The organism is Leclercia pneumoniae (assembly GCF_017348915.1).
GTDB lineage: Bacteria > Pseudomonadota > Gammaproteobacteria > Enterobacterales > Enterobacteriaceae > Enterobacter > Enterobacter pneumoniae.
In genome coordinates, this window is record NZ_CP071383.1 from 977,218 (window position 1) to 1,092,560 (window position 115,343).

Genomic DNA, 115,343 nt, shown 5'->3' on the forward strand with positions numbered 1-115,343 from the left:
TGCAGGTTAGTCTGCATACCGGCCATCGCGTAAATCTGGCTACCCAGACGCGGAATAAAGAAGGAGTTCATCACGGAGTTCGAGGTCACTTTGAATTCCACCGGAGTGTTCGCCGGGAAGGCGATTTCATTCACGGTAGCAATGCCCTGTTCCGGGTAGATGAAGAACCATTTCCAGTCCATGGAGACCACTTCAATGGTAATAGGTTTCTCATCGTGAACCAGCGGTTTGCTTGGCTCGAGTGCGTGAGTGGTTTTCCATGTCAGCACAGCGAGGAACAGGATGATCAGGATAGGAACCGTCCAGACCACAGCTTCAACTTTGTTGGAGTGTGACCAGTTAGGGCTATACTTCGCATCTTTATTGCTCGCACGGTACTTCCAGGCGAAACCAACTGCCATCAAAATGGCAGGAATAACGACGATCATCATCAGGCCGAAAGCCGTCAGAATCAGGGAACGTTGTTCCAGTCCAATCTGTCCTTTGGGGTCTAGAAGTGCAGAATCACAGCCACTGAGTAAAACAGTGCCTGCAATTAACGACAACCATCCCAAACCTTTATTGTATTTCCTAAGTGTCATTTAACGACCTCAATTCCACGGGGACCTGGTGGCGTTTAAAGTGTGGGGGCATTTTACGGGAAGGTTACATTACTGTAAACATCATTAGCCCTGTGTCAGGAAGGTGTTACCGGGTTCTGCCGCACATGTCACATGTGTTGCAAAACGTGTCTAATTTTAAGACAAAAGTCGCGTGTTATGGGCGTTATAACGAAACAGTTTCTGAAACCGGTGCCAGGCGGGGAATTGGTATAACCATTGCAAAAAATACACAAATAATTAACAAATGATTATCAATAAAAGGACATTTAAAAAACGATAAATTAAACTTTCATCAGCTGAATCGTTTAATGAAAATAGAGTTTATTATCGCTTCCAGTAATTTCCAAATTTCTATTGCGCACGAAACAACAAATATATTTTTTCATTCACTAGGGTTATTTGCCGTTATAATTTCACACTGTTATTACAACGGCAAATAACCTTTTCTTCTGGATTAGGCCATCTGATGTCTGCGCAGCGCCAGGTAATCCAGCACCGCACCGATAAGGATACCCGTCACCGCCAGTAGGGCACCTACGTCGAGCAGAAGATCGGCCATCGGCAAGGCGAGCGCGGTGAGTGCATTGACGATCAACACCAGCAGCCAGACGCCGAGTAACGCACAGCCGGCCATCAGCATGCGCAGAGCAAAACGGTACGCGGAAGGGAAGTCACTTCTCGGCATGAATTGCTCCGTTTGCTGGGTATATTCCAGTGAGCGGCGGCAAATTAGTAAAAGGATCAACCCGGGAACGGCGGCGATAACCGAGAACAGATAGAACTGAGGCCAGCCGTGCGCTTCAACGAACCAGCCTGCCAGCGGGCCGACGTACACCCGGCCAACCGCCGAAAGGGCAGAGAGCAGCGCAAACTGGGTGGCTGAAAAGGATTTGTTGCACAGCGTCATCAGCAGGGCCACAAAGGCAGCTGTGCCCATACCCCCGCACAGATTTTCAAAGAAGACCGCGGCTGCCATGCTCATCATCTGCTTATCGGTCACTGACAGTAACCAGTAACCCGCGTTGGAGATGCCCTGCAGAATGCCAAAGATCAGCAGTGCACGGAAAAGCGTTAAACGCTGCATCAAAACTCCGCCGTACAGCGCACCCACAATCGTGGCGATCAGCCCCAGGGTTTTATTCACCACGCCCACTTCGCCGGCATCAAAACCGACGCCACGAATAAGAAAGGTGGTGGTGAGGCTCATGGCAAACGCATCGCCCAGTTTGTAGAGCACAATCAACAGCAGGATCAGCCAGGCGTTATTACGGGCAAAGAAGTCACGTAGCGGCTCGGCCACGGCCTGCTCGAGCGTGCGCGGCACCGGAATAATATCGTCTGGTTCGGGCGCGAGTAGGGTGGCGATCATGCAGGGGATGATTAACGCGGCCATAAGCCAATACATGCCGTGCCAGCCGAGATAACGGTCAGCCAGCCAGAGCGCCAGTCCACCAGATACCAACATTCCCAGCCGATAGCCCAGAACGCTGATCGCCGCGCCTGCCCCGCGCTCTTCTGCAGGCAGCACGTCGGTTTTCCAGGCATCAAAGACAATATCTTGCGACGCCGAGCAGAAGGCGATGACCACCGCCAGCGCTGCCATCCAGCGTAGCTGTGAAGAGGGATCAAGGAAACCCATCCCGGCGATGGCCAGTAAGAGCATCGCCTGCGTTATCAACAGCCAGCCCCGGCGACGGCCGAGCAACGGTGGCGTGTAGCGGTCCATCACCGGCGACCAGAGGAATTTAAAGACGTAAGCCTGGCCGACCAGAGAGAAGAAGCCGATAGTCTTAAGATCGATGTTCTCAACCGTCATCCAGGCTTGCAGGGTGCCGGAGGTCAAAGCGAGGGGCAAACCGGAGGCGAAGCCGAGGATCAGCAAAATCGCTGATTTAGGTTGCTGGAAAATGCGTAAGTATTGGCTGGACATGTATGCAATGAGAACTGACCCGGCGAAGTGCCGGGTCAGTGAACAGAATTAACGCGCGTTCTGTTTGATGAATTCATGAATGCTGGTGTCCTGCGCCATATCGGCGATGGTATCAGTCAGCACGCTGTTAACCGCATTGGCAATATTTTTGTTGGTGGCCTGGAAGGCGCCTTCAACGGAATAGCTTGCACGGTAGTTTTTGTTCATCTTATTGCCGTTCTTCGCGGTTGCGATGATGGCGATATCTGCTTTGGTGGAGATGTTGTAGCGTACGTTGCCCTGAGAGACATCGGCATACAGATTGTTGACGATAATCTGCAGATCAACCGCACCGCTTGGGCCAATCATGTAGCCGCGGGAGGTCATTTGCTTCTCAAGCACTTCCTGCAGCAAGAAGCGCAGGTCGCGGGATGCGGTCAGGGTAACCAGCTGGTTATCGCGGGTCACTTTCGCCAGAGCCTGGTCGCGGCGCTGGTCAGCGCCATTGATGCTTACGGTCACGCCCATCAGGCTTGGATCCTGCTGCGGCAGGGAAATTTTTGGCGAAACGTCAATGGTGGTTGGCGGTGTGGCGCAGCCGGCCAGCATGAAAAGTGCGACAAGCGGGAAAAGGAGTTTTTTTAACATGTTCGGGGTCTCTACGGATCGTAAGCATAAATAGACAAAAATTGCCGCCATCATAACATCGCCAACGGCGAGGGGAAGTGGTCAACGCATGTAAATTCATCGTCTTGACTGAAATCTGACCACCTGAACACAATTCCTTATGCCCCTTGGGCAAAACGCATGAGTCTCTTATAGGACTTCATCCCTTTGAATGAGAAAATCAGACGAAAGCTAAATTTTTGTTGTCTTCTTGTTATGCAAGCGGTAAAAGCGGCTAACATTTAAAGGGATGGGTGACATCTCAGCGTTGTCGGAGGAGTAATTTCATGATGATACGTGAACAGATCGAAGATAAATTAAGGGCAGCGTTCGAACCCGTGTTCCTCGAAGTCGTCGACGAGAGCTATCGTCATAACGTACCGGCAGGCTCCGAAAGCCATTTCAAAGTGGTGCTGGTGAGCGATCGTTTTGCCGGTGAGCGATTCCTTAATCGCCATCGTATGATCTACGGTACGTTGACGGAGGAGCTTTCATCTACCGTACATGCGCTGGCGCTGCACACTTACACTATTAAGGAGTGGAAGGGCCTGCAGGATACCATCTTCGCGTCGCCACCGTGCCGCGGAGCCGGGACTATCGCGTAGTAAATCCCGTTTGCAACAGCGGGAGCTTTTCCAGTATGTTGCATAAAGATTACGTCAAAACGGCCTGCGGGCCGTTTTGTTTTGTCCGGGTTTTGAACCGGTAACGCGATTTTTAGGCGAAAAATAGCCAGAAATTGTGAAAAAAGCCGCAGCAACATGCGGCAACCGTTCTCGACTCACCTAAGTGATGCCGCTATAATGCCGCGTCTTAATGTATGTCTTCGGGATGATTCTGGCGACAGGGAATGTGAATCTGCACTAAGAGAGCATCCCGGCAAACTGACAGATTCAGAGTTGACCGAGCACTGTGATTTTTTTGAGGTAACAAGATGCAAGTTTCAGTTGAAACCACTCAAGGCCTTGGCCGCCGTGTAACGATTACTATCGCTGCTGACAGCATCGAAAACGCTGTTAAGAGCGAGCTGGTCAACGTCGCGAAAAAAGTCCGTATTGACGGCTTCCGTAAGGGCAAAGTCCCAATGAATGTTGTTGCTCAGCGTTATGGCGCTTCTGTACGTCAGGACGTGCTGGGCGAGCTGATGAGCCGTAACTTTATCGACGCCATCATCAAAGAAAAAATCAATCCAGCTGGCGCACCGAACTATGTTCCGGGCGAATACAAACTGGGCGAAGACTTCACCTACTCTGTAGAGTTCGAAGTTTACCCGGAAGTTGAGCTGAAAGGTCTGGAATCCATCGAAGTTGAAAAACCGGTTGTTGAAGTGACCGATACCGACGTTGACGGCATGCTGGACACCCTGCGTAAGCAGCAGGCAACCTGGAAAGACAAAGACGGCGCTGCTGATGCAGAAGACCGCGTCACCGTAGACTTCAGCGGTTCTGTCGACGGCGAAGAGTTCGAAGGCGGTAAAGCGTCTGACTTCGTACTGGCTATGGGCCAGGGTCGTATGATCCCAGGCTTTGAAGACGGTATCAAAGGCCACAAAGCTGGTGAAGAGTTCACCATCGACGTGACCTTCCCGGAAGAGTACCACGCTGAAAACCTGAAAGGTAAAGCAGCGAAATTCGCGATCAACCTGAAGAAAGTGGAAGAGCGTGAACTGCCAGAGCTGACTGAAGAGTTCATCAAACGTTTCGGCGTTGAAGATGGTTCCGTAGCGGGTCTGCGTGCTGAAGTGCGTAAAAACATGGAGCGCGAGCTGAAAGGCGCCGTGCGTAACCGCGTTAAGTCTCAGGCGATCGACGGTCTGGTTAAAGCGAACGAAATCGATATCCCTGCAGCCCTGATCGACAGCGAAATCGACGTTCTGCGTCGCCAGGCTGCTCAGCGTTTCGGTGGTAACGAGAAACAAGCGCTGGAACTGCCACGTGAACTGTTCGAAGAGCAAGCGAAACGTCGCGTTGTTGTTGGCCTGCTGCTGGGCGAAGTGATTCGTACCCACGAACTGAAAGCTGACGAAGAGCGCGTAAAAGGCCTGATCGAAGAGATGGCTTCCGCTTACGAAGATCCAGCAGAAGTGGTTGAGTTCTACGGCAAGAACAAAGAGCTGATGGACAATATGCGTAATGTTGCTCTGGAAGAGCAGGCTGTAGAAGCCGTTCTGGCAAAAGCTAAAGTGACTGAAAAAGCCACTTCTTTCAACGAACTGATGAACCAGCAGGCGTAATTCCGCCGCGTTTGTTTAAAGTTTGTACAAAAACCCGTTGCCTTCCGGCGGCGGGTTTTTTTTATCACACTAATAGCCCAGGAAGAGTGCTAAAACGCCCTTTCAGTGTTAGCGTAACAGCAAAAGATTGTTATGCTTGAAATAGGGCGATGCCACCCCCATCTGTGGGAAAGTAGTATTAAAGAGACTGGCTGATAATCCGTCCACAAGGTTACAATCAGTACAGCAGGTATTTTCATTTTTTATCCAGGAGACGGACATGTCATACAGTGGCGAACGAGATAACTTTGCACCCCACATGGCGTTGGTGCCAATGGTTATTGAACAGACATCGCGCGGTGAACGTTCATTTGATATCTATTCCCGTCTGCTGAAAGAACGCGTTATCTTCTTGACCGGCCAGGTGGAAGACCATATGGCTAACCTGATCGTAGCGCAGATGCTGTTTCTGGAAGCGGAAAACCCGGAAAAAGACATTTACCTGTATATTAATTCTCCAGGCGGTGTCATTACTGCTGGCATGTCCATCTATGACACCATGCAGTTCATCAAACCGGACGTTAGCACCATCTGTATGGGCCAGGCGGCATCAATGGGTGCTTTCCTGCTGACGGCTGGCGCTAAAGGCAAGCGCTTCTGCCTGCCGAACTCCCGCGTGATGATTCACCAGCCGCTGGGCGGCTACCAGGGTCAGGCGACGGATATTGAAATCCACGCCCGTGAAATCCTGAAAGTAAAAGGGCGCATGAATGAACTTATGGCGCACCACACGGGTCAATCTTTAGAGCAGATCGAGCGTGACACCGAGCGCGATCGCTTCCTCTCCGCATCAGAGGCAGTTGAGTACGGCTTAGTCGACTCCATTTTGACCCATCGTAATTGATGCCCACGGCGCGCGTGTGCCGCTATACTAAGGTAGGGCGGCATTTTGCTTCATTAGAAGCATGCGCCTCAGAATGGCATTTGCGTCGTCATGTGCGGCACAAAGAACTTAAAAAGAGGTTTTGACTCATGACAGATAAACGCAAAGATGGTTCGGGCAAACTGCTGTACTGCTCTTTTTGCGGCAAAAGCCAGCATGAAGTGCGCAAACTGATTGCCGGGCCGTCCGTGTATATCTGCGATGAATGTGTCGATTTATGTAACGACATCATTCGCGAAGAGATTAAAGAAGTTGCTCCGCATCGTGAACGCAGCGCGTTGCCGACACCGCATGAGATCCGTCATCACCTTGATGACTATGTCATCGGTCAGGAACAGGCTAAGAAAGTCCTGGCTGTGGCGGTGTATAACCACTACAAACGTCTCCGTAATGGCGACACCAGCAATGGTGTTGAGCTTGGCAAAAGTAACATTCTGCTGATTGGACCAACGGGTTCCGGTAAAACGTTGCTGGCAGAGACGCTGGCGCGCCTGCTGGATGTTCCGTTCACCATGGCGGACGCTACCACATTGACCGAAGCCGGTTATGTGGGTGAAGACGTTGAAAATATTATTCAGAAGCTGCTGCAGAAGTGCGATTACGACGTGCAGAAAGCCCAGCGCGGTATCGTTTATATCGATGAGATCGACAAAATCTCGCGTAAATCCGATAACCCGTCCATCACCCGCGATGTGTCCGGTGAAGGGGTTCAGCAGGCTCTGTTGAAACTGATTGAAGGCACCGTGGCTGCGGTTCCGCCGCAGGGTGGCCGTAAACATCCGCAGCAGGAGTTCCTGCAGGTTGATACCTCCAAGATCCTGTTCATCTGTGGTGGTGCGTTTGCCGGTCTGGACAAAGTGATCTCCCACCGTGTAGAAACTGGCTCTGGTATTGGTTTTGGCGCCACGGTGAAAGGAAAATCTGAAAAAGCGAACGAAGGTGAGCTGTTAGCGCAGGTTGAGCCAGAAGATCTGATCAAATTTGGTCTGATCCCTGAGTTCATTGGTCGTCTGCCGGTTGTGGCGACACTGAGCGAGCTGAGCGAAGACGCTCTGATTCAGATCCTGAAAGAGCCGAAAAACGCCCTGACGAAACAGTATCAGGCGTTGTTCAACCTTGAAGGTGTTGACCTGGAGTTCCGTGACGAAGCGCTGGATGCGATTGCCAAGAAAGCCATGGCCCGTAAAACCGGTGCCCGTGGTCTGCGTTCAATCGTTGAAGCCGCGCTGCTCGATACCATGTACGACCTTCCTTCTATGGAAGAGGTCGAGAAAGTGGTTATCGATGAGTCCGTGATTGCAGGCCAAACTAAGCCGCTGCTGATTTATGGCAAACCAGAAGCGCAGCAGGCTTCTGGCGAATAATTCACCAACTCATACAATCAGTTAATCAAAAAGGGGGGATTTTATCCCCCCTTTTATTTTTCCGTATTCATGACGTTGAATGTGTGGGAAACATCCCCATATACTGGATTACATGTTAATGGTTGGGTGAAGCACAGTCACGCAGCCTGATTACCTGGCGGACACTAAACTAAGAGAGAGCTCTATGAATCCTGAGCGTTCTGAACGCATTGAAATCCCCGTATTGCCGCTGCGCGATGTGGTGGTTTATCCGCACATGGTCATACCCTTATTTGTAGGGCGGGAAAAATCTATCCGTTGCCTTGAAGCCGCCATGGATCATGATAAAAAAATCATGCTGGTTGCGCAGAAAGAAGCATCAACGGATGAGCCGGGTGTAAATGATCTTTTCACCGTCGGGACCGTGGCCTCTATTTTGCAGATGCTGAAGCTGCCTGACGGCACCGTCAAGGTGCTGGTCGAAGGCCTGCAGCGTGCGCGTATTACCACCTTGTCTGATGATGGCGAACACTTCTCTGCTAAGGCAGAGTATCTTGACTCACCGCAGCTTGACGAGCGTGAGCAGGAGGTGCTGGTACGCACCGCCATTAGCCAGTTCGAAGGCTATATCAAGCTGAACAAAAAAATCCCACCAGAAGTGCTGACGTCGCTGAACAGCATCGACGATCCTGCGCGTCTGGCAGATACCATCGCTGCGCACATGCCGCTGAAGCTGGCTGACAAACAGTCCGTGCTGGAGATGTCCGACGTTAATGAACGTCTGGAGTATCTGATGGCGATGATGGAATCCGAGATCGATCTGCTGCAGGTGGAAAAGCGTATTCGCAACCGCGTGAAAAAGCAGATGGAGAAATCTCAGCGTGAGTACTACCTGAATGAGCAGATGAAGGCTATTCAGAAAGAGCTTGGCGAGATGGACGACGCGCCGGACGAAAACGAAGCCCTGAAGCGTAAAATCGACGCCGCGAAAATGCCGAAAGAGGCAAAAGAGAAAGCGGAAGCCGAGCTGCAGAAGCTGAAAATGATGTCTCCAATGTCCGCCGAGGCCACTGTGGTGCGCGGCTACATTGAGTGGATGGTTCAGGTGCCATGGAATACCCGTAGCAAGGTCAAGAAAGATCTGCGCCAGGCGCAAGAAATCCTTGATACCGACCACTATGGCCTCGAACGTGTCAAAGATCGCATCCTTGAATATCTCGCGGTCCAGAGCCGTGTGAATAAAATCAAAGGGCCAATTCTCTGTCTGGTAGGGCCGCCGGGGGTGGGTAAAACCTCTCTGGGCCAGTCCATCGCCCAGGCAACCGGGCGCAAGTATGTGCGAATGGCGCTGGGTGGGGTACGTGATGAAGCGGAAATCCGCGGTCACCGTCGTACCTATATCGGCTCCATGCCAGGCAAACTGATTCAGAAGATGGCAAAAGTGGGGGTGAAAAACCCACTGTTCCTGCTTGATGAGATCGACAAAATGTCTTCGGACATGCGTGGCGATCCGGCGTCCGCTCTGCTGGAAGTGCTTGATCCAGAACAGAACGTGGCCTTCAGCGATCACTACCTGGAAGTGGACTACGACCTGAGCGATGTGATGTTCGTGGCGACCTCCAACTCCATGAACATTCCGGCACCGCTGCTGGATCGTATGGAAGTGATCCGTCTCTCTGGTTATACCGAAGATGAGAAGCTGAACATTGCCAAACGCCACCTGCTGCCGAAGCAGATTGAGCGCAACGCCCTGAAAAAAGGCGAACTGACGGTCGACGATAGCGCCATTATTGGCATCATTCGTTACTATACCCGTGAAGCGGGTGTCCGTAGCCTCGAGCGTGAAATCTCAAAACTGTGCCGTAAAGCGGTTAAACAACTGCTGCTGGATAAAACCGCGAAGCAGATTGAGATTAACGGTGAAAACCTGCATGAGTTTCTCGGCGTTCAGCGCTACGACTACGGTCGCGCGGATAGCGAAAACCGCGTGGGCCAGGTCACCGGTCTGGCGTGGACGGAAGTGGGCGGCGATCTGCTGACCATCGAAACCGCCTGCGTGCCTGGCAAAGGTAAGCTCACTTATACCGGTTCTCTGGGTGAAGTGATGCAGGAATCCATCCAGGCTGCGCTGACCGTGGTGCGCGCGCGCGCGGAAAAACTGGGTATTAATCCGGACTTCTACGAAAAACGCGATATCCACGTTCACGTACCGGAAGGGGCAACGCCGAAAGACGGTCCAAGCGCCGGTATCGCGATGTGTACCGCTCTGGTCTCCTGCCTGACCGGTAACCCGGTACGTGCTGATGTGGCCATGACCGGTGAGATCACTTTGCGTGGCCAGGTTCTGCCGATTGGTGGTTTGAAAGAAAAACTGCTGGCAGCCCACCGCGGTGGTATTAAAACTGTGCTTATTCCTTACGAGAACAAGCGCGATCTGGAAGAAATTCCAGATAACGTTATTGCCGATCTGGATATCCATCCGGTGAAACGCATTGAAGAGGTTCTGACATTAGCACTGCAGAATGAGCCCTCCGGAATGCAGGTTGTAACGGCAAAATAGTGACCTCGCGCAAAGAGCGTCAATAAAAACAAGGCTGGTGAGCCATTTCGGGCTTGCCAGCCTTTTTTTGTATAGCTAATTTAGATTGCTGATTAGGTCAGCCATCAACAACGGGTGTTGTAAGGTTATGGCAGGCCTGATATAACTGCTGCGCGGTCGCGTTGTGAAGGATTCAGGCGCGATATAAATTATAAAGAGAGGAAGAGAAGAGTGAATAAATCTCAACTGATTGACAAAATTGCTGCGGGTGCCGATATCTCTAAAGCTGCGGCTGGACGTGCGTTAGATGCTCTGATTGCTTCTGTTACCGAATCTCTGCAGGCCGGAGACGACGTAGCGCTGGTAGGCTTTGGTACTTTTGCTGTTAAAGAGCGTGCTGCCCGTACTGGCCGCAACCCTCAGACCGGCAAAGAAATCACCATCGCTGCCGCTAAAGTTCCAGGTTTCCGTGCAGGTAAAGCGCTGAAAGACGCAGTAAACTGATTGCTTTTTTGCTTCAGGGAAGTCGACATCTCCAAGGGCGCATCATTTGATGTGCCTTTTTTGTTTGTCCAGGACTGTTTTCTGCGAGTTTCTGCGAGTTGTGGGCTGACAATCGCCCTGTTTTCTTGTCACAATACATTTTTACGCGCTGCGGTCAGGATTTCCGCCAGCGTCAGGTCACCAGTCACCTACAGCGGAGTGTGGTCACACCATGATGGACAACTTACGCACGGCTGCTAACAGTCTCGTGCTCAAGATTATTTTCGGTATCATTATTTTGTCGTTCATTTTGACCGGCGTAAGCGGATATCTGATTGGCGGTAGCGCAAACTATGCCGCAAAAGTGAATGACCAGGAAATTAGCCGTGGGCAGTTTGAGAACGCTTTTGCCAATGAACGTAACCGTATGCAGCAGCAACTGGGCGATCAGTTCTCTGAACTGGCAGCAAACGAAGGTTATATGAAAACGCTGCGTGAGCAGACGCTGAACCGTCTTATCGACGAAGCGCTGCTTGACCAGTACGCCCACAATCTCGGCCTGGGTATCAGCGATGATCAAGTGAAAAAAGTGATTTTCACAACCCCTGCTTTCCAGACCGACGGCAAATTTGATAACACCCGCTACAACGCCATTATTGGCCAGATGGGCATGTCAGCCGACCAATACGCACAAGCGCTTCGCAATCAGCTGACGACGCAGCAGCTAATCAACGCCATCGTGGGTAGCGATTTCATGCTGAAGGGCGAAACCGACGAGCTGGCGGCACTTGTTGCACAACAGCGAATTGTTCGCGAAGCCACTTTCGACGTTAACGCTCTGGCCGCGAAGCAAAAGGTGAGCGAGCAGGAAGTTAACGCTTACTACGAGCAGAACAAAAATAACTTCACCGCACCTGAGCAGTTCCGCATCAGCTACATTAAGCTGGACGCCGCGGCGATGCAGGAAAATGCGTCGGATGCCGATATTCAGTCTTACTACGATCAGCATCAGGATCAGTTCACTCAGCCTCAGCGTAACCGTTACAGCGTGATCCAGACGAAAACGGAAGCAGATGCGAAAGCCGTGCTGGACGAACTGAACAAAGGCGCAGACTTTGCCGCCATTGCCAAAGAAAAATCCACCGACATCATCTCTGCGAAAAACGGCGGCGATATGGGCTGGCTGGAAGAGGGTACCACCCCAGAAGAGCTGAAAAACGCCGGTCTGAAAGAGAAAGGCCAACTTTCAGGGGTGATCAAATCTTCTGTAGGCTTCCTGGTTGCCCGCCTGGACGACGTTGAGCCTGCTAAAACGAAACCGCTGACCGAAGTGCGTGATGATATCGCCGCCAAAGTGAAGCAAGAAAAAGCGCTGGATGCCTTCTACGCGCTGCAGCAGAAAGTGAGCGATGCCGCAAGCAACGATAACGAGTCGCTGGCGGGCGCGGAGCAGGCTGCCGGTGCCAAAGCGGTGACCACGGGCTGGTTTGGTCGTAACAATCTGCCAGAAGAGCTGAACTTCAAACCTGTATCAGACGCTATCTTCAATGGTGGCCTGGTGGGTGAGAACGGCACGCCGGGCAGCAACTCCGACATCATCACCGTTGACGGCGATCGTGCCTTCGTTTTACGCGTGGTTGAGCATAAACCAGAAGCGATTAAACCGCTGGCGGAAGTGAAAGACCAGATCACGGCAATAGTTCAGCACAACAAAGCAGAGCAGCAGGCCAAACTGGATGCTGAGAAACTGCTGGTTGAGCTGAAAGCAGGGAAAGGCGACGAGGCGCTGAAGGCGGCTGGTCTGAGCTTCGGTGAAGCCAAAACCCTGAGCCGTACCGGTCAGGATCCTGTTAGCCAGGCAGCCTTTGCGCTGAGCCAGCCGGCGAAAGATAAACCGAGCTTTGGTATTGCAAGCGATATGCAGGGCAACGTGGTTATTCTGGCTCTGGATGAAGTGAAGTCTGGCACCCTGCCGGAAGCGCAGAAAAAGGCGATGGTTCAGGGGATCACCCAGAACAATGCCCAGATCACTTTCGAAGCGCTGATGAGCAATCTGCGCAAAGAAGCCAAAATTAAGCTGGGCGATGTCATAACTCAGCAGCAATAATTTCAGCGTTGCTCGCAGATTTACGCAACGCATTGCAACTCTCAAAGGCCGCTTTCGCGGCCTTTTCCATTTCTGCCATCTGCTGTTTGTTCGTTTGTTAGCGTCCGGCTATCGTGGCCTGGCTGTTAACAAACAAGGAGAAACAGTATGAAACGTGGAATCAAAGCTCTCTGTATTGCCCTGGCTTTCGCCGGTCTATCCACTAGCGTCTCTCTGCAGGCGGCCCCCGTCGCCTCACCGCAGAGTAAGATTGCGCCAGCCGCAGCGGCCCCGGCAAAAGCGACGGAGAGTGCAGATGGACAAGTCAGTATCAATAGCGCCCCGGCTGAAGAGCTGGCCCGGATTCTCAATGGCGTTGGTCTGAAGAAGGCGCAGGCGATCGTAAGCTACCGGGAAGAGTACGGCCCCTTCAAAACGGTCGATGACCTGAAGCAGGTGCCCGGCATGGGAAGTGCGCTGGTTGAGCGTAATCTGGCGGACCTAAAACTCTGAGTTTTTTCTTGCACGGTGGCAAAAGTTTGCCAGGATAAAGAGGTCATACCAGTTATGACCTCTGATCCTATAAATAGACAATAAAGGCTATTGCGCTATGCAGACTCAAATCAAAGTACGTGGTTTTCATCTGGACGTTTATCAGCACGTCAATAACGCCCGCTATCTCGAATTTCTGGAAGAGGCGCGGTGGGATGGGCTGGAAAACAGCGAAAGCTTTCAGTGGCTAACGGCGCACAACATCGCCTTTGTGGTGGTGAATATTAACATCAATTATCGCCGCCCGGCCGTACTGGGCGATCTGCTTACCGTAACCAGTCAGGTGCAGCAACTCAACGGCAAAAGCGGCGTCCTGAGCCAGGTCGTGACGCTGGAGCCCGAAGGGCAAAACGTAGCGGATGCGCTGATCACTTTCGTCTGTATCGATTTGAAGACACAAAAAGCGTTGCCGCTGGAAGGGGAGTTGCGGGAAAAACTGGAAAAGCTGATCAAATAAAGTGGAAACCTGCCGGGTGAAGGATTTCACCCGGCGAGGCCGGAACTACTGCAGCCCGGTTTTCGCTTTCAGCGAAGCCATCACGCCGGCTTTGTTCGTCAGGTACTGATTCAGGCCGTTTGCCCGCAGGTTACAGGCCGCGCACTGGCCACAGCCATCGCCCTTAATGCCGTTATAGCAGGTGAGGGTTTCGTTGCGCACCATCTCCAGCTTGCCCCAGTGGTCTGCCAGCGCCCAGGTTTCGGCTTTGTCGAGCCACATAAGCGGCGTTTCAAAGCGAATCTCTTTCGCCATGCCCAGGCTCACCGCATGGTTGAGGGCTTTAACAAATTCATCGCGGCAGTCGGGGTAGCCAGAAAAATCGGTTTCACACACGCCGGTAATCACTGCTTCGGCCTGAACCTGATAAGCATAAATTGCGGTCAGGGTCAGGAAGAGAATATTACGCCCCGGGACGAAGGTATTGGGAATGCCACTGGCATCGGGTTCGTAGTCTGGCACCGGGATGCTATCGCGCGTGAGGCTACTGACCGCCAGTTCGTTCAGCAAGGTGACGTCCAGCACCTTGTGTGCACGTGCGCCAAGCTTGATGGCCAGTTCACGGGCGACATCGATTTCAGCGCGGTGGCGTTGACCATAATCGAAGGTGACGCAGTGAACCTCATCATATTGCTGTAGCGCCTGAACCAGGCAGGTAGTGGAATCTTGTCCTCCGCTAAAGACGACGACGGCACGTTTCATATCTCTTCCCAACGTTAACGGTGTAAAACGCAATGGTAACGCGGGCAGGCAGCGGCGACCAGCTTCTTCACGTTCCCGGTGCCGGCAGCCAGGCTTCGGTAAATTCAAACCAGCCGCGCGGGTTGAGTCGAATACCGTTTACGCCCGGCGGCGCGCTTACCTGATAGTGATAATTGAAGAGAGGGGTCAGCACGGCGCTCTCCATCAAACCCGCGAAGACCGCTTTTAGCGCTGAGTCGCGAGCGCTGGCGGCGGGCTGCGTCTGTACTGCATCCAGCGTAGCCAGAAGATGGGAATATTGGGCCGGACTCAGTAATTGCGGCCACAGCACATCGCAGCGTAGCCACTGCTCAAGCGTGTATTCTGGTGCCTCGCCAATAAGCCTGTCGCCCATCATGATGTCGGCCTGGGGCAGTACGCCGCAGCCATCCCAGGTTTTGGCATCGTGAAAGATAATGTGCAACTGACAACCCTGCTGTGCCAGATAGAGCCTGAGCTGCTCTGCCATAGTGTGTAACTCCACGGGCAGGTGGTAGGCGAGGGTCAGCGTTTCTGGTAATGCCGTTTGTTGCGCGTCGGGCCACTCGGGAATGGCCCAGCCCGGCAAGAGCTCGTTTGCCGGTGTAATCAAATTTTCTTCCAGCGGTAACGTATGCAGAAGCGCGGTGTGATGAATGATTTGAATAAGACGACGGGCCTGCAGTTCGCTCAGCCGCGAACTCTGGCGCAGGGTCAGATAACAAAATCCCAGGCTAATGCTGTTGCTCACCAGCCGCAGGCTGGCAAGTTCATCGGGTTCGCCAATCGCGATCTGTACGGGGTGGCGACAGCTGGTGCCCAGATCCTGCTCAAAGAGTTGCGGGGTAATCCAGTACTCGATCGCTTTCAGCAGAGGGTGGCTAAGATGGTACTGCTCATGGCTTTCGATTCGCACCAGCTCAGGCCCGAAGATCGCCAGTCGAAACGGACCGCAGCCGATGAGCGGCATGCTGGGGTGGGCCAGCCGACTGCAGTAGCTCGCCAGCCGATGCGCCAGCCAGTAATCGGGCTGATGCAGAATAAAGGTCAGGCATTGAGGATGGGTGACCTCAATGCGCGATACGCTGTTAAACAGCTTACGTAGCGCGGGCAGGGCAAGCAGCAGCGCCAGACGGTTTTGCAGGTGCGCGGTCTCGACCTTATCGCCGTTATGCCAGTGCAGGGTTGAGCGGATGTAAAAATGCCAGCGCAGGCCATCGGGGGCGATCTCCCAGTGGTGTGCCAGATCGCCAACCGGCTCGCTGCTCGTATCGTCAAACCGGGTGATACCGGAAAAGATCTGTCCCACCAGGTGCTGCTCTGCACGCCCCGGTAAAAAGCCCGGCTGCAGCGGCTCCAGTGGGCGGTAGTAAGGGATACGCAGCGTTGGGGTATCGTTCTGCCACTGACCGCCCATAAAGGGCTGCAGCAGTGTGTGTAGATCCTGCGGCGCCAGCTGCGCCAATTCCAGAGCCGTCTGTTGATGACCACGTTGAAGCGCCTCTTCCATCATCGCGTTGCGTAACGCGTCGGGGGTAACATGGAAGAGCAGATCGCCGCGTTTACCGCGCCCTGGCCGTGCCGTCCAGCTCAACCAGCCCGCCTCCTGCGCCTGTCGCAATAGCGTACGCACATGCCGTTCACTGCAAAAACAGCGGCCGGCCAGCTCAGCCACGCTTACTTGCTGCGGCGCCCCGGCTGAAGGCTGCCAGAGCCGTTGATACTGATTAAGACGGTTAAGAAGGCGCATAGAAAACCCGGAACAATATTATTTAACTATTCAGTATTACTTCCGTATATCTCAGGTGATACTGATCCACAAGTTAAACGCATCACACTTTCGGGAGTACGCATGGCTCGCCTGGCTGCATTCGATATGGACGGTACGCTATTAATGCCGGATCACCGTTTAGGTGAAAAAACCCTGAGCGCACTTAAGCGCCTGCGTGAGCGTGATATTACTCTTACGTTTGCCACAGGCCGCCACGCGCTGGAGATGCGCCATCTGTTGGGTAAACTTTCGCTGGATGCGTTTCTGATCACCGGCAACGGGACGCGTATTCACTCGCTGGAAGGGGACGAACTCCACCGTCAGGATCTTGATCCGCAGGTGGCGGATATCGTTCTGCACAGCACCTGGGATACCCAGGCCAGTATTCACGTATTTAATGATGATGGCTGGTTTACCAACAGGGAAATCCCCGAACTGCTGCACGCTCATGCTTACAGCGGTTTTCATTATCAGCTAACTGACCTGCGTCGTCTTCCCGCCTATGCCGTGACGAAGATCTGTTTCTGTGGCGATCATGAGGATCTGTGTCGGTTGCGCATTCAGTTGAACGAGGCGTTGGGCGAGAGGGCGCATCTCACCTTCTCGGCAGAATATTGTCTCGAGGTGCTGCCGGTGGGGTGTAACAAAGGCTCTGCCCTGGCGGTGCTGAGCGATCACCTGGGCCTTACCCTGCAGGAGTGTATGGCGTTTGGCGATGCCATGAATGACCGCGAGATGCTGGGCAGCGTTGGTCGCGGATTGATTATGGGCAATGCGATGCCGCAGCTGATTGCTGAGCTTTCGCACCTCCCGATTATTGGACACTGCCGCAACGAAGCCGTGTCCCACTATTTAACCCATTGGCTGGACACACCAAATCTTCCTTATTCCCCCGAATAGTGAGACCCTTCCAGCAAGCCAGACGTCCGTCTGGCTTTTTTTATTTCACGAGCCGGGCAATCTCTTGCTGCCAGGCTGAAATATCGCCAATGTTCGCGGCAACCCACTCCGCATTATAATAGGTGTCGAGATAGCGCTCGCCGCTGTCACACAGCAGAGTCACTATGGAACCGGTCTGGCCCGCGTCGCGCATCCGGGCTGCCAGCCGTAACGCGCCCCACATGTTGGTGCCGGTTGAGGCACCGACCTTACGCCCCAGTTGGGATTCCAGCCAATGGGCAGTGGCTACGCTGGCGGCGTCCGGCACGCGCAGCATCTCGTCTACCACATCGGGAATAAAGGAAGGCTCGACGCGCGGGCGGCCAATCCCTTCGATTTTACTGCCCACCGGGCTGCGCAGGCTGCTATCCCGGCTCTGCCAGTAATCAAGGAACACGGAGTTTTGCGGGTCCACCACCATCAGGCGGGTGTCATAGCCCTGGCAGCGAATATAGCGACCAATCGTTGCCGAGGTACCGCCGGTACCGGCGCTCATCACGATGTGGGTCGGTACCGGGTTCGGCTCGCACTGCATCTGGCGGAATATACTGTCGGCAATGTTGTTATTACCGCGCCAGTCGGTGGCACGTTCAGCATACGTGAACTGATCCATATAATGGCCGTGCAGCTCGTGGGCCAGCATCTCTGAGGCCGCATAGATTTCACAGGCGCTCTCAACAAAGTGGCAGCGGCCTCCATAAAATTCGATCTGTTCAATTTTACGCTTTGCGGTACAGGCGGGCATCACGGCGATAAACGGCAGGCCCAGCAGGCGGGCGAAATACGCCTCTGACACGGCGGTAGATCCCGACGAGGACTCAATAATGGGAGTCCCCTCTTTTATCCAGCCGTTACACAAGCCATATAAAAACAGCGAGCGGGCGAGGCGATGCTTCAGGCTGCCGGTCGGATGAGTGCTTTCATCTTTCAGGTAGAGCTGAATTCCGGCAAACCCCGGCAGCGGAAGGCGAATGAGATGGGTATCTGCCGAGCGCTGATAGTCGGCGTTGATTTCGCTGATGGCATGTTTAACCCAGGTGCTATTCATCGTAATTATCCGTTTGTCATTTTGTGCCCAGCATAGCGAAAAGCACAGAAAAAATTGTTGCTATCTGGCCTTTAAAATAGAATGTAAGGAGAAAAATTTTCTCTGTGGGGGCGCTATGCTAGATAAAATTGACCGTAAGCTACTCTCATTACTGCAAAGTGACTGCACCCTCTCTTTGCAGGCGCTGGCGGATGCCGTTAATCTGACCACCACGCCCTGCTGGAAGCGCCTTAAACGCCTGGAAGATGAGGGCATTTTGCTGGGCCGCGTAGCGCTGCTTGATCCCGAAAAACTGGGGCTTGGTTTAACCGCCTTTGTGCTGATAAAAACGCAGCACCACAGTAGCGACTGGTATTGCCGGTTCGTGAGCGAGGTGACCGGCATGCCGGAAGTGCTCGGTTTCTGGCGCATGGCGGGGGAGTACGACTACCTGATGCGCGTTCAGGTGGCGGACATGAAACGGTATGATGACTTTTACAAACGGCTGGTCAACAGCGTGCCTGGCCTGTCGGATGTCACCTCCAGCTTCGCCATGGAACAGATTAAATACACCACAGCGTTACCCATTGAATAACCTCCCGGCCTGGCCGGAACAAGACCTTCAGGAAAAGACCGCGTGCGATTATTTGCTCAGTTAAGCTGGTATTTTCGTCGAGAGTGGCAACGCTACCTCGGCGCAGTTGCCCTGCTTATTATCATTGCCATTCTGCAACTTATTCCGCCTAAGGTGGTGGGGTACGTGGTGGATGGCGTTACGGAACAGCATTACACCACCGCACGGGTGTTGATGTGGATCGGCACGCTGGTGCTGACGGCGGTGGTGGTCTATCTGCTGCGCTATGTCTGGCGTGTCCTGTTATTCGGCGCGTCCTACCAATTAGCAGTGGAACTGCGTGAAGATTTTTATCGTCAGCTTAGCCGTCAGCATCCGGAATTCTATCTGCGTCACCGCACCGGGGATCTCATTGCCCGGGCCACTAACGATGTAGACCGCGTGGTATTTGCCGCCGGAGAAGGGGTCTTAACCCTGGTTGACTCGCTGGTGATGGGGTGCGCGGTGTTGATAGTGATGTCGACCCAGATCAGCTGGCAGTTAACGCTGCTGGCCCTGTTGCCGATGCCCGTCATGGCGCTGGCGATCAAACGCTACGGCGATCAACTACATGAGCGCTTTAAGCTGGCGCAGGCAGCCTTCTCCTCGTTGAACGATCGCACCCAGGAGAGCCTGACCAGTATTCGAATGATTAAAGCCTTTGGCCTGGAAGACCGGCAATCGTCGCTCTTCGCTGCCGATGCCGCCGATACGGGCGCAAAAAATATGCGGGTAGCCCGCATCGATGCCCGGTTTGATCCCACTATCTATATCGCTATCGGTATGGCGAACATGCTGGCGATTGGTGGCGGGAGCTGGATGGTGGTTCAGGGCTCGTTAACGCTCGGCCAGCTCACCAGCTTTGCCATGTATCTTGGCCTGATGATCTGGCCGATGCTGGCGCTGGCATGGATGTTCAACATTGTTGAGCGCGGTAGCGCGGCCTATAGCCGTATTCGCGACATGCTCGCCGAGGCCCCGGTGGTAGATGACGGGAGCGAGCCGGTGCCGGAAGGGCGCGGCGAGCTGAAGGTCGCCATCCGTTCGTTCAGCTATCCGCACGCCGAACGGGTCTCCCTTGAGAATGTTCATTTTGCCCTGCGTCCCGGGCAGATGCTGGGCATTTGCGGCCCGACCGGCGCAGGCAAAAGTACCCTGCTATCGTTGATCCAGCGCCATTTTGATATCGACCAGGGGGATATTCGTTTTCACGACATTCCCCTGACCCGCCTGCAGCTGGATAGCTGGCGCAGCCGGCTGGCCGTGGTGAGCCAGACGCCGTTCCTCTTCTCCGATACGGTTGCCAGTAATATTGCGCTTGGCTGCCCTGAGGCCACCCAGCAGGAGATTGAACATGTCGCCCGTCTGGCGAGCGTGCATGAGGATATTTTACGTTTGCCGCAGGGCTATGAAACCGAGGTGGGCGAGCGGGGCGTGATGCTCTCTGGCGGCCAAAAACAGCGCATTTCGATTGCCCGTGCCCTGTTGTTAAATGCTGAAATCCTGATTCTGGATGATGCGCTATCGGCCGTAGATGGGCGTACCGAGCATCAGATCCTGCATAACCTGCGTCAGTGGGGCGAAGGCCGCACGGTGATCATCAGCGCCCATCGCCTGTCAGCCCTGACAGAAGCGAGTGAGATCCTGGTGATGCAGCATGGGCATATTGCCCAGCGCGGGCAGCACGAGCTGTTGTCAGAACAACCTGGATGGTATCGCGATATGTATCGCTATCAACAGCTAGAAGCCGCGCTGGATGATGCGCCGGAAGTGAATGAGGAGGCCAGCGATGCGTAGTTTTGGACAGTTGTGGCCTATCCTGAAGCGGCTGCTGGCCTACGGCTCGCCGTGGCGAAAACCGCTGTCGCTGGCGGTGGTGATGCTGTGGATCGCCGCGATCGCTGAAGTGAGCGGGCCACTGCTTATCAGCTATTTTATCGACAACATGGTGGCCAAAAGTTACCTGCCGCTGGGCCTGGTGGCCGGGCTGGGGGTGGCTTACGTCGGCCTGCAGCTGTTGGCTGCCGGTCTGCACTATGCCCAATCGCTGCTCTTTAACCAGGCCGCTGTGGGCGTGGTCCAGCAACTGCGTACCGACGTCATGGATGCTGCGCTGCGCCAGCCGTTGAGCGAGTTTGATACCCAGCCGGTGGGGCAGATTATCTCTCGCGTAACCAATGATACGGAAGTGATCCGCGATCTCTACGTCACCGTGGTCTCCACGGTGCTGCGCAGCGCGGCGCTGATTGGGGCAATGCTGGTGGCGATGTTCAGCCTCGAATGGCGCATGGCGCTGGTGGCGATCGCGATCTTCCCTGCCGTCTTTATTGTCATGATGATCTACCAGCGTTACAGCACGCCTATCGTCCGTCGTGTGCGTGCCTACCTGGCAGACATTAACGACGGCTTTAATGAAGTTATTAATGGTATGAGTGTGATCCAGCAGTTCCGCCAGCAGGCGCGCTTTGGTGAGCGGATGGGGGAAGCGAGCCGTTCACATTATATGGCGCGCATGCAGACCCTGCGGCTGGATGGCTTCCTGCTGCGCCCGTTGCTAAGCCTCTTTTCGGCCCTGATCCTCTGTGGCTTGCTCCTGCAATTTGGTCTGGGGGCCAACGGCACTATTCAGGTGGGGGTTCTCTACGCCTTCATTAGCTATCTTGGGCGTTTAAACGAACCGCTAATCGAACTCACCACGCAGCAATCAATGCTGCAACAGGCGGTTGTCGCGGGCGAGCGGGTCTTTGAACTGATGGACAGGCCGCGTCAGATGTACGGCCAGGACACCCGGGAGCTGCAAAGCGGCGATATCGCCATTGATAATCTCTCTTTTGCGTATCGCGACGATCGTCTGGTATTGCAGGACATCACTCTTCACGTTCCGTCCCGCAGCTTTGTGGCGCTGGTGGGCCATACCGGGAGCGGTAAAAGTACCTTAGCCAGCCTGCTGATGGGCTACTATCCGCTGACGCAGGGGGAGATCCGTCTTGATGGTCGTCCGCTGGCGACTCTGAGCCACAGCACGCTGCGCAAAGGGGTGGCGATGGTGCAACAAGATCCGGTGGTGCTGGCAGACACCTTCTTCGCCAACGTTACGCTGGGGCGTGATTACAGCGAAGAGCAGGTGTGGGCCGTGCTGGAGCAGGTGCAGCTGGCTGAACTGGCGCGGGGGTTACATGACGGCATCCATACGCGGCTGGGAGAGCAGGGCAATAATTTGTCGGTGGGCCAAAAACAGCTGTTGGCGCTGGCGCGGGTGTTGATTGAGACGCCGCAGGTGCTGATCCTTGATGAAGCCACCGCAAGTATCGACTCCGGCACCGAGCAGGCCATCCAGCAGGCCCTGGCGGCGGTTCGTGAACAGACCACGCTGGTGGTGATCGCTCACCGACTCTCCACCATCGTTGAAGCTGATACCATTCTGGTGCTGCACCGCGGACAGGCCGTAGAGCGGGGTACACACCGGCAACTGCTTGAGGCGAAAGGCCGTTACTGGCAGATGTATCAGCTGCAGCTGGCGGGCGAGGAGCTGGAAGCCAGCACTCGCGAGGAGTCGCTCAGCGCCTGATGCACCAAAAACAGGCAATGCACTAACAGGTAAAACTGCTGGTGCAAAAATGAAACGCACCCTGCACTGTCATGGTGCGTTTTTTTTCGCGCTACTCACTCTCCCGCCTCGTTACGCCTTACCCTTAGCCAATCCCTCCTGATTACGCGGCGTCGGCCAGCTAATTTTCCTCTTTTAAGAATTCTGGCACAGCGCTTGCAGTATCTCTTACGTGTTAGCTGAAGCCACTACCGAATTCTGACTGGAGGGGATTTATGAAGCTGGTTACCGTGGTAATCAAACCGTTCAAACTCGAAGACGTTCGCGAAGCGCTGTCTTCCATTGGTATTCAGGGGCTGACTGTCACCGAAGTGAAAGGCTTTGGTCGTCAGAAGGGCCATGCAGAGCTCTACCGCGGGGCGGAATACAGCGTCAACTTCCTGCCAAAGGTAAAAATTGACGTTGCGATTGCCGACGATCAGCTGGAAGAGGTGATAGATATCATCAGCAAAGCGGCCTACACCGGCAAAATTGGCGACGGCAAAATTTTCGTTGCCGAACTGCAACGCGTCATTCGTATTCGTACGGGCGAAGCCGACGAAGCAGCGCTGTAAAACACCGGGCACACAGTGATAGGGATCAAGATAATGAAGAAAACAACTCTTAACGCGGCTCTGGGATCGTTGGCGTTGTTGCCGGGCCTGGCAATGGCTGCGCCGGCGGTCGCCGACAAAGCGGATAACGCTTTTATGATGATTTGCACCGCACTGGTGCTGTTCATGACTATTCCCGGGATTGCGCTGTTCTACGGCGGCCTGATTCGCGGTAAAAACGTCCTCTCTATGCTCACTCAGGTTGCGGTAACTTTTGCGCTGGTCTGCGTGTTATGGGTGGTATACGGCTACTCGCTGGCGTTTGGCGAGGGTAACGCCTTCTTTGGCAGCTTCAACTGGGCGATGCTGAAAAATATCGAACTGACCGCGGTAATGGGCAGCTTCTATCAGTATATCCACGTAGCATTCCAGGGCTCTTTCGCCTGCATCACCGTCGGGTTGATTGTGGGGGCGCTGGCGGAACGTATTCGTTTCTCTGCGGTGCTCATTTTTGTCGTGGTCTGGCTGACGCTCTCTTATGTGCCCGTGGCGCATATGGTTTGGGGTGGTGGTCTGCTGGCTTCTCACGGCGCGCTGGACTTTGCCGGCGGGACGGTGGTGCACATCAACGCCGCCGTTGCGGGTCTGGTTGGGGCGTACCTGATTGGCAAACGCGTTGGTTTTGGCAAAGAAGCCTTTAAACCGCACAACCTGCCGATGGTCTTCACCGGCACCGCGATCCTCTATTTCGGCTGGTTTGGCTTTAACGCCGGTTCAGCAAGCTCAGCAAACGAAATCGCGGCGCTGGCTTTCGTCAACACCGTGGTCGCGACCGCGGGTGCGATCCTCTCCTGGGTATTTGGTGAGTGGGCCGTACGAGGCAAACCCTCTCTGCTGGGTGCTTGTTCCGGTGCCATTGCGGGCCTGGTCGGTATTACCCCCGCCTGTGGTTTCGTTGGCGTCGGCGGCGCGCTGATCATCGGTATCGTCGCGGGTCTGGCGGGTCTGTGGGGCGTAACGGCACTGAAACGTATTCTGCGTGTGGATGATCCTTGCGATGTGTTCGGCGTGCACGGCGTTTGCGGTATCGTCGGCTGCATCATGACCGGTATCTTCGCAGCCACCTCGCTCGGCGGCGTCGGTTACGCAGAAGGTGTAACCATGACTCATCAGGTGCTGGTGCAGCTCGAGAGCATCGCGATTACGGTAGTGTGGTCTGGCGTGGTGGCCTTTATCGGTTACAAGCTGGCTGACATGACCGTGGGTCTACGCGTACCGGAAGAGCAGGAGCGCGAAGGGCTGGACGTCAACAGCCACGGCGAGAATGCTTACAACGCATAGTCAATAACGAAACGGCAACCCTGGGTTGCCGTTTTGCTTTTATGAGCATCCCCCTGTCTGGGTTAGCCGCGGTTGCGCATGACCCCTTCCTGTACCGTCGATGCCACCAGCACGCCATCCTGCGTATAAAACTCACCCCGCACAAACCCACGCGCGCTGGATGCCGAGGTGCTCTCCACGCTATACAGCAGCCACTCGTTCATATTAAACGGACGGTGGAACCACATAGAGTGATCGATGGTGGCTACCTGCATCCCTTTTTCCAGGAAGCCTACTCCGTGCGGTTGCAGCGCAACAGGCAGGAAGTTGAAATCAGAGGCGTAGCCCAGCAGGTACTGATGCACGCGAAAATCTTCCGGCACCGTACCGTTGGCACGGATCCACACCTGGCGCGCAGGCTCTGCGGTGTGACCTTTCATCGGGTTATGAAATTCCACCGGGCGGATCTCCAGCGGTTTATCGCAAAGAAACTTCTCTTTGACCTGTGGTGGCAACAGATGTGAAAGGTCGCGGGCGATTTCGGTTTCAGAACGGAGACCATCCGGTGCCGGGGCAGGGGGCATGGTTTTCTGATGCTCGTAGCCCGGCTCTGGTGCCTGGAAAGAGGCGGTCATATAGAAGATGGGTTTACCATTTTGCACCGCGGCAACGCGACGGGCACTAAAGCTGTTGCCGTCGCGCAGCACCTCGACGTCATAAACGATAGGTTTTTGACTGTCGCCCGGGCGTAAAAAGTAGCTGTGGAAGGAGTGGACCAGGCGTTCTGCGGGTACGGTCTCTTTAGCCGCATAGAGAGCCTGCCCCACAACCTGACCGCCAAAGACCTGGCGTAAACCCAGATCTTCGCTTTGCCCCCGAAAGAGTCCTTCCTCTATTTTTTCCAGGTTAAGTAATGTCAGCAGATTGTTTAGTGCCTGACTCATAATCGTCCTCAATAAATACGCCGTGGCGAAAGATAGCCAGAGTATAACGCAGAAATGCAAGTGGTCCGATGGGTGCAATAGTCTGAATAACGAGGCGAATCCAGGCATAAATAAGTGATGTGTGCCACACTTACTCACGTTAACTTTGTTTAACCACTCTTCTGGCGGTATCGATCCCGCTGGTGCATTGAAGATAAGGAGAACTCAATGAAACTCGTGCACGCGTTAAGTGGTTTAGCGGTAGCGGTTGCTCTGACCGCCTGTGCAGACAAAAATGCAGACATTCAGACGCCAGCGCCTAATCCAAATACCTCCGGCGTAGCGACACAGCCAACCATTCAGCAGCCATCAGTAACCGGTTCAGTCTGGATCCGTCAGAAAGTGGCGTTACCGCCTGACGCGGTATTGACCGTCACCCTGTCTGATGCCTCGCTGGCCGACTCCCCGTCAAAAGTTTTGGCACAGAAAGCAGTGCGTACCGAGGGCAAACAGGCGCCATTTAGCTTCGTTCTGCCTTTCAATCCGTCTGATGTGCAGCCCAACGCCCGGATTCTGTTAAGTGCAGCAATCACGGTCGACGATAAGCTGGTGTTTGTCACCGATACGGTGAAACCAGTAATCAACCAGGGCGGTACCAAAGCCGATCTGGTGCTGGTGCCTGTACAGCAAATGGCAGTACCGCTCCAGCAGAGCGGTGGCGCGACGACGACGGTGCCATCAACCTCACCGACGCAGGTTACGCCATCTTCTGCAGTGCCTGCACCAACGCAGTACTAAGACCCTATCCCCTCCCGTCCGGGAGGGGGTTTAGTAAATCCACCGATAGTGCTGCAAATCAATTTCACCCTTTCCAGACACCTGCACCCCTTCAGCCAGTAGTGCCTGACGCTGGCGTTGTAAATCCGGGCCTGTGAGGGAAATTTGCCCGTGGCGGTTGACCACCCGATGCCAGGGCAGGGTGCTCCCTTCCGGTAGCCGTTTAAGCACGCCGCCGACCTGTCGTGCGGCACGTGGCGAACCCGCCAGACGTGCTACATCGCCATAGGTGGTAACCGTTCCCTCGGGGATGGAGGCGACAATTTGCCATACCCGCTGCGGGAATCCGTCGTGCTGTTCCATGAATACTCCTGCTGACTGAGCGAAATAACGGAGAATAATAGCGCAATCACGGGCCATGCTGCGCAATAAACCATCATCCGGTCGCGGTTAACTTGCAATTGCGATCCTGTGCAGGGATAATGCGCCAGCGCGTTGGTTATCAACGCTCTCAATGGGGGCTCTGTTGGTTCTCCCGCAACGCTACTCTGTTCACCAGGTCAGGTCCGGAAGGAAGCAGCCAGGGCAGACGACGTGTGTGCCGGGATGTAGCTGGCAGGGCCCCCACCCAATTCCCCCGCTGTAAATTCTTATTTTCCCCATTCAGGCTACAATAACCCTCTGGCAGATAGCTTGAGTATGGTTATTTATACAGTTAATATTGACGATAAACGTTCCTGGTGAGATGGCGCATGAAAATTGACATCAACGCAAAATATTACGGAGATAACAGCACTAAAATCGTCCATGGCGATGCGCTGACAGAGCTTAAAAAGCTGCCAGATGCCAGTGTCGATCTGGTTTTTGCCGATCCTCCCTACAATATTGGCAAGGATTTCGATGGCCTGCGTGAACTGTGGGACGAAAAGGAATTTCACGCCTGGCTGTTTGAGTGCATTGATGAGTGCCACCGCGTCCTGAAAGAGACGGGCACCATGTACATCATGAACAGCACTGAGAACATGCCCTATATCGACATCAAATGTCGCGAGCTGTTTGAGATTAAAAGCCGCATCGTCTGGGCTTACGACAGCTCTGGCGTGCAGGCAAAGCGTTTCTTCGGCTCAATGTATGAACCGATCCTGATGATGGTTAAAAACGCGAAGAAGTACACCTTTAATAGCGATGCTATCCTGGTCGAAGCGCCTACCGGTGCGAAACGCGCCCTCATCGATTATCGAAAAAATCCGCCGCAGCCCTATAACACCCAGAAAGTTCCGGGTAACGTCTGGGAGTTTCCGCGCGTGCGTTTTTTGATGGATGAATATGAAAACCATCCGACGCAAAAGCCGACGGCGCTGCTGAAAAGAATTATTCTGGCGTCCTCTAATCCGGGCGATGTGGTGCTCGATCCCTTTGCGGGCAGCTTTACCACTGGTGCGGTCGCCATTGAGTGTGGGCGTCAGTTTGTGGGAATTGAGATCAACGAAGAGTATGTGAAGATGGGCATCCGTCGCCTGGCGGTGGCCTCGCACTTCACAGAGCAAGAGCTCGAAAAGGTGAAAAAGCGCAAAACCAAAAACCTCTCTAAAAACGTAAGGGGCACCAGTACCCCTCACGACGGGCCGACTAATCCAGAAGACCATATTCCAGTTTGAAGTTTTCGCAGATCACCGCTTTTAGCTGCTGGATCTGCGCCTCCGACTTCGCCACCGTGCCAAGGATAGCTTGCAGCGTCGGCACGGTGATAATCTCTTCAAACAGCGACATATAACCGTCTGCCACCGCCTGTTCCATCGATTTTAGCGCCTTGTTGCGAATGGCGGTAAAGGCCTCGTCGGGCGTCTTCAGCGTTTTGATAACAAAGCTGATCGGGAATTTGTTGGTCTTATCAAAGTCGAGAAAGTACTTCTTAAAATCCAGCACCTCAGTGACCTGGAAGAAGCGGCCTTCAGGACGTAACACGAAATCAATTCCGCCATCGTTGGCGTTGGTGCGCCCGGTCTTGAAAAGCTCGTAGGGCTTAACCACGTCATTAATTTTGACCGTCATCCTGGCGTAGTGCAGCTTAAGCACTGAATAGGAAACCACTTCAAACAGTCGGGCATCGGCTTTCGGGTGCCATGATTTTTCAACAAAGCCCAGTATCTCCTGTGCGCTGGTGGCGCCTTCGATCTCTTTGAGAAAGGCGTTCTGATTTTCCGTAATTTCGGCGACATAGAGATCGATAGCACGGGTGATAAACAGCGCCGCCGAGTCGGCGTTCATACCATGCTGGGTCAGAAATTCTGCGGAGATTTTGCGCTTCTTTTCTGGCACGGCGCTAACCGGAAGTAACGCATCACTGGCGCCAAAACCGCGGCGAATTTTATCGTTCAGGCGGTTGTCCAGCGCATGGTTTTGTAATTTGGAGCCAAACGGCAGGCGACGCATCTCCTCCATTAGCGCGGTGAAGGTGGTGCCTTCACGCTGATTGTTATTCCAGGCATTACAGAGCACGTAAAGCGCATAAAGCGTGCCGAGTGAGCGTCGGGCTTTACTACCGCGATCGGACGCCAGGGTATTATTGATGATGAACTGATACGCAATGGTGTGGCGGGGGATGTTAAGTTCGTCTGCCAGCTGATCAATCTTGTCGCTAAAGGTGCTCATGCACCACTCCTTGTGGCCTTCCCGGATGGAAACTGATTATCTTATTGATGAACATGATTTTTTAGCTGATGTGACCCCCGTCAGGCAAATTTTTTTACGATAGCGCGAAGGCTTAATTAATTTATGGGTAATAAAAGTTTCACCTGACTATACTTAAGCTGTCATTCAACTGAAATGTAATTGTCATTATTTTGTCATAAAGGACAGGCAGGTTAATTATGATTTATCAGTAGGTATATAAGCTATGAATATATATCTGGATAATAATGATAACTTCGTGTATTAAATTAAGAAATTATGACAAAGGACGCCGCACCATGACAACAGCTGTACTGAATGTGAAAATTGACGGAACCTTAAAAGAGAGACTCCGTGAGTATGCAGAAGCTAATAACGAGAATCTCAGTGTTACGACAGAAAAACTGCTGCTGCTGGCGTTCGAAGCAGTAGAAGAGGCGGGAGTAACGGAAGAGGATATCGACAATCAGCATACGGAAGAAGAGAACGTTACGCCATTTACTCCTAAAGAAATCAAGGCATTGCGTAAAATTCTGAAGAAGAAAAAATGAAACATTCACAACAATCTACTGCCAGTGACTATCAGGAAGCCTGTTCACTCCTGCGATCTGGCTATGTCAAACATGTCCGCCTGGGCTGGAATGTAGGTAGTGATGAATTCTTTCGAATTGCGTCAGACTGGTGCGATACCGGCGCAAAAATAAAGAAAGAGGGCGATGATTTTGTTATTTCGCTAAAAGGTTTCCCCATTCCTCCGCAGCACTGAACAGGCGTCGCCAGAAAGCGTCTGACTGTATCAGTTACAGTCAGACGCTTTTTACATTAGACCTGAAAAATCATAATTGTGCACGGCATCACTTTTCTGCCGAATAAAGCAAGCGCGTGCCGTTTGCTTTTTCTTATATTCAGGCTACACAATATTTCGTTTTATTGCCGACCCACCATTATTAAGGGGCTGCCACAGCGGTTTTATTCGTAAAAGTGCGCTCTCCAGCTCGGCCGGTTCCAGCGAAAAAGGCATACGCAGATAGCGATCGAAGGCACCCGACAGGCCGAACCTTGTGCCGGTGCCCAGATGAATACCGACCGTTTCGGCGCGCGCGGCCAGTTGCGTTGCCAGCAGATCTGGCAGCTCCACCCAGAACGATAAGCCTCCCTGCGGCTGCTGGAAACGCCAGTCGGGGAAGTGCGCCTGCATCAGCTCGCTACAGCGTCGCCGCCGTGCGTTAAGCATCTCTCGCCGGGCAGGCAGAAGTTCGTTGCTCCGTTCAATCAGCCATAGCGTCGCCAGTTGCTCCAGCAGCGGCGAACCCAGGTCAAGCGTATCTCGCGTTTGAGTCAGGGAGGCGATGGTACGGGAAGAGGCGCGGATCCACCCCAGCCGCAGGCCGCCCCAGAAACTTTTTCCTGCGGACCCAAGCGTAATGACGTTGGCCTGCTTATCAAACGCGGCGAGGGGCGGCGGGGGCGGGGCGTCGTACCAGAGGTCAACCATGGTCTCATCCACCACCAGCGTCGTGCGGGTGCGGGCGGCGATGGCGGCGATGGCTTCTCGCGTATTGCTGTCCATGCAGCGTCCGGTCGGGTTATGAAAATCTGGCATCAGGTACGCAAGCCGCGGCGCGGTCTGGGCCAGCGTGGCGGCAAAACCGTCGATGTCCCAGCCTGTCTGGGGAAGCGAAACCCCGACCGGGCGACAAGCCGCTCCCTGAATGGCCGCAATGGCTAACGGGTAGGTAGGGTGATCCACCACCACCCGATCGCCCGGGCCAGTTAGCATCCGCAATACCAGGGCCAGGCCGCTGACGGCACCGTTCACCACCATGATCTCTTCTGGCCGGGTCGGTAACCCCTGGGCGGTGTAACGTGAGGCGATGGCTGCCCGCAGCGGCTGGAGGCCAGCCTGGTCATAACCGGTATGGGTCAGATGCTGGCTAAGCGCCGTAAGCGCATGCGTGTAGGCCTGAAAGATCTCCGGCCCGGCGCCGAGGGCGGCGGTGGAGAGATCCAGCGCTTCGCTGGCAACTGCGCGGGTGGGAATGGCGCGACTATCGGGAAGGATTATGCGGGAACCGCTACCAAGCCGGCTTTCGAGATAACCCGCGTCGCGCAGATGGGCGAGGGCACTGCTGATCGTGGTGCGACTCACCCCCAGCGAGGTCGCCAGTTCACGCTCCCCCGGCAGGCGCGTATCGAGCGCCAGCCGTCCATCCAGGATCAGCAGACGCAGCGCGTCGGCAAGCTGGCGCCAGATCGGGGTGCGTGCGTGCTCTTGCTGCCAGTGCCCCAGCAGCCGCATTAATGACTGAGTTCCAAAGCGACGAGATGACATATGCAGTCCACTTTTTCAAAACTGGATATTAATCATAATGCCATTTCAGGTAATGATGAAAGCCGGGATATTCGGAGAGAAATCATGTTACGTCGTTTACTTCAGCTGTATGTGGGATTGAGTTTATACGGACTCTCTACCGCTATGTTTGTGCGCGCCAGCCTCGGCGCAGATCCCTGGAACGTCTTTCACCTGGGGGTGACAAAATTACTGGCGATGGACATTGGCACCGTAATGATCCTGACCGGTGCGGCCGTACTGCTGTTCTGGATCCCGCTGCGCCAGCGCCCCGGATTAGGGACTATCAGTAACGTGATTGTGATTGGCCTTGCAGCGGATGCGTCTCTGGCGCTGATCCCCCCTATCGACTCGCTGGTAGTCCGCAGTGCCTTACTGGCGAGTGCGGTAATCGTTAATGCGCTGGCAACGGGTATGTATATTGGCGCGGGCTTTGGCGCCGGACCGCGCGATGGGCTGATGACCGGCATCCATGCCCGCACCGGCTGGTCGGTGCGCAGCGTGCGTACGGCGATTGAAGTTTCCGTTCTGCTTATCGGCTGGGCGCTGGGGGGCAACCTTGGCGTGGGGACCGTACTTTACGCCCTCTGCATCGGCCCGCTGATTCAGCTCTGTCTGCCCTGGTTTCGTCATACGCCGGCGCGCATTGTTACCGGGCAGGCTGAGCGCTCTGTCTAATTTTGCGAAGCGCTCACAAGCTTTGTCTGGTACATTGTGACAGAATGGACGCCTCTCTCCTCACCACGCAATACGCATGAAATCGATCACGTTATATGACGTCGCTCGCCTCGCGGGCGTCTCTTATCAAACCGTCTCCCGCGTCATTAACGACGCGGAACACGTTTCCACCCGTACGCGGGAAAAGGTGCAGCAGGCGATGGCCGAGCTGCACTATGTCCCGAACCGTGGCGCACAGCAGCTGGCGGGAAAACGCACCCATACGCTCGGGCTGATTACTACCGATCTGGCGCTACATGCCCCTTCCCAGATCGCCTCGGCGGTGAAATCCCGCGCCGGGGAACGAGGCGCCAGTGTCTTGATTTCGATGGTGGAGCAACCACAGCAGTGTCTGGCCGCGCTTCAGGATCTTCTTGCCCAGCGGGTTGAAGGGCTGCTGGTTAACGTTCCGCTGGAAAACGCGCAGGCGGAGCAGTTGCAGGCCCAGGCCGCGCCGGTCCCGGTGCTTTTCCTGGATGTTTCGCCCGATGCGCCAGTGCAGAGTCTGGTCTTCGATGCGGAACAAGGGGCACGACTGGGCGTCGAACATCTTCTCGCGCTGGGACACCGGCAGATCGCTCTGCTGAGCGGGCCGGATAGTTCGGTCTCCTCCCGCGCAAGGCTGAGCGGCTGGCGAGAGGCGCTGGCGCAGGCTGGAATCGAACCCTGTGCGGTGGCCTGGGGAGACTGGAGCGCCGCATCGGGCTATGAAAAGGCGCATCAACTGTTGGCTGGACCCGCCCTGCCGCAGGCGATTCTGGTCGCCAACGATCAGATGGCGCTGGGGGTGCTGCGTGCCTGCGCTGAAAAAGGCGTGGCGGTGCCCGGACAGATCTCGGTGGTGGGCTTTGACGATACTGCAGACAGCGCCTGGTTTACCCCGCCGTTGACCACGATACGTCAGGCCTTCCGCGAGGCCGGGCAGCGTAGCGTCGAGTGGCTCCTGTCGCCACCAACAGAAAAAGAGGCCGGGCAAACGCAATTGCCCGTAAGCCTGGTCGAGCGCCATTCAACGGCGCGGCAGGGCGCGCAACAGCAAGGTAACGAGGAACTTGCTCAACAGTTGAAATCGCTGGCGATCCTGGCTGGCCAACTGGCACGTCGATAAGACTTTTGTGATCTGCCTCGCTTCACGAGGCGATCCTGCTTTACCCCATCCTTTCGCCAGGGCATGTTAGCTAAAATTGTGAGCGCTTCGCAAAGAGGTAATTATGTCCTGTCCTGCTCCGCTGACTCTCAGCGCTATCCTTGCCCGCCGTGACTGGGAAAATCCCGGCGTCACTCAATGGAATCGATTTCCTGCCCATGCTCCCCTCAGCGGCTGGCCAGAGGAGAACAGCGCGCGTGACGAGCAGCCCTCGTCGGCATTGCGCTCTTTGAACGGTGAGTGGCAATTCAGCTTTTTCAGCGCACCAGAACAGGTTCCGGAGAGCTGGATACACAGTGATTGCCCGGATGCTGCCGGTATGCCGGTGCCTTCAAACTGGCAAATGCAGGGTTTCGATACCCCCATCTATACTAACGTTACCTATCCCATTGCGGTTAATCCCCCTTTCGTACCCGCGGAAAATCCTACCGGCTGTTACTCGCTCACATTTGAGATGGATAGCGCGTCTCTGCAAAGCGGTCAGACGCGCATCGTCTTTGATGGAGTGAACTCGGCCTTTTACCTCTGGTGTAATGGCGAGTGGGTGGGGTATTCCCAGGATAGCCGTCTACCCGCTGAGTTTGATCTGACGAATGTACTGCGCGTGGGGAGTAATCGCCTGGCGGTGATGGTGCTGCGCTGGTGTGACGGGAGTTATCTGGAAGATCAGGACATGTGGCGCATGAGTGGCATCTTCCGTGATGTCACGCTGCTGCATAAACCAGACACACGCATTGCTGACTACCAGGTGGTCACCGCCCTGAACGCGGAATTTGACCGGGCAACGTTACAGCTGGAGGTGAAGCTGGAAGGGCCAGATTATGCGGATTGCGAAGTGCGGTTCACGCTTTGGCGTGATGATGTGCGGGTGGGCAATGTCAGCGGCAGAGCGGGTACCGCGGTCATAGATGAGCGCGGTAACTGGCAAGAGCGAGTGGTGGCGACCCTGCCCGTGGCGGAACCGGCCCTCTGGAGTGCGGAGTCACCCGAGCTTTACCGTCTGACCATTGCGCTCCACGATGCGCAAGGCAAGGTTCTGGAGACGGAAGCCTGTGACGTTGGCTTCCGCCACGTGGAAATCAGCAACGGATTGTTGAAAGTCAACGGCAAACCGCTGCTGATTCGCGGGGTGAACCGTCATGAGCATCACCCTGAGCGCGGCCAGGTTATGGATGAAGCGACCATGCGTCGCGACATTGAGCTGATGAAACAGCACAACTTTAACGCTGTACGCTGCTCACACTACCCTAATCATCCTCTCTGGTACCGTCTGTGCGATCGCTACGGGCTGTACGTGGTCGATGAGGCCAATATCGAAACCCATGGCATGGTACCGATGAGCCGACTGGCCGACGATCCACGCTGGCTGCCCGCGATGAGCGAACGTGTCACCCGGATGGTGCAGCGCGATCGTAACCATCCGTCGATTATTATCTGGTCCCTGGGCAATGAGTCCGGACATGGCGCTAATCACGACGCCCTCTACCGCTGGATAAAAACCACCGATCCCACCCGTCCGGTACAGTATGAGGGCGGTGGAGCAAACACGGCAGCAACCGATATTGTCTGCCCTATGTACGCCCGTGTCGATCAGGACCAGCCTTTCCCGGCCGTGCCAAAATGGTCAATCAAAAAGTGGATAGGGATGCCGGATGAAACGCGTCCGCTCATCCTCTGTGAATATGCCCATGCGATGGGCAACAGCTTCGGCGGGTTCGCCAAATACTGGGAGGCGTTTCGCAGCTATCCACGCCTGCAGGGGGGATTCGTCTGGGACTGGGTTGACCAGGCGCTAACCCGACATGACGATGAGGGCAGGGCTTACTGGGCGTATGGCGGCGATTTTGGCGATAAGCCTAACGACCGTCAGTTCTGCCTGAATGGGCTGGTATTCCCGGACCGCACGCCGCATCCCGCGCTTTACGAAGCCCAGCGCGCGCAGCAGTTCTTCACCTTTACCCGCATCAGTTGCTCCCCGCTGGAGATTGAGGTGCAGAGCGATTATCTGTTCCGCACGACAGATAACGAGCTGCTGCGCTGGTCAGTGGCGCGCGACGGTGAAGTGCTGGCCTCTGGCGAGGTGACGTTGAATATTGCTCCGCAAGGAACGCAGCGCATCGCGCTGGAACTGCCAGAGCTGAAGGCAGCACCGGGTGAGGTCTGGTTGAACGTGGAGGTTATTCAGCCTGCGGCGACCGCCTGGTCGCCAGAAAATCACCTTTGCGCATGGGAGCAGTGGCAGCTTCCTGCTCCGCTGTTTATTGCCCCGGCCGTGGCGGCAGGGGAAAAACCCTGCTTAATCGTTGAAGATGATGCGCTGGTGGTCACCCACGGCGAGCAGCGCTGGCAATTCAGTCGGCAGAGTGGGGATCTGACCCAGTGGTGGAAGGCGGGTGACGCCACGCTGCTGGCTCCCCTTTGCGATAGCTTTACCCGTGCGCCGCTCGATAATGATATCGGCGTCAGCGAAGTGACCCGCATCGATCCCAACGCCTGGGTTGAGCGCTGGAAAGCGGCAGGTATGTATAATCTGACCCCGCGCCTGCTGGAGTGCGAAGGTGAACAGCATACCCGTGACGTGACGATCACCACGGTGCACGCCTGGGAGAGTGAAAGCAAACTGCTGTTTATCAGCCGCAAGAACTGGCGTATCACCGATCAGGGCGTGCTGATGGGGGATGTCGAGGTGCAGGTGGCGAATGATATTCCTGAGCCGGCACGTATCGGGCTGAGCTGCCAACTGGCCTCTGTACCGCATACCGTGAGCTGGAGTGGGCTTGGGCCATATGAAAACTATCCGGACCGCAAACTGGCCGCGCGCCAGGGCCGCTGGACCTTGCCGCTGGCAGAAATGCATACGCCCTATATTTTCCCTACGGATAACGGCCTGCGCTGTGATACCCGCGAACTCCTGTTAGGCGCTCATCACCTACGTGGGGCCTTCCATTTTGCCGTGAGCCGCTACAGCCAGGCGCAGCTGCGCGAAACGTCGCATCATCATCTCCTGAAGGAAGAGGCGGGCTGCTGGCTGCATCTTGATGGATTCCATATGGGCGTCGGCGGCGATGACTCCTGGAGTCCGAGCGTATCCCCGGAGTTTATCCTGCAACAGAAACGGGTGCGCTACGCGTTTAGCTGGCAGCAGAACTAAACTTGATCGGCAGATACGGCTACACCACGTAGCCGTACAGTCACTTCGGAGGTTTTACTGATGAAGTATGTCGATGGTTTTGTCCTCGCCGTTCCTGCAGGCAGTAAAGAGGCGTATCGCGAGCTGGCGGCGAAGGCTGCGCCACTCTTTAAAGAATTTGGCGCGCTTCGCATTGTCGAGTGTTGGGCTGACGACGTGCCGGATGGCAAACTGACCGATTTTCGCATGGCGGTGAAAGCGGAAGAGGGGGGAAGAAGTTGTCTTTAGCTGGATCGAATATCCCTCGAAGGAGGTGCGTGATGCGGCGAACCAGAAGATGATGAACGATCCCCGCATGAAAGAGATGGGAGATTCCATGCCTTTTGACGGCAAACGGATGATCTACGGAGGTTTTTCTCCGCTGCTTGACGAGTAATCCTGTCGCCCGGCACCCGCCGGGCTTTCTGTCAGGTTCGAATTACTCGGGATCCAGGTTGTGTTCGGCCCAGGTGATAAAGGCCTCCTTCGGTAGTGCCTTGCTGTACAGCCAACCCTGACCATATTGCACACCGTGGCGACGCAACCACTCCAGCTGGCCTTCGGTTTCTACCCCTTCTGCCACCATGGCCAGTTTCAATGACTTCGCCATTTCAATGATATGGGGCGTCACGTTTTTATACTCCAGCGCATCAACGAAAGATTTATCGATCTTGAGCGTGTCTACGTCCAGATCCTGCAAATAGCTGAGGCTGGAGTAACCTGTTCCGAAATCATCAATATAGATCGCGTGGCCGGCACGCCGAAAACCCGCAATGGCGGGGGCGCTGACGGCAGGGTCGGCAAATCCCCGCTCGGTGAGCTCCAGCGCTATTTGCGCAGGCGGGATCTGCCACTGGTTCAGTAAGCGGCTTAATAGTGCAGGCAGCGAGCGGCAAAGCAGATCGGCGGGAGCCAGATTGATAGAGACATGCAGGTGCGGATGCTGGTGTAGCCACTCACCCAGATCCTCAAAGACCTGCTCAATGATCAACGCCGTCAGATTTGTGATAAGACCGGTCTGTTCCGCCAGCGGGACAAAAATGTCCGGCGAAAGATAGCTTTTATCTTGCTGCGGCCAGCGGGCAAGAGCTTCTGCACCGATGATGCGACCGCTACTGAGTTCAACGATGGGCTGATAGTGCACAACGATCTCGCGGGCGTTAATGGCATCCAGCAGGCGATGCCGGGGAGATTGCAGACGTTTTAAAATTCTCAACACGAACCCGGTCGTTAACACGCTAAGCAAGATACCAAAAGGGAGCCAAAAATAGAGCTGATTGAGCCAGTTTTCTTGTAACGGGCGCAGGGAGGACCATGTCACGATTGCGATACCGAGGTCGGGTACGTTGTGAATGTTATAGAGGGTACCGTCGTACTGCAGATGATTATCTTCGGCTTGCTGAAGCCGATTCAGAAGAGATATCTCGAGATGGCTACTGCTCGCGAAGACGATATTGCGGCGTAATCCAACCAGCGCAACCTCAATGGGCCAGGAGCCGAAGGGGAGAACATCGATGAGCGATGCCGGATCCATCATCACGATATAATTGTGCGTGCCAAGCGCCGCCATATAACGGTCAACGCCGATATCGTTTTGTGCGGTAAGCCAGGCGCGATAGCCGTCCGGGGTTATCCGCATTGCCCGGGGAAAAGGCTGCCCGTGGCTGGTACGTTCCAGCGATGAGCAGAGCGGTTTCAGGTTATCGACGTAAATCACTTCCTGCAGATAGCGATGAGAGAAAGAGACCCGACGCATTTCCAGCGCATGCTCTGGGCCACAGATCGGTCCCTTAAACTGCTGCATGTGCATCAGAGCGGATTTTCCCTGTGCCAGTACCCGATTCGTACGAAGCAGTATGCGGGACGAGTAATTATCCAGGTCTGTATAAAACTTCTCTTCGGCATGGCGGTGAGCGAGCCATACGCTCAGGCCCAGCGGTGCAAGCACGGCAAGAATCAGTACGCAGGTCACCAGCTTGACCAGGTGTCGGGTTGTCATGCTCCAGTTTCCTTTTTGCCACGCCAGTACCTGTGGCGCGCAAGCGAATGACGGAATAGAGAGAGTGGCTTAATAATAGTGTTATAGCACGCGGCTGACGTTGATTTCATTCAACACAATCACGCTGCGAAAAGAGCGCGAGGGTTTAAGGCGGTTGTTTTTATCATCAGCCTCAGATAAGCTAATTGTTATGTTATAACAAAACATGACGAGATGAAGATGAAACAGAATATTCACCCCCACTACCGTACTGTCGTGTTTCACGACACCAGCGCCAATGCGTTCTTCAAAGTCGGCTCAACCATCAAAACCGATCGTGAAATCGAGCTCGACGGGCAGACATGGCCCTATGTGACCATCGACGTGTCGTCGCAATCACATCCATTTTATACCGGCAAACAGAAAGCGTTCTCCAGCGAGGGCAGTACGGCGCGTTTCCGTCAGCGCTTTGGCCGTTTTATCGATGTTAAAAGAGGTTAAACATGCAGGTTCTGAACTCATTACGCAGTGCAAAACAGCGCCACCCTGATTGTCAGATCGTAAAGCGTAAAGGGCGACTTTATGTCATCTGCAAATCAAATCCGCGCTTTAAGGCGGTGCAGGGGCGTAAAAAGAGACGTTAAGCGTAGCGTCTGTTTATCGGAGAAGGGCTGCTTGCTGCCGACGGGATGTCGGCGGCAAGTCAGGCGCAACATCAGGCAGGCGTGCGGGAGAGGGTAAACACGTCGTAGAAAGAGAGCTCGCCTTTGGTGGCGATCATTTTTTGCAGCTTAGCTTTTTGTTCTTCTTCGACCTGCGGTGAGTGCAGGATATCGTCGATCAGCTGGCCCGGCACATAGCGGGTGTTGTACCACTCCCCGTTGTAGCACACGCGGAAATCAAGCACATCGATATCTTCATAGCGGTAGCGGGGATTCACATCGAAGAAAAAGAATGCGTTAAAGACAATAAACAGAATCACCAACAACCACACGGATCCCACCAGGGTCTCCGACTGCAACATCACCACCAATGTCGCCAGCCAGGCGGCGTACATGGCAACGAATAACCCAGGGTGTTTACGAATAAAGCTGATGCTAAAACGCGGCTTGTTGTCGCGCTTTTCACGCGCGTTGAGATCGTCGATGGTTTCGGTGAGCAGGCGCTGTATTTCGGTCATCTTCTGCCTTTAAAAGTCGGTACACACAGGGGAACCTGTACATTTTAAGTGACCCTATTGTTCGAAAAAAGTAACAGTTTCACCGCGAAAAAACATAACAGTTGCAGTGGCGTGGACGGTGGTCAACATTAAAGGGCGGCTTAAGGCGAAGCAGGGTATCCCGGGGCGATGAGTTTCGCCCGCACGTGCCGGAAGCGGCGAACCGCCATAGTGACATAAATCGAGAAGTTAACGACAAACGGGGTTTCGCTGTCTCATTAAATCAGGCAAATGATTAACGTACAAATTTCCACACAGATGTAGGGATTTTATCGTACAGCTTATTCATCGTCAGTTCTGCAAGGCGATGATCGGCTGCTGAATAAAATACCGCCAGCTCATTATCCGAAAGCTCATATTTATTTTTTTCAATAACGCGCTCCAGCGTATCAATTGACTGACAACGTCGCAGACGCATCAAATAATCTGTTTTAGTTAATGGTTTTTCAGACATAAATCCACCTAATTGTTTGTAATAGTTTTAACATACGAGCCTAAAGGATTTGCTCTGCTTGCATTCACAAAACAGCGAAAGAGGCGATTGCCAGATTTACGCCATTTCTGCAAATCTTGTGAGTTAATGCCATAGCTACTGAACAGCATAAATGTATCGTCCAGGTACTCGTCAATTTGCTCGATCAACTTATTATCTTCGTTGTACTTAATTTTATAATTAAGAGCGAAGGTCGCTATATGTTCAATGAGCTCGTTTAACTGCAAATTGATGGCAGAGGTTGGGTCATTAACCCAGCCATGGTTGCTGTCATCAAGGTTGGCGAGGCAATCATGGTACAAGGATTCACAGAGAAATTTCAACTGCGCAATATCATGCCTTTTTGGAGAGTATTCGTCCATAGCGCATCCCCTTCTGAGTGATTTTTTACTCACCGAACATCGATTTCGGGATGGATACAACTTACTAAAAACCTTTCAAACGGCGCTTTGGTGATGCTGCCAACTTACTGATTTAGTGTATGATGGTGTTTTTGAGGTGCTCCAGTGGCTTCTGTTTCTATCAGCTGTCCCTCCTGTTCAGCTACTGACGGGGTGGTGCGTAACGGCAAAAGCACCGCCGGACATCAGCGCTATCTCTGCTCTCACTGCCGTAAAACATGGCAACTGCAGTTCACTTACACCGCTTCTCAACCCGGTACGCACCAGAAAATCATTGATATGGCCATGAATGGCGTTGGATGCCGGGCAACCGCCCGCATTATGGGCGTTGGCCTCAACACGATTTTACGTCACTTAAAAAACTCAGGCCGCAGTCGGTAACCTCGCGCATACAGCCGGGCAGTGACGTCATCGTCTGCGCGGAAATGGACGAACAGTGGGGCTATGTCGGGGCTAAATCGCTCCAGCGCTGGCTGTTTTACGCGTATGACAGGCTCCGGAAGACGGTTGTTGCGCACGTATTCGGTGAACGCACTATGGCGACGCTGGGGCGTCTTATGAGCCTGCTGTCACCCTTTGACGTGGTGATATGGATGACGGATGGCTGGCCGCTGTATGAATCCCGCCTGAAGGGAAAGCTGCACGTAATCAGCAAGCGATATACGCAGCGAATTGAGCGGCATAACCTGAATCTGAGGCAGCACCTGGCACGGCTGGGACGGAAGTCGCTGTCGTTCTCAAAATCGGTGGAGCTGCATGACAAAGTCATCGGGCATTATCTGAACATAAAACACTATCAATAAGTTGGAGTCATTACCCGGCGCTTTTTCCTCTTCTCTTTAACTATAAGACACTCTGATTCGGATTTCACCGCGCTATTACGAAAAATTACAATTACGCAGCACGAACGCAGGATGTTGCCATCTAATCCGATGAGTTAAAGGAAAAATTATCTTACATCTATAGCAATCATGATGTTACTGGCGAACCCAGTATGGAAACAGACATAACTTAAGAACATTAAGGGCAGTCGCCAGGAATAATCTTATTATAGTGGGGCCTTTCCATAAATTTGAGAATTTATGTAAAAGATTTCGTTTAAATATGATATGCCCTCAGAGAATGGCATTAAATAAATAATTCGCAATAAGCGTATTTTATGATTTTCATTAGAGATAAAAAAGGCCGCAAATGCGGCCTTTTTATCGAGTGAAACCGGTATCGGTCACTTAAACCGGGTGGTTATGCTCAATATCGTCGTTCTTACGGCTGAAGCGGCGACGTACCACCACGAAGAACACCGGAACGAAGAAGATAGCCAGAATGGTTGCAGTAACCATCCCACCCATTACGCCCGTACCTACGGCGTTCTGCGCACCGGAGCCTGCGCCAGAACTGATAACCAGCGGCATAACCCCGAGGATAAATGCGAGGGAGGTCATCAGGATTGGACGCAGACGCATACGTACCGCTTCCAGAGTCGCTTCAATCAGCCCTTTGCCCTCTTTATCCATCAGATCTTTGGCGAATTCGACGATAAGTATCGCGTTCTTCGCCGACAAGCCAATGGTTGTCAGCAGGCCCACCTGGAAGTATACGTCGTTGTTCAAACTGCGGAAGGTTGCGGCAAGTAGCGCACCGATAACCCCCAGTGGGACAACGAGCATGACCGAGAACGGAATGGACCAGCTCTCATACAGTGCAGCCAGACAGAGGAAGACCACAATCAGCGAGATGGCATACAGGGCAGGGGCCTGGTTACCGGAGAGGCGTTCCTGATAGGACATCCCCGTCCAGTCGTAACCGATACCCGCAGGCAGTTTACTTGCCAGCTCTTCCATCATGTCCATGGCTTCACCGGTACTTCTGCCTGGTGCTGCCTGACCGAGGATTTCCATCGACGGCAGACCGTTATAACGCTCCAGACGTGGCGAACCATATTCCCAGTGGGAAGTGGAGAAGGCAGAGAACGGTACCATCTGGCCATTGCTACCACGCACGTACCAGTTGTTGATGTCGTTCGGCAACATACGGTATTCCGCTTCGGACATCACGTACACTTTCTTCACACGACCACGGTCGATGAAGTCGTTAACGTAGCTACCGCCCCAGGCTGCGCCCAGAGTTGTATTGATGTCGCTGATAGACACGCCCAGGGCTTGTGCTTTTTCCTGGTCAATATCGATCTTGTACTGCGGAGTATCTTCCAGGCCGTTAGGACGCACGCCTACCAGAAGGTCAGGATGTTTCGCGACTTCGCCAAACAGCTGGTTACGCGCCTGAGTCAGTTTGTCATGGCCCAGGTTACCCTGGTCAATCAGCTGGAAGTCGAAGCCGGTTGCTGTACCCAGATCCACAATCGCTGGCAGGTTGAAGGCGAAGACCATCGCATCTTTAATCTGCGAGAAGGTGCCCATCGCACGGCCAGTAATGGCTTCGACCTTGTTCTCATCGCCCGGACGGTCAGCCCAGTCTTTCAGAGAGACGAAGGCGATACCGGTGTTCTGACCACGACCCGCAAAGCCGAAGCCGTTTACCGCAAACACGGATTCAACGTTGGCTTTCTCTTTGGTGAGGTAGTAATCCGTAACCTCATCCAGCACTTTCTGGGTACGTTCTTGCGTGGCACCCGCAGGCAACTGCGCCATGGTCAGGAACACGCCCTGATCTTCTTCTGGCAGGAACGAACTTGGTAGACGAACGAACAGGTAGGCCATACCGACCACAATAATGATATAGAGCAGCAGATAACGACCGGTGCTGCGCAGAATGTTACCTACGCTGTCGGTGTAGTGGTGCGTGCTCTTATCGAACATGCGGTTAAACCAACCGAAGAAGCCTTTATGCTCGCCGTGTCCACCTTTCTGAATCGGTTTCAGCATGGTGGCACAAAGCGCTGGCGTCAGGATTAATGCCACCAGCACCGACAGCGCCATCGCTGATACGATAGTGATAGAGAACTGACGGTAAATGGCACCGGTCGAACCGCCAAAGAAGGCCATCGGGATAAATACAGCGGACAGTACCATCGCGATACCGACCAGTGCGCCCTGGATCTGGCCCATTGATTTACGCGTGGCTTCTTTCGGCGGAAGGCCCTCTTCGGACATCACGCGCTCAACGTTCTCAACCACCACGATGGCGTCATCCACCAACAGGCCGATGGCAAGTACCATCCCGAACATCGTTAACGTGTTTATCGAGAAGCCGAAGGCTGACAGTATCGCAAAGGTACCCAGCAGTACGACCGGAACGGCGATGGTTGGAATCAGCGTCGCACGGAAGTTCTGCAGGAACAGATACATTACCAGGAACACCAGGATGATCGCCTCGACCAGGGTTTTCACAACTTCGTGAATCGAGATCTTAACGAACGGGGTGGTGTCGTATGGATAAACAATTTTCAGGCCAGACGGGAAGAACGGTTCCATTTTCTTCAGTTCTTCACGGATGGCAGTCGCAGTATCAAGGGCGTTCGCACCGGTCGCCAGTTTAATACCCAGACCGGAAGCCGGCTGGCCGTTAAACTTAGCAATGACGTCGTAGTTCTCGCCGCCCAGCTCAACCTTCGCCACATCGCGCAGGCGAACCTGAGAACCGTCCTGGTTCACTTTCAGCAGAATTTTGCTGAACTCATCGGCAGAGGTCAGACGGGTTTGCGCGATGATCGAGGCGTTCAGTTGCTGGCCTTTCACCGGCGGTGTACCGCCTAACTGACCGGCTGCAACCTGGGCGTTCTGCGCTTTAATCGCGTTGATCACGTCAACCGGCGTCAACTGGAAGTTGTTCAGTTTGTTCGGATCCATCCAGATGCGCATCGCGTACTGGGAACCGAACAGCTGTACGTCACCCACACCCGAAGTACGGCTGATGGCGTCCTTCATGTTGGCGCCCACGTAGTCGGAGATATCCTCCTGGGTCATGGTGCCGTTGGTGTTGATTACGCCGACAACCATCAGGAAGCTACTGGACGACTTCTCGACGCTCACGCCCTGCTGTTGTACTTCCTGCGGCAGCAGTGGCATCGCCAGCTGCAGTTTGTTCTGCACCTGTACCTGCGCGATATCCGCATCGGTACCGGATTCGAAGGTCAGGGTGATCTGAACCGTACCGGTGGAGTCAGAGTTGGAGGACATGTACATCAGGTTATCGATACCGTTCATGTTCTGTTCGATAACCTGCGTTACGGTGTCCTGCACCGTTTTCGCATCAGCCCCTGGGTAGGTTGCGGAGACCGTCACCGCCGGCGGCGCAATCGTTGGATATTGCGCGACAGGCAGCTTCAGGATCGCAAGTCCCCCAGCTAGCATGATAATTATGGCGATCACCCATGCGAATATGGGGCGATCGATAAAGAAATTAGGCATGTCTTAACGGCTCCTGTTTAAGTTAAGACTTGGACTGATCTGACTGGCCAGCGGCCGAAGCTTGTTGTTTATCGTCAGAGGCAACTTCCTGCGCTTTAACTTGTGCGCCTGGACGTACTTTCTGCAAGCCGGTCACAATGACGCGATCGCCATCTTTCAGACCTTTCGTTACCAGCCATTTATCACCAATTGCCTGAGTGGCAGTGATGTTGCGGGTTTCGACTTTATCTTCTGCGCCAACAACCAGTACGCTCGCATCACCGCGCGGTGTACGAGTGACACCCTGCTGAGGTACCAGCAGTGCTGTTGGGTTTGTCCCTTCTTCCAGGTTCGCACGCACGAACATACCTGGCAGCAGCGTATGGTTCGGGTTCGGGAAGATGGCACGCAGGGTAATAGAGCCTGTGGTCTGGTCAACGGTGACGTCCGAGAATTCCAGCGTTCCCGCTTCAGGGAATTTAATGCCATCGCTGGTCACCAGTTCCACTTTCGCTTTGCCGTTCTCTTGTTTCAGCGTGCAGTTTTCCAGCTCTTGCTTCAGGCGCAGGAAATCGTTGCTGGATTGGGTGACGTCCACATAAATCGGGTCGAGCTGTTGCACGGTGGCCAGCGCGGTGGTTTGACCGTTCTGCACCAACGCCCCTTCGGTGACGGACGATTTACCGATACGGCCGCTGATAGGTGAGGTGACCTTAGTATAGGCCAGGTTAATACGTGCAGTCTCAACGGCGGCTTTTGCCGCGACAACCGCCGCACTCGCCTGCTGGGCATCTGCCAGAGCGCTATCATATTCTTGTTGGCTAATGTACTGGGTACCCAACAGTTTCTGATAACGGTTAACCGTCAGCTGTGCGATCTTCGCCGCGGCCTGTGCTTTGGCCAGATCGCCTTTCGCGCTTTCGTAAGAGGCCTGATAGGTTGCTGGATCAATCTGATACAGAGAGTCACCCGCTTTAACATCGCCACCTTCGGTGAAATTACGTTTCAGGATAATGCCATTCACCTGAGGACGAACTTCCGCAATACGGTAAGCGCTGGTACGACCGGGCAATTCAGTGGTTATCTGAAGAGGTTCAGTTTTGAGCGTCACAACGCCAACTTCTGGCATCTGTTGCGCTCCTTGTTGAGCCTGTTTGTCGTCACATCCTGTAAGCGCTAAGCTGCCTGAGAGCATCAGAACGACCGCCAGAGGCGTTAACCCTCTGTTTTTGTTCATATGTAAACCTCGAGTGTCCGATTTCAAATTGATCAATGGATCAAACGTCCACAAACCCATTGCTGCGTTTATATTATCGTCGTGCTATGGTACATACATTCATAAATGTATGTAAATCTGACTCCTGTTAATTCACCAAGGTATGGCACGAAAAACCAAACAACAAGCACTTGAGACGCGACAACACATTCTTGATGTTGCTATGCGCTTGTTCTCGCAACAGGGTGTCTCTTCCACCTCGCTGGCGCAGATTGCGCAAGCGGCGGGCGTGACACGGGGCGCGATTTACTGGCATTTCAAAAATAAGTCAGATTTATTTGGTGAAATTTGGGAGCTTTCAGAATCCAGTATTGGCGATCTTGAGACTGAGTATCGGGCAAAATTCCCTGACGATCCACTGTCCGTTCTCAGAGAAATTCTGGTCTATGTTCTTGAGGCGACAGTTAATGAAGAGCGTCGCCGATTAATGATGGAAATTATCTTTCATAAATGTGAATTTGTCGGCGAAATGGCCGTTGTGCAACAAGCGCAGCGACGCCTTTGCCTTGAGAGCTACGATCGTATAGAACAGTCACTTGTACACTGTATTAATGCGAAAATGCTCCCCGCCAATTTACTTACCCGCCGTGCCGCAATTCTGATGCGCAGTTATATCTCCGGGATAATGGAGAACTGGCTCTTTGCCCCCCAGTCGTTCGATTTAAAACGCGAGGCGAGGGACTATGTAGAGATTCTGCTGGAGATGTACCAGCTCTGCCCCACGCTGCGATCCAGCCCCGACATCTTATCCGCCTGAGTAGCCAGGAATTTTCCTGGTCGAAAGCGTTGGCGCTATTCCGCTTCCGGTTGCCGTGATATTCTTCACGCCTAACCAATTTGGCCATCCATTGCACAGCATACCAACCACTATGTCGCACTTCACTCGCAGGCAAAATCCGTTTTTTGCTTTGGTTTTGTTCATACTGTTCTTCTTTATAACTTCACATACGGCGTTTGCCCGAGCCGCTAATGGCACCGACACGCCAACCCGGGCAGATCTGCAAAGCCAACTGGATGTGTTAAGTAAGCAGAAAGACCTTTCGCCGCAAGATAAACTTGTTCAGCAAGACCTGAACGAGACGCTGGAGACGCTCGATAAAATCGAACGTATTAAAGCCGAAACCACCCAGTTGCGTCAGAAAGTGCTTCAGGCACCTGAAAACATGCGTAAGGCGACCGAAGGGTTAAACGCCCTGAGTGATGTAGATAACGACGCTGAAACACGCAAAACCCTGGCGACGCTCTCTCTGCGCCAGCTTGAATCACGCGTGGCCCAACTGCTGGATGATCTGCAAACCGCCCAGAGTGATCTCTCGACGTACAATAGCCAACTGGTTTCACTGCAGACACAGCCAGAGCGCGTGCAAAACGCCATGTATACCGCCTCCCAGCAACTGCAGGAGATCCGCAATCGTCTGAACGGCACGGCGGTGGGCGAAACCGCGTTACGACCGACCCAGCAGACTTTGCTGCTGGCACAGCAAACGCTATTGAACGCGCAAATCGACCAGCAACGTAAGAGCCTGGAAGGGAATACCATCCTGCAGGATACGTTGCAAAAACAACGTGATTACGTCAATGCCAACATCAACCGTCTGGAACACCAACTGCAACTGCTGCAGGAGGCGGTTAACAGTAAACGCCTGACCCTGACCGAGAAGACAGCACAAGAAGCCGTCACACCGGACGAGACCGCCCGTATACAGGAAAACCCGTTGGTCAAGCAGGAGCTGGAGGTGAACCACCAGCTCAGCCAGCGTTTGATCAACGCTACCGAAAACGGCAACGCCCTGGTTCAGCAGAACATCAAAGTTAAAAACTGGCTGGATCGCGCCCTGCAGTCGGAACGCAATATTAAAGAGCAGATTGCGGTTCTGAAGGGCAGTCTGCTGCTCTCCCGTATTCTCTACCAGCAACAGCAAACATTGCCTTCAGCCGATGAACTGGAGGATATGACCAACCGCATCGCCGACCTGCGTCTTGAACAGTTTGAGGTGAATCAGCAGCGCGATGCGCTCTTCCAGAGCGACAGTTTTGTCGCCAAAGTGGAAGAGGGGCATACCAGCGAAGTGAACGATGAAGTGCACGATGCGCTGCTGCAGGTAGTGGATATGCGCCGCGAGTTGCTTGACCAGCTGAACAAACAGCTGGGGAACCAACTGATGATGGCGATCAACCTGCAGATCAATCAGCAACAGCTGGTGAGCGTATCGAAGAGCCTGCAGGAGATCCTGACCCAGCAAATCTTCTGGGTGAATAGCAATAAACCCATGGACTGGGAGTGGATCAAATCCTTCCCCGCCACCCTGAAAGACCAGATCAAGGCGATGAAAATCACCGTGAACTGGGAAAAAGCATGGCCTGCCGCCGCGATTGCTTTCCTGGCCGGACTGCCGCTGTTGCTGATTGCGGGCCTGATTCGCTGGCGTCTGAACTGGCTGAAAAATTACCAGTCGAAGCTGGCGCATGAAGTCGGGCAGTTGCGTAACGATAGCCAGATGCACACGCCGAAAGCGATTCTGATTGATTTGCTACGTGCCTTGCCCATCTGCCTGGTGATTCTGGCGGTAGGGCTGATTCTGCTCACTATGCAGTTGAATATTAGCGATCTGCTGTGGGCCTTTAGCAAGAAACTGGCGCTGTTCTGGCTGGTCTTTGGCCTGTGCTGGAAGGTACTGGAAAAAGACGGCGTGGCGGTGTGCCACTTCAATATGCCGGAGAAACTGACCAGCCACTGGCGTCGTCAGATTGTTCGCATCAGCCTGGCGCTGCTGCCGCTGCACTTCTGGTCAGTAGTGGCGGAGCTTTCGCCATTACACCTGATGGATGATGTCTTAGGCCAGTTTGTGATTCTGTTCAACCTGCTGTTGATCGCCGTACTCATGTGGCCGATGTGCCGCGACAGTTGGCGCGATAAAGAGTCGCACACGATTCGCCTGGTCACGGTGACCATACTGTCGATCATCCCGCTGGCGTTAATGGTGCTGACCGCGACGGGCTATTTCTATACCACGCTGCGCCTTTCCGGGCGCTGGATTGAAACCGTCTATCTGGTCATCCTCTGGAATCTGCTCTACCAGACCGTGCTCCGCGGCCTGAGCGTTGCTGCGCGTCGTATTGCGTATCGCCGCGCACTGGCGCGCCGCCAGAACATGGTGAAAGAGGGGGCGGAAGGGGCCGAGCCGCAGGAAGAGCCGACCATCGCGCTGGAGCAGGTTAACCAGCAGACATTGCGTATTACTATGCTGGTGATGATCGCCCTGTTTGCCGTCCTGTTCTGGGCAATCTGGTCTGACTTAATCACCGTATTTGCTTACCTCGATAGCATAACCCTGTGGCACTACAACGGTACCGAAGCGGGCGCGGCGGTGGTGAAAAATGTCACCCTGGGTAGCCTGCTCTTTGCGCTGGTCTCGTCGATGGTGGCCTGGGCGCTAATTCGCAACCTTCCGGGCCTGCTCGAGGTGCTGGTGCTCTCGCGCCTGAATATGCGCCAGGGGGCGTCGTACGCTATCACCACCATTCTCAATTATGTGATTCTGGTGGCGGGGGCGATGACCGTCTTCGGCTCGCTGGGGGTCTCCTGGGATAAACTCCAGTGGCTGGCAGCGGCCTTGTCGGTAGGCCTGGGTTTTGGTCTGCAGGAGATCTTCGGTAACTTCGTCTCCGGCCTGATTATTCTGTTCGAACGCCCGGTGCGCATTGGCGATACCGTGACCATCGGCACCTTCTCTGGCACCGTCAGTAAGATCCGTATTCGTGCTACGACCATTACCGATTTCGATCGCAAAGAGGTGATCATCCCGAACAAGGCCTTCGTGACTGAGCGTCTGATCAACTGGTCGCTCTCTGACACCATTACGCGCGTTGTGATTCGCCTCGGTGTCGCTTACGGTTCGGATCTCGATAAGGTGAAAAAAGTGCTGCTGAAAGCGGCGATGGATCATCCGAAAGTGATGCACGATCCCGAGCCATCGGTCTTCTTCACCACCTTCGGGCCAAGTACGCTCGATCATGAGCTGCGTTTATATGTCCGTGAGCTGCGTGACCGAAGCTACACCGTGGATGAGCTGAACCGCACGATCGACCGTCTGTGCCGTGAAAACGACATCAATATCGCCTTTAACCAGCTTGAAGTTCACCTGCGAAATGAGAAGGGTGAGGAGCATACGGAAGTTAAGCGCGACGTTAAGGGAGACGATCCTACCCCCGCGCAAGCATAAAACTTAACCCTCTCCCGCTCCGGGGGAGGGTAATTTCCCCTCAAAATCCCGTCTGACAATATCCAGCGCTTTCAATACTGTCTCGGCCGGGATGGCATGGTTTTCCAGCAGCATAATTAAATCCACAGCCAGTTTGACTTCATCCGGTGCACTGTCGAGCGACATAGATCTCTCCTGTTATCGGGTTAATTGCGCGATGACGCGCTCAATTTCGTCCAGCGCCTGGCGACAGCGCAGCAGGCGTCCATCCAGTGCGGTGATTTCGCGCAGCAAACGCTGCTGCTCTTCCAGAGTTTGCGCCGCGTTCAGGCGCGCTTCGCGATCGCGTTTCATGTCATGCAGACGGCGTTCAAACTCCTGATGTTCCAGCCGCTTACGTTGCCATTTCTCGCGGCCGTGGCCGGGACTATCCCATGCCCTTAGCGGCCAGGCGGCAATTTCACGATGCAGGGCGGCTATCTGTTCTGCCAGGTGTTCAGCCAGCCAGGCCACCTGGGCGGTCTGCTCTTTTTCTACCGCATGACGGAGTTCATCCAGATTGTGCTGCGCCTCGGCCAGATAATCCTTCATCAGCGTGCTGCGGCTACGAAACAGTTGCCTGTCAAAACGCGGCTTGAGTGTGGCGTGCTGCATCAGCGGCCTGGCCTGCTCGTGCAGGGCCGTCATCTGCTTTTGCAGCGTCTGTAAAAGCAAGGCTGTTTTCAATCCGCTCTCCAGTGGTACAGTAGCCATTCAGTTTGATAACGATTCGCATTATGCAGCGTACTATTTTAATCATCATTGGCTGGCTTGCGGTAGTGCTCGGCACCCTGGGTGTCGTATTACCTTTATTGCCGACGACCCCCTTTATCCTGCTGGCGGCCTGGTGTTTCGCCCGCTCGTCGCCGCGTTTTCACCACTGGCTGCTCTGGCGCTCGTGGTTTGGTGGCTATTTGCGCCACTGGCAGCAATACCATGCTATGCCGCCGGGCGCCAAACCCCGGGCCATCGCCGTGATACTTATTACGTTCGCCATTTCATTGTGGTTGGTGAAAATGATGTGGGTGCGGATCCTGTTGCTGGTGATATTGAGCTGCCTGCTGATATTTATGTGGCGGATCCCGGTGATTGACGAAAAGCAACAAAAGCAATAATGGTCTGCGATGGCAGTTGCAATTCTCGCGCGCAGCCAGTAAATTCGACCGTTTTCGAGCACAGGCACGCCTGGTTAAAGGATAAACAAACTCTCCTTTAGCCGTTTCGACGCGCGCCGTGAGTAACACCGTTTTTTATCAGGCATAAACTTATGACCGCAACTGCGCAGCAGCTTGAATTTCTCAAAAACAGTATCAAAAGTATCCAGGACTATCCAAAGCCTGGCATTCTTTTCCGCGACGTCACCAGCATGCTGGAAGACCCGAAAGCTTACGCCCTCAGCATTGAACTGCTGGTAGAGCGTTTTAAAGACGCCGGGATCACGAAAGTGGTTGGCACCGAAGCACGCGGTTTCCTGTTTGGCGCTCCGGTTGCGCTGGCGCTGGGCGTCGGTTTTGTGCCGGTACGTAAACCGCGCAAACTGCCGCGCGAAACCATTGCCGAAAGCTACGAGCTGGAATATGGCACCGATCAGCTGGAAATCCACGTGGATGCCATTAAACCGGGTGACAAAGTCCTGGTTGTGGACGATCTGCTGGCAACCGGCGGTACCATTGAAGCGACCGTGAAGCTGATTCGTCGCTTGGGTGGCGAAGTGACCGATGCTGCGTTCATCATCAACCTGTTCGATTTGGGTGGTGAGCAGCGCCTCGAAAAACAGGGCATCACCAGCTACAGCCTGGTGCCATTCCCGGGTCACTAATCCCTCTCCCACAACCTCGCCCATTGGGTGAGGTTGTGTTAGCATTACCTCCCTGTTTATCCACCTTCCAGCGTTGCAGAGCCTGCCCATGAGTTATCAGGTGTTAGCCCGAAAATGGCGACCCCAAACCTTTGCTGACGTTGTCGGCCAGGAACATGTGCTCACCGCCCTTGCGAATGGTTTATCGCTAGGACGCATTCATCACGCCTGGCTCTTCTCCGGCACGCGCGGCGTGGGGAAAACGTCCATCGCCCGCTTGCTGGCGAAAGGTCTCAACTGCGAAACCGGCATCACCGCCACGCCGTGCGGTGTATGTGACAACTGCCGCGAGATCGAGCAGGGGCGGTTTGTCGATCTGATCGAGATCGATGCCGCTTCGCGCACCAAAGTCGAAGATACCCGCGATCTGCTGGATAACGTTCAGTACGCCCCGGCCCGTGGTCGCTTCAAGGTCTATCTGATCGATGAAGTGCACATGCTTTCGCGCCACAGCTTCAATGCGCTGTTAAAGACGCTGGAAGAGCCGCCTGCGCACGTGAAATTCCTGCTGGCGACTACCGATCCGCAAAAGCTGCCGGTAACGATCCTTTCCCGCTGCCTGCAGTTCCACCTGAAGGCGCTGGATGTTACGCAAATCCGCGATCAGCTGGAGCGCATTCTTACTGCCGAACAGGTTGAGCATGAGCCACGTGCCCTGCAACTGCTGGCTCGCGCCGCCGACGGCAGCCTTCGCGATGCGCTGAGTCTGACCGATCAGGCCATTGCCAGCGGTGATGGCAAACTCTCCACCGAGGCGGTCACCTCCATGCTGGGCGCTCTCGACGACGATCAAGCGCTGTCGCTGATCGAAGCGGTGGTTGCGGCGGATGGCGAACGCGTGATGTCGCTGGTGAATGCCTCTGCGGCCCGCGGCGTCGAATGGGAAGCCTTGTTGGTTGAGATGCTGGCGCTGCTGCACCGTATTGCGATGGTTCAGCTTTCACCCGCCGCGCTCGGCAGCGATATGGCTGCTATTGAGCAGCGCATGCGCGAACTGGCCCGTACCGTCCCGCCAGCGGATGTACAGCTCTACTATCAGACGCTGCTGATCGGCCGCAAAGAGCTGCCGTTCGCGCCGGATCGTCGGATGGGCATTGAAATGACGTTACTGCGTGCGCTGGCATTCCACCCGCGCATGCCGCTGCCTGAACCCGAAGTGCCCCAGCAGTCGTTCGCCCCGGTCGCGCCCACGGCGGTACTAACGCCGACGCAGACCGCACCGCAACCCTCGGCTCCGCCTGCGCCACGCCAGGAGGTGCCGCTGTCGGATGCCACCAGTTCGGTGCTGGCTGCCCGTAGCCAGTTGCAACGTGCTCAGGGAGCATCTAAACCAAAAAAGAGTGAACCGGCAGCGCCAGGCAGAGCGCGGCCGGTGAATAACGCCACGCTGGAACGCCTGGCATCGGTTACCGAGCGCGTGCAAAAGCAGCCATCTGCGGCCAATGCTGAGCAAAAAGCGCCGGCGAAGCCAGAGGCTTACCGCTGGAAAGCGACGACCATAACCGAAGAGGTGAAGGTTATGGTCGCGACCCCGAAGGCGCTGAAAAAAGCGCTGGAGCATGAAAAGACACCGGAGCTTTCGGCGAAGCTGGCCGAGGAGTCGCTGGCACGCGATGAATGGGCCGCAGAGGTCAACAAACTGAAGCTGCCCAAGCTGGTGGAGCAGGTGGCCCTCAACGCCTGGCGTGAACAGGAAGAGAATCGCATCTGTCTGCATCTGCGCCCGGGTCAGCGACACCTCAATTCTGCCAGCGCGCAGCAGGTATTGACTGAGGCGCTCAGCACATTACGGGGTGCGCCGGTTGAATTGACCATCGTTGAAGATGATAATCCGGCGGTGCGCACGCCGCTTGAGTGGCGTCAGGCGATTTATGAAGAGAAACTCGCGCAGGCGCGTGAGTCAATTATCGCGGATAATAACATTCAGACTCTGCAGCGCTTCTTTGATGCTGAGCTGGATGAAGAGAGTATTCGCCCCATTTGATCGTGAGTTTGGCTTACGGTTGTCCTGTTTAACGTGAAAGAAGAGAGAAGCCTATGTTTGGTGGTAAAGGCGGTCTGGGTGGTCTGATGAAGCAAGCCCAGCAGATGCAGGAAAAAATGCAGAAGATGCAGGAAGAGATCGCGCAGATGGAAGTCACGGGCGAATCAGGTGCCGGTCTGGTGAAAGTGACCATCAACGGTGCGCATAACTGCCGTCGCGTTGAAATCGACCCAAGCCTGCTCGAAGATGACAAAGATATGCTGGAAGATCTGGTTGCGGCAGCTTTCAACGATGCTGCTCGTCGTATCGACGAAACCCAGAAAGAGAAAATGGCCTCTGTCTCCTCCGGAATGCAGTTGCCGCCAGGCTTTAAGATGCCGTTCTGATGCAAACCAGTCCGCTGCTCACGCAGTTAATGGAAGCCTTGCGCTGCCTGCCGGGTGTAGGCCCGAAGTCAGCGCAGCGCATGGCGTTTACGCTCTTGCAGCGCGATCGTAGCGGCGGGATGCGTCTGGCGCAGGCACTGACCCGCGCCATGTCAGAAATTGGTCACTGTGCAGACTGCCGTACCTTTACCGAGCAGGAGGTGTGCAATATCTGTACGAACTCGCGTCGCCAGGAAAACGGCCAGATTTGCGTGGTGGAGAGTCCTGCGGACATCTACGCCATTGAGCAAACCGGGCAATTCTCTGGTCGCTATTTCGTGCTGATGGGGCATCTGTCGCCGCTTGACGGTATCGGTCCGGGCGATATTGGCCTTGATCGGCTTGAGCAGCGACTTGAGTCTGAGACCATTAAAGAGGTGATCCTCGCCACCAACCCAACGGTGGAGGGGGAAGCCACCGCCAACTATATTGCCGAGCTGTGTGGGCAATATGGCGTTGATGCCAGCCGCATCGCCCACGGCGTGCCGGTGGGCGGCGAGCTGGAAATGGTGGACGGCACCACGCTGTCACACTCCCTGGCCGGACGACACAAGATTATTTTCTGACCAAACGGAGGCGGCGTTCACCGCCTCCGCTTGAAAACTCCCCCCCTTATCCCCATCTCTCACTCAACGTTTTTACCACCCCATTAAATGGCATTGTTGAGGTCGACTTAGATGAAAGGACAAGAAACCCGCGGTTTCCAGTCAGAAGTAAAACAGCTTCTGCACCTGATGATCCATTCCCTGTATTCCAATAAAGAGATCTTCCTGCGCGAGCTGATTTCCAACGCCTCGGATGCGGCGGACAAGCTGCGTTTCCGTGCGCTCTCAAGCCCGGATCTGTATGAAGGTGACGGCGATCTGCGCGTACGCGTCTCGTTTAATAAAGAAAACCGCACCCTGACCATCGCCGATAACGGCATCGGTATGACCCGCGATGAAGTGATCGACCATCTCGGTACCATCGCCAAATCCGGTACCAAAGCGTTCCTCGAGTCCATGGGCTCCGATCAGGCGAAAGACAGCCAGTTGATCGGCCAGTTCGGCGTGGGCTTCTACTCGGCGTTCATCGTGGCGGACAAAGTTACCGTGCGTACCCGTGCGGCAGGCGAAAGCGCTGAAAATGGCGTGTTCTGGGAATCTCAAGGCGAAGGCGAATACACCGTTGCCGATATCACCAAAGCGGATCGCGGGACCGAAATCACCCTGCACCTGCGTGAAGGCGAAGATGACTTCCTGAACGACTGGCGCGTGCGCTCAATCATCGGTAAATATTCCGACCACATTGCGCTGCCGGTTGAGATCGAAAAACAGGAAGAGCAAGACGGTGAAACCGTCGTCTCCTGGGAGAAAATCAACAAGGCGCAGGCGCTGTGGACGCGTAATAAGTCTGAGATCAAAGACGACGAGTACAACGAGTTTTACAAGCACATCGCCCACGACTTTACCGATCCGCTGACCTGGAGCCACAACCGCGTGGAAGGGAAGCAGGAGTACACCAGCCTGCTGTACATCCCGGCGCAGGCACCGTGGGATATGTGGAACCGCGATCACAAGCACGGCCTGAAGCTGTACGTGCAGCGCGTGTTCATTATGGACGACGCCGAGCAGTTCATGCCGAACTACCTGCGCTTCACCCGTGGTCTGATTGACTCCAACGACCTGCCCCTGAACGTCTCCCGTGAGATCCTGCAGGACAGCACCGTGACCCGCAACCTGCGTAACGCGCTGACCAAACGTACGCTGCAGATGCTGGAAAAACTGGCGAAAGACGACGCAGAAAAATATCAGACCTTCTGGAAACAGTTCGGCCTGGTGCTGAAAGAAGGCCCGGCGGAAGATACCGCTAACGTTGAAGCGATCGCTAAACTGCTGCGCTTTGCCTCCACACATAACGACTCCTCCGCGCAGACCGTGTCGCTGGAAGAGTACGTCTCCCGCATGAAGGAAGGGCAGGAGAAGATCTACTACATCACCGCCGACAGCTACGCCGCGGCGAAGAGCAGCCCACACCTGGAACTGCTGCGTAAGAAAGGCATCGAAGTGCTGCTGCTGTCTGACCGCATCGACGAATGGATGATGAACTACTTGACCGAGTTCGACGGTAAATCCTTCCAGTCCGTTGCAAAAGCTGACGAGTCTATCGATAAGCTGGCAGACGAAGTGGATGAAAGCGCGAAAGAAGCCGAGAAAGCGCTGGAGCCGTTCGTTGAGCGTGTGAAAACCTTCCTGGGCGATCGCGTGAAAGAGGTGCGCTTCACCCACCGTCTGACCGATACCCCGGCGATTGTGACCACCGATGCCGATGAAATGGGCACTCAGATGGCGAAACTGTTCGCGGCGGCGGGCCAGGCGATGCCGGAAGTGAAATATATCTTCGAGTTGAATCCGGATCACCCTCTGGTGAAACGCGCGGCGGATACCCAGGACGAAGCACGCTTTGCCGAGTGGGTTGAGCTTCTGCTGGATCAGTCCCTGCTGGCCGAACGCGGCACGCTGGAAGATCCTAACCTGTTCATTAAACGTGTAAATGCGCTTCTGCTGGCGTAATTGACCCTTACCCCTCACCCAGCCCTCTCCCCAAAGGGGAGAGGGTGTTCAATTTCCCTCTCCCCTTTGGGGAGAGGGTTAGGGTGAGGGGAAACCTACTGCACTCCGCCAAATAATCTCCCCCGTTAACCGTTTCAGCCGTCCCGCCTTCCTTGAGCCACATCCGTTCTGATGGTATTGTTTAGCGCTTTTGAAAAATTGAACCAACTTTTGAGGGGATTTTCGCAATGCGTATTATTCTGCTTGGCGCTCCGGGCGCGGGTAAAGGAACTCAGGCTCAGTTCATCATGGAGAAATACGGTATTCCGCAAATCTCTACCGGTGACATGCTGCGTGCCGCTGTTAAATCTGGCTCCGAGCTGGGCAAACAGGCGAAAGACATCATGGACGCAGGCAAGCTGGTCACCGACGAGCTGGTTATCGCCCTGGTGAAAGAGCGCATTGCGCAGGAAGACTGCCGTAACGGTTTCCTGCTGGACGGCTTCCCACGCACCATTCCGCAGGCTGATGCTATGAAAGAAGCGGGCATCAACGTGGACTACGTTCTGGAGTTCGACGTACCGGACGAGCTGATCGTTGACCGTATTGTTGGTCGTCGCGTGCACGCTGCCTCTGGTCGCGTTTACCACATCAAATTCAACCCGCCGAAGGTTGAAGGTAAAGACGATGTGACCGGCGAAGAGCTGACCACCCGTAAAGACGATCAGGAAGAGACCGTGCGTAAACGCCTGGTGGAATATCATCAGATGACCGCGCCGCTGATCGGCTACTACTCTAAAGAAGCGGAAGCGGGTAACACCAAATACGCGAAAGTTGACGGCACCCAGGCCGTTGCTGATGTCCGTGCAGAGCTGGAAAAGATCCTCGGCTAAGTGCACGTTTCTCACCCGGATCTCCGGGTGAGAAACATTCTCATCCCACCTATTACAGCAATGGGTTTCGTTTACCCACATTTCCGCTACAATTGACCCCTATTCAAATGGTTAAGAGGCGTGAATGAGTCAGGCGAAAACAGGCATCCTGCTTGCCAATCTGGGTACCCCAGAAGCCCCCACCCCTGCGGCGGTAAAACGCTACCTGCGTCAGTTTTTAAGCGATACGCGCGTCGTGGATACCCCGAGATTACTCTGGTGGCCGCTGCTGCGCGGTGTCATTCTGCCGATTCGTTCCCCGCGCGTCGCAAAGCTCTATCAATCCGTCTGGATGGAGGAGGGCTCGCCGCTGATGGTCTATAGCCGTCGTCAGGAGAAGGCCCTGGCCGCCCGGTTACCGGATATGCCCGTTGAGCTGGGGATGAGCTACGGCAAACCCTCCCTGAAAAGCGCCGTCGAAGCGCTGCTGGCCCAGGGGGTTGAGCACATTGTGGTACTGGCGCTCTATCCGCAATACTCCTGTTCCACGGTAGCCGCCGTCTGGGATGAGCTGGCGCGCATTCTGGCGACCCGCCGCCGCATTCCGGCCGTGACCTTTATTCGCGACTACGCCGATAATGAACTCTACATCCAGGCGCTCGCCAGCAGCGCGCGCGCGTCGTTTGAAAAGCATGGCGAACCGGACCTGCTGCTGCTCTCCTACCACGGCATTCCCCAGCGTTTTGCCAACGAAGGAGACGACTACCCGCAGCGTTGCCGCGATACCACGCGCGAGCTGGTCTCTGCGCTTGGTCTGCCGCCCGAGAAGGTGATGATGACCTTCCAGTCGCGCTTTGGCCGCGAGCCGTGGCTGACGCCGTACACTGACGAAACCCTCAAAATGCTCGGTGAGAAAGGCGTGAAGCATATTCAGGTGATGTCGCCGGGCTTTGCGGCGGACTGTCTGGAAACGCTTGAGGAAATTGCGGTACAAAACCGCGAATTCTTCCTTGAAGCTGGGGGCACAAAGTACGAGTACATTCCGGCACTTAACGACTCGCCGGAGCACATTGAGATGATGGCCTCGCTGGTGACGAACAGCCGCTGATCGCGCTGAAGGCCGGGTTTGTGCTACCATTCCCGGCCCATAATCCTTGCACAGTTCAGACCATGAAATTTCCCGGTAAACGTAAATCCAAACACTACTTTCCCGTCAACGCCCGCGATCCGCTTTTGCAGCAAATTCAGCCGGAAACCGAGACCAGCGCAGCCTGGGTGGTCGGTATCGATCAGACGCTGGTGGATATCGAAGCCAAAGTGGATGATGCGTTTGTCGCGCGTTACGGTCTGAGCGCCGGCCACTCGCTGGTCATTGAAGATGACGTCGCCGAAGCGCTGTACCAGGAGCTGGTGCGTGAAAACCTCATCACCCACCAGTTTGCCGGGGGCACCATCGGCAACACCATGCACAACTACTCCGTGCTGGCCGACGACCGCTCGGTGCTGTTGGGCGTGATGTGCAGCAACATCGAAATCGGTGGCTACGCCTACCGCTACCTGTGCAACACCTCCAGCCGTACCGACCTGAACTATCTGCAGGGTGTAGATGGGCCGATTGGCCGCTGCTTCACGCTGATTAGCGACTCCGGCGAGCGTACATTCGCCATCAGCCCGGGGCACATGAACAAACTGCGCGCGGAGAGCATCCCGGAGGCGGTGATTGCGGGCGCGTCCGCGCTGGTGCTTACCTCCTATCTGGTGCGCTGCAAGCCCGGCGAACCGATGCCGGAAGCGACCATGAAGGCGATCGAGTACGCCAAAAAATACAACGTGCCGGTCGTCCTGACGCTGGGCACCAAATTTGTTATCGCCGATAACCCAGAGTGGTGGCAGGCGTTTCTGAAAGAGCACGTCTCGATTCTGGCGATGAACGAAGAAGAGGCCGAAGCGCTGACCGGCGAAAGCGATCCGCTGCTGGCGTCGGATAAAGCGCTGGACTGGGTGGATCTGGTGCTCTGTACCGCCGGGCCGGTTGGGCTGTATATGGCGGGCTTTACGGAAGAAGAGAGCAAGCGTAAAACCCAGCATCCGCTGCTGCCGGGGGCGATTGCTGAGTTTAACCAGTACGAATTCAGCCGCGCAATGCGCCACAAAGACTGTGTTAACCCGCTGCGGATTTTCTCCCACATCGCACCATATATGGGCGGACCGGAGAAAATCATGAACACCAACGGCGCGGGCGACGGTGCGCTGGCGGCGCTGCTCCACGACATTACCGCCAATGCCTACCATAAAACCAACGTGCCGAACTCCAGTAAGCACAAGTTCAGCTGGCTGACCTATTCGTCACTAGCGCAGGTGTGTAAGTACGCGAACCGCGTGAGTTATCAGGTGCTGAATCAGCACTCCCCGCGCTTAACGCGTGGCCTGCCGGAACGGGAAGATAGCCTCGAAGAGGCGTACTGGGATCGCTAAAAGCAAAAAGGCAACGTCAGTTGCCTTTTTATATTGGCTCCCTCTCCCTGTGGGAGAGGGACGGGGTGAGGGCATCAGCCCGCCGTTACCGTCTCATTTGCTGGCGGTTTCGTCAGCAGCGTCAGCATCGTATTGGCAATCTCGCGTTCGCCCATCACCACCTGATTGGCACCACGTTCAGTAATGTAATCCACCTCATCGTCATAATGGGCGCGGGCGATAATCTCGATATTCGGGCACTTTTCGCGGGCGGTCGCTACAATCTCTCCCGCTTCATAGCCATTCGGAATAGTCAGCAACAGCCAGCGGGCGCAATCCAGATGGGCCAGATTCATGATCTCTTCGTTGGCCGCATTGCCCAGCACGGCACGTATTCCGCGCTCTCGCAGCTCATCCACGCGGGTGCGTGAGGTCTCAATTACCACCAGCGGTACGCCCTGTGCCATTAATTTCTCACCCAGCAGGCTGCCGACGCGGCCGAAGCCCACCAGCAGCGCGTGGTTGCAGATATCGACCGGGATCTGTTTCTCATCTTCAATGGCCTCTTCCAGCGTCTGCTCATCCAGGGTCTCGGTCTTGTCGAGATACTTCTCCAGCAGGGCAAACAGCACCGGATTCAGCATAATGGAGAGGATCGCCCCCGCCAGCACCAGGTTCTGTCCGGCCTGCGGCAGCAGATTCAGCGCCATCCCCAGACCCGCAAGAATGAAGGCAAACTCACCAATCTGCGCCAGACTGGCGGCGATGGTCAGGGCGGTGCGCGGCGAGTGGCCGAACATACGCACCAGGAAGAAGGCGATAAGCGACTTGCCGAAGATAATGATGGCCAGCGTACCCAGCACTGCCAGCGGCTGATCGATCAGAATGAGCGGATCGAACAACATCCCCACCGAGACAAAGAACAGCACCGCAAAAGCATCACGCAGCGGCAGCGTGTCGTGGGCGGCACGATGGCTCAGCTCGGATTCATTCAGCACCATACCGGCGAAGAACGCTCCCAGCGCGAAGGAGACGTCGAAGAGTTCAACGGCACCGAAGGCAATGCCCAGCGCCAGGGCCAGTACGGAGAGGGTAAACAGTTCGCGTGAACCGGTAGCAGCGCTGCGGGCCATAATCCAGGGGACCAGACGGCGGCCCACCAGCATCATGATAGCGATAAACGCCACTACCTTACCGATGGTGATACTCATATCCAGCGCCAGCGTGGCCAGGCCGACGTTATCTTTCTCGATCATCCCTGCGACGGCTGGCAACAAGACCAGCGTCAACACCATCACTAAATCTTCCACAATGAGCCAGCCGATAGCGATCTGCCCGCGCTGGCTGTCTATTAACTGTCTCTCTTCAAGCGCACGCAGCAGCACTACGGTACTGGCGGTAGAGAGGCAGAGCCCAAAGACGATACCGGTCATCAGCGACCAGCCCAGCAGTGCTGAAAGCGCCATTCCCAAAAGCGTCGCCACCCCTATCTGGGCGATTGCGCCGGGTATGGCGATCGACTTTACCGCCATTAAGTCCTTTAGAGAAAAATGCAGACCCACACCAAACATCAGCAGGATCACGCCCAGTTCTGCCAGTTCAGGCGCAAGTTTAGTATCAGCAACGAAACCCGGAGTAAATGGCCCTGCCAGCACACCCGCTAATAAATAACCGACCAGAGGAGATATACGAAGTTTGTTGGCAATCATGCCAAGAATAAAAGCGAGCACAAGACCACCAACAATGGTGGTGATAAGCGGTGTGGCGTGGTGCATTCCGTCTCCTTTCGTAGCTGTGTTGATCCATTTTTGGTGGTTAACCAAAAAACCTGGTAATAGTTTATGACAAAATTAATGATTATGTTTATGAATAATTGTTGAAATTTGAATAAAAGAGCAATAAGCGTGAAAAAAAGCAGATTCGGACAAATTAACCCGAGGAGAGAGAGGAGAGGCTTGTGCCATAAGGGGAGGAGGCGGCCAAAGTTTGAGTTTGGCCGCGGGTAAATCAGTCTTTTTGCCGGTTATCAGGCAGGAATATGGTCAACATCCCCAGAAGAGGCAGGAAAGCGCATATTTTGTAGACCAAAAAGATACTGGTATGGTCGGCAATCAGCCCCAGAACCGCTGCCCCAAGGCCTCCCATGCCGAAGGCAAAGCCGAAAAAGAGCCCTGAAACCATACCGATACGGCCCGGAAGTAGCTCCTGAGCGTAAACCAGAATGGCGGAAAATGCCGAAGCGAGGATAAAACCAATTATCACCGTTAAAACGCCCGTCCACCAGAGGCTGGCATAGGGTAAAACAAGGGTGAAAGGGGCAACGCCAAGGATAGAGCCCCAAATCACATATTTACGCCCAATCTTGTCGCCCAGTGGCCCGCCAATAAAGGTCCCGGCAGCAACTGCAAACAAGAACGCAAACAGGTGGAACTGGGCGTTCTGCACCGATAAGCCAAATTTTTCCATCAAATAAAAGGTGTAATAGCTGCTAATGCTGGCCATATAGAAGTATTTCGAGAAAATCAGCATTAACAGAATGCTGATGGCCAGGATCACCTTATCCCGGGGCAGCGGATTAACTACAGGTGCCTTAGGTTTGCCCTTGTTGACACGATGTTGAGCAGCATACCAGCGGCTGATTTGCGCCAGGACCACGATGGCCAGCAGCGCTGCCAACACAAACCACGCGACATTCCCTTTACCGTAAGGGGCGATAATTACTGCTGCCAGCAGTGGCCCCAGTGAGCTCCCAAAGTTACCGCCCACCTGGAATAAGGATTGCGCCAGACCGTGACGGCCACCGGAGGCCATCCGCGCCACGCGCGATGACTCAGGATGAAATACGGAAGAGCCCGTACCCACTAGCGCCGCCGCGACCAGCACGGCTTCAAAGCTGCCCGCCATCGCCAGCAGAACCAGCCCGCTTAGGGTAAAGCACATGCCAATCGGTAGCGACCAGGGCATCGGATACTTATCTGTCCAGTAACCCACCACCGGCTGCAACAGCGATGAGGCCAGCTGGAAGGTGAGGGTAATCATGCCTATCTGCACGAAAGTGAGTGAGAATTCGCTCTGCAGCAGCGGATAGATCGCCAGAATCAGCGACTGAATCATATCGTTAAGCAGATGCGAGAGGCTGATGGCACCGAGAATGCCAAAAGAAGTGCGCGCCTTCGATGACGATGGCGGAGCGCCGGAGGCCGGCTGGGTTGTTTCACTGATTGCCATAAATACCACGTCGGATGTTATTAGAAATGCAGGGTGTAATTATTATTCAACTAACATACCTTTCAGCGACATTTGAAGGAAGTCGCAATTCTGAAAACTTATTTGTCTATTCTGATTACTCATTGTAATTTTTGCGTTTGTCTAAAGGTCAGGGAGAGAGAATATGAAGTTTGTGAAGCGAGGCGTCGCGTTGGCGTTGCTGGTGGCCGGGAGCGTGGCAAGCCTGCCTGCCCAGGCATATGAAAAAGATAAAACTTACAAAATCACCATCCTACACACCAACGATCACCACGGTCACTTCTGGCGCAGCGAATACGGCGAATACGGTCTGTCCGCGCAAAAAACGCTGGTCGACGGCATTCGTAAAGAGGTGGCAGCCGAGGGCGGCAGCGTATTACTGCTTTCCGGCGGCGATATCAATACCGGGGTACCGGAGTCAGATTTGCAGGATGCGGAGCCTGATTTCCGTGGCATGAATTTAATCGGCTATGACGCGATGGCCGTGGGTAACCATGAATTCGATAATCCGCTTACGGTATTACGTCAGCAGGAAAAATGGGCCAAATTCCCGTTCCTCTCTGCCAATATTTATCAGAAAAGCACCGGCGAACGTTTATTTAAGCCGTGGGCCATCTTTAAACGTCAGGATATTAAAATCGCGGTGATTGGTCTGACGACAGACGATACGGCGAAAATCGGTAATCCGGAATTCTTTACCGACATCGAATTTCGCAAACCTGCTGAAGAGGCGAAACTGGTCATCCAGGAGTTACAACAGAACGAAAAACCGGATGTCCTGATCGCTACCACCCATATGGGCCATTACGATAATGGTGAACACGGTTCTAATGCGCCGGGCGATGTGGAGATGGCGCGCAGCCTGCCTGCCGGCTCGCTGGCAATGATTGTGGGTGGTCACTCTCAAGATCCGGTGTGCATGGCCTCTGAAAACAAAAAACAGGTTGATTACGTGCCAGGGACGCCGTGCGCTCCCGATCAGCAGAACGGGATCTGGATTGTACAGGCGCATGAGTGGGGCAAATATGTCGGCCGCGCCGATTTTGAATTCCGCAATGGCGAAATGAAGATGGTCCGTTATCAATTGATTCCGGTCAATCTGAAGAAGAAAGTGACCTATGACAACGGTGAGAGTGAGCGTGTGCTCTTCACCCCCGAAATTGCCGAAAACCAGCAGATGCTCTCCATGCTCACCCCTTTCCAGAATAAAGGCAAAGCGCAGCTGGAGGTAAAAATTGGTACGCTCAATGGCCGTCTTGAGGGCGATCGCAGCAAGGTACGCTTTGTGCAGACCAATATGGGGCATCTGATCCTGGCGGCGCAGATGGCGCGCACCAATGCCGATTTTGCGGTGATGAGCGGTGGTGGGGTACGTGACTCTATCGAAGGGGGCGACATCACCTACAAAGATGTGCTGAAGGTACAGCCATTTGGCAACCTGGTGGTCTATGCCGACATGACCGGTAAAGAGGTGACCGAATATCTTACCGCCGTAGCGAAGATGAAACCCGATTCCGGTGCCTATCCTCAATTTGCCAATGTCAGCTTTGTGGCAAAAGAGGGTGTGCTCAACGATCTGAAGATCAAAGGCGAGCCCGTCGATCCGGCAAAAACCTATCGCATGGCAACCCTGAGTTTTAACGCCACCGGCGGCGATGGTTATCCGCGTCTGGATGAGAAACCGGGGTATGTGAATACTGGCTTTATTGATGCTGAAGTGCTGAAGCAATATATCCAGCAGAATTCACCCCTGGATGTGAATAGCTATGAACCGAAAGGTGAAGTGAGCTGGCAGTAACGATTCACAGTACCGGCCTGGCAGCAGGCCGGTACGGCGTTTAATCCCGGCGAGCGATATCTGCAAACTGCGCATCCAGCATTTTCGCCAGATCTGCCGCGGCCAGCTCAATATCCAGGCCGCGTTTGCCACCAGAAATATAGATAGTGTCAAACGTCTGTGCCGGGGCATCAATGACCGTTGGCAGGCGTTTTTTCTGCCCCAGCGGGCTTATCCCCCCCACCAGGTAACCCGTGATACGTTGCGCAACCATCGGGTCAGCCATATCCACTTTCTTCGCCCCCAGCGCCTTTGCCACCTTTTTTAAATCTAACTGCCCGGCCACCGGGGTAACCGCCACCGCCAGGTGCTTCATATCGCCATTAATCGCCACTAATAGCGTCTTATAAACCTGATCGGCATTGAGCCCAAGTTTTTGCACGACTTCATCGCCGAAGTTCGTTTCGTTAGGGTCATGATCGTAGGCGTGGATGCGGAAACAAACCTTGTTTTTTTCGAGTAATTTAACGGCGGGTGTCATAACAATCCTTCTTACCAAAGACAGTGTATGTGCTCAGCATACGTCCGGATGTTGCTTAAAAAATAGCACCATCTTGCGCAATAGTGTTGGCAGTGATGGGCACTTTGAGCGACAATCGAGAGATCCGGAGGCTTCCTCCGGCATAACTAAAATAATGAAATTCCTCTTTGACGGGCCAATAGCGATATTGGCCATTTTTTTAACGCAGCAATGCGGGCAAATTTCCCTCGCCATACAAATGCAGCGCTCCCACGGCCACGACATAACGTCCCGGCGGTAGGGCGTGGAGCTTCTCACACCAGGCCTGGTTTCGGGCGTGCATTAATACGTCGTAGAGCGATTCACTAAAGGTGGCTGGCAGCGCCTGCAGGCTGGCGGCGGGCGGCGCATCCAGCCACCAGCTAATCATCGTCTGTAGCAGCCGGGCGTTGGTGTGCCAGTGGGTCAGCGTATCTTCCAGCAACAGTATTCCGTCATTCGGCAACTGACGCAGCAACGCTATCTGGCTGTCAGCCCCTTCCAGCTCTATCACCGGAATGGCGCGTTCACGCGCCAGATGCAGCAACTGATAATCAATGCCGTAATCGCCCCGAAGCCCCAGACGCTGCGCCTGTGTGGCCTGCAATACCATGGCAATTTGCCACAACGGCTGAGTTTCGAGCATCGACAGCGGTAAGCTCAGCTCGCTGGCCAGCCGTTCCAGCTCGGTGAGCTGTTCAGGGCTGAGGCGTTCCGCCAGAGGAGGGGGGATCGCCAGATCGGCGAAGGGTGAGTCGTTGCCCGAAATATCGGCTTCAACGATTAACGCATCGGCTTTTTGCACCAGGCGGATCAGTCCGGCAGGTAGCGGCGACATATCTTGCGTGCCCATATGAATACTGCCTACCAGGTGCAGATGTTGCCCGCCGGGCAGTACGATATCCAGCCCCGGCCAGGGATAACGGCGTGGGAAGTGCGCGCTCAATGCAGATTTTATACGGCTAAACAGACTCATACGCGCTCCCTGTAGCGAAAGGTTCATGCTAGCGCGCAGCAGGGAAAGGTGCAAATTTTAGCCCCTCCCGGCAGGCGGGAAGGGCTGTTACGTCAGGCTTTAGGTTTGAAGCGCAGCAAACGGTTCGCGTTACTCACCACGGTAATGGAAGAGAGCGCCATTGCCGCTCCGGCCACGACCGGATTAAGCAGAGTCCCGGTTAGCGGCCATAAAATCCCCGCCGCAATTGGTATGCCCAGCGCGTTATAGACGAAGGCCCCCATCAGGTTTTGCTTCATGTTGCGCAACGTCGCCTTTGCAATGGCCAGCGCGTCCGCTACGCCCGTCAGGCTATGACGCATCAGGGTGATGGCGGCGGTTTCAATTGCTACATCGCTACCGCTGCCCATGGCAATCCCCACCTCTGCCTGGGCCAGCGCCGGGGCATCGTTAATGCCATCGCCCACCATGGCCACCTGGCGCCCCTGGCGCTGCAGATTTTTAATGGCGTCGGCTTTGCCATCCGGCAGCACCCCGGCAATAACTTCATCAATACCCGCCTCTTTTGCAATGGCTGCCGCGGTGGTGGGATTGTCACCGGTCAGCATCACCAGCCGATACCCGGCGCGGTGGAGTCTTTGCAGTGCCTCTACGCTATCCTGGCGCAGCGGATCGCGAATGGCGAACAGCGCAGCCACTTTACCCTCCACGGCCAGCAGCACCGGCGTAGCCCCTTGTGATGCCTGCGCGTTCAGCTCATCGGCCATCGCGGCGGTATCAATGCCGTTCTCATTCAACAGCGCTTCGTTCCCCAGCAGCAGGGGACGCTGGTCTGCTTCGCCGCTAACGCCCAGGCCGCGCAGGGTGCGGAAATTGACCACCTGCGGCAAGTTCGCCTCTCCGGCTTTTTCGATGATGGCGCGGGCCAGCGGATGGCTTGAGCCCTGCTCCAGCGCAGCGGCGAGGCGCAGCGCATCATCGGCCTCAATGCCTATCGTCTTGACGGCAACCACCTGCGGTTTGCCTTCTGTCAGGGTGCCGGTTTTATCAAAGACCAGCGTATCCAAAGTACTGGCGCGTTGCAGAGCATCGGCATCGCGCACCAGCACACCAAATTCCGCGGCACGGCCTACGCCTGAGATAATCGACATGGGCGTTGCCAGCCCCAGGGCGCACGGACAGGCGATAATCAGCACCGTGGTGGCGATCACCAGGGTGTAAACAATCTGCGGTGCCGGGCCAAAGAGATACCAGATCCCAGCGCTGAACAGCGCAATCAGTACGACCACGGGGACAAAAATGGCGGAGATGCGATCGGCCAGCTGACCGATTTCAGGCTTGCTGCTTTGTGCCTGGCGCACCATACGGATAATCCGCGACAGTGTGGTATGGCTTCCCACCGCGCTGGCACGGAACAGCACGCTGCCGTCCTGTGCCAGGGTGCCGGCGTGCACGTTTTCACCGCCGCTCTTTTGCTGCGGGACAGGCTCACCGGTCAGCATCGCTTCATCGAACCAGGCTTCACCTTCGGTGATCTCCCCATCGACCGGAACGCGGTCGCCGGTGGTCAGACGCAGAATCATGCCAGGCTGGACATCCGCCAGTGAGAGGCTCTTTTCACCCTCTTCCGTGATGACACGTGCGGTAGGGGGCGTCAGATCCAGTAACCGCTCCAGCGCTTTCGAGGAGCGCTGACGCGCGCGCGCCTCCAGCATATGGCCAAGATTGATCAAACCAATGATCATCGCGCTGGCTTCGTAATAAAGATGGCGGGCTTCCATCGGGAACCACTGAGGCCAGAGGTTGACGCTCATGGAGTAGAGCCATGCCGCGCCCGTACCCAGCGCCACCAGCGTATCCATGGTAGCGGTGCGGTTCTTCAGGCTCTTCCAGGCGCTGGTATAGAAGTGGCCCCCGGCAAAGACCATCACCCCCAGGGTAAGCAGGCCAATGGCCAGCCACAGACTGCGGTTTTCGGCGGTGACCATCATGTTGTCGCCGAGCATCCCCCAGCCCATGACCGGGATCCCCACCAGCAGCGCGACTATCGCCTGCCAGCGGAAGCGTTTCATGGTGGCAACGGCGGTCTCTTGCTGGCGGGCGCGGCGTTCGGCATCGTCTTCAATCGCCTCCGCGCCGTAGCCTGCTTTTTCGACAGCCTGCACTAAATCAGCGGCGGAGGCGTTGCCCATCACAAGGGCAGTGCGCTCCGCCAGGTTGACCCGTGCCTGTACTACCCCCGGCACCGTTTGCAGTGCACTCTGTACCCGGGATACGCAGCTGGCGCAGCTCATGCCGTTGATCAACAGCTGCTGGCTGTCGTCAATGTCATCGGCTGCCGGAAGCTCAGAGGGGGCCGCTGTCAGTGCTTCCGACGGGATTGATGACGCTGTCAGCGGATCAGCCTTTGGGTGGCTTAACTCCGCCCCGTAGCCGGCTTGTTTGATGGTATCGATCAGGGCTTCCGCGCTGGCGCTGCCGGTGACGGCGGCGTGATCGATAGTGACGTCCGCCGTTTCCACGTCGGCGCGTTGCTCCAGACTCTCTTTAACGCGTTTGACACAGTGGCCGCAGGAGAGGCCGTCCAGTGTCAGGTCGATGGTGTGAGACATAGTAAACTCCTTTATAATGACCCGGTCAGATAATAACCGTCATACTGTTCTCTGCTAACTATTATGAAGGTTAAACCTTCCATCAAGGGGAAGGTCAAGGGGGAAAGGTGAATATCAGTGATGTGGCAAAAAAAACCGGTTTAACCAGCAAAGCGATTCGCTTTTATGAAGAGAAGGGGCTGGTGACACCGCCGCTGCGCAGTGAAAATGGTTACCGCAGTTATACGCAAAAACATCTCGATGAGCTTACGCTGCTGCGCCAGGCCCGGCAGGTGGGATTTAACCTGGAGGAGTGCGGCAATCTGGTGATGCTGTTTAACGATCCCGAGCGACACAGCGCGGATGTGAAACGCAGAACCCTGGAGAAGGTGGCGGAAATAGAACGCCATATTGTCGAACTGCAGGCGATGCGGACGCAGCTGCTGGCGCTGGCCGAAGCCTGCCCGGGTGATGACAGCGCCGATTGTCCGATCATCGACAATCTTTCCGGCTGCTGCCATCGTAAGTCGGGGGCTTAACAGGATCTCACACGCAGGGTGATTCCTTCGACCGCCACCACCTCAACCCGGGTTCCTGCCTGGAGGTCCTCGTCGGCCAGCACTGGCCAGGAGCTGTCGCCAACCCGCATATGGCCGCGCCCGTTTACCAGGGCGGTCTCGAGGGTAAAGCGTTTACCCACCAGCTGTTGACCACGCTGATTGAGCGTTGCATCGGCCGGTTTTTGTTCCCGCACCTGACGCGACAGCCAGCGCCACCACAGCCAGGCAGCCAGCAGGGTCAGCGCCGCGAACAGGATGCCCTGCCACTCCCAGCCGAACGGCATAAGCCACACCGCCAGTCCGGTGACCACTGCCGCCACGCCGCTCCAGAGCAAATACCCGTTGCCGCCAAGCATCTCGGCCGCCAGAAGCAGGCCGCCGAGGCTGAGCCAAAAAACATGCGGATGGGCGAGGATCAGCGCGATCATGATTTGCGCTCGTTACCGCTCTCTTTAATGAGCTCGGCAATACCGCCAATCGAGCCCATCAGGCTGCTGGCATCCAGAGGCATCATCACCACTTTGCTGTTGTTCGCGGCACCGATGTTCTGCAGCGCCTCAGTGTATTTTTGCGCTACAAAGTAGTTAATCGCCTGAATATCCCCGGCGGCAATCGCCTCAGAGACCATCTGCGTTGCCCGGGCTTCTGCTTCTGCGGAACGTTCGCGCGCTTCAGCTTGTAAGAAGGCAGACTGACGTTCCCCCTCGGCTTTCAGGATTTGCGACTGCTTCTCCCCCTCGGCCTTAAGGATTTCAGCCTGACGCACCCCTTCGGCCTCAAGAATATAGGCGCGCTTGGTTCGCTCGGCTTTCATCTGCGCGTTCATGGAGGAGATCAGTTCTGCCGGCGGGCGTACGTCGCGAATTTCGATACGCGTAACCTTAATGCCCCAGGGGTTCGTGGCTTCATCCACAATATGCAGCAGGCGAGTATTGATGCTGTCGCGCTGGGAGAGCATCTCATCCAGCTCCATCGACCCCAGCACGGTACGAATATTGGTCATGGTTAAATTGATGATCGCCAGCTCCAGGTTGCTGACCTCATAGGCCGCCTTCGGCGCGTCAATCACCTGAATAAAGCAGACGGCGTCAATGGTGACGTTGGCGTTATCCCGGGAGATGACCTCCTGAGAGGGGATATCAAGAACTTGTTCCATCATGTTGATCTTGCGGCCAATTCTGTCCATAAACGGAACAATAAGACTCAGGCCGGGCTGCAACGTCGTGGTGTAACGCCCAAAACGTTCGACGGTCCACTGATAGCCCTGAGGGACGATTTTGACCCCGGCGCCGACAACGACCAGCACCACAAAGATCAAGACGGGTATAACGATAAGCATAAAGAAACCTCCTGTTTTGCCTTCCATGTTTCGAGAACAACTGTTCGTTTGTTGCTCATGAGTATATCGGCTATCACAGGAGAATTCGCCCTGAAAGCGAGGGCAAAGCAAGATTCAGATATAAAAAAGCCCCGCTAACGGCGCGGGGCGACAGGAAGGAGATGCGGATCAGTACAGCAGCGCATACAACTGACGACGATATTTCGACGCCAGCGCATCACCGGTACCCAGCGCAGCCAGGATCTCCTGGAACATCTTGCGCGCCTGGCCGTCAGCGGCAGCCAGATCCGTTTTCAGGTGACCAAACAGCAGCTCCAGCGCCTCTTCATTGCGGCCAACCTGATGCAGTTGCAGCGCCAGCTGGCTGGCCAGTGCGGCATCGTTAGGGTTATCGGCGACTTGCTGTTGCAGCTGCTGAATTTCTGGGGTGTCTGCCGCCTGCTTCAGCAGGTCAATCTGGGCGACCAGCCCCTGATAGCGGGTATCTTGATCCTGCATCGGCACGGTTTTCAGCACCGCTTCGGCATCGTCCGGGCGGTTCAGCACCAGCTGGGTTTCAGCCAGCAACAGGCCAATCTGGCTATCCTGGTTCGACAACTGCCACGCCTCTTTTAGCAGCGGCAGCGCCTCGTTGTGCTTCCCTTCCTGAATCAGCGCCAGCGCCTCTTGCGCCTTTAACTCATCTTCGCGAGGCAGTACTTTTTCCAGCAGGGCGCGGATGGCCTCTTCCGGCTGTGGGCCCTGGAAACCATCGACGGGCTGGCCATTCTGGAACAGGTACACCGTAGGAATGGCGCGCAGGCCAAACTGGGAGGCGACCATCTGTTCGGCGTCGCAATCCACCTTCGCCAGAATAAACTGGCCGTTATACTGGGCGGCCAGTTTTTCGAGCACCGGGGTGAGTTCCAGGCAGTGCTGGCTACGCTCAGACCAGAAGTAGAACAGCACGGGCTTCGCCATCGACTGTTCAAGGGTCTGATGCAGGTTCGCTTCGGTAATGTTAACGATATTCTGAACTGACATGCGGCCTTCTCTTTTATGCGTTTTTATTTACATGGGGGCGGGGCGGTTAGCTTCAACTCAGCCCTGTAAAAATTTGTCCATTATCCGGCCAGGCAACAGCCGTTTCAGCAGGATAACGGCATGGGTCACCAGCGTGACCGGATAGCGCATCTTTGGACGATTGCTCTCAAAAGCATGGCGCACTTTGGCGACAACCGCCTCCGGACCGAGGGTAAAACGTGCGGCGATGCCGGGATTTTCCACCGGATTATCCGACTGGGTCTGATTCACATTTTCGGTAAAGCGGGTGCGGATTGGGCCTGGCTCAATCAGGCTCACTTTGATACCGCTGTGACGCAGCTCCATGCGCAGCGCATCAGACCAGGCTTCAAGGGCGTATTTACTGGCAGCATAGGCGCCACGGCCCGGCGTTGAAATAAGTCCCATGACCGACGAGGTCATCACAATGCGTCCCTCTCCGTGAGGGAGCATGGCGGGCAGCAATTTCATGGTTAACTGATGCGCGCCGAAAAAGTTGGCAGAAAACTGCTGCTCGAGTTGCTCGCGAGAGATGGTCTGCAGCGCGCCATAGAGGCCAAATCCGGCATTATTGAACAAGCCGTATAGCTTGCCGTTGGTCAGGGCAATCACCTCTTCGGCCGCGTGGTCGATACTTTCCGGGCTGTCCAGATCCAGCAGCACGCCGGTAAGCCCTTTGCCGTTCATCCGTTCGACATCTTCCGGTTTTCGACAGGCGGCTAACACCCAAAACCCCTGGCGCTTCAACTCAAGGGCGCTCTCAAGACCAATTCCGCTGGAACATCCTGTAATTAAGACCGATTTTTGCATAACTTTACCTGTCAGGATCTCCGCTGAATTACGAGTCATGTTTAACTAAAGGAGCCAGCCGTGTTGCCATCCAGTCGGCAATAAACGGCTGAGCATCGCGATTAGGATGGATACCATCGTCCTGCATCCATTGTGGTTTCAGATAAACCTCTTCCATGAAAAAGGGCAGGAGAGGAATATCAAACTCTTTGGCAAGACGAGGATAGATCGCGCTGAAGGACTCATTATAGCGACGTCCATAGTTTGCGGGCAGGCGAATTTGCATTAACAGCGGCTGCGCGTTGGCGGCGCGGATATCCTGCAAAATTTTACGCAGCGTCTGCTCGGTTTGCTGCGGCTGAAAACCGCGCAGGCCGTCGTTGCCGCCCAGTTCCACCAGTACCCAGCGCGGCTGATGTTGTTTCAGCAGAGCGGGCAGTCGGGCAAGCCCCTGCTGCGAGGTATCGCCGCTGATACTGCCGTTGATCACCGAAGTTTGCGTCTGCCATTTATCATTAAGAAGCGCGGGCCAGGCGGCATTCGCCGCCATCCGGTAGCCCGCGCTCAGGCTGTCGCCCAAAATTAATAACGTGTCCGCCGCCGCGGCGCGGAATGTCATCAGAATCAGAAACAGGAAGGGCAAATGCCAGCGGAAAACATTGTTGAAGTTCATCATCTTAAGAAGTCCGTGGGTCAGGGTGAGCACGAGCTTTCCATCCTTACCGGAGTTGAACTCATTGTCAAACGCGCGCAGAGCATCGCGCTGATTGGCGAATCCGGTTCCGGTAAATCCACGCTGCTGGCGATCCTCGCCGGGCTGGATGATGGCAGCAGCGGTGAGGTGAAGCTGGTGGGCCAGCCGCTGCACAGCATGGATGAAGAGGCGCGTGCAGCGCTGCGGGCAAAACATATTGGCTTTGTCTTTCAGTCATTTATGTTGATCCCGACGCTTAATGCACTGGAAAACGTCGAACTGCCAGGGTTGCTGCGCGGCGAGAACAGCAGCCAGAGCCGGCGTAGCGCCAAAGCCTTACTGGAACAGCTGGGTTTGGGCAAGCGCCTTGATCACCTCCCGGCGCAGCTCTCCGGCGGCGAGCAGCAGCGCGTGGCGCTGGCCCGCGCCTTTAACGGTCGTCCGGAGGTGCTCTTTGCCGATGAACCCACCGGCAACCTCGATCGCCAGACCGGTGATAAAATTGCCGATCTGCTCTTCTCCCTGAACCGTGAGCACGGTACCACGCTGATTCTGGTGACCCATGATCCTCAACTGGCGGCCCGCTGCGATCGCCGTCTGCGTCTGGTGAATGGCGTACTGCAGGAGGAAGCATGATTGCCCGCTGGTTCTGGCGCGAATGGCGCTCCCCCTCGCTACTGATAGTCTGGATGGCGCTAAGCTTAGCGGTGGCCTGCGTACTGGCGCTGGGGAGCGTCAGCGATCGCATGGAGAAAGGCCTGAGCCAGCAAAGCCGCGAATTTATGGCGGGGGATCGGGCGTTGCGCAGCTCGCGCGAGGTACCGCAGGCCTGGCTTGATGAAGCCCGCCGGCAGGGGTTGAAAGTGAGCGAACAGCTCAGCTTCCAGACCATGACCTTTGCCGCCGATACCCCGCAGCTTGCCAGCGTCAAAGCCGTTGACGATCGCTACCCGATGTACGGTGAGCTACAGACGCAGCCACCGGGGATGAAGCCCGCCGCCGGGACGGTGCTGCTGGCACCGCGTTTGATGGCGCTGCTAAACCTGAAAGCGGGCGATAGCATTGATGTGGGTGATGCCACTCTCCGGATTGCAGGTGAAGTGGTGCAGGAGCCCGACTCCGGGTTTAACCCCTTTCAGATGGCTCCACGCCTGTTGATGAACACGGCCGACGTGGAAAAAACCGGCGCCGTGCAGCCCGGCAGCCGCGTCACCTGGCGCTATAAATTTGCCGGTACCCCGGCTCAACTCGAGTCCTATGAGAAATGGCTCCTGCCACAGCTCAAGCCCGAACATCGCTGGTATGGGCTAGAGCAGGATGAGGGGGCGCTGGGCAAATCGCTGGAGCGCTCTCAACAATTCCTGCTGCTCTCGGCGCTGTTAACCCTGCTGCTGGCGGTGGCGGCGGTGGCGGTAGCGATGAGCCACTACTGCCGCAGCCGCTACGATCTGGTGGCAATCCTCAAAACCCTCGGCGCGGGTCGGGCGCAACTGCGTAAACTGATTGTCGGTCAGTGGCTGATGGTATTGGCTTTGTCAGCCCTCACCGGCGGTGTTATGGGGCTGCTGTTCGAAAAAGTGCTGATGGTGCTGCTCAAACCGGTGCTACCTGCAGCGCTGCCGCCAGCCAGCCTCTGGCCATGGCTTTGGGCGATGGGAGCGATGGGGGTGATCTCGCTGCTGGTGGGGCTGCGTCCCTACCGGCTGTTGTTGGCCACCCAGCCGCTGCGGGTACTGCGCCGTGATGCGGTGGCGCGCGTCTGGCCGTTGAAAATCTATCTGCCAGTGATGACGGCAGTGGTCGTGGCGCTGCTCGCCTGGCTGATGGGCGGGAGTATGCTGCTGTGGGCGGTGCTGGCGGGGGCAGTTGTGCTGGCCTTGCTCTGTGGTCTGTTGGGCTGGATGCTGCTGAGCGTGCTGAAAGGGTTAACCGTTAAATCTCTGCCGGTGCGTCTGGCCATCAATCGCCTGCTGCGTCAGCCCTGGTCAACGCTCAGTCAGCTTTCCGCGTTTTCGCTCTCGTTTATGCTGCTGGCGCTGCTGTTGGTGCTGCGCGGCGATCTGCTGGATCGCTGGCAACAGCAACTTCCACCTGAGAGTCCGAACTATTTCCTGATCAACATTGCGCCGGAACAGATCACGCCCCTGAAGGCGTTTCTCTCAGAGCACCAGATTGTCCCGGACTCCTTCTACCCCATTGTGCGGGCGCGTCTGACGCAAATCGACGGCAAGGCGACCGAAGGTAACCAGGACGAAGCGCTCAACCGCGAACTGAACCTTACCTGGCAGGAGAAACGTCCGGATCACAACCCGATCACGGCGGGAAGCTGGCCGCCTGGGGCCGGTGAAGTGTCGATGGAAGAGGGGCTGGCGAAACGTCTGAACGTCAAGCTCGGGGATACGGTGACCTTTACCGGCGATACGCAGGATTTCAGTGCGAAAGTAACCAGCCTGCGTAAAGTGGACTGGGAGAGCCTGCGGCCTAACTTCTTCTTTATCTTCCCGCCCGGAGCGCTGGACGGACAGCCGCAAAGCTGGCTGACCAGCTTCCGCTGGGAAAACGGCAATGGCATGCTCACGCAGCTCAACCGGGAATTCCCCACTATCAGTCTGCTGGATATCGGCGCGATCCTGAAACAGGTCGGGCAGGTGCTGGAGCAGGTAAGCCGCGCGCTGGAAGTGATGGTGGTGCTGGTCACTATCTGCGGGCTGTTGCTGCTGCTGGCTCAGGTGCAGGTGGGCATGCGCCAGCGTCATCAGGAACTGGTGGTCTACCGCACTTTGGGTGCCGGCAAATCACTGCTGCGCACCACGCTGTGGTGTGAGTTTGCGCTGCTGGGGATGGTCTCCGGGCTGGTGGCCGCCATTGGTGCCGAAACGGCGCTGGCACTATTGCAGACCCGGGTCTTTGACTTCCCGTGGGAGCCGGACTGGCGCCTGTGGATCACGCTGCCTGTCTGCGGTGCGGTTCTCCTCTCGCTTTGCGGCGGCTGGCTGGGAGCGCGCTTGCTGAAAGGCAAAGCGTTATTCCGTCAGTTTGTCGGTTAATTCCCCTTCGTGAACATCACGTACCGGTTGATATGCCGGTACGTGCCTCTTTAGTAGCACACAAAGATAACTCCTTGATAGTTAGCAGCACAAAACATTAAAAACCGGACAACACGGCGCGATAAATCCCGGTTAATATTCGCCTGCTAAATAAATAGCAGAGTGTCTATCAAGGAATAATAATGTCTAAAAATAAAACAGCGCTGGCAGTGGCCATCGGCGCGGCAGTGGCATTGACGTCTTTCGCATCCCAGGCAGAGATTACCGTTCTGAAGCAAGATCCGCAGGCGGGTAATCCGCTGAGCCGTTTAAACTTCACCGTAGGCGGCAGTATCCGCCCGCAATTCCAGAACATGACCGGCGATGACGGTAAAAACGGCTACAAGCGTAACGGCTTTGATGGCGGTACCCGTTTCCGTTTCGCGGCAGATTACTACCTGTTTGATGACATCAGTTGGGTGAGCTACTACGAGTTGGGCGTGAATATTCCGGCTCAGTTTAACTGGGATAACCACTATGCTGACGGCGCGCACGATACTTCGCGTCGTATGCTCTATACCGGTCTGAAGAGCGACACCTGGGGCACCCTGACCTTCGGTCAGCAGAACAGTGTTTACTACGATGTGGTGGGCGCGAAAACCGATATCTGGGATTACGACATGATCGGCCAGGCATCGGGCAACGGTATTAACGGTGATTACGATGGCTCTTACCGTTCACGCAAAATGCTGAAATATAAGAAAACCATCGGCGATGCCAATATTTATGCCTCTTACCTGTTTGCGGATAGCACCTATCTGGCGAACGACGGCATGCGTTATAAGCGTAAAGGCGGCGGCTCGCTGGGCGTGGATTACAACCTGACCACCGACCTCACCTGGGGTGCGGCATGGAACTACACCCGCGCAGAAATGCGTAACCCGGGCAACGGCGACAGCAAAGCCTACGATCAGAACATCCTGGGTACGGCGCTGAGCTGGACGCCAGAACAGTGGACCTTCTCCCTGGGCGGCGGCTGGTATCAGAACTTCATGACCACCAAGAAAACCGACGTGAACCACTACTTCGCGGGTGATGCCTGGGGTATTGAGTACTTTGCCGGTTATAAATTCCCGATCGGTCAGTATGCGGTGAAATCCATCCAGCCTTACTTCATGGGCGATCGTATCGAGTACATGAATGGTCGCAACTACCAGCGCATCGACAACGGCGTGGGGATTAGCTTCCAGCTGGATTACGGTTTCCGCGTGGATTACGAGCACGTGTTCACCTCCAGCACCGACGACCTGGGCGACATGAACCTGGTACGTCTGCGTTACGACTTCTAAGTTGTGTGCCCCGGTGGCCTGGCCACCGGGGTAGCAGCGAGGCACTGTCGCGGCTGGGGGAGATTGTGTAAGTATTCGGTGGCTGGCAAAACGCGCCGACAACTACGATCGCCGCTAAATCAAGCCGCCAGCCAGGCGGCCACGTCGTGCCAGGTGCCCCGAAAGACCACGTTGTCAGCCTTCTTTTCAAGCTGATAGCGGTACATAGGGTCGTAATAGTCATTGAGCAGCGGCGCAAGCCAGGCGTCGTGGGCCTCCGTGCCGCCGGTGCGCTGCTGCGCAATGAGCGCGCTTTCCAGTAGGGCCGTGAGTTCAGCAAAGCGCTGTAAACCCAGGCGACGGCGGATAGCGTACAGACCCTGGTGCAGATAGTCACTGTACTCCTGCCAGCCGCGCACTTCCCCGTATGCGCCGAGAAATGCCTGCCACATCTGGACAAAATACTCCTCGCGCAGGCGATCCAGACGAACATCAAAGGGATCTTCTACGATTGCAATGGGAGCGTTAGTCATGCGCTCACGCAGGCTTTCAGGCAGATGATTTGAACCAATCATCCGCCCCTCATCCTCCAGCACCCAGCGCGGTGCGGCCTTTTGCAGTAACGCAACGGCAAGAGCGTTTTCAAAGCTCGCCTGTGAAAGCTGCGGCCTGAGCGTACGGCCAAAAGAGGAGCCGCGGTGGCGCGCCAGCCCTTCCAGGTCGATCCCGTCAGGATGCTGTTTCACCAGTAGCGTTTTGCCGCTGCCCGTACAGCCGCCCACCAGCACCAGCGGTTTTTTAACCTGCTCGTCGGTAGCCTGTATCGCGGCCTGACGCAGCGCTTTGTAGCCCCCGGTAATCAGCGGATACTCCACGCCCGTCTCTTTTAGCCATGCCTGCGCAATGTGTGAACGCTGCCCACCACGAGCGCAGCAGAGGTAGCCCTCAGAATGGGCCAGACAGGCGTCGCGCCAGGCGTGAATACGCGCTTCACGGGTTACGCCACTGACCAGCCGATGGCCCAGCGCCAGTGCGGCGTCGGCGCCCTGACGTTTATAGCAGGTGCCCACCGCGGCGCGCTCATCATCATTCATCAAGGGCAGATTCAGGGCAGTAGGCATACTGCCCTGGGCAAATTCGACAGGGGCGCGTACGTCAAGCAGGGGCGTTCCGGCAGCCAGAATGGCGCGGTAATCCGTTCCATTGTTCATGATCATTCCAGGAGAAGCGAAAGCAATGGGCGGGATTGTACGCCGGGGAGGGGGAAGGTCAACTCCCCGGCGGAAGGGATTACTGCAGCTTTGCCTGCGCCCAGGCGATACCGCTGGCGTACTCTGCCGGCAGCAGCGGAACCAGGGCTTCAAGCGTGGCGCTCAGGCGGCCCGTATCGGTATCGTTCAGGTTGAGGTGACCCACCTTACGACCCGGACGCACCTCTTTGTCGTACCAGTGCAGATGCACCAGCGGCAGTTTCAGCCAGTCATCGTTGAGATCGGTGCCGATCAGGTTGATCATCACCGACGGGCTATTGACCACCGGCTGCGGCAACGGCAGGCCGGTAATGGCGCGCAGGTGCAACTCAAACTGGCTGATGGAGGCGCCGTTTTGCGTCCAGTGGCCGCTGTTGTGGACGCGGGGCGCCAGCTCGTTGATCAGCAGGCCGCCAGGGGTGACAAAACACTCCATCGCCATCACACCCACGTAGCCCAGCTCCTGCATAATGGCGCTGAGCATGCTCTCTGCCTGCGTTTGCTGTTCGGCATTGGCCAGCGGGAAAGCGACGCTGGTACGCAGGATGCCGTCCTGATGCAGGTTGTGGGTCAGCGGATAAAAGACGGTGCTGCCATCATGAGCCCGGGCGCCCACCAGCGAGACTTCGCCGCTGAAGTTGATACCCTGTTCAACGATGCACTCACCGTAGCAGTCGTCCGGAAGTTCGGCGGTTTCGTGTGCGCGTAAACGCCACTGGCCGCGTCCGTCGTAACCACCGACGCGGCGCTTAACAATCGCCAGTTCGCCAAGGGTCGCAAAGATGGCGGGCCATTCGCCTTTATCGGCCAGCAACTGCCACGGCGCGGTGGCGAGGTGCAGCTTGTCGAACAGCTGTTTCTGGGTAAAACGATCGGCAATGATGGGGAAGACATCACGGTTTACAAAGGCGTTATGGCGCGCCAGTTCGCGAGTCAACGCGGTCTCTGGCCAGCGTTCGATTTCGGCAGTAATTACGCTCTGCTGAAAGGGAACCGCTTCGGGTTCCGCATCCAGACCAACCGGCCAGACGGCAATCCCCAGCGGTTCACCGGCCTGGCGCAGCATGCGGCCTAGCTGACCGTTACCCAGGACGCAAACCTGCTTCATGCCGCACCCCGCGGATCCGGGTTTTCCAGCACCTCGTCTGTCTGGGCTTTACGCCAGGCATCCAGACGCTGGTGAAGGTCTTTATCATGGGTCGCCAGGATTTGCGCCGCCAGTAGCGCAGCGTTAGCCGCGCCAGCTTTACCAATCGCCAGGGTGCCGACAGGAATACCGCGCGGCATTTGCACAATAGAGTAGAGGCTATCGACGCCGCTCAGCGCCGCGCTCTGTACCGGTACGCCAAGCACCGGCACCAGCGTTTTGGCGGCAATCATACCCGGCAGGTGTGCTGCACCGCCCGCACCGGCAATAATCACCTGATAGCCGTTCTCTTCTGCACTTTCGGCGAAGCTAAACAGTTTATCGGGGGTGCGGTGTGCGGAGACCACTTCTACGTGGTGAGGAACATTCAGGATGTCAAAGATGTCGGCGGCGAACTGCATGGTAGCCCAGTCGCTTTTGGACCCCATCACGATGGCGACACGCGCCGGATTATTGCGGGAAGACATGCGTCTTAAAACTCCTGTGGTGCGGAACACTCTGCTTTCGAGGGCATAGAGAATAGCACGGAATACAGGCAAGGAAAACGGTTGCGCGGCTAAAACTTCCCCGTTTATTGCGGGGAAGCAGCAACAAAAAGACCGCCTTTTGGCGGTCTTTTTAGTCATAAATTCAGGCTCATTTACAGCAGAGTACCTGCGGTCAGGCTCTCTTCATCGAAGGCGTGGCTGACATTGATATGATTCTCATGAATCACCGTGTCCATATTGGAACCCGCCTCCGGCATGGAGAAGTGGTTTTCTGCAGCCATAGCGCCAGATGACAGTGAAGCAGCCAGCAGCAGGGCGCTGACGAGGGTCATTTTTTTCATGTTCTGTTCCTTGCTCATCATATTGTCGCTGTCGCTGGGCATCTCTCTGGCGGCACGGCAATCAGGTTAATTATTTGGTCAGTTCTGCGGTCATGTGCACGCGGTTGTCGAACTGAGCGCTGGTGATTTTATAAGAGGCACCTTCGCGGGCGGCCTGAGCGGCGATTTTGGCTTCTGCACGGTCAATCGTGGAGGCGGTAGTGCTCACGCTCTGCGCAAAAGAACCGAAAGAGAACAGTGAAAGAGCGGCAACTGCAACGAAAGTTTTGATGGATTTCATGGTCGTGATCCTTAAGCTGTTTTGTTTGGGATAGGGCGTTGTTGCCCTGATGTGAATAATGATAGGCCGACCAGAGTGTGATTAACATCAAAACAATTTGCGCGTGCAATTCAAAATATTTGAATGATTTTTAGGCGGGGATTTTAGAACGGAAACGCGATGAGTTCGACGCCGTCCGGGGTTACTTTGACCATCGAGCCTTCCGTATGCCAGGCACCTAATACTACACGGTGGGCTGGCTCGCCGTGGACCATAAGGTTATGCACGTCAGGACGATGGGTATGGCCGTGAATCAGCCAGTGAACCTGGTGCTTTTCCATCACGCGGACAACTGCCTGGGGGTTCACATCCATGATGGTCATGGATTTGCTGCTGTTAGCGGCTTTACTGCCCGCACGCATTTTGGCGGCGATGCGATTGCGGATAAACAGCGGCAGGGCGAGGAAGAGGGTCTGGATCCAGGGGGTATGAACTTTAGCGCGGAACGCCAGGTACCCGGTATCGTCGGTGCACAGCGTATCACCGTGCATGATCAGCACCTTGCGGCCATAGAGGTCCAGCACTTGCTCTTCGGGCAGCAGGGTCATACCGCTTTCGCGGGCAAAGCGTTGACCAATCAGGAAATCACGATTGCCGTGGATAAAGAAGCAGGGCGTACCGGCATCGACCAGCGCTCTGATGGCGGCAGCGATTTCGCGGTGCAGCGGGTTAGGATCGTCGTCGCCAATCCAGGCTTCGAACAGGTCACCCAGAATATAAAGCGCATCGGCGCTTTTCGCTTCACCGCGTAAAAAACGCAGAAAACCGGCGGTGATCGCCGGTTCTTCTGTTTGCAGATGGAGATCTGCAATAAAGAGTGTCGCCACGAATTATTCGCTGACGGTCACGCTTGTAATCACAACGTCTTCTTTTGGAACGTCCTGATGCATACCGCTGCGGCCAGTAGAGACAGCTTTGATTTTATCAACCACGTCCATCCCTTCTACCACTTCAGCGAACACGCAGTAACCCCAACCTTGCAGGCTCTCACCGGAGAAGTTCAGGAAGTCATTGTCTGCTACGTTGATGAAGAACTGAGCAGTGGCAGAGTGAGGAGCCTGAGTACGCGCCATCGCCAGCGTACCACGGGTGTTTTTCAGACCGTTGTTCGCTTCGTTTTTGATCGCTTCTTTGGTCTCTTTCTGCTGCATGCCAGGTTCAAAACCGCCGCCCTGGATCATAAAGCCGTTGATCACACGGTGGAAAATGGTGTTGTTGTAGAAACCTTCGCGGCAGTAGTCCAGGAAGTTTTTAACTGTTTCAGGCGCTTTGTCATCAAAGGTTTTGATTACGATATCGCCATGATTAGTGTGGAAAGTAACCATTTTTGCATCCTGTTCTGTTATTGCAGTGCTTCGACCCCGGTTCGGGCCACATATAGGGGCTTGTTATAGCATAACCACTGGACGCGATCACCTTGCATTGTGTGCTGCTTCGATGATGAATAATAGGTATGATAAGAAAGTTTCTATCCACACACGTCTCATATGGAACCTTCGATGTTAAAAATTTTTAATACAATGACGCGCCAAAAAGAGGAATTTAAGCCTATCCATGCCGGGGAAGTCGGCATGTACGTGTGTGGTATTACGGTTTACGATCTCTGTCATATTGGACATGGCCGTACCTTTGTTGCGTTTGACGTGGTTTCGCGTTACCTGCGTTTTTTGGGCTACAACCTGAAGTACGTGCGTAACATCACCGACATTGACGATAAAATCATTAAGCGTGCTAATGAAAACGGCGAGAACTTTGTCGCGCTGGTCGATCGGATGATCGCCGAAATGCACAAAGATTTTGATGCGCTGAATATCCTGCGCCCGGACAACGAGCCGCGCGCCACCCACCATATCCACGAGATCATCGAGATCACCGAGAAACTGATCGAGCGCGGTCATGCCTATGTGGCTGACAACGGCGACGTGATGTTCTCTGTGCCGACTGACCCGGCATATGGTCAGCTCTCTCGCCAGGATCTGGAGCAACTGCAGGCCGGTGCGCGCGTGGACGTGGTGGATGTGAAGCGTAATCCGATGGACTTCGTCCTGTGGAAGATGTCCAAAGCGGGTGAACCAAGCTGGCCGTCGCCATGGGGCGAAGGCCGTCCGGGATGGCACATCGAGTGTTCCGCCATGAACTGCAAACAGCTGGGTAACCATTTTGATATCCACGGCGGCGGATCGGATCTGATGTTCCCGCACCATGAGAACGAAATTGCCCAGTCCACCTGCGCCCACGGCGGCGACTACGTGAACTACTGGATGCACTCCGGGATGGTGATGGTCGATCGTGAAAAGATGTCCAAATCACTGGGCAACTTCTTCACCGTGCGCGACGTACTGAAGTATTACGACGCGGAGACCGTGCGCTACTTCCTGATGTCTGGCCACTACCGCAGCCAGCTGAACTACAGCGAAGAGAACCTGAAGCAGGCTCGTTCGGCGCTGGAGCGTCTGTATACTGCGCTGCGCGGTACCGATAAATCTGTCGCACCGGCCGGCGGCGAGGCGTTTGAAGCCCGCTTTGTTGAGGTGATGAACGACGACTTCAACACCCCGGAAGCCTACTCCGTGCTGTTCGATATGGCGCGTGAAGTAAACCGCCTGAAAACGGAAGATGCCGCGGCCGCGAATGCGCTGGCTGCCCATCTGCGTAAGCTCTCCGCGGTGCTTGGCCTGCTGGAGCAAGAGCCGGAAACCTTCCTGCAGAGTAGCGCGCAGGCGGACGACGGCGAAGTGGCGGAGATCGAGGCGTTGATTACGGCTCGTCTGGAAGCGCGTCAGGCGAAAGACTGGGCGGCAGCAGATGCAGCGCGTAATCGTCTGACCGAGATGGGTATCATTCTGGAAGATGGTCCTCAGGGGACGACCTGGCGTCGTAAGTAAGTTCTCCCCCTCACCCTAACCCTCTCCCTCAGGGAGAGGGGATTGACCGGTTTTCTCCCTCTCCCTGGGGGAGAGGGCGGGGTGAGGGCCTCAGCGCGCACGCTTCCACCACAATACCCCCATTAACACCACCCCAGGCAGCCACACCCACAGCAGTTCCGAAATGATCACCTGATGCCCGTACGGGGTGGTATAGCGCGACAGCGCAAACGGCGCGACCTTAATCACCTGCCAGGGGGCGAAAAAGCGTTCATCCGACCAGGGCCACAGCCAGCCAACCCCTTTGCCTCCGGTCGTGATCGAATCCAGCAGACTGTGCGATAGCAGCGATACGGTTAAAAACAGCCAGCAGCGAATCAGCCCGGCCCTGAACCATCGTCGACCCGCCCAGACGCAGAGTAGCGGAACCACAAATGCAAACAGCAGGGAGTGCGTAAAGCCGCGATGACCAAAAATATTGCCGTAGGCCACGCCGAACTTAAAAGAGAGCACGTCGGCGTCTGGCAGCGTGGCCAGCACCACACCGGCAAACAGGAGACGAGGAGGAATAACGCGGGTGCCGAGCCCTAAGCCCAGGCAGAGAGGTACAGCAGCATGAGTGATAATCGTTGGCATGGTCATTTCCCACGGTAAATCATGGAAATATAGCAGGCTTTACCCGCCGCCAACCGAAACGAATTCTGAATTCAGGCCGATTCCCGGGCAATGAGCTGGCCCGAGAGCGTAATACGCTGAGTTTGCAGATCGGGCTCCTTCAGCTTGCGCATCATTAAGCCCGCGGCCTGACGTCCGGTCTCTTCACTGGCGGAGGAGACATAGGTAAACGACGGCGAGGTGAGATTAACGTGCAGCATATCTTCAAAGCCGACAAGGGCGACCTGCTGAGTCAGAAAGACATCTTTGCCCACCGTGCGCCCCACCTGATGAATGCCGGAGATCGAGCCAATCATCGCATCGGGCGAATGGCAGAGCAGGGCGGTGATGGTATTGTTTTTTTCCAGCAAATGGCGGGTGGCGAGCCCGGCGGCGCGGGTGTCGTCGCTACAGGCCGGGGCAAACTCGTCACGATTAATTAGCCCATACTGGCTCATGGCGCTGCGAAAACCGAGCAGGCGCTGCTCGCGAATCAGGCAGTTTTCCTGCCCGCCGATATAGGCAATATTACGGTGTCCCCGCTCAATCAGGTAACGCGTTGCAAGATTCGCCGCCTGGCGATTATCCCGCAGCACCAGATTACAGGGTTCATCCAGAAAAGATTGCGAGACGGCGACCAGCGGAAGGGGGCATTGACGAATCTGTTCGGGTAAACGGGCATGCTGCGTATCGGAAGATAAATAGATCACCCCCGCCACGCCCTGCTGTTTAAATGAAAGCAGGCAGCGCTCAAGATGTTCGCCATCGTTTTGCGGCTGCCCAAGAAAGACCATATAGCCCTGTTTTTCCAGCTCTTGCACGACGCTTGCCATCACTTTGATAGAAAAGCTGTCGCTAAAATCACGCAGAATCAGGCCGATCAGGTTGGATGTGTTGGCGCGAAGGTTAGCAGCGGCGACATTATGAACATAGCCGAGCGTATTGATGGCAGCATGGACTTTCTCAATCGTTGCCTCTGAGATTTTCCCTTTCTGGCGTAGCACCAGCGAGACGGTGGATACCGAAACGCCTGCCTCTCTGGCAACATCAATAATGCTGACTTTCTTCAAACTCGCTCCCTGAAATTTCCACATTATCAGCCTGTTCAGACAACGCCTCCCAGATTACAGGAGACGTGTCAGCCAGGCATCTTATTATTTTCCGATCAGCGTGCTCATAGTCTGGGCGATAAACTGTGCCCTGGCACCAAAGATCACCTGAATCCCCTTATCGCCAACGAAGACCACACCGCGTGCCCCCAGGCCGTTAAGCCCGTCTTTATCTACCTCATCGCCTTTGGCCACTTCCAGACGCAGACGGGTGATACAGGAGCCGACGGAGTCAATGTTGTTCGCCCCGCCCAGCAGCGCAATGATTTCGGTGGCAAGCTCAGTATCGGTCTTGTCATCGGTTGTCGCGCTCACGTCAGTACGACCCGGTGTTTTCACGTCGAAACGACGGATCACAAAGCGGAAGGTGAAGTAGTAAATCAGCGCCATCGGAATACCGATAATCACCGCGTTCAGGAAGTTGGTCTGGTAGCCGTTAAACGACGGCAGGATCCCGAACGACAGATAATCGATAAAGCCCGCAGAGAACGACTTGGCGATATGTGCATGCATCAGGTACATGGTCATATAGGCCAGACCCGCCATGATAGCGTTGAAGACGTACAGAATCGGTGCCACGAAGATAAAGGTAAACTCAACCGGCTCCGTAATCCCCGTCAGGAAGCAGGTCAGTGCGGCAGAGAAGAGAATACCGGCCGCGATTTTCTTATTCTTGGTGTGCGCTTCGTGATACATCGCCAGACACGCCGCAGGCAGCGCGAACAGCATCAGCGGGAACTCGCCCTGCATGAACTTACCGGCATTTTGGTAAGTGTCGCTGCTGAAGGATTTAGTCCCTTCTTCCAGCATCTTGAACCAGATGGTCTGGTCGCCGTGGATCACCTGGCCCGCCTGGGTGGTGTAATCCCCGAACGAGTACCAGAACGACGGGTACCAGATGTGGTGCAGGCCGAGCGGGATCAGCGCGCGCTCCACCAGACCGAAGATAAAGGTCGAGGCCGCCTGGTTATCGCCGTTTACCACCACCGAAAGCGCGTCGATGCCGGACTGGATATGCTGCCAGATGTACGGCAGTAGCAGGCCGAGCAGGAACGACAGAAATGCCGTCGCAATCGCCACAAATCGCTTACCGGAGAAGAAGCCGAGGAACTCCGGCAACTGCATGGTATGGAAGCGGTTATAGCACCAGGCGGCGAGAATACCGCAGATCAGGCCGCCAAAGACGCCCATCTGCAGAGTAGGAATGCCGACCACCATGGCGTATTTACCGCCCTGAGAGGCCATCTCCGGCGTGATGCTCAGTAGCGTGCCGATGGTAATGTTAGTAACAAATACCGACACTGCCGCAGAGAGCGCAGCGATGCCCGATTCTGACGCCAGACCCACCGCGGAACCGATAGCGAAGAGCATGGGCAGGTTATCGAAAATAACCCCGCCCGCATTCATCATCAGCGGCAGATGGAATTTATCCCCGAACGCCAGCAGCAGGCCGGCAGCGGGAAGCAGTGAAATTGGCAGCATTAAGGCGCGGCCAATCATCGATAACTTAGACAACGATTTAACAAACCCTGATATCAGACTCATGCTGAAATCTCCCCCGAGAAGCGCTTTTTTCGCGCTGTTATAGTAAGTATAACGTTTTAGTAGAACGTTATACTTATCGTGAGGAAAGGTGGAATTACGCGCAACTAAATTTTCACATTTCAACAAACGAAATAGTGATTCTTTGAAGTCGATCGATAATTAACCGTGATGGGGATGGGGGATAAAGTGAGAGGAGAGCGGTTTGTTCCCCTCACCCTAACCCTCTCCCCATAGGGGAGAGGGGACTGCCCGGTGCGGTTTTCTCCCACGCCCCTGATGGGAGAGGGGGCTGCCCGGTGCGGTTTTCTCCCTCGCCCCTTTGGGGAGAGGGCCGGGGTGAGGGGAAATATACACTCAGTATTTAGGCCCGGTAAGCGTCGCGCCACCGGGCATCACACGCCTCAGGCGGTAACAGTCACGCTCTGGCCTGCAAAACTCACGGTCTGTCCCGCAACAATCTTGCAGCGTTTGCGGGTTTCCACCGCACCATCAACCGTAACCAGACCTTCAGCAATGACGATCTTGGCCTGCGCGCCGCTCTCGCTCCAGCCTTCCAGCTTCAGGAGATCGCACAGCTCTACGTGTGGGTGTTTACCTAATGAAAAAGTGGCCATCTTACGCTTCCTCTACGTCGTGATACTCTTCGCATGCTTGCAAAGTATTTTGAATCAGTGTTGCTACCGTCATCGGGCCTACGCCGCCCGGCACCGGGGTGATGTAAGAGGCGCGCGCGGCGGCATCCTCATAAACCACATCGCCCACGACTTTGCCGCTCTCGAGACGGTTAATGCCTACGTCCACCACAATCGCACCTTCTTTAATCCACTCACCGGGAATGAAGCCAGGCTTGCCGACGGCGACGATCAGCAGATCCGCGTTTTCAACGTGTTGACGCAGATTTTTGGTAAAGCGGTGGGTAACGGTCGTGGTACAGCCAGCCAGCAGCAGCTCCATGCTCATCGGGCGGCCAACGATATTCGAGGCGCCAATCACCACGGCGTTCAGACCGTAGGTATCAATGTTATAGCGCTCAAGCAGGGTAACGATACCGCGTGGCGTGCAAGGACGCAGACGCGGCGCGCGCTGGCACAGGCGACCAACGTTATACGGATGGAAACCGTCCACGTCTTTATCGGGTGCGATACGCTCCAGAACCTTCACGTTGTCGATGCCTGCAGGCAGCGGCAGCTGAACCAGAATGCCGTCGATCTCTTTATCAGCGTTCAGGGTGTCGATCAGCTCCAGCAGCTCTGCTTCGCTGGTGGTTTCCGGCAGGTCATAAGAGCGGGAGACAAAGCCCACCTCTTCGCACGCCTTGCGTTTGCTGCCGACATAAATCTGGGATGCCGGGTTACTGCCGACCAGCACAACAGCCAGTCCGGGGGCGCGTTTTCCGGCCGCTGTACGCGCCTTCACTTTTTCCGCGACCTCAGAGCGCACCTGCTGCGCAATCGTTTTACCGTCAATAATCTGTGCTGCCATCAGAGAGAGGATTCCATCTGTAAGGTTTAAAGGGGGGATTGCCTATATTTTGTCAGAAGCGAGCGCTGCTGTCAGTCACCCATTGCGAGATTTCCTGATCGCCCTCCGGCTGAACCATCCAGTCCCTGCGTTTTGTACGGTTTTTTTCTTAGGGATGATTAAGACCAGACCTGGGTGATGCTGCCAACTTACTGATTTAGTGTATGATGGTGTTTTTGAGGTGCTCCAGTGGCTTCTGTTTCTATCAGCTGTCCCTCCTGTTCAGCTACTGACGGGGTGGTGCGTAACGGCAAAAGCACCGCCGGACATCAGCGCTATCTCTGCTCTCACTGCCGTAAAACATGGCAACTGCAGTTCACTTACACCGCTTCTCAACCCGGTACGCACCAGAAAATCATTGATATGGCCATGAATGGCGTTGGATGCCGGGCAACCGCCCGCATTATGGGCGTTGGCCTCAACACGATTTTACGTCACTTAAAAAACTCAGGCCGCAGTCGGTAACCTCGCGCATACAGCCGGGCAGTGACGTCATCGTCTGCGCGGAAATGGACGAACAGTGGGGCTATGTCGGGGCTAAATCGCTCCAGCGCTGGCTGTTTTACGCGTATGACAGGCTCCGGAAGACGGTTGTTGCGCACGTATTCGGTGAACGCACTATGGCGACGCTGGGGCGTCTTATGAGCCTGCTGTCACCCTTTGACGTGGTGATATGGATGACGGATGGCTGGCCGCTGTATGAATCCCGCCTGAAGGGAAAGCTGCACGTAATCAGCAAGCGATATACGCAGCGAATTGAGCGGCATAACCTGAATCTGAGGCAGCACCTGGCACGGCTGGGACGGAAGTCGCTGTCGTTCTCAAAATCGGTGGAGCTGCATGACAAAGTCATCGGGCATTATCTGAACATAAAACACTATCAATAAGTTGGAGTCATTACCGGGTCGTCCGTTAAAAAGTCATCACTGCCATACTGGCATAGTGATGTTCAGGGCACTCTTTATTATGAATAAAATACAAGCTCACCACAGCGTGAGATATTATTCAGGAAATTGATCTTATAGATCTTATTATACCCGCTACGTTTTATCCGAAAAGCAGGTAAATGATTGTTAATGGCTTGCCTAATATGATGTTCTGGAGAGGAAAAACTATTATTTTAAAATTGGGTTAATAACCTGCCTGGATGAAGAATGGCAGCGAAACATCTGAATGTATCAGGAAAAAATAATACATCTCGCCAATTGTTGACAAAATGTTAATAATCGAGCGACGGCTTCTATAGTAAAAATTCCCAGCATCGTCAGCGAAGAGGGTGCGCAGCCCGCGCTGTACCTTCATGTGAAACATTCAGAGAAATTTTTTCTACCAAAAGCCATATCTGCTGCGCGCCTGCCCGGCAGCCAGCGTCCCGTCTACAACCAATCCTTGTTTACATTGCTATTACATTAATTACGCAAAACAGTCCGTAATCCTAACCAGAAGAATATTCTTTTTTGACCGTGTTTCTGGTGTTTAGCATCGTCAGAGCGGTGCCGTTAGGAATAGTTATATTTGTTGTTGTTTTGTTTTTATTTAACAAAAATTTAACCAAGTAAACTACGTCATTTCTTAACATTCTCCAGGAAGAGAGGGGCGGTCGAACGTACTGGACGAGGCTGGAAGCTGGCTCAGTAGATGAAAGAGCTCCTGACGATGACTCAGCCCCAGCTTATTCAGGATGCGGCTAAGCCGGTAAACGACGCGGCTATAGGGCTGGCTATTCTCCTGTGCTATCTCCTTCAGGGATTGTCCACACGACAACGGGAACAGCAGTTTCCACTCGTTGGCTGAAAACCACCCCTCTTTCGGTATATCGTGCGGATTCAACGCCGCTGGCAAGGCGGTAGCGCAAAGCTGGCGTTCGACGACGTGAAACGGTCCCGCCGTTTTGCAAAACAGGCGGCCCGGGTAGTTATCAGCGCGTACCAGCAAAGTGACCGGGGTATAGGGAGGATAGAGCGTTAACCTGCGTAGGGCGTCGAGGAGTTCAAGCCACGGCGCGATGTCGCTTTCAATATCGATCACCAGCCGGGCGGAGGGCCAGAGCTGACTGGCGCCCAGGGCCTCGTCCAGAGAGTCATAACTGCGGCAATGCTTCACCGGTGAGGGGCTGCGTTGTAGCCCCGCGCAGAGATAGTTATCGCGGGAGACCAGGATCATCCAGGGAACTTCAGGTTTGCGCGTTTGATTTATAGCCTGGCTGAGATAGACCAGCCGATCAAAGAAAGGCGCGCTAAAACGGGACTGTGCGAAGCCTAACGAATCACTTCCCGTGCGACGTCGCCGGTAACGGCGTACGGTCATGCGCATAGTTGTTCCCTCAGGCAAGCCTCCTTTTAGCCATGCCGTCTGCCGACGGAGGGCCATAAATATCCCTGGCCGAATCCGGCCCCCGCCTGACGCGCAAGCGCTAAATCCTCTTGTGATTCGATCCCTTCAACAAGGACGTTTCGCGCAAGCGTTGCGCAGAGGTTTACCAGGGATGAAAATGCGGGAGTCGTCTTCAGACGCCAGAACGCCATCTTATCGATCTTGATCCCGCTCAAAGGTAAATGCGCGTCGATGAAACCGTGGATTTGCGCTTCATCAACGTCATCGAGCCATATACGGCAGCCACGCCCGGACAAAAGATGCAGATGTTCTATCGCCCGGATGCGTGAGGTGCAGGGCAGGGAGAGAAGCTGAGCGGGTTCAACGATCTCAATATTCGCACCCGGACCGGGTAGCGGCAGCAACTGGTGAAATAAATCCACCTCTGTCAGCAGGGTTATCGGCAAGTTGATGAAAAGGTTGTGCCAGGGAAAGTGATTTTTGAGCGTCTCGCACTGTACTTGTAGCAAGGCGAGTGCGTGTTCCGCAGAGAGTTGTTGAAACCACGGCTCGCTTTGCAGGGTCGGCGACAAAAGGCTCAGCACTTCCACGCCGACAGTATGAAATGTGGCGAGGTTGACGATGGGTTCCAGCTTCATGCCGACGATGCCGCAGGGGAGAGACTGCAACGGACTCTTTAGCGGAGGGGAGGCCAAAAACGAGGTTAAGCTCACTTCACTGTCCTTTATACCGGCTTCCAGGGCGCCGGGTTACCGCAGAACAGTGTGTCGGGTGGCGGAGGGGGATAAAACTGGGCGTTACTTAATGTCGACTAAGCTATTTCGTAGTTGGCTGATCCGCCAGTAAATGTTGAAATTTTAAACGTATTGTTAAGGGGGAAAGAGACATCTGCTGAGATGCGCGGCAAACGCGCCGAAAGGCATTGACTCACCTGCTATTGACCGTATAATTCCACGCGTTTCACCACTGCGTAGTACCCGCATTCAGTGCGCCCTTAGCTCAGTTGGATAGAGCAACGGCCTTCTAAGCCGTAGGTCGTAGGTTCGAATCCTACAGGGCGTGCCATTTCACATCAGAGACTCACCGCACTCCTCCCGCTTCACAAATGTCATCCTGAGACAGAGTTGGGACATCAGCCGTCAAAATCAAAAAGCAACGTCTGAAATAAACGCCTTCATACGGTTAATATGCGTTTAATCAATCTGAAACATAAGGTTAGGGTAAAACAGCACCGCCAGAACTGGTAGGAATAATCCTAATGAGTTGCGGTTGAAAGTTCATTCTGAATAATGGACGCAAACTTGTTATGGAAAACGCTTATGAGAATCTGGCTTGGTATCCTTTCATTTCTGGCTGTAATCAGTTCAAGTGCTTCGGCTGCGTCTCTCCAGCGGGAATACAACACATGGTATTCGGATGGGGTGGTGCTTTACGGCATGACGCAAACCTCGAATGAGCTTCCGGTTATGGTGAGCATCTCACAGCAGGGCCATCCGGGCGCCAACATGGTTGTTTCCTATATCGCTGAAGGTGGGTGTGATACGCCTGAAAAGCCTTTCGAGGTGAGTGGACAAGAAGTTCCCGCAACTTACAAATGTGTGAATATCGGACACAATCAAAAAATTGAGCACTTTGCAGTGACTGATGCGGAGCGGGTAAATGGGATGGTTCAAAACCTGAAATCAGACTTTACGCTCGTCTTACAGAATGACATTAAAGTGTGGGCAGCGAATATTAAGACGCCGAAGTTTGGCGTTGCCCCCAACTTCTTATAGCTCTGCAGAGTCGCCGCCTGGTATGTTTTCGTTACTTTCGCTTCTTTAACTCGCGTCGTTAAAGCGATGAACAGGCGCCCCTTTTACAAAATGCCCGTTGCACGGTACGGGCTGATTGAGACCATTAACCTCTGCTCGACCGAACGCAACTGCCGCTTACCATTAAAGAACCAGAGCCTGCATCCCGCACTGTCATAAATAATGCGTTCCAGCTCATGGAATTTGTACGCTTTCTCACCCATGCTGTTTAAACTTTGCGCACTGTCGCAAGGTCAGGTAGATCCTGTATTAATCAAAAGGAATCAGGTTATGAGAAAGACGACTGCTATTTTGTTAGGAACCGCTTTTTTCTTTACCACCAACGCCTTTGCTGCAGAACTTATGACGAAAGAGGATTTCTCTAAGGTCGAGTCTCAATACGAGAAAATCGGTACGGTTAATACCTCGGGTGAAACGGCGGTTTCGGATGCAAAAGAAGAGCTGATCAAAAAAGCCGATGAGAAAGGTGCTGATGTGCTGGTGCTGACCTCCGGCAATACCGATAAAAAAATCCACGGCACCGCCGACATCTACAAGAAAAAATAACCCTTCCACCGCCCCGGGCGACCGGGGTGGTGTTCAATCACTTCCCCTCTTTATGTCCCCCTTCGGCTTTTATGTCGGGAGATGTCCATATTTACACTTGATTACGAAAGGATAATAAGTATAGTTCTCATTCTCTTTAGTGTTTGCGGGTGGCAGGGATCTTTCCGCAGCAGGAGTGAGCGCAGATCTCACAAGGAACACTGAGTGTTACGGTGGAGTCTGCAGGGGCGTAAGCCCAACATCACAACCATAAACGCATTTTCATGCGACGCAGACATCCGCCTCAAATTCGATTTGTACGGTAAAGGATGTTCCTGATGACCCAAAAACTTTCCGCCCTGGCGCTATTCGTTGCCCTCTCCCTGACGGGCTGCGCCACACAGCAATCCGCCGTCACCAAACCGGTAGCACAAACTCCCGACGCTGCGACAGCGCCCGCCCAGACCGGCGTGGTTAAACGCGAGCTGGCAGACGGGCTGTATGAAATGGTGCTCAGCCCGAAAGGCGATGCGCTCTACGTAGCCAGCGCTGAAGGCTTTAAAGACGTGCAGGGCGGGGTGGTGTACAAGCTCGAGCCCACCACGCTGAAAACCCTCGGCCGCAGCCATACCGACCTGAAAAACTTTGCACTGGCGATCTCTGACGATGGCAAAACGGTCTATACCACCAATTCGCTGGATGGCGGCATCAGCGCTATCGACACGGCCGACGGCAAAGTGAAACAGCGCCTGCTCTTTAGCGAACGCAATAAAGAGGGGTATCCGTACGGTGCGCGTCAGGTCTTGCTGCATGAAGGCACTCTCTATATCGGCGGTGTCGCCGATCCGGCAGTGGTCTGGGTTGTGGATGCAAAAACGCTGAAGCTGAAAAAGACCATCAAGAACGCCGGTCAGTGGGTGACAGGCCTGCTGTGGTCTGAGCAAACCGACCGTATCTATGTGGCTAACGGCGGCGGTGAGATCCTGGTGCTTAACCCGCACACCAACCGTATCGAAAAACGCTGGAAACCGCTGGGCGATAAACCGGCGTTGCTGCTGAACTTCGCTGAAGACAAGGCCACAGGCCGTCTCTTTGTCACCGACAACTCGAAAGCGAAAACCACGCTGGTGCTGGATATCCACAGCGGCAAAGTGATTAAGCAGCTGGATGTCGGCGATTCGCTGGCGGTGAAATTTAACGCCAAACGTAATGAGCTCTACATCTCCCAGCGTGAGGCAGGAAAAGTGCTAAGCCTGGATGCGACCACCTATGCGGTGAAGCAGAGCTGGGATCTGCCGCCGAACCCGAACAGCCTGCTGCTCTCTGAAGATGGCCAGACCCTGTACGTTACCGTCAAACAGCCGTTCAACAAAGATCACTCCACCAGCGGGCCGGATAGCGTCGTCAGAATCTCTCTTAAATAAAAATAGTCAGGCCCGGCAACGGGCCTTTTTGCGCGTATTTGAACGAGTTAACCATGAACAACACCAGAAAATTAAATAAAACGTTGCTGGCGCTGGCTATTGGCGCCGTCACCCACTCCGCCTGGGCCGCCGTTGACCCCAAAGAAGAGACCATTGTGGTGCAAGCCGCGCCAACCGGTGAGTTCAAGCCCGGCGGCGATCTGCTGGTGCCGGCCTTCCTGGATGGGCAGGTCGCCAACGGCGGACGCCTGGGGATGCTCGGCCAGCAAAACGCCATGGACGTGCCTTTCAACATCATCAGCTACACCTCCAAGCTGGTGGAAGATCAGCAGGCGCGCACCATCGGCGATGTAGTTTCTAACGACGCGGGCGTGCAGCCGCTGCAGGGCTATGGCAACTACGCGGAAAGCTTCCGCATTCGTGGCCTGAAGTTTGATGGCGATGACATGACCTTCGGTGGCCTCTCTGGCGTGCTGCCGCGCCAGGTGGTAGACGCGCAGATGGTCGATCGTATCGAGATCTTCAAAGGTTCTAACGCCCTGATGAACGGCGCGGCCAGTTCGGGCGTGGGTGGGATGATCAACCTTGAACCCAAACACGCCGGTGACATTCCGCAGGTGAAGCTGGGGATGGATTACACCTCCGATGCGCAGATCGGTACCACCGCGGACGCAGGTCGTCGATTCGGCGACAGCGATCAGTTCGGCGCCCGCGTTAATCTGGTGCATCGCGAAGGAGATACTGCGATTGACAACGATCGTCGTCGTACCACCCTGGCGTCTGTTGGTCTCGATTACAAAGGCGATAAGTTCCGCACCTCCGTTGACATGGGCTACCAGAAGAAAACCTTCCACGGCGGTGAAACCGGTCTGAACATTATGTATGTCGACTTTGTTCCTTCGTTACCGAAAAACGATCGCAGCTATTCGCAGAAATGGGCCTGGAGCGATGTCGAAAACGAATTCGGCATGTGGCGCAGCGAGTACGACATTAACGACAGCTGGACGGCTTACACCGAACTTGGCGCGCAGCATGCGCATGAGCTGGGTCTGTACAGCGCCCCGAGGTTGCAGGACGAGAGCGGCAACGCCACCGCCAGCCACCTGGATACCAACCGCATCAGCGACACGATGAGCGGCATGGCGGGCATTCGCGGTAACTTCGATACCGGATTTGTTTCGCACAAAGTGAACCTGGGTTATTCCGCCCAGACCAAAGAGGAAAAAACTGCCTGGAAGACGTCAAAACTTGCCGATAATCCGCTGGTCAATATCTATCACCCTTATCCGGTCAACCCGCCGGTCAGCACTAACTCTGATGGTAAAGGGGGCAATTACAGCGATCCGATCACCAGTGGACGCACCCGTACTCAGGGCTGGCTGCTGAGCGACACGCTGGGCGTGCTGGATGACAAACTGCTTTTCACCCTTGGCGCGCGTCATCAGAAAGTGGTGGTTCGTGGCTATGACAAGCAGACCGGGCAAGAAAATCTGGCTGATAACTTCGATGGCAGCCGGTGGATCCCGGTTTACGGCATCGTCTACAAGCCGCTGCAAGAGCTTTCGCTCTACGCAAACCATACCGAGTCGCTGCAGCCGGGTAAAGCTGCGCCAAACACGGCGGTCAACTATGGTCAGAGCACCGGTATTGTTCACTCGAAGCAGAATGAAGTGGGCGTCAAAGCCGATTTTGGTCGCGTTGGTGGCTCGCTGTCGTTGTTTGAGATCACCATGCCCGTCTCGACCCTTAACAGCGCAACGAAGGTCTATAGCCTGAATGCCGAACAGCGTAACCGCGGCGTCGAGCTGAGCGTTTTTGGCGAGCCGATGCTGGGTCTGCGTCTGAATGGCGGGGCGACCTGGCTGCAGGCAGAGCTGACGAAAACCAGTACCGGCCTGTATGAGGGCAATGATGCCATCGGCGTGCCGAACTTCTACGCCGTGCTGGGCGCAGAGTATGACATCAAGCCGGTCGAGGGGCTTACCGCGATCGCGCGCGTTAACCACTCCGGCTCACAGTATGCTAACCAGGCGAACACCAAAAAGCTGGATAGCTACACCACGCTGGACCTTGGCGTGCGTTACCGCGTAGCGCTGAACAACAATCAGAATCAGATGACGGTACGTGCCGGCGTGGAAAACGTTACCGACGAAAACTACTGGGCAGGTGCGGACGACAGCGGCACCTATATCTACCAGGGGGAGCCGCGCACCTTTAAAGTCTCTGTTGGCTACGAGTTCTAAGTTTTACTTTCGTTATCCGGGGCAGGGATGCCCCATCCTTGCGCCTGTTATAAAACTGTCATGCGGAGTTTTTATAGTGTTCCCACCGTGCTATTTTCGAGCCAATGACAGGAAGCCATCGTGGGTAAACCTCTTAAGTCCGTATTTAAAAAAGAACATCGCGACGATGTCAGTAATCCCTCTACCAACCCGGCCTTTTCCAGCGTAGCGGAGATATTTCTCTCCCGCCGACGTCTTCTGCAGTTGGGTGCCGTTGCCGGAGCCGCAGCCGCGTTTCCCCTGCTGATTAAACCTGAGCAAGCCTTTGCCGCAGTTGCTACGCCCTCACCGCTGGCGAAGGCGGTCTCACTCGGCTTTACCAGCATCGCCGTGTCCACAGAGGATAGCGTCAGGGTCCCCGAAGGGTATCTTGCGCGGCCATTCTACCGCTGGGGCGACGCTACCGGCATTCAGGGGAATATGCCCGCCTTTAAACTGGATGCCAGCAACACGGCAGAGGAGCAGGCGGTACAGGCCGGTATGCACCACGACGGCATGGCGTGGTTCAGTCTGCCGCAGAATCAAGACAACCCCACTCACGGCCTGCTGGCAATGAACCACGAGTATATCGATAACGGCATGTTGTTCCCCGACGGCGCGGCGAACTGGAATCTTGAGAAAGCGCGCAAAGGGCAGAACGCTATGGGCGTGTCGGTCATCGAAGTGAAAAAAGGGGACAGCGGCTGGGAGGTCGTTCGCCCCTCCGGCTACGCCCGTCGCATCACGGTTAATACACCGATGCAGCTTACCGGCCCGGCGCGCCACCAGCCGTTGATGAAAACGGCAGCCGATCCGCAGGGTGAGCAGGTGCTGGGCACCATGCAAAACTGCGCCAACGGCCATACGCCATGGGGCACCTATCTCACCTGTGAAGAGAACTGGTCAGATATTTTTGTCAAAAAAGGCGAGCATAACGCGCTGGAAAAGCGCTACGGCATTAGCGATAGCGATGAGTCCTACCGCTGGAATGAAGTCGATGACCGTTTTAACGTTGATAAAACCCCGAATGAACCTAACCGCTTTGGCTGGGTGGTCGAGATCGATCCCTATAATCCCACCTCGACACCGCGTAAACACACCGCGCTGGGCCGCTTTAAGCACGAGGGGGCCGCGGTAACGCTGGCGGCCGACGGACGGGCGGTCGTCTATATGGGTGACGATCAGAAATTCGAATATATCTATAAATTTATCTCAGAGAACAAATACGACCCGGCGAACCGCGATGCCAACATGCGTCTGCTGGAAACGGGCACGCTCTACGTGGCCCGCTTTAACGACGATGGCAGCGGCGAATGGCTCCCGCTGATCTACGGGCAGAACGGTCTGGATGCGCACAAGGGCTTTGAAAGCCAGGGCGATCTGTTAATCAAAACCCGACTGGCCGCCGATGCGGTAGGGGCGACGAAAATGGATCGTCCTGAGTGGATCGCGGTGGATCCACACAGCAGCGGTAGCGTCTATTGCACGCTGACCAATAACAGCGATCGCGGGAAAGAGGGCAAGGCGGCACCGGATGCGGCGAATCCGCGGGCGAATAACCAGTACGGCCATATTATGCACTGGCTGGAAGCCGGGAACGATCCTGCCGCCCAGGGTTTTGCCTGGGATATCCTGGTGCTGGCGGGGCGCGCCCAGAGCGACGATCCGCGCGCGAAAGGGACGATGAAAGGGGCCGAGTTCGGCAGCCCCGACGGCCTCTCCTTCGATCATCAGGGAGTGCTCTGGATCCAGACCGATGTCTCCTCCAGTACCATCAATAAGAAAGCGTACGAAGGGATGGGCAACAACCAGATGGTGGCGACCATTCCTGGCACCAATGATTATCGACGTTTCCTGACGGGACCGCGTGGCTGTGAGATCACCGGTATCGCCTTTACGCCAGATAACCGCACGCTGTTTATCAATATTCAGCATCCGGGGGAGGGCGGGGATGATATTACCGATCCGGCTAACCCGCGCGCCGTCTCTAACTGGCCCGATGCCAATCCGAACGGACGCCCGCGCGCCTCGACGGTGGTGATCACCAAAGCGGACGGCGGCATTATCGGATCTTAACCTCCGCATGCCGGGCGGCGTCCGCTGCCCGGCGATTCACTTGCTCCCATCTGCCTGAAGTGTTAAAAGGTGCCCCTTCTATTAGAAAGAGACAGGGGTAGGACGTGAAAGACGCGTCATCCGCTTCAGCCACTGGTGCTGCTGAAGCCTCGTCGGAACAGGCTCCGACGCTGCATCGTGGTTTGCAAAATCGCCATATTCAACTTATTGCCCTTGGGGGCGCTATCGGTACCGGCCTTTTTCTCGGTATCGGACCTGCAATTCAAATGGCCGGGCCAGCCGTACTGCTGGGCTACGCTATCGCCGGGATTATCGCCTTTCTGATCATGCGCCAACTCGGCGAGATGGTGGTGGAAGAGCCGGTATCCGGTTCCTTTGCCCACTTTGCTTATAAATACTGGGGCCCGTTCGCCGGCTTCCTCTCCGGCTGGAACTACTGGGTGATGTTTGTGCTGGTGGGCATGGCTGAGCTCACTGCGGCAGGCATCTATATGCAGTACTGGCTGCCGGACGTGCCGACCTGGATCTGGGCCGCGGGCTTCTTCATCATCATCAATGCCGTCAATCTGGTGAACGTGCGCCTGTATGGCGAAACCGAGTTCTGGTTTGCGCTGATCAAGGTGTTGGCGATCGTCGGCATGATCGGCTTTGGCATCTGGCTGCTGTTCTCTGGTCACGGCGGGGAACGGGCATCGATCGACAACCTGTGGCAGCACGGGGGCTTCCTGGCGACCGGCTGGAAAGGGCTGATTCTGTCGCTGGCGGTCATTATGTTCTCCTTTGGCGGGCTGGAGCTGATTGGTATCACCGCCGCTGAAGCGCAGGATCCGCACAAGAGCATCCCTAAAGCCGTAAACCAGGTGGTCTACCGTATTCTGCTGTTTTATATCGGTTCGCTGGTGGTGCTGTTGGCACTCTATCCGTGGGTAGAGGTGAAATCGGACAGCAGCCCGTTCGTGATGATTTTCCACGATCTGAACAGCAACGTTGTGGCCTCTGCGCTGAACTTTATTATCCTGGTCGCCTCGCTGTCGGTCTATAACAGCGGCGTTTACTCCAATAGCCGGATGTTGTTTGGTCTCTCCGTGCAGGGCAATGCGCCGAAATTCCTGACCCGGGTCAGCCGTCGTGGCGTGCCGGTGAACTCGCTGATCCTCTCCGGGGCGATTACGTCATTGGTGGTGCTGGTTAACTACCTGTTGCCGCATGATGCCTTTGGCCTGCTGATGGCACTGGTGGTCGCTACGCTGCTGCTGAACTGGGTGATGATCTGCCTGGCACACCTGCGTTTTCGCGCGGCAATGCGCCGGAAAGGGCGTGAAACGCAGTTTAAGGCCCTGCTTTACCCGGCGGGTAACTACCTCTGTATCGCTTTCCTGGCGATGATCCTGGTGCTGATGTGCACCATGGATGGCATGCGTACTTCAGCCATTTTGTTACCGGTGTGGGTGGTGTTTTTGTTTGTGGCGTTTAAGCTGTCGCGTAAAAAGTAACGGCAAGGTTTAAGGGCAGTGGCAACCTAGAGTGTCATGCCGGGCACGGTGGAATCGTTCCGTTCACCTCATGTTCAGCAGAATATGGCATTACACCACCCGTGAACGTGACAAGGGGGACCGCCGGGTCCCCCTTATCAATCCCCGCGGCCCCGCGACGAAATCGGTGCTTCGCCTGCGCTAGCGCATAAGAATCTTTATCGTGACCCCTCTCCCAATTCTGTTTCGATCCCCATGATCTTTCTTTTGTAATCGATTACTTTTCAATTGATGTAATTTGTAATCGATTACTTTTGAGGGTGGGGCAGATCATGGTGTCAACAACTGAAAGTCGTGGAAAGGCGATAGTCCAGCACCGCATGCTGGTGCCGCGCCTGTCGCTGATGATGTTCTTACAATTTTTTATCTGGGGGAGCTGGTCAGTTACGCTCGGCCTGGTAATGACCCAGCACAATATGTCACTGCTCATCGGTGACGCATTCTCGGCGGGGCCTATTGCGTCAATCTTGTCGCCGTTTGTGCTCGGCATGTTAGTTGACCGCTTCTTCGCCTCGCAAAAAGTGATGGCGGTGATGCACCTCGCCGGGGCGGTGATCCTGGTGTTCGTCCCTGGGGCACTGGTGGCGGAAAACGGCGCGCTGTTAATTGGCCTGCTGTTTGGTTACACGCTCTGCTATATGCCTACGCTTGCCTTAACCAACAACATTGCATTCCATAGCCTGGCGAACGTCGATAAAACCTTCCCGGTGGTACGCGTGTTCGGCACCATCGGCTGGATTGTGGCGGGGATCTTTATCGGGGTGACGGGCGTCGCCTCCAGCGTCACCATCTTCCAGGTGGCGGCGGTAAGCTCCGTGCTGCTGGCGCTCTATAGCCTGACGCTGCCGCATACGCCTGCGCCCGCCAAAGGGCTGCCGGTCAAGGTGCGCGACCTCTTCTGCGCCGATGCGTTTGCGCTTCTGAAAACGCGTCACTTCTTTATTTTCTCCCTGTGCGCAATGCTGATCTCTGTACCCCTTGGTACCTACTACGCCTACACCGCGTCGTACCTGGCCGACGCCGGTATTGCCGACGTCAGTACCGCCATGTCCTTCGGACAGATGTCCGAAATCTTCTTCATGCTGGTGATCCCGCTGCTGTTCCGGCGTCTTGGGGTGAAGTACATGCTGCTGATCGGCATGCTGGCCTGGTTTGTCCGCTATGCCATGTTTGCGCTGGGGGTCAGTGAAGAGGGGCGGATCCTGCTCTATCTCGGCATTCTTCTGCACGGTGTCTGTTACGACTTCTTCTTCGTGGTGGGCTTTATCTACACCGACCGCGTGGCGGGTGAAAAGGTAAAAGGGCAGGCGCAGAGCATGATCGTGATGTTCACTTACGGTATTGGCATGCTGCTCGGCTCGCAGATCTCTGGCGCGCTTTATAACCGCCTGGTGGCGGGTCAACCCGTGCCAGCGGCGTGGGTCACATTCTGGTGGATCCCGGCGGTAGCCGCTGCCGCGATCGCACTGATTTTCCTTGTCTCATTCAAATATGAAGATGACAAGGCGTAATAACGGGAGGGGGTATGAGGACAATTAAAGGACCGGGTATTTTTCTGTCGCAGTTCATCGGGGGGCACCCCCCCTTTAACACCCTGGACGGGCTGGCAGGCTGGGCGGCGGAGAAGGGCTACAAAGCACTGCAAATCCCCTGTAATCATCCGGCGATATTTGATGTGGCGCAGGCGGCAGCCAGCCAGACCTACTGCGATGAAATCCGCGGAAAGCTGGCCGAGTTTGGGCTGGAGGTCAGCGAGCTGTCCACGCATCTGGAAGGGCAATTGATTGCCGTTAATCCCGTCTACGATGACGCCTTTGATCACTTTGCACCACAGGCCGTGCGGGGGAATGCCGGAGCGCGTCAGGCGTGGGCGACCCAAACGCTAAAACAGGCGGCGGTGGCCTCGGCCAGACTCGGGCTCACCGCCCACGCCACCTTTTCCGGCTCGCTGGCCTGGCCGTGGATGTACCCCTGGCCGCCCCACAACGAAGCGCGCTTCCGCGGTGCCTTCAGCGAACTGGCGCGCCGCTGGCGCCCCATTCTGGATGCGTTTGATGAGCAGGGGGTCAATGTCTGCTACGAGATCCACCCAGGGGAAGATCTGCACGATGGGGTGACCTTTGAACGCTTCCTGGCGCTGGTGGATAACCACCCGCGCTGCAACATGCTCTACGATCCCAGCCACCTGTTGTTGCAGCAGATGGACTATCTGGCCTTTATCGATCACTACCATACCCGCATCAAGGCGTTCCACGTGAAGGATGCGGAGTACCGCCCGAACGGACGCAGCGGCGTCTATGGCGGGTATCAAAGCTGGATCAACCGCGCCGGGCGCTTCCGCTCGCCGGGAGATGGGCAGGTGGATTTCAAGGGCATCTTCAGCAAGCTGACCCAGTACGATTATGACGGCTGGGCGGTGCTGGAGTGGGAGTGCTGCCTGAAGGATGGCGACACCGGCGCCCGGGAAGGCCGCGAGTTTATCTCCCGGCATATCATCCCCGTTTCGGCGCGCGCCTTTGATGATTTCGCGGCAGGAGAGAGTGATGATTAACGTGGGCATTATCGGCAGCGGCTTTATCGGCCCGGCACACATTGAAGCGCTGCGCCGCCTCGGCTGCGTGCAGGTGGTGGCGCTTTGCGACGGGTCGTTTGCGCAGGCCCAGGAGAAAGCACAGGCGCTGAATATTCCCCACGCCTACGCCAGCGTGGAGGCGCTCCTGGCACATCCGGATCTGCACGTGGTGCATAACTGCACGCCGAACCATCTGCATGCGGAGATTAACCGCCAGATCCTGCGCGCGGGTAAACACGTCTTCTCAGAAAAGCCGCTGTGCATGACCCCGGAAGAGGCTCGGGAGCTGGTGACGTTGGCGGAGCAGGCCGGGGTGATCCACGGGGTGAGCTTTGTCTATCGCCAGTTTGCGATGGTACGCCAGGCGGCCAGCATGGTGCGCGACGGCACTGTCGGGCGGCTTTTTGCCGCCCACGGTAGCTATCTGCAGGACTGGATGCTGCTGGAAACCGACTACAACTGGCGGGTGGATGCCGCACTCGGCGGCGCGTCGCGCGCGGTGGCGGATATCGGCTCTCACTGGTGCGATACGGTGCAGTTTATCACTGGCCGCCGCATTACCGAGGTGATGGCCGATCTCGCCATCGTCTGGCCAACCCGTAAGGCGAACATTGCCGGCAATCAGACCTTCAGCCACGCAGCCGAGGCGGAGTATGAAGATAAACCCGTTACCACGGAGGATTTCGGTTCGGTACTGTTGCGCTTTGACGACGGCAGTAAAGGCTCTTTCAGCGTCTCGCAGGTGAGCGCAGGGCGCAAAAACCGCCTCAGCGTTGAAATCAATGGCAGCGAGTGCGCGCTGGCCTGGGACCAGGAGGTACCGCAACGGCTATGGATTGGTCGTCGCGCCGAGGCCAACCAGCTGCTGACCGACGACCCTGGCCTTATGCACCCGGACGCCGCCGACAGCGCCCACTTCCCCGGCGGGCACATTGAAGGCTGGCCGGATGCCTTTAAAAACATGATGGCGCAGTTCTATCGCGCCGTTCAGGCCGGGGCAATGCCTGCGCAGCCGCTGTTTGCCACCTTCCACGACGGCGCCAATGTGATGCACATCATTGATGCCATTGTGCAGAGCCATCAGCAGCAGCGCTGGGTGAAAGTCGCCGTGTAACACGCACCCCGGTACGCCGGGCCGCGAATTTATGGTAGCCTGCCGGGAATCTCAACTGCAGGATCACTCGTTGTTATGTCCATTCAGAAAATCGCCCGGCTGGCGGGCGTGTCGGTCGCGACGGTCTCGCGCGTGCTTAATAACAGCGATACCGTCAAAGCCAAAAACCGCGACCGCGTCTTGCAGGCGATAAAAGAGGCCAATTACCAGCCCAACCTGCTGGCGCGCCAGCTGCGTACTGCGCGCAGCTACATGATTTTGGTCATGGTCTCGAACATCGCAAACCCTTTCTGTGCCGAGGTGGTTAAGGGCATCGAAGAGGAGGCGGAAAAGAACGGTTTTCGCATTCTGCTCTGTAACTCCGGCTCGGATATTGAACGTTCACGCTCGGGCCTGAGCCTGCTGTCGGGCAAGATGGTCGACGGGGTCATTACGATGGATGCGTTCTCACGCCTGAACGAACTGGCGGCGCTGATTGGCGAGGCACCCTGGGTGCAATGCGCCGAATATGCCGATGCCGGGGCGGTCTCCTGCGTCGGTATTAACGATGTGGATGCGTCACAGCACGTGGTCAGCCGTCTGGCTGACGCCGGCCGGCAGCGCATAGCCCTGATTAACCACGATCTCAGCTACAAATATGCCCGCCTGCGCGAGCGCGGTTATAAGAGCGTGCTGCATCTGCGGGATCTGGAGTATCAGGCAGTGGAGTATGCCAGCGAGCTGAGTTCGGCGGCCGGCATGGCGGCGATGGAAGCGCTGCTGGCAGCGCCCACCCGCCCGGATGCGGTCTTTGCTGTTTCCGATACCCTTGCCGCCGGGGCGCTGCGCGCCATTGAGCAGGCGGGGTTACGGGTACCTGACGATATCGCCGTGGCCGGCTTCGACGGCACCGAGCTCGCCGGGCTGGTCTCACCGCCGCTCAGCACCATCGAACAACCCTCGCGGGATATCGGGCGCAAGGCGGTGGAACTGCTGCTGAACAAGATCGACAACCCCGATGCGCCCACGGAGCGGGTGATGATGGACTGGCACTATATTGAGCGTGCCAGTACCTGATCGTTATTTTGTCAGGGCGCCTGCCAGCGAACGAATATCGTTACCGGTAGGGGCCTGATGAATACGCAGCCCAAACTCCTCAATCACGGCATAGATATGATCGAAAATATCGGCCTGAATAGCTTCGTATTCTGCCCAAATCACCGTATTGGTAAACGCATATATCTCGATGGGCAGACCGTTCGCCTCCGGTGCCAGTTGACGCACCATTAAGGTCATATCCTGGCGAATGCGCGGGTGGTTGCGCAGATATTCATTCAGGTAGGCGCGGAAGGTGCCAATATTGGTCATCTTTCGCAGATTCAGTACCGATTCACCCTCACCGTTCTCCTGATTCCACAGCGTAATCTCTTCATGGCGTGCGGCCATATAGGGCTTCAGTAACTTCGCCTGTATCAGTTGCTGCTGCTCCCCGGCATCCAGAAAATGGATGCTGGTGGTATCAATGTTCAGGCTGCGCTTAATACGTCGCCCCCCGGAGGCGGACATCCCGCTCCAGTTGATAAAGGCATCGGAGACCATGGCCCAGGTCGGAATGGTGGTGATGGTATTATCAAAATTGCGTACTTTTACGGTGGTCAGCCCAATGTCGGTGACCGTGCCATTCGCGCCATATTTCGGCATCTCCAGCCAGTCGCCCAGCTTAAGCATGTCATTGGCAGAGAGCTGGATCCCGGCGACCAGCCCCAGAATCGGATCTTTAAAGACCAACATCAGCACGGCGGCCATCGCGCCCAGACCGCTTATCAGAATCGCGGGGGACTGACCAATCAGCAGCGAGATAATTAAGATCCCCACCAGGATTGCGCTCACTAACTTAATACCCTGGAAGATCCCTTTCAGCGGCAGTTGCGAGGCGGTCGCCAGCTTTTGCGACAGGTTGAAAATCACATCCAGCAGGGAGAAGAAGGCGAGCAGGGCGTATACCATCACCCACAGTTTTGCGCAGGTGGTGAGTATTTCAGCCGCTTCGCTGCCACGCTGCAGCCATAACACCGCCTGCACATTGACGATAATCCCCTGCAGGGTAAAGGCTAAGCGGTGAAATAATTTATTCTGGGTAATAATCTGCAGCCATAAATGGCTGCTGGCCTGCGCCCGTTTTTCGAAAATGCGCAGCACCAGCTTATGTAAAATAAGATGAATAATGAGGGCGGTAAGAAAAATAATGCCAAAAATAATCACCAGCGAGGTGGTGTGATTAATTTCAATGCCTAACTCTTCGACCTGAGCAATGAATTCCTGCATAACGTCTCCTGTATTGATGCGGCTACATGATGACGGCTGCGAATTTATTATGCAAACCGCGACGTTATGCAGGACAGGGTTATTTCACTGCGGTGCAGCCCGCCGGGACTGCCGCACTCAGGCGATGGCGCAGGCGGAGCGTGGCCGCGGCAAGTATCCCCATCATGGCCGTTTCCACCACCAGGAAGACGTTAATTGCCCTGGCATAATCGCCCCCGTGCGTCTGCAGCGCGTGCAACAGGATCGCGCCAAATATAGCGGGGCCCAGCCCCAGCGCGGCCTGTTGCAAGGTGCTAAGAATGGCGCTGGCCGCGCCGGCGTCGTCCGGTCCGATATCACGCATCCCCATGCGATAAAAGCTGTTCACAATCAGCGCCTGGCCGTAGCCCACCAGCCCGGTGGCGGGGGCCAGCGTCAGGGCGGTATTGTGCAGCCCCCAGTAACGGAAGGTCGCGATCAGGGCCAGCAGGCCGACCATCTGAATCCCCAGCCCCATCAGCAGAATGGTGCTTGTGCTGTAGCGGGCGATCAGGCGCGGGGCAAACCACGCCGAGACAAAATAGGTCACCCCGAGGGCGATAAAGCTGTTGCCCGACTGCCAGGGCGCCATCCCCAGCCCGGTCTGCATGGTCAGCGCCATGCAGAACATAAATCCGGACCAGACGCTGAAAAACAGCATCGCAATCAGTACACCAAAACGGATACTGTGAAGCTGCATCAGGCGCGGGGGGATGAGCGGATGCGCCTGATCACGCTCTTTTTTCCGGGCGCTGATAATCATCAGCCCTGCCAGCGGGATGATGGCGATAAGCGCGGCCTTAAGCGGCCATGCCCAGTGCCACTGAGGGCCGAGCGCCATCGGGAACAGCAGGCAACAGAGGATCGCGGCCAGCAACACCGTCCCTTGCCAGTCGATGCGCGACGGGGTATCACGATGCGTCTCCGGAATGTACTGACGGCTTAATGTCAGCACCAGCAGGCAGATGGGCACGTTGATAAAGAAGGCATTACGCCAACCCAGCCCGGCAATATCTGCCGATACCAGCCAGCCGCCGCCCATCTGGCCGACAATAAAAGCAATCCCCCCAATGCCGCCAAACAGGCTAATGGCCTTCGCGTGGGCGCTGCCTTTTAGCGTGACGTGCAGGGTGGCCAGGATCTGCGGCATGATCAGCGCCGCGCCAGCGCCCTGCACCACCCGGGCGGCCAGCAGTTGCGACACGCTGCCTGCCATACCGCATAGCAGTGAAGCCAGGCCGAATATCGCCACCCCGGTCATAAACAGACGACGGCGACCAAGGTTATCCCCCAGTTTGCTACCGAGCGCCAGGCAGACGGCGAAAGCGACCCCATACAGGGCGACGATTAACTCCAGTTCGGTCGCGCTGGCGTGCAGCGAATGCGTGATGGAGTCTAGCGCGACGTTCGTGATCGAGGTGTCAATCAGCGGCAACATCTGGCCGGTGAGCAGTAAAATGAGGCCGGCGCGCCCCGGTGAAACGGCAGAGGTTTTCATGGTAACTCCATTGCATGTAACAGCTGAGGGACGTAGCATCAACGATCTGATAAACGGGTACCAGTTCCTGCTTATACTGGTACTGGCACTACCACGCAGGAGTGATGTATGGCGTTGATAGCAGACCCCCTTCCTTCGTTACAGGAAGAGAACCGTAAACAGCTCGGCGCGTTTTTACGTTCCCGCCGCGAAAGCCTTGATCCGCAGCGGCTGGGGCTGCCGCGCAGTGGCCGCCGGCGTACCCCAGGGCTACGCCGGGAAGAGGTGGCGATGCTGGCAGATGTGGGCGTGACCTGGTACACCTGGCTGGAGCAGGGCAGGGACGTCAACCCCTCAGGCGTGGTGATGGCGGCGGTGGCAAAGGCGCTGCAATGTACCCCTACCGAGACGCGTCATCTGTTTGTGCTGGCCGGGCTGCCGCCGGGAGAAGCGCCGCAAACGCTGCCGTGCGAGGGGATAAGCGAGGGCACACGGCGCCTGCTGGATACCCTGATGCCGAAACCGGCCAGCATCCAGAAACCGAACTTTGACATCGTGGCCTGGAACGACAGTTTTGGGCATCTGATGGGGGTGGATTTCAATACTATCCCGCCGGAGGATCGCAACTGTATTTACCTCTACCTGACCCATCCCACATGGCAGGCCCGCCTCGGCAGGCGTGATGACGTGCTGGCGATTTTTGTCTCTTATTTCCGTGCCGCGATGGCCGAGCATCGCGGCGATCCCGCCTGGGAAGCTCAGCTGGCGCGCTTTTTTGCGGTCTCGGCGGAGTTCGAAGCCTTGTGGCACCAGCGCTACGACGTGCGTGGCGTAGAAAACCAGTTGAAGCTGTTTTCCCATCCGGAGCTGGGTGATTTTCATCTGCAGCAGATGTACTGGTACTCAGCGCCGCGAAACGGATCCCGGCTGCTGGTCTATCTGCCGGTGGATGAGCAGGGTGAGCATGCACTAACGTGGCTGGCTCAACAGGCTGTTATACTCAGTTAACTCTATCGGCTTCAGGGATTGAACATGCAGGTAACGCGTAAACAAGAGCGTCTGCTACGCCGGGCGCTGGCCCAGTGGGAGCAGGAAGGGGCGCTCAGCGCCAGCGATCATCAGCGGCTGGCTGCAACCTTAAAACGTACCGTGCTGGACTGGCAGCGGTTGAGCCGCTACGCCATCTGGACGGCGCTGGCCTGCGCAATTATCGCCCTCGGCAGCCTGTTTGCCGACAGCGAACTGATGGCCTGGATAATCGATTTTCTCTCCTTCTCCTCGTTGGCCCGCATCGGCCTGCCGGCCGCGCTGGCGGTAGGGTTTTACCTGTGGGGGTTTGCCCGCCAGCGACACGAAACCCGGTGGCACTACACCACTGAAGGTCTGCTTTTTCTGGGCGTGCTTTTTACGGCAATCGCCCTCTGGCAACTGGGCGAACGGCTGGATAACGGCAGCGGGCATCTTGCCCCCCTCTTCCTGGTGGAGTGTGCGGTCTATGGGCTGGTGGGCTTTTTCGGGCGTTCCGGGCTGGTGTGGCTCTTCTTTTTGCTGTCGCTGGGTAACTGGTTTGGCGCCGAGACGGGGTATGTATCCGGCTGGGGAGCTTACTGGCTGGGCATGAACTACCCGGTGCGGTTTATCTTCTTCGGTGGGGCATTACTGGCGCTCTGCTGGCTGCTGCGTAAGCCCCTTATCCAGCGTCATCTCTACACCACCAGTAAGGCGATGGGGCTGCATATCTCTTCGTCGCGCTGTGGATCATGTCGATTTTCGGTAATTACGATATCGATAACTGGTATGGCGTGACACGCGCGGCGTTACTCCCCTGGGCGTTACTCTTTGCCGTGGCCGCGGTGGTCGCTATTTACATCAGTCTAAAAACCGACGACGGCATGCTACGCGGATTCGGCCTGACCTTCCTCGCGATTAACCTCTACACCCGCTATTTCGAATACTTCTGGGACGGCATGCACAAGGTGCTGTTCTTCCTGATTCTGGCGGTGTCGTTGGCGATGCTGGGGCGTTATGCGGAGAGGATTTGGCACGCCACCGAACCCGGTAACTAATTTTTTGCGAGTCGCTTTCCGGGAATCAATGCGAGTTGAGGTGGCGCGGTAAAAATTGCGTATTGTTCATTGCGTTAACAAAATAACTCACTGAACTTCCGTCATTTCGATGGAAAGTAAAGTGGCCTATAATGACGAAATGAGCAACAACCCCCATGTCGCCACTGATGATTGAATCTGCTGAATTCAGCCAGAAGCTGGGGCTTATCGCCCGTAATATCGAACATACGGAAGCCTTTCTGGCCCGCGGTACCGCAGCCTTCGCGCTGCCGGGTTTTGTCCTGCCTGTCGGCTATCGCCTCTTAAAATCCCTTTATGGGGACGAATACCGGATAGTGACAACGGATGAGGGGCAGCCCTATACGGCCTATGCCGTTAAGTTGCAATTTCAAAATGAGATCACTTTTCCCCACGGGGCAGCCACTCAGGTTATGGTCTGGCGTACCCCGCGTACGGTTCATCAGCCTGTCATTAGCGGGTTTCCGCAGCTTTTTTTCCAGTGGCTCTTAAATGAGTACGACATTGTGGTATCAGACAGCGAACAGACCGGCGATGGCCAGCGTTTTTGGTTGAGGATGATCGACTGGGCGTACAGCATGCAGTATCAGATTAGCGTAGCAGACGGCACAGTCGGGGAGGTCTGGCAATTAACGCCCGTAGCATCTTACGCTGAACTGGAGGCGCGGTGGATTACCTTTGCATGGGGTGACGATAAAAATGTGCATCCACATCGCAGGCTGGTGATCAGTAAGGTAAAATTGTAACGGGCCGCAGAGTGCGGCCCGTTTGCTTTTAGCACTCGGTCACGATAGTGCTTAACGGCAGGCGAGATTTCGGCAGGGAGGCGTTGAAATCTTCCACGCTGTGATAGCCCACCGGCACCACTACGACGCTGGTGAAGCCCTGCGCTTTCAGGCCAAACTCTTCGTCCAGTACCGCGGCATCAAAGCCTTCGATTGGCACGGCGTCCAGTCCGAGCGCCGCCACGCCCAACAGGAAGTTACCCACGTTCAGGTAGACTTGTTTCTCCATCCAGTGGTTGTCATCTTTCAGATCTTTGCGGTGCATATCGGCAAAGAAGGTGCGGCCTTTATGGTTGGCGGCTTTGGCCTCTGGGGTGGCGAAGCGGCCATCGGCCTCTTCCTGGTTTACTACGCGCTCCAGCCAGGCGTCGTCCATCGCAGTTTTGGCGCAGAACACCACCACCAGCGACGCGTCCAGCATTTTGCGTTCGTTAAAAACAAAACCGCCCGCGGCCGATTTTGCCACGCGGGCTTTGCCCTCTGGCGTACGGGCAACGATAAAGTGCCACGGCTGGGAATTGGTGCTGGACGGGCTGTACTGCAGCAAGGTTTTCACCTTCTCTACCTGCTCGTCTGTCAGGGTTTTGCTCGGGTCAAAGGCTTTGGTGGAGTGGCGTTTCAAAGCAACAGAAATAATATCCATAACAGCTCCTGGTGAATAAGATCCGCCCCTCAGCGAGGCGTAAGCTGAGCAGATTACCAGGGGAAACGTGAAATGATAAGTGCGTTAAATGCGCTTAAACTGTTCGCCTGAGGCGAACAATCACTGAGGGCGAATACGCTTCTGGTCACGTTTGGGCAGTTTATCCACGACCAGATGCCAGGAGTCCAGCACCAGATCGGTAACCAGCTCAGGGGTAATATCATCGCCGGCATAGAGGGAGATCCAGTGTTTTTTATTCAGGTGATACCCCGGCTCCAGGCTGCGGTAGATGGCCTGGTTGAGCAGGGATTTTTCTGGATCGGCTTTCAGGCTCACGTGCGCCCGCCCGCGCGCCACGCCCATCAGCATAAATATTTTCCCGCCCACCTTAAAAACATCATACTCCGGGCCAAACGGCCAGCAATGTTCCGTAAAGGGGAGCTCCAGCGCCACTTTTTTGGCCTGCTCCTGCAAGGTACGACTATCCATTGTCCTCCTCCGAGGCGAGGCCGCGCCACATCACCTCAAAGCCCAGCGATTTAAATTCCACGGCGCGAGAGGGATCGCGGGTGGCAAATTCCATCGTGGTCTCGGCCAGGGATAAGAAAATGGCATCGCCAAAGGTGCGGAACTCGTCGGACATAAAGACCTGGCGGATAGAGCGGCGGCAAAGCTCATGCAGCTCCGGGAACATCTCTTTTACTGCCTGCTCGGTCTCATTGTTGATTTTCTCGCTGACGCCCAGCTGGCGAATGGCCGCGTGGGAGACCGGATTGCGAATACCCCATTCAACGTAGCTGTTCCAGATATTACGCGTATATTCTTTTGGTAGCGTGATGGTGCGATCAAGGTTCGCCAGCATCGACTGGCAGAGATCCTGCTTCAGGTGCAGATAGAGGGCATTCAGCAGATCGTCTTTGGTAGCAAAGTAGCGAAACAGAGTCCCTTCAGCGACCCCCGCGTTACGGGCAATTAATGCCGTCGAGGCGGCAATGCCAGACTGGGCAAATGCAGCCGTTGCCGCCTCCAGTAACGCCAGTTTCTTATCTTCGCTTTTCGGACGTGCCACTAAATATCCTCCCGTGTCAATTGTAAAAAAGCGTATTGAAGCATGCGTTTCATATGGCTGCAACGCGGAATGTCAAAGATTGAAAACGTCTTGACGACATTCTATTCACTCCTATAATGAGTGCTTACTCTCTCATAATCAAGTTTTGCCCGCGCATACCATCGGATGGAGCGCGAAATCGGGTCGGGATATGAAGAAACCTCTCATTGTAAGCGTGGTGTTGGTCATGATTCTTGCGTCAGCGGCGAGTTTGCCTTTTGTCTTCAATGCGGGTTTTGGACAACCGCCTCAGGGCGCACAGCTAAGCGAAGTGGAGGCCTCTCCTCACTACCGCGACGGCCAGTTCCACAACACCCTGCCAACGCCGGGCTATACCGGTCAGAAAAATATGCTGGCGGCATGGTGGGGCTTTTTGATGACCAAAACCGAAAATGCGCGTCCGGCGGCACCGCTGCCAATGGTCAACACCGATCTGGCCAGCCTGCCGCTGGAGCAGGAAACCCTGGTCTGGCTGGGTCACTCTTCCTGGTATCTGCAGCTGGCGGGCAAGCGCATCCTGATTGATCCGGTGTTCAGTAACTACGCGGCGCCTTTCTCGTTTCTGAATAAAGCCTTTACCGGGGACTACCCGTGGCGGGCAGAGGCGATGCCGGAGATCGATCTGCTGATCATCTCTCACGATCATTACGATCATCTCGATTACGCCACCATTAAGGCGCTGATGCCAAAGGTGAAGCGTGTCATTACGCCGCTGGGCGTGGGCTCACACCTGCGTTATTGGGGCATGAACCCAGACATTATTGACGAACGCGACTGGAACCAGTCGGTGCCGGTGAGCGATGCACTCACCGTTCACGTTCTGCCCGCTCGCCACTTCTCCGGGCGCGGCCTGAAGCGTAACCAGACATTGTGGGGCAGCTTTATGTTCGTCACCCCGCAGCGCAAGGTTTACTACAGCGGGGACTCTGGCTACGGGCCGCACTTCAGCGCCATTGGCGAGCAGTTTGGCGAGGTGGCACTGGCCATCATGGAAAACGGTCAGTACGACCAGGACTGGAAATACATTCACATGCAGCCGGACGAAACGGCACAGGCCGCGGTGGATATTAAGGCCAAAGCGGTGGTGCCGGGGCATAACGGACGCTTCGTGCTGGCTAAGCACACCTGGGACGACCCGTTGATCCAGCTCACCCGCGCCAGTAAAGATAAAAATTATCGGCTGTTAACGCCAGAACCCGGCGAGCCGGTAGATGTTAGTAGCGCCACGCAGCACTTTCGCGAGTGGTGGAAATAATGTTAACCCGAGGAAGAGAAGGGGAGAGCAGTATGACTATTTCCGCTCAGGTCATTGATACGATTGTCGAGTGGATCGACGACAACCTCCATCAGCCGTTGCGCATTGATGATATCGCCCGTCACGCGGGATATTCGAAATGGCATTTGCAGCGGCTTTTTATGCAGTACAAAGGAGAGAGTCTGGGACGCTATATCCGCGAGCGCAAACTCTTGCTGGCGGCGCGCGATCTGCGCGAGTCAGATGAAAAGGTCTATGACATCTGCCTGCGTTACGGCTTTGATTCCCAGCAGACCTTTACCCGGGTCTTTACCCGCACCTTCAATCAGCCGCCTGGCGCGTATCGCAAAGAGAACCACTATCGGGCGCACTGAAGGTTGACCTCTCCCGCCAGGGGAGAGGGCGACATTCCTCTTACCAACGATAGTTCACGGTGGCGGTCATCGTCCGGCCAATGCCATAGAAGCATGCCGTATCGCTTGCACACGAAGCCACATACCGGGTATCCGCCACGTTATTCACGTTGAACTGCACGCTGGCGCCTTTCAGCGTGCTGTTCAGCTCGCCGAGATCGTAGCTCACCATGGCGTCATACAGATCGACCGAGGGCACCTTGAACGTATTCTTCGCATCGCCGTAGCTGGTGCCGATGTAGCGCATACCCACGCCTGCGGTCAGGCTC

Annotated in this window: 105 protein-coding genes, 1 tRNA gene, 1 other RNA gene, 2 pseudogenes and 1 other annotated feature (2 of these 110 only partly in view); of the genes and pseudogenes, 61 read left to right on the plus strand and 48 right to left on the minus strand. The window is 55.4% G+C overall.

From position 1 onward, the window contains the following. The 3 genes from cyoA to JZ655_RS04555 all read right to left on the minus strand — a co-directional run. Window positions 1–581, minus strand: the 5' portion of a protein-coding gene (gene cyoA, locus JZ655_RS04545) for a cytochrome o ubiquinol oxidase subunit II (RefSeq protein ID WP_040076912.1). It extends 367 nt beyond the left edge of the window; only the first 581 of its 948 coding nucleotides appear in the window; the start codon lies at window positions 579–581; its stop codon lies off the left edge, out of view. Window positions 582–1,056: 475 nt separating this feature from the next. After that, window positions 1,057–2,532, minus strand: a complete 1,476-nt coding sequence (gene ampG, locus JZ655_RS04550) for a muropeptide MFS transporter AmpG (RefSeq protein WP_207293104.1) — start codon at window positions 2,530–2,532, stop codon at window positions 1,057–1,059. A 48-nt stretch (window positions 2,533–2,580) separates the two neighbouring features. Beyond that, window positions 2,581–3,159, minus strand: a complete 579-nt coding sequence (locus tag JZ655_RS04555; RefSeq protein ID WP_040076910.1) for a lipoprotein — start codon at window positions 3,157–3,159, stop codon at window positions 2,581–2,583. Window positions 3,160–3,464: 305 nt separating this feature from the next. Here JZ655_RS04555 and bolA point away from each other — a divergent pair, with 305 nt between their 5' ends. The 9 genes from bolA (at window position 3,465) to JZ655_RS04600 (ending at window position 13,792) form a co-directional block, all read left to right on the plus strand. Further along, a complete protein-coding gene (gene bolA / locus JZ655_RS04560) occupies window positions 3,465–3,782 on the plus strand; it encodes a transcriptional regulator BolA (RefSeq protein ID WP_040076908.1) in 318 nt (105 codons plus the stop codon). 329 nt (window positions 3,783–4,111) lie between these two features. Next, window positions 4,112–5,410 (plus strand): trigger factor, encoded by a 1,299-nt coding sequence (gene tig, locus JZ655_RS04565; protein ID WP_046884455.1) that lies wholly within the window; start codon window positions 4,112–4,114, stop codon window positions 5,408–5,410. Window positions 5,411–5,669: 259 nt separating this feature from the next. After that, window positions 5,670–6,293, plus strand: coding sequence for an ATP-dependent Clp endopeptidase proteolytic subunit ClpP (gene clpP / locus JZ655_RS04570; protein WP_003021624.1), 624 nt, complete (start codon window positions 5,670–5,672; stop codon window positions 6,291–6,293). 128 nt (window positions 6,294–6,421) lie between these two features. After that, the gene (gene clpX / locus JZ655_RS04575) at window positions 6,422–7,696 is read left to right on the plus strand and encodes an ATP-dependent protease ATP-binding subunit ClpX (protein ID WP_040076904.1); all 1,275 of its coding nucleotides are present in this window, start codon (window positions 6,422–6,424) and stop codon (window positions 7,694–7,696) included. A gap of 184 nt (window positions 7,697–7,880) precedes the next feature. Further along, complete coding sequence (lon, locus tag JZ655_RS04580) at window positions 7,881–10,235, plus strand: endopeptidase La (protein WP_046884454.1); 2,355 nt, start codon at window positions 7,881–7,883, stop codon at window positions 10,233–10,235. Between the two features lie 210 nt (window positions 10,236–10,445). Beyond that, window positions 10,446–10,718, plus strand: coding sequence for a nucleoid-associated protein HU-beta (gene hupB / locus JZ655_RS04585; RefSeq protein WP_002444653.1), 273 nt, complete (start codon window positions 10,446–10,448; stop codon window positions 10,716–10,718). Window positions 10,719–10,929: 211 nt separating this feature from the next. Then, the gene (ppiD, locus tag JZ655_RS04590) at window positions 10,930–12,804 is read left to right on the plus strand and encodes a peptidylprolyl isomerase (RefSeq protein WP_207293105.1); all 1,875 of its coding nucleotides are present in this window, start codon (window positions 10,930–10,932) and stop codon (window positions 12,802–12,804) included. A gap of 147 nt (window positions 12,805–12,951) precedes the next feature. After that, window positions 12,952–13,296 (plus strand): helix-hairpin-helix domain-containing protein, encoded by a 345-nt coding sequence (locus JZ655_RS04595; protein WP_207293106.1) that lies wholly within the window; start codon window positions 12,952–12,954, stop codon window positions 13,294–13,296. 97 nt (window positions 13,297–13,393) lie between these two features. Then, on the plus strand, window positions 13,394–13,792 hold the full coding sequence (locus tag JZ655_RS04600) for a YbgC/FadM family acyl-CoA thioesterase (RefSeq protein ID WP_040076900.1): 399 nt from the start codon (window positions 13,394–13,396) through the stop codon (window positions 13,790–13,792). A 45-nt stretch (window positions 13,793–13,837) separates the two neighbouring features. On the opposite strand, the gene queC is transcribed toward JZ655_RS04600, so the two are convergent. Further along, window positions 13,838–14,533: a 7-cyano-7-deazaguanine synthase QueC gene (gene queC, locus JZ655_RS04605; RefSeq protein WP_207293107.1), complete on the minus strand. Its 696-nt coding sequence runs from the start codon at window positions 14,531–14,533 to the stop codon at window positions 13,838–13,840. Between the two features lie 67 nt (window positions 14,534–14,600). Beyond that, window positions 14,601–16,301, minus strand: a complete 1,701-nt coding sequence (locus JZ655_RS04610) for an SgrR family transcriptional regulator (RefSeq protein ID WP_207293108.1) — start codon at window positions 16,299–16,301, stop codon at window positions 14,601–14,603. A 102-nt stretch (window positions 16,302–16,403) separates the two neighbouring features. On the opposite strand from JZ655_RS04610, the gene cof reads away from it, so the two are divergent. Next, window positions 16,404–17,222, plus strand: a complete 819-nt coding sequence (cof, locus tag JZ655_RS04615; protein WP_207293109.1) for an HMP-PP phosphatase — start codon at window positions 16,404–16,406, stop codon at window positions 17,220–17,222. Between the two features lie 40 nt (window positions 17,223–17,262). Here cof and JZ655_RS04620 read toward each other — a convergent pair whose 3' ends face one another. After that, on the minus strand, window positions 17,263–18,309 hold the full coding sequence (locus JZ655_RS04620; protein WP_207293110.1) for a PLP-dependent cysteine synthase family protein: 1,047 nt from the start codon (window positions 18,307–18,309) through the stop codon (window positions 17,263–17,265). Window positions 18,310–18,424: 115 nt separating this feature from the next. Here JZ655_RS04620 and JZ655_RS04625 point away from each other — a divergent pair, with 115 nt between their 5' ends. The 5 genes from JZ655_RS04625 to amtB all read left to right on the plus strand — a co-directional run bounded on the left by JZ655_RS04625 (window position 18,425) and on the right by amtB (window position 24,382). Then, the gene (locus JZ655_RS04625; protein ID WP_040076894.1) at window positions 18,425–18,883 is read left to right on the plus strand and encodes an Lrp/AsnC family transcriptional regulator; all 459 of its coding nucleotides are present in this window, start codon (window positions 18,425–18,427) and stop codon (window positions 18,881–18,883) included. Window positions 18,884–18,925: 42 nt separating this feature from the next. After that, window positions 18,926–20,698, plus strand: coding sequence for a SmdA family multidrug ABC transporter permease/ATP-binding protein (locus JZ655_RS04630; protein ID WP_207293111.1), 1,773 nt, complete (start codon window positions 18,926–18,928; stop codon window positions 20,696–20,698). Next, the gene (locus tag JZ655_RS04635; RefSeq protein ID WP_207293112.1) at window positions 20,691–22,469 is read left to right on the plus strand and encodes a SmdB family multidrug efflux ABC transporter permease/ATP-binding protein; all 1,779 of its coding nucleotides are present in this window, start codon (window positions 20,691–20,693) and stop codon (window positions 22,467–22,469) included. Before JZ655_RS04630 ends, JZ655_RS04635 begins: the two co-directional genes overlap by 8 nt. Before the next feature lie 254 nt (window positions 22,470–22,723). Beyond that, entirely contained in the window at window positions 22,724–23,062 is a 339-nt protein-coding gene (gene glnK, locus JZ655_RS04640; protein ID WP_040076890.1) for a P-II family nitrogen regulator, read from the plus strand. 33 nt (window positions 23,063–23,095) lie between these two features. Continuing rightward, the gene (amtB, locus tag JZ655_RS04645; protein ID WP_207293113.1) at window positions 23,096–24,382 is read left to right on the plus strand and encodes an ammonium transporter AmtB; all 1,287 of its coding nucleotides are present in this window, start codon (window positions 23,096–23,098) and stop codon (window positions 24,380–24,382) included. Window positions 24,383–24,444: 62 nt separating this feature from the next. Here the strand turns inward: amtB and tesB are convergent, their stop codons facing one another. Beyond that, a complete protein-coding gene (gene tesB / locus JZ655_RS04650) occupies window positions 24,445–25,305 on the minus strand; it encodes an acyl-CoA thioesterase II (protein WP_207293114.1) in 861 nt (286 codons plus the stop codon). A 207-nt stretch (window positions 25,306–25,512) separates the two neighbouring features. On the opposite strand from tesB, the gene JZ655_RS04655 reads away from it, so the two are divergent. Beyond that, window positions 25,513–26,082 carry a YbaY family lipoprotein gene (locus JZ655_RS04655; RefSeq protein ID WP_207293115.1) on the plus strand — a complete coding sequence of 190 codons (570 nt, stop codon included), beginning with the start codon at window positions 25,513–25,515 and terminating at the stop codon, window positions 26,080–26,082. Window positions 26,083–26,112: 30 nt separating this feature from the next. On the opposite strand, the gene JZ655_RS04660 is transcribed toward JZ655_RS04655, so the two are convergent. Beyond that, window positions 26,113–26,424: an MGMT family protein gene (locus JZ655_RS04660; protein WP_207293116.1), complete on the minus strand. Its 312-nt coding sequence runs from the start codon at window positions 26,422–26,424 to the stop codon at window positions 26,113–26,115. Window positions 26,425–26,585: 161 nt separating this feature from the next. On the opposite strand from JZ655_RS04660, the gene ffs reads away from it, so the two are divergent. Together ffs and yhdJ are read left to right on the plus strand one after the other, a co-directional pair. After that, an RNA gene (gene ffs / locus JZ655_RS04665) (signal recognition particle sRNA small type) lies at window positions 26,586–26,682 on the plus strand. A gap of 131 nt (window positions 26,683–26,813) precedes the next feature. Beyond that, the gene (yhdJ, locus tag JZ655_RS04670) at window positions 26,814–27,719 is read left to right on the plus strand and encodes an adenine-specific DNA-methyltransferase (RefSeq protein ID WP_046884442.1); all 906 of its coding nucleotides are present in this window, start codon (window positions 26,814–26,816) and stop codon (window positions 27,717–27,719) included. On the opposite strand, the gene JZ655_RS04675 is transcribed toward yhdJ, so the two are convergent. Continuing rightward, complete coding sequence (locus JZ655_RS04675) at window positions 27,691–28,713, minus strand: type II restriction endonuclease (RefSeq protein WP_207293117.1); 1,023 nt, start codon at window positions 28,711–28,713, stop codon at window positions 27,691–27,693. The two genes, yhdJ and JZ655_RS04675, sit on opposite strands and share 29 nt — an antisense overlap. A gap of 317 nt (window positions 28,714–29,030) precedes the next feature. On the opposite strand from JZ655_RS04675, the gene JZ655_RS04680 reads away from it, so the two are divergent. Further along, the gene (locus tag JZ655_RS04680; protein ID WP_040076884.1) at window positions 29,031–29,282 is read left to right on the plus strand and encodes a hypothetical protein; all 252 of its coding nucleotides are present in this window, start codon (window positions 29,031–29,033) and stop codon (window positions 29,280–29,282) included. After that, complete coding sequence (locus tag JZ655_RS04685; protein ID WP_040076883.1) at window positions 29,279–29,497, plus strand: hypothetical protein; 219 nt, start codon at window positions 29,279–29,281, stop codon at window positions 29,495–29,497. Before JZ655_RS04680 ends, JZ655_RS04685 begins: the two co-directional genes overlap by 4 nt. Window positions 29,498–29,641: 144 nt before the next feature. Here the strand turns inward: JZ655_RS04685 and yczR are convergent, their stop codons facing one another. After that, complete coding sequence (yczR, locus tag JZ655_RS04690) at window positions 29,642–31,063, minus strand: MocR-like transcription factor YczR (RefSeq protein ID WP_207293118.1); 1,422 nt, start codon at window positions 31,061–31,063, stop codon at window positions 29,642–29,644. A gap of 84 nt (window positions 31,064–31,147) precedes the next feature. Between yczR and yczE the strand changes: the two genes are divergently transcribed. The 4 genes and pseudogenes from yczE to JZ655_RS04710 all read left to right on the plus strand — a co-directional run bounded on the left by yczE (window position 31,148) and on the right by JZ655_RS04710 (window position 36,511). Beyond that, a complete protein-coding gene (gene yczE / locus JZ655_RS04695) occupies window positions 31,148–31,759 on the plus strand; it encodes a membrane protein YczE (RefSeq protein WP_046884518.1) in 612 nt (203 codons plus the stop codon). Window positions 31,760–31,835: 76 nt separating this feature from the next. Next, on the plus strand, window positions 31,836–32,906 hold the full coding sequence (locus JZ655_RS04700) for a LacI family DNA-binding transcriptional regulator (RefSeq protein ID WP_207293119.1): 1,071 nt from the start codon (window positions 31,836–31,838) through the stop codon (window positions 32,904–32,906). Window positions 32,907–33,009: 103 nt separating this feature from the next. Further along, the gene (locus tag JZ655_RS04705; RefSeq protein WP_207293120.1) at window positions 33,010–36,096 is read left to right on the plus strand and encodes a beta-galactosidase; all 3,087 of its coding nucleotides are present in this window, start codon (window positions 33,010–33,012) and stop codon (window positions 36,094–36,096) included. A gap of 60 nt (window positions 36,097–36,156) precedes the next feature. Continuing rightward, a pseudogene (locus JZ655_RS04710) lies at window positions 36,157–36,511 on the plus strand (DUF1428 domain-containing protein). Window positions 36,512–36,553: 42 nt separating this feature from the next. Here the strand turns inward: JZ655_RS04710 and JZ655_RS04715 are convergent. Continuing rightward, complete coding sequence (locus tag JZ655_RS04715) at window positions 36,554–38,113, minus strand: EAL domain-containing protein (RefSeq protein WP_207293121.1); 1,560 nt, start codon at window positions 38,111–38,113, stop codon at window positions 36,554–36,556. A gap of 219 nt (window positions 38,114–38,332) precedes the next feature. Here JZ655_RS04715 and JZ655_RS04720 point away from each other — a divergent pair, with 219 nt between their 5' ends. Together JZ655_RS04720 and ykgO are read left to right on the plus strand one after the other, a co-directional pair. After that, window positions 38,333–38,593 carry a type B 50S ribosomal protein L31 gene (locus JZ655_RS04720; RefSeq protein WP_046884436.1) on the plus strand — a complete coding sequence of 87 codons (261 nt, stop codon included), beginning with the start codon at window positions 38,333–38,335 and terminating at the stop codon, window positions 38,591–38,593. 2 nt (window positions 38,594–38,595) lie between these two features. Beyond that, window positions 38,596–38,736, plus strand: coding sequence for a type B 50S ribosomal protein L36 (gene ykgO, locus JZ655_RS04725; protein WP_003859006.1), 141 nt, complete (start codon window positions 38,596–38,598; stop codon window positions 38,734–38,736). Window positions 38,737–38,807: 71 nt separating this feature from the next. Here the strand turns inward: ykgO and JZ655_RS04730 are convergent, their stop codons facing one another. The 3 genes from JZ655_RS04730 to tomB all read right to left on the minus strand — a co-directional run bounded on the left by JZ655_RS04730 (window position 38,808) and on the right by tomB (window position 40,166). Next, entirely contained in the window at window positions 38,808–39,272 is a 465-nt protein-coding gene (locus JZ655_RS04730; RefSeq protein ID WP_040076876.1) for a YlaC family protein, read from the minus strand. A gap of 274 nt (window positions 39,273–39,546) precedes the next feature. Beyond that, a complete protein-coding gene (locus tag JZ655_RS04735) occupies window positions 39,547–39,765 on the minus strand; it encodes an HHA domain-containing protein (protein WP_040076875.1) in 219 nt (72 codons plus the stop codon). 8 nt (window positions 39,766–39,773) lie between these two features. Then, entirely contained in the window at window positions 39,774–40,166 is a 393-nt protein-coding gene (gene tomB / locus JZ655_RS04740) for an Hha toxicity modulator TomB (RefSeq protein WP_046884434.1), read from the minus strand. Between the two features lie 144 nt (window positions 40,167–40,310). Here tomB and JZ655_RS04745 point away from each other — a divergent pair. After that, window positions 40,311–41,008 (plus strand): IS1-like element IS1A family transposase gene (locus tag JZ655_RS04745; protein ID WP_242637262.1). Its coding sequence is split into 2 segments (ribosomal slippage): window positions 40,311–40,560 and window positions 40,560–41,008, totalling 699 coding nucleotides; the frame shifts between segments, so codons are not numbered across the junction. Between the two features lie 426 nt (window positions 41,009–41,434). Here JZ655_RS04745 and acrB read toward each other — a convergent pair. Together acrB and acrA are read right to left on the minus strand one after the other, a co-directional pair. Then, window positions 41,435–44,572, minus strand: a complete 3,138-nt coding sequence (gene acrB / locus JZ655_RS04750; protein ID WP_040076873.1) for a multidrug efflux RND transporter permease subunit AcrB — start codon at window positions 44,570–44,572, stop codon at window positions 41,435–41,437. 22 nt (window positions 44,573–44,594) lie between these two features. Then, window positions 44,595–45,788 carry a multidrug efflux RND transporter periplasmic adaptor subunit AcrA gene (gene acrA / locus JZ655_RS04755; protein WP_207293122.1) on the minus strand — a complete coding sequence of 398 codons (1,194 nt, stop codon included), beginning with the start codon at window positions 45,786–45,788 and terminating at the stop codon, window positions 44,595–44,597. Window positions 45,789–45,930: 142 nt separating this feature from the next. Between acrA and acrR the strand changes: the two genes are divergently transcribed. Further along, on the plus strand, window positions 45,931–46,584 hold the full coding sequence (gene acrR / locus JZ655_RS04760; protein WP_046884432.1) for a multidrug efflux transporter transcriptional repressor AcrR: 654 nt from the start codon (window positions 45,931–45,933) through the stop codon (window positions 46,582–46,584). 112 nt (window positions 46,585–46,696) lie between these two features. After that, on the plus strand, window positions 46,697–50,050 hold the full coding sequence (mscK, locus tag JZ655_RS04765) for a mechanosensitive channel MscK (protein ID WP_207293123.1): 3,354 nt from the start codon (window positions 46,697–46,699) through the stop codon (window positions 50,048–50,050). 3 nt (window positions 50,051–50,053) lie between these two features. On the opposite strand, the gene rsmS is transcribed toward mscK, so the two are convergent. Further along, entirely contained in the window at window positions 50,054–50,215 is a 162-nt protein-coding gene (gene rsmS / locus JZ655_RS04770) for a pleiotropic regulatory protein RsmS (RefSeq protein ID WP_046884430.1), read from the minus strand. A gap of 12 nt (window positions 50,216–50,227) precedes the next feature. Further along, on the minus strand, window positions 50,228–50,755 hold the full coding sequence (gene priC / locus JZ655_RS04775; RefSeq protein WP_207293124.1) for a primosomal replication protein N'': 528 nt from the start codon (window positions 50,753–50,755) through the stop codon (window positions 50,228–50,230). Between the two features lie 50 nt (window positions 50,756–50,805). On the opposite strand from priC, the gene JZ655_RS04780 reads away from it, so the two are divergent. The 9 genes from JZ655_RS04780 (at window position 50,806) to JZ655_RS04820 (ending at window position 60,213) form a co-directional block, all read left to right on the plus strand. Further along, on the plus strand, window positions 50,806–51,183 hold the full coding sequence (locus JZ655_RS04780; protein WP_040076868.1) for a DUF454 family protein: 378 nt from the start codon (window positions 50,806–50,808) through the stop codon (window positions 51,181–51,183). Window positions 51,184–51,335: 152 nt separating this feature from the next. Beyond that, window positions 51,336–51,887: an adenine phosphoribosyltransferase gene (gene apt, locus JZ655_RS04785; protein ID WP_040076867.1), complete on the plus strand. Its 552-nt coding sequence runs from the start codon at window positions 51,336–51,338 to the stop codon at window positions 51,885–51,887. An 88-nt stretch (window positions 51,888–51,975) separates the two neighbouring features. Next, window positions 51,976–53,910: a DNA polymerase III subunit gamma/tau gene (gene dnaX / locus JZ655_RS04790; RefSeq protein ID WP_207293125.1), complete on the plus strand. Its 1,935-nt coding sequence runs from the start codon at window positions 51,976–51,978 to the stop codon at window positions 53,908–53,910. Continuing rightward, window positions 53,240–53,304, plus strand: a sequence feature (DnaX frameshifting element). It overlaps the preceding gene by 65 nt. 53 nt (window positions 53,911–53,963) lie before the next feature. Beyond that, on the plus strand, window positions 53,964–54,296 hold the full coding sequence (locus JZ655_RS04795; protein ID WP_032616874.1) for a YbaB/EbfC family nucleoid-associated protein: 333 nt from the start codon (window positions 53,964–53,966) through the stop codon (window positions 54,294–54,296). After that, on the plus strand, window positions 54,296–54,901 hold the full coding sequence (gene recR / locus JZ655_RS04800) for a recombination mediator RecR (protein WP_207293126.1): 606 nt from the start codon (window positions 54,296–54,298) through the stop codon (window positions 54,899–54,901). The genes JZ655_RS04795 and recR overlap by 1 nt, the downstream gene beginning before the upstream one ends. Window positions 54,902–55,012: 111 nt before the next feature. Continuing rightward, window positions 55,013–56,887: a molecular chaperone HtpG gene (gene htpG, locus JZ655_RS04805; RefSeq protein ID WP_207293127.1), complete on the plus strand. Its 1,875-nt coding sequence runs from the start codon at window positions 55,013–55,015 to the stop codon at window positions 56,885–56,887. Between the two features lie 227 nt (window positions 56,888–57,114). Beyond that, window positions 57,115–57,759, plus strand: coding sequence for an adenylate kinase (gene adk / locus JZ655_RS04810; protein WP_040076861.1), 645 nt, complete (start codon window positions 57,115–57,117; stop codon window positions 57,757–57,759). Window positions 57,760–57,883: 124 nt separating this feature from the next. Continuing rightward, a complete protein-coding gene (hemH, locus tag JZ655_RS04815; protein WP_207293128.1) occupies window positions 57,884–58,846 on the plus strand; it encodes a ferrochelatase in 963 nt (320 codons plus the stop codon). 62 nt (window positions 58,847–58,908) lie between these two features. After that, window positions 58,909–60,213: an inosine/guanosine kinase gene (locus tag JZ655_RS04820; RefSeq protein ID WP_040076859.1), complete on the plus strand. Its 1,305-nt coding sequence runs from the start codon at window positions 58,909–58,911 to the stop codon at window positions 60,211–60,213. Window positions 60,214–60,287: 74 nt separating this feature from the next. On the opposite strand, the gene ybaL is transcribed toward JZ655_RS04820, so the two are convergent. Both ybaL and JZ655_RS04830 read right to left on the minus strand, forming a co-directional pair. Beyond that, entirely contained in the window at window positions 60,288–61,967 is a 1,680-nt protein-coding gene (gene ybaL / locus JZ655_RS04825) for a YbaL family putative K(+) efflux transporter (protein WP_046884425.1), read from the minus strand. 232 nt (window positions 61,968–62,199) lie between these two features. Continuing rightward, complete coding sequence (locus JZ655_RS04830; RefSeq protein WP_207293129.1) at window positions 62,200–63,420, minus strand: MFS transporter; 1,221 nt, start codon at window positions 63,418–63,420, stop codon at window positions 62,200–62,202. A gap of 163 nt (window positions 63,421–63,583) precedes the next feature. On the opposite strand from JZ655_RS04830, the gene ushA reads away from it, so the two are divergent. Continuing rightward, window positions 63,584–65,236 carry a bifunctional UDP-sugar hydrolase/5'-nucleotidase UshA gene (ushA, locus tag JZ655_RS04835; protein ID WP_040076856.1) on the plus strand — a complete coding sequence of 551 codons (1,653 nt, stop codon included), beginning with the start codon at window positions 63,584–63,586 and terminating at the stop codon, window positions 65,234–65,236. 40 nt (window positions 65,237–65,276) lie between these two features. On the opposite strand, the gene ybaK is transcribed toward ushA, so the two are convergent. From ybaK to copA, 3 genes are all read right to left on the minus strand, one after another. After that, window positions 65,277–65,756, minus strand: a complete 480-nt coding sequence (ybaK, locus tag JZ655_RS04840) for a Cys-tRNA(Pro)/Cys-tRNA(Cys) deacylase YbaK (RefSeq protein ID WP_207293130.1) — start codon at window positions 65,754–65,756, stop codon at window positions 65,277–65,279. A 199-nt stretch (window positions 65,757–65,955) separates the two neighbouring features. Then, window positions 65,956–66,750, minus strand: coding sequence for a TraB/GumN family protein (locus tag JZ655_RS04845; protein WP_207293131.1), 795 nt, complete (start codon window positions 66,748–66,750; stop codon window positions 65,956–65,958). 92 nt (window positions 66,751–66,842) lie between these two features. Beyond that, window positions 66,843–69,341, minus strand: coding sequence for a copper-exporting P-type ATPase CopA (gene copA, locus JZ655_RS04850; protein ID WP_207293132.1), 2,499 nt, complete (start codon window positions 69,339–69,341; stop codon window positions 66,843–66,845). A gap of 107 nt (window positions 69,342–69,448) precedes the next feature. Between copA and cueR the strand changes: the two genes are divergently transcribed. Further along, window positions 69,449–69,859 carry a Cu(I)-responsive transcriptional regulator gene (gene cueR, locus JZ655_RS04855; protein WP_207293133.1) on the plus strand — a complete coding sequence of 137 codons (411 nt, stop codon included), beginning with the start codon at window positions 69,449–69,451 and terminating at the stop codon, window positions 69,857–69,859. Here cueR and JZ655_RS04860 read toward each other — a convergent pair. The 5 genes from JZ655_RS04860 to tesA form a co-directional block, all read right to left on the minus strand. Further along, window positions 69,856–70,308 (minus strand): NfeD family protein, encoded by a 453-nt coding sequence (locus JZ655_RS04860; RefSeq protein ID WP_207293134.1) that lies wholly within the window; start codon window positions 70,306–70,308, stop codon window positions 69,856–69,858. The genes cueR and JZ655_RS04860 overlap by 4 nt on opposite strands. Continuing rightward, a complete protein-coding gene (locus JZ655_RS04865; protein ID WP_040076850.1) occupies window positions 70,305–71,219 on the minus strand; it encodes an SPFH domain-containing protein in 915 nt (304 codons plus the stop codon). The genes JZ655_RS04860 and JZ655_RS04865 overlap by 4 nt, the downstream gene beginning before the upstream one ends. A 168-nt stretch (window positions 71,220–71,387) precedes the next feature. Further along, a complete protein-coding gene (locus JZ655_RS04870; protein WP_207293135.1) occupies window positions 71,388–72,242 on the minus strand; it encodes a co-chaperone YbbN in 855 nt (284 codons plus the stop codon). Between the two features lie 57 nt (window positions 72,243–72,299). Further along, window positions 72,300–73,109 (minus strand): SDR family oxidoreductase, encoded by an 810-nt coding sequence (locus JZ655_RS04875; RefSeq protein WP_154298746.1) that lies wholly within the window; start codon window positions 73,107–73,109, stop codon window positions 72,300–72,302. Next, a complete protein-coding gene (gene tesA / locus JZ655_RS04880; RefSeq protein WP_040078576.1) occupies window positions 73,099–73,722 on the minus strand; it encodes a multifunctional acyl-CoA thioesterase I/protease I/lysophospholipase L1 in 624 nt (207 codons plus the stop codon). The genes JZ655_RS04875 and tesA overlap by 11 nt, the downstream gene beginning before the upstream one ends. Here tesA and ybbA point away from each other — a divergent pair. From ybbA to JZ655_RS04895, 3 genes are all read left to right on the plus strand, one after another. After that, on the plus strand, window positions 73,693–74,379 hold the full coding sequence (gene ybbA / locus JZ655_RS04885; protein ID WP_046884516.1) for a putative ABC transporter ATP-binding protein YbbA: 687 nt from the start codon (window positions 73,693–73,695) through the stop codon (window positions 74,377–74,379). The two genes, tesA and ybbA, sit on opposite strands and share 30 nt — an antisense overlap. Then, entirely contained in the window at window positions 74,376–76,790 is a 2,415-nt protein-coding gene (ybbP, locus tag JZ655_RS04890; RefSeq protein WP_046884416.1) for a putative ABC transporter permease subunit YbbP, read from the plus strand. The genes ybbA and ybbP overlap by 4 nt, the downstream gene beginning before the upstream one ends. A 182-nt stretch (window positions 76,791–76,972) precedes the next feature. Then, window positions 76,973–78,118 carry a porin gene (locus tag JZ655_RS04895; protein WP_046884415.1) on the plus strand — a complete coding sequence of 382 codons (1,146 nt, stop codon included), beginning with the start codon at window positions 76,973–76,975 and terminating at the stop codon, window positions 78,116–78,118. Window positions 78,119–78,237: 119 nt separating this feature from the next. On the opposite strand, the gene mnmH is transcribed toward JZ655_RS04895, so the two are convergent. The 7 genes from mnmH to ppiB all read right to left on the minus strand — a co-directional run bounded on the left by mnmH (window position 78,238) and on the right by ppiB (window position 82,967). Then, entirely contained in the window at window positions 78,238–79,308 is a 1,071-nt protein-coding gene (mnmH, locus tag JZ655_RS04900) for a tRNA 2-selenouridine(34) synthase MnmH (protein ID WP_207293136.1), read from the minus strand. A 79-nt stretch (window positions 79,309–79,387) separates the two neighbouring features. Continuing rightward, on the minus strand, window positions 79,388–80,455 hold the full coding sequence (purK, locus tag JZ655_RS04905; RefSeq protein ID WP_207293137.1) for a 5-(carboxyamino)imidazole ribonucleotide synthase: 1,068 nt from the start codon (window positions 80,453–80,455) through the stop codon (window positions 79,388–79,390). Then, window positions 80,452–80,961 (minus strand): 5-(carboxyamino)imidazole ribonucleotide mutase, encoded by a 510-nt coding sequence (gene purE, locus JZ655_RS04910; RefSeq protein ID WP_046884412.1) that lies wholly within the window; start codon window positions 80,959–80,961, stop codon window positions 80,452–80,454. The genes purK and purE overlap by 4 nt, the downstream gene beginning before the upstream one ends. A 173-nt stretch (window positions 80,962–81,134) precedes the next feature. After that, window positions 81,135–81,323, minus strand: a complete 189-nt coding sequence (locus JZ655_RS04915) for a hypothetical protein (protein ID WP_040076838.1) — start codon at window positions 81,321–81,323, stop codon at window positions 81,135–81,137. 70 nt (window positions 81,324–81,393) lie between these two features. Further along, on the minus strand, window positions 81,394–81,603 hold the full coding sequence (locus tag JZ655_RS04920; RefSeq protein WP_207293138.1) for a YdgH/BhsA/McbA-like domain containing protein: 210 nt from the start codon (window positions 81,601–81,603) through the stop codon (window positions 81,394–81,396). 143 nt (window positions 81,604–81,746) lie between these two features. Next, a complete protein-coding gene (lpxH, locus tag JZ655_RS04925; protein WP_046884409.1) occupies window positions 81,747–82,469 on the minus strand; it encodes a UDP-2,3-diacylglucosamine diphosphatase in 723 nt (240 codons plus the stop codon). 3 nt (window positions 82,470–82,472) lie between these two features. Next, window positions 82,473–82,967: a peptidylprolyl isomerase B gene (ppiB, locus tag JZ655_RS04930; RefSeq protein WP_040076834.1), complete on the minus strand. Its 495-nt coding sequence runs from the start codon at window positions 82,965–82,967 to the stop codon at window positions 82,473–82,475. A gap of 174 nt (window positions 82,968–83,141) precedes the next feature. Here ppiB and cysS point away from each other — a divergent pair, with 174 nt between their 5' ends. Then, on the plus strand, window positions 83,142–84,527 hold the full coding sequence (gene cysS / locus JZ655_RS04935; RefSeq protein ID WP_207293139.1) for a cysteine--tRNA ligase: 1,386 nt from the start codon (window positions 83,142–83,144) through the stop codon (window positions 84,525–84,527). Between the two features lie 90 nt (window positions 84,528–84,617). Here the strand turns inward: cysS and JZ655_RS04940 are convergent, their stop codons facing one another. The 5 genes from JZ655_RS04940 to folD form a co-directional block, all read right to left on the minus strand. Next, window positions 84,618–85,142 carry a metal-dependent hydrolase gene (locus JZ655_RS04940; RefSeq protein ID WP_207293140.1) on the minus strand — a complete coding sequence of 175 codons (525 nt, stop codon included), beginning with the start codon at window positions 85,140–85,142 and terminating at the stop codon, window positions 84,618–84,620. 71 nt (window positions 85,143–85,213) lie between these two features. Beyond that, the gene (gene malI / locus JZ655_RS04945) at window positions 85,214–86,230 is read right to left on the minus strand and encodes a Mal regulon transcriptional regulator MalI (RefSeq protein WP_046884407.1); all 1,017 of its coding nucleotides are present in this window, start codon (window positions 86,228–86,230) and stop codon (window positions 85,214–85,216) included. Window positions 86,231–86,314: 84 nt separating this feature from the next. Further along, complete coding sequence (locus tag JZ655_RS04950; RefSeq protein WP_046884406.1) at window positions 86,315–87,814, minus strand: PTS transporter subunit EIIC; 1,500 nt, start codon at window positions 87,812–87,814, stop codon at window positions 86,315–86,317. A 401-nt stretch (window positions 87,815–88,215) separates the two neighbouring features. Beyond that, a complete protein-coding gene (gene ybcJ, locus JZ655_RS04955; protein WP_040076829.1) occupies window positions 88,216–88,428 on the minus strand; it encodes a ribosome-associated protein YbcJ in 213 nt (70 codons plus the stop codon). 1 nt (window position 88,429) lies between these two features. After that, the gene (folD, locus tag JZ655_RS04960; RefSeq protein ID WP_040076827.1) at window positions 88,430–89,296 is read right to left on the minus strand and encodes a bifunctional methylenetetrahydrofolate dehydrogenase/methenyltetrahydrofolate cyclohydrolase FolD; all 867 of its coding nucleotides are present in this window, start codon (window positions 89,294–89,296) and stop codon (window positions 88,430–88,432) included. 228 nt (window positions 89,297–89,524) lie between these two features. Here folD and JZ655_RS04965 point away from each other — a divergent pair. Next, a protein-coding gene (locus JZ655_RS04965) for an IS1-like element IS1A family transposase (RefSeq protein ID WP_242637262.1) occupies window positions 89,525–90,222 on the plus strand; the annotation gives its coding sequence in 2 pieces (ribosomal slippage) (window positions 89,525–89,774 and window positions 89,774–90,222; 699 coding nt in all). Between the two features lie 685 nt (window positions 90,223–90,907). Here the strand turns inward: JZ655_RS04965 and JZ655_RS04970 are convergent. Together JZ655_RS04970 and JZ655_RS04975 are read right to left on the minus strand one after the other, a co-directional pair. Next, window positions 90,908–91,648 carry a helix-turn-helix domain-containing protein gene (locus JZ655_RS04970; RefSeq protein WP_207293141.1) on the minus strand — a complete coding sequence of 247 codons (741 nt, stop codon included), beginning with the start codon at window positions 91,646–91,648 and terminating at the stop codon, window positions 90,908–90,910. A gap of 26 nt (window positions 91,649–91,674) precedes the next feature. Next, window positions 91,675–92,382 (minus strand): EAL domain-containing protein, encoded by a 708-nt coding sequence (locus JZ655_RS04975; RefSeq protein ID WP_342592064.1) that lies wholly within the window; start codon window positions 92,380–92,382, stop codon window positions 91,675–91,677. Window positions 92,383–92,657: 275 nt separating this feature from the next. Between JZ655_RS04975 and JZ655_RS04980 the strand changes: the two genes are divergently transcribed. From JZ655_RS04980 to JZ655_RS05030, 11 genes are all read left to right on the plus strand, one after another. After that, window positions 92,658–92,734 (plus strand) — tRNA-Arg (locus JZ655_RS04980). A gap of 254 nt (window positions 92,735–92,988) precedes the next feature. Beyond that, a complete protein-coding gene (locus JZ655_RS04985; RefSeq protein ID WP_207293142.1) occupies window positions 92,989–93,444 on the plus strand; it encodes a hypothetical protein in 456 nt (151 codons plus the stop codon). Between the two features lie 309 nt (window positions 93,445–93,753). After that, the gene (gene yahO / locus JZ655_RS04990; protein WP_040076727.1) at window positions 93,754–94,029 is read left to right on the plus strand and encodes a DUF1471 family periplasmic protein YahO; all 276 of its coding nucleotides are present in this window, start codon (window positions 93,754–93,756) and stop codon (window positions 94,027–94,029) included. Between the two features lie 317 nt (window positions 94,030–94,346). After that, window positions 94,347–95,432 (plus strand): YncE family protein, encoded by a 1,086-nt coding sequence (locus tag JZ655_RS04995; protein WP_207293143.1) that lies wholly within the window; start codon window positions 94,347–94,349, stop codon window positions 95,430–95,432. 53 nt (window positions 95,433–95,485) lie between these two features. Then, window positions 95,486–97,675, plus strand: a complete 2,190-nt coding sequence (locus tag JZ655_RS05000) for a TonB-dependent receptor (RefSeq protein ID WP_207293144.1) — start codon at window positions 95,486–95,488, stop codon at window positions 97,673–97,675. A gap of 120 nt (window positions 97,676–97,795) precedes the next feature. Continuing rightward, window positions 97,796–99,769 carry a PhoX family protein gene (locus tag JZ655_RS05005; RefSeq protein ID WP_207293145.1) on the plus strand — a complete coding sequence of 658 codons (1,974 nt, stop codon included), beginning with the start codon at window positions 97,796–97,798 and terminating at the stop codon, window positions 99,767–99,769. A gap of 104 nt (window positions 99,770–99,873) precedes the next feature. Further along, complete coding sequence (gene pheP / locus JZ655_RS05010) at window positions 99,874–101,262, plus strand: phenylalanine transporter (RefSeq protein ID WP_040076723.1); 1,389 nt, start codon at window positions 99,874–99,876, stop codon at window positions 101,260–101,262. A 311-nt stretch (window positions 101,263–101,573) separates the two neighbouring features. Continuing rightward, on the plus strand, window positions 101,574–102,812 hold the full coding sequence (locus JZ655_RS05015; RefSeq protein ID WP_207293146.1) for an MFS transporter: 1,239 nt from the start codon (window positions 101,574–101,576) through the stop codon (window positions 102,810–102,812). Window positions 102,813–102,826: 14 nt separating this feature from the next. Beyond that, on the plus strand, window positions 102,827–103,852 hold the full coding sequence (locus JZ655_RS05020) for a sugar phosphate isomerase/epimerase family protein (RefSeq protein WP_207293147.1): 1,026 nt from the start codon (window positions 102,827–102,829) through the stop codon (window positions 103,850–103,852). After that, window positions 103,845–104,987 carry a Gfo/Idh/MocA family protein gene (locus JZ655_RS05025; RefSeq protein WP_207293148.1) on the plus strand — a complete coding sequence of 381 codons (1,143 nt, stop codon included), beginning with the start codon at window positions 103,845–103,847 and terminating at the stop codon, window positions 104,985–104,987. The genes JZ655_RS05020 and JZ655_RS05025 overlap by 8 nt, the downstream gene beginning before the upstream one ends. Window positions 104,988–105,062: 75 nt before the next feature. Beyond that, entirely contained in the window at window positions 105,063–106,043 is a 981-nt protein-coding gene (locus JZ655_RS05030; protein ID WP_207293149.1) for a LacI family DNA-binding transcriptional regulator, read from the plus strand. A gap of 3 nt (window positions 106,044–106,046) precedes the next feature. Here JZ655_RS05030 and JZ655_RS05035 read toward each other — a convergent pair whose 3' ends face one another. Further along, complete coding sequence (locus JZ655_RS05035; protein WP_046884392.1) at window positions 106,047–107,291, minus strand: mechanosensitive ion channel family protein; 1,245 nt, start codon at window positions 107,289–107,291, stop codon at window positions 106,047–106,049. 79 nt (window positions 107,292–107,370) lie between these two features. After that, entirely contained in the window at window positions 107,371–108,807 is a 1,437-nt protein-coding gene (locus tag JZ655_RS05040; RefSeq protein WP_207293150.1) for an MFS transporter, read from the minus strand. 108 nt (window positions 108,808–108,915) lie between these two features. Here JZ655_RS05040 and JZ655_RS05045 point away from each other — a divergent pair, with 108 nt between their 5' ends. The 3 genes and pseudogenes from JZ655_RS05045 to JZ655_RS05055 all read left to right on the plus strand — a co-directional run bounded on the left by JZ655_RS05045 (window position 108,916) and on the right by JZ655_RS05055 (window position 111,616). Continuing rightward, entirely contained in the window at window positions 108,916–109,794 is an 879-nt protein-coding gene (locus tag JZ655_RS05045) for a helix-turn-helix transcriptional regulator (protein ID WP_046884390.1), read from the plus strand. A gap of 24 nt (window positions 109,795–109,818) precedes the next feature. Then, a pseudogene (locus JZ655_RS05050) lies at window positions 109,819–110,852 on the plus strand (DUF2157 domain-containing protein). Window positions 110,853–111,007: 155 nt separating this feature from the next. Continuing rightward, window positions 111,008–111,616 (plus strand): hypothetical protein, encoded by a 609-nt coding sequence (locus JZ655_RS05055; RefSeq protein ID WP_207293151.1) that lies wholly within the window; start codon window positions 111,008–111,010, stop codon window positions 111,614–111,616. A 28-nt stretch (window positions 111,617–111,644) separates the two neighbouring features. Here JZ655_RS05055 and nfsB read toward each other — a convergent pair whose 3' ends face one another. From nfsB to JZ655_RS05070, 3 genes are all read right to left on the minus strand, one after another. Next, entirely contained in the window at window positions 111,645–112,298 is a 654-nt protein-coding gene (gene nfsB, locus JZ655_RS05060; RefSeq protein WP_040076712.1) for an oxygen-insensitive NAD(P)H nitroreductase, read from the minus strand. Between the two features lie 120 nt (window positions 112,299–112,418). Continuing rightward, window positions 112,419–112,787: an MmcQ/YjbR family DNA-binding protein gene (locus JZ655_RS05065; RefSeq protein WP_040076711.1), complete on the minus strand. Its 369-nt coding sequence runs from the start codon at window positions 112,785–112,787 to the stop codon at window positions 112,419–112,421. Beyond that, window positions 112,780–113,367, minus strand: a complete 588-nt coding sequence (locus tag JZ655_RS05070) for a TetR/AcrR family transcriptional regulator (protein ID WP_040076710.1) — start codon at window positions 113,365–113,367, stop codon at window positions 112,780–112,782. The genes JZ655_RS05065 and JZ655_RS05070 overlap by 8 nt, the downstream gene beginning before the upstream one ends. Before the next feature lie 190 nt (window positions 113,368–113,557). Between JZ655_RS05070 and JZ655_RS05075 the strand changes: the two genes are divergently transcribed. Then, complete coding sequence (locus tag JZ655_RS05075; protein ID WP_207293152.1) at window positions 113,558–114,661, plus strand: MBL fold metallo-hydrolase; 1,104 nt, start codon at window positions 113,558–113,560, stop codon at window positions 114,659–114,661. Between the two features lie 32 nt (window positions 114,662–114,693). Next, window positions 114,694–115,035: a RamA family antibiotic efflux transcriptional regulator gene (locus JZ655_RS05080; RefSeq protein ID WP_040076707.1), complete on the plus strand. Its 342-nt coding sequence runs from the start codon at window positions 114,694–114,696 to the stop codon at window positions 115,033–115,035. A 40-nt stretch (window positions 115,036–115,075) separates the two neighbouring features. Here the strand turns inward: JZ655_RS05080 and JZ655_RS05085 are convergent, their stop codons facing one another. Then, window positions 115,076–115,343, minus strand: the final stretch of a protein-coding gene (locus JZ655_RS05085; protein ID WP_207293153.1) for a TonB-dependent siderophore receptor. 1,877 nt of this gene lie beyond the right edge of the window; only the last 268 of its 2,145 coding nucleotides appear in the window; the start codon falls outside the window, past its right edge; its stop codon occupies window positions 115,076–115,078.

Excerpts from the sequence above, each read along its gene's own strand:
- ampG (WP_207293104.1), bottom strand. The coding sequence starts at position 2,532 with ATGTCCAGCCAATACTTACGCATTTTCCAGCAACCTAAATCAGCGATT.
- JZ655_RS04555 (WP_040076910.1), bottom strand. The coding sequence starts at position 3,159 with ATGTTAAAAAAACTCCTTTTCCCGCTTGTCGCACTTTTCATGCTGGCC.
- bolA (WP_040076908.1), top strand. The coding sequence starts at position 3,465 with ATGATGATACGTGAACAGATCGAAGATAAATTAAGGGCAGCGTTCGAA.
- tig (WP_046884455.1), top strand. The coding sequence starts at position 4,112 with ATGCAAGTTTCAGTTGAAACCACTCAAGGCCTTGGCCGCCGTGTAACG.
- clpP (WP_003021624.1), top strand. The coding sequence starts at position 5,670 with ATGTCATACAGTGGCGAACGAGATAACTTTGCACCCCACATGGCGTTG.
- clpX (WP_040076904.1), top strand. The coding sequence starts at position 6,422 with ATGACAGATAAACGCAAAGATGGTTCGGGCAAACTGCTGTACTGCTCT.
- lon (WP_046884454.1), top strand. The coding sequence starts at position 7,881 with ATGAATCCTGAGCGTTCTGAACGCATTGAAATCCCCGTATTGCCGCTG.
- ppiD (WP_207293105.1), top strand. The coding sequence starts at position 10,930 with ATGATGGACAACTTACGCACGGCTGCTAACAGTCTCGTGCTCAAGATT.
- JZ655_RS04595 (WP_207293106.1), top strand. The coding sequence starts at position 12,952 with ATGAAACGTGGAATCAAAGCTCTCTGTATTGCCCTGGCTTTCGCCGGT.
- JZ655_RS04600 (WP_040076900.1), top strand. The coding sequence starts at position 13,394 with ATGCAGACTCAAATCAAAGTACGTGGTTTTCATCTGGACGTTTATCAG.
- queC (WP_207293107.1), bottom strand. The coding sequence starts at position 14,533 with ATGAAACGTGCCGTCGTCGTCTTTAGCGGAGGACAAGATTCCACTACC.
- JZ655_RS04610 (WP_207293108.1), bottom strand. The coding sequence starts at position 16,301 with ATGCGCCTTCTTAACCGTCTTAATCAGTATCAACGGCTCTGGCAGCCT.
- cof (WP_207293109.1), top strand. The coding sequence starts at position 16,404 with ATGGCTCGCCTGGCTGCATTCGATATGGACGGTACGCTATTAATGCCG.
- JZ655_RS04620 (WP_207293110.1), bottom strand. The coding sequence starts at position 18,309 with ATGAATAGCACCTGGGTTAAACATGCCATCAGCGAAATCAACGCCGAC.
- JZ655_RS04625 (WP_040076894.1), top strand. The coding sequence starts at position 18,425 with ATGCTAGATAAAATTGACCGTAAGCTACTCTCATTACTGCAAAGTGAC.
- JZ655_RS04635 (WP_207293112.1), top strand. The coding sequence starts at position 20,691 with ATGCGTAGTTTTGGACAGTTGTGGCCTATCCTGAAGCGGCTGCTGGCC.
- glnK (WP_040076890.1), top strand. The coding sequence starts at position 22,724 with ATGAAGCTGGTTACCGTGGTAATCAAACCGTTCAAACTCGAAGACGTT.
- amtB (WP_207293113.1), top strand. The coding sequence starts at position 23,096 with ATGAAGAAAACAACTCTTAACGCGGCTCTGGGATCGTTGGCGTTGTTG.
- tesB (WP_207293114.1), bottom strand. The coding sequence starts at position 25,305 with ATGAGTCAGGCACTAAACAATCTGCTGACATTACTTAACCTGGAAAAA.
- JZ655_RS04655 (WP_207293115.1), top strand. The coding sequence starts at position 25,513 with ATGAAACTCGTGCACGCGTTAAGTGGTTTAGCGGTAGCGGTTGCTCTG.
- JZ655_RS04660 (WP_207293116.1), bottom strand. The coding sequence starts at position 26,424 with ATGGAACAGCACGACGGATTCCCGCAGCGGGTATGGCAAATTGTCGCC.
- yhdJ (WP_046884442.1), top strand. The coding sequence starts at position 26,814 with ATGAAAATTGACATCAACGCAAAATATTACGGAGATAACAGCACTAAA.
- JZ655_RS04675 (WP_207293117.1), bottom strand. The coding sequence starts at position 28,713 with ATGAGCACCTTTAGCGACAAGATTGATCAGCTGGCAGACGAACTTAAC.
- JZ655_RS04680 (WP_040076884.1), top strand. The coding sequence starts at position 29,031 with ATGACAACAGCTGTACTGAATGTGAAAATTGACGGAACCTTAAAAGAG.
- JZ655_RS04685 (WP_040076883.1), top strand. The coding sequence starts at position 29,279 with ATGAAACATTCACAACAATCTACTGCCAGTGACTATCAGGAAGCCTGT.
- yczR (WP_207293118.1), bottom strand. The coding sequence starts at position 31,063 with ATGTCATCTCGTCGCTTTGGAACTCAGTCATTAATGCGGCTGCTGGGG.
- yczE (WP_046884518.1), top strand. The coding sequence starts at position 31,148 with ATGTTACGTCGTTTACTTCAGCTGTATGTGGGATTGAGTTTATACGGA.
- JZ655_RS04700 (WP_207293119.1), top strand. The coding sequence starts at position 31,836 with ATGAAATCGATCACGTTATATGACGTCGCTCGCCTCGCGGGCGTCTCT.
- JZ655_RS04705 (WP_207293120.1), top strand. The coding sequence starts at position 33,010 with ATGTCCTGTCCTGCTCCGCTGACTCTCAGCGCTATCCTTGCCCGCCGT.
- JZ655_RS04715 (WP_207293121.1), bottom strand. The coding sequence starts at position 38,113 with ATGACAACCCGACACCTGGTCAAGCTGGTGACCTGCGTACTGATTCTT.
- JZ655_RS04720 (WP_046884436.1), top strand. The coding sequence starts at position 38,333 with ATGAAACAGAATATTCACCCCCACTACCGTACTGTCGTGTTTCACGAC.
- ykgO (WP_003859006.1), top strand. The coding sequence starts at position 38,596 with ATGCAGGTTCTGAACTCATTACGCAGTGCAAAACAGCGCCACCCTGAT.
- JZ655_RS04730 (WP_040076876.1), bottom strand. The coding sequence starts at position 39,272 with ATGACCGAAATACAGCGCCTGCTCACCGAAACCATCGACGATCTCAAC.
- JZ655_RS04735 (WP_040076875.1), bottom strand. The coding sequence starts at position 39,765 with ATGTCTGAAAAACCATTAACTAAAACAGATTATTTGATGCGTCTGCGA.
- tomB (WP_046884434.1), bottom strand. The coding sequence starts at position 40,166 with ATGGACGAATACTCTCCAAAAAGGCATGATATTGCGCAGTTGAAATTT.
- acrB (WP_040076873.1), bottom strand. The coding sequence starts at position 44,572 with ATGCCTAATTTCTTTATCGATCGCCCCATATTCGCATGGGTGATCGCC.
- acrA (WP_207293122.1), bottom strand. The coding sequence starts at position 45,788 with ATGAACAAAAACAGAGGGTTAACGCCTCTGGCGGTCGTTCTGATGCTC.
- acrR (WP_046884432.1), top strand. The coding sequence starts at position 45,931 with ATGGCACGAAAAACCAAACAACAAGCACTTGAGACGCGACAACACATT.
- mscK (WP_207293123.1), top strand. The coding sequence starts at position 46,697 with ATGTCGCACTTCACTCGCAGGCAAAATCCGTTTTTTGCTTTGGTTTTG.
- rsmS (WP_046884430.1), bottom strand. The coding sequence starts at position 50,215 with ATGTCGCTCGACAGTGCACCGGATGAAGTCAAACTGGCTGTGGATTTA.
- JZ655_RS04780 (WP_040076868.1), top strand. The coding sequence starts at position 50,806 with ATGCAGCGTACTATTTTAATCATCATTGGCTGGCTTGCGGTAGTGCTC.
- apt (WP_040076867.1), top strand. The coding sequence starts at position 51,336 with ATGACCGCAACTGCGCAGCAGCTTGAATTTCTCAAAAACAGTATCAAA.
- dnaX (WP_207293125.1), top strand. The coding sequence starts at position 51,976 with ATGAGTTATCAGGTGTTAGCCCGAAAATGGCGACCCCAAACCTTTGCT.
- JZ655_RS04795 (WP_032616874.1), top strand. The coding sequence starts at position 53,964 with ATGTTTGGTGGTAAAGGCGGTCTGGGTGGTCTGATGAAGCAAGCCCAG.
- recR (WP_207293126.1), top strand. The coding sequence starts at position 54,296 with ATGCAAACCAGTCCGCTGCTCACGCAGTTAATGGAAGCCTTGCGCTGC.
- htpG (WP_207293127.1), top strand. The coding sequence starts at position 55,013 with ATGAAAGGACAAGAAACCCGCGGTTTCCAGTCAGAAGTAAAACAGCTT.
- adk (WP_040076861.1), top strand. The coding sequence starts at position 57,115 with ATGCGTATTATTCTGCTTGGCGCTCCGGGCGCGGGTAAAGGAACTCAG.
- hemH (WP_207293128.1), top strand. The coding sequence starts at position 57,884 with ATGAGTCAGGCGAAAACAGGCATCCTGCTTGCCAATCTGGGTACCCCA.
- JZ655_RS04820 (WP_040076859.1), top strand. The coding sequence starts at position 58,909 with ATGAAATTTCCCGGTAAACGTAAATCCAAACACTACTTTCCCGTCAAC.
- ybaL (WP_046884425.1), bottom strand. The coding sequence starts at position 61,967 with ATGCACCACGCCACACCGCTTATCACCACCATTGTTGGTGGTCTTGTG.
- JZ655_RS04830 (WP_207293129.1), bottom strand. The coding sequence starts at position 63,420 with ATGGCAATCAGTGAAACAACCCAGCCGGCCTCCGGCGCTCCGCCATCG.
- ushA (WP_040076856.1), top strand. The coding sequence starts at position 63,584 with ATGAAGTTTGTGAAGCGAGGCGTCGCGTTGGCGTTGCTGGTGGCCGGG.
- ybaK (WP_207293130.1), bottom strand. The coding sequence starts at position 65,756 with ATGACACCCGCCGTTAAATTACTCGAAAAAAACAAGGTTTGTTTCCGC.
- JZ655_RS04845 (WP_207293131.1), bottom strand. The coding sequence starts at position 66,750 with ATGAGTCTGTTTAGCCGTATAAAATCTGCATTGAGCGCGCACTTCCCA.
- copA (WP_207293132.1), bottom strand. The coding sequence starts at position 69,341 with ATGTCTCACACCATCGACCTGACACTGGACGGCCTCTCCTGCGGCCAC.
- JZ655_RS04860 (WP_207293134.1), bottom strand. The coding sequence starts at position 70,308 with ATGATCGCGCTGATCCTCGCCCATCCGCATGTTTTTTGGCTCAGCCTC.
- JZ655_RS04865 (WP_040076850.1), bottom strand. The coding sequence starts at position 71,219 with ATGCTTATCGTTATACCCGTCTTGATCTTTGTGGTGCTGGTCGTTGTC.
- JZ655_RS04870 (WP_207293135.1), bottom strand. The coding sequence starts at position 72,242 with ATGTCAGTTCAGAATATCGTTAACATTACCGAAGCGAACCTGCATCAG.
- JZ655_RS04875 (WP_154298746.1), bottom strand. The coding sequence starts at position 73,109 with ATGACTCGTAATTCAGCGGAGATCCTGACAGGTAAAGTTATGCAAAAA.
- ybbA (WP_046884516.1), top strand. The coding sequence starts at position 73,693 with ATGCCAGCGGAAAACATTGTTGAAGTTCATCATCTTAAGAAGTCCGTG.
- tesA (WP_040078576.1), bottom strand. The coding sequence starts at position 73,722 with ATGAACTTCAACAATGTTTTCCGCTGGCATTTGCCCTTCCTGTTTCTG.
- ybbP (WP_046884416.1), top strand. The coding sequence starts at position 74,376 with ATGATTGCCCGCTGGTTCTGGCGCGAATGGCGCTCCCCCTCGCTACTG.
- JZ655_RS04895 (WP_046884415.1), top strand. The coding sequence starts at position 76,973 with ATGTCTAAAAATAAAACAGCGCTGGCAGTGGCCATCGGCGCGGCAGTG.
- mnmH (WP_207293136.1), bottom strand. The coding sequence starts at position 79,308 with ATGAACAATGGAACGGATTACCGCGCCATTCTGGCTGCCGGAACGCCC.
- purK (WP_207293137.1), bottom strand. The coding sequence starts at position 80,455 with ATGAAGCAGGTTTGCGTCCTGGGTAACGGTCAGCTAGGCCGCATGCTG.
- purE (WP_046884412.1), bottom strand. The coding sequence starts at position 80,961 with ATGTCTTCCCGCAATAATCCGGCGCGTGTCGCCATCGTGATGGGGTCC.
- JZ655_RS04915 (WP_040076838.1), bottom strand. The coding sequence starts at position 81,323 with ATGAAAAAAATGACCCTCGTCAGCGCCCTGCTGCTGGCTGCTTCACTG.
- JZ655_RS04920 (WP_207293138.1), bottom strand. The coding sequence starts at position 81,603 with ATGAAATCCATCAAAACTTTCGTTGCAGTTGCCGCTCTTTCACTGTTC.
- ppiB (WP_040076834.1), bottom strand. The coding sequence starts at position 82,967 with ATGGTTACTTTCCACACTAATCATGGCGATATCGTAATCAAAACCTTT.
- cysS (WP_207293139.1), top strand. The coding sequence starts at position 83,142 with ATGTTAAAAATTTTTAATACAATGACGCGCCAAAAAGAGGAATTTAAG.
- JZ655_RS04940 (WP_207293140.1), bottom strand. The coding sequence starts at position 85,142 with ATGCCAACGATTATCACTCATGCTGCTGTACCTCTCTGCCTGGGCTTA.
- JZ655_RS04950 (WP_046884406.1), bottom strand. The coding sequence starts at position 87,814 with ATGAGTCTGATATCAGGGTTTGTTAAATCGTTGTCTAAGTTATCGATG.
- ybcJ (WP_040076829.1), bottom strand. The coding sequence starts at position 88,428 with ATGGCCACTTTTTCATTAGGTAAACACCCACACGTAGAGCTGTGCGAT.
- folD (WP_040076827.1), bottom strand. The coding sequence starts at position 89,296 with ATGGCAGCACAGATTATTGACGGTAAAACGATTGCGCAGCAGGTGCGC.
- JZ655_RS04970 (WP_207293141.1), bottom strand. The coding sequence starts at position 91,648 with ATGCGCATGACCGTACGCCGTTACCGGCGACGTCGCACGGGAAGTGAT.
- JZ655_RS04985 (WP_207293142.1), top strand. The coding sequence starts at position 92,989 with ATGAGAATCTGGCTTGGTATCCTTTCATTTCTGGCTGTAATCAGTTCA.
- yahO (WP_040076727.1), top strand. The coding sequence starts at position 93,754 with ATGAGAAAGACGACTGCTATTTTGTTAGGAACCGCTTTTTTCTTTACC.
- JZ655_RS04995 (WP_207293143.1), top strand. The coding sequence starts at position 94,347 with ATGACCCAAAAACTTTCCGCCCTGGCGCTATTCGTTGCCCTCTCCCTG.
- JZ655_RS05000 (WP_207293144.1), top strand. The coding sequence starts at position 95,486 with ATGAACAACACCAGAAAATTAAATAAAACGTTGCTGGCGCTGGCTATT.
- JZ655_RS05015 (WP_207293146.1), top strand. The coding sequence starts at position 101,574 with ATGGTGTCAACAACTGAAAGTCGTGGAAAGGCGATAGTCCAGCACCGC.
- JZ655_RS05020 (WP_207293147.1), top strand. The coding sequence starts at position 102,827 with ATGAGGACAATTAAAGGACCGGGTATTTTTCTGTCGCAGTTCATCGGG.
- JZ655_RS05025 (WP_207293148.1), top strand. The coding sequence starts at position 103,845 with ATGATTAACGTGGGCATTATCGGCAGCGGCTTTATCGGCCCGGCACAC.
- JZ655_RS05030 (WP_207293149.1), top strand. The coding sequence starts at position 105,063 with ATGTCCATTCAGAAAATCGCCCGGCTGGCGGGCGTGTCGGTCGCGACG.
- JZ655_RS05035 (WP_046884392.1), bottom strand. The coding sequence starts at position 107,291 with ATGCAGGAATTCATTGCTCAGGTCGAAGAGTTAGGCATTGAAATTAAT.
- JZ655_RS05040 (WP_207293150.1), bottom strand. The coding sequence starts at position 108,807 with ATGAAAACCTCTGCCGTTTCACCGGGGCGCGCCGGCCTCATTTTACTG.
- JZ655_RS05045 (WP_046884390.1), top strand. The coding sequence starts at position 108,916 with ATGGCGTTGATAGCAGACCCCCTTCCTTCGTTACAGGAAGAGAACCGT.
- JZ655_RS05055 (WP_207293151.1), top strand. The coding sequence starts at position 111,008 with ATGTCGCCACTGATGATTGAATCTGCTGAATTCAGCCAGAAGCTGGGG.
- nfsB (WP_040076712.1), bottom strand. The coding sequence starts at position 112,298 with ATGGATATTATTTCTGTTGCTTTGAAACGCCACTCCACCAAAGCCTTT.
- JZ655_RS05065 (WP_040076711.1), bottom strand. The coding sequence starts at position 112,787 with ATGGATAGTCGTACCTTGCAGGAGCAGGCCAAAAAAGTGGCGCTGGAG.
- JZ655_RS05075 (WP_207293152.1), top strand. The coding sequence starts at position 113,558 with ATGAAGAAACCTCTCATTGTAAGCGTGGTGTTGGTCATGATTCTTGCG.
- JZ655_RS05080 (WP_040076707.1), top strand. The coding sequence starts at position 114,694 with ATGACTATTTCCGCTCAGGTCATTGATACGATTGTCGAGTGGATCGAC.